Raw genomic sequence first — 101,217 nt, 5'->3', positions numbered from 1 at the left:
CGCCAACCTGCGCGACCTGCCGCAGGCGCGGGTCGAGCGCGGCCGGGTGGAGGAGGCGCTCGACCGCTTCCAGATCGAGCGGGCCGACATCGTGGTGGTGGACCCGCCGCGCGCCGGGCTCGGCCGCGAGGTGGTCGACCGGGTCGGCGCGCTCGAGCCCCTGCGCATCGTCTACGTCTCCTGCGACCCCGCCACTCTCGCCCGCGACCTCGCCTGGTTCCGCGACCACGGCTACCCCCTCGCAGACCTGCGCGCTTTCGACGCCTTCCCGATGACCCACCACGTGGAGTGCGTGGCGCTGCTGGTGCGGGGTTGATGTGTGGCTCTGACCTGCGGCTGGACAACAGAATGGGTTCCTAGAAGGTTCTGTGAGTCCCTGGTAAATCGGAGCTTTCCGCGCACCACCCGCGCACGATCATGAAAACGCCCCGCTCTCCGACCCGGAGGGCGGGGCGTCACGTTGAGGGGGCGGTCACTCGTCGTCGGGAGGCTCGGGGCCGACGAAGCTTCCGAGATTCGGCCGCGTGTAGATCAGGCCGCGCTCGCGCAACCCAGCGATGGCCTTCCGCGCCGTGATCTTCGCCACTCCGAACTCCTCGATCACCGCCCGCTCCGTGATGATGCGGCCGGGCCCGTACTCGCCGGAGTCGATACGCCGCTTGACGATGCGCACGATCTGCTCCCACCTCGGCAGATCATCACGCCAGTTGATCATGAACGTGAGCGTAGGGGCTCACACCAGCACCCCCGCACGCAGAAGCACGCATAGGTACCTATAGACCGGCGTGACCCACTCCGACTACGGTAGGTGGCTGTCCGACCGTCGTCTGCGACTAGCCCTCGCCGCGGCGGTCGGACACCCTACGGCCGCACGTGCCCCCGCTCCTCGCCCACCGGCCCGCTATACACCGCCCTGGTGGACTCCGCCGGCACGATGATGTCGCACACCTCCACCACCCGCTCGCCCGCGAAGTAGGCGCGCTCGATCACCGTCACGATCGACCCCGCGCCGATGCCCAGCTGCTGCGCCTCCTCCCGCGAAGCCGGCCGAGCCCACACCTCCTCGCGCCACGCATCCACGTCGACGCCGATGGCGGCCATCCGATGCGTGACGCCGAGCCCACCGTGCGGGCCCGCCTCCGGGAACGCGATCGGCGTGCCCTTCGTCAGGTCCAGCGGCTCCCACGACGTCGACACCGTCCACGGGCTGGCGTCGCCCTCGTCGCGGAACACGTAGCGGGTGCACATCACATCGTGCTCGCCGCCGTCAGGAGCGGCCAGGCCGAGCCGGTCGCGCACCTCTGGCGGTGCCTGCATCGTGTCGCTCCGGTGCTCCCACACCCCGTGGCGGCCCTGCTCCTCCATCAGCCGCGCGAATGGGCTGCCGTTGCGGCGCTCGTAGTACCAGGAGCGGCGGAACTGGCGCGGCTGGGGGCGTTCGCGTACGAACGTGCCCGCTCCCGGCCGGGACACGAGGAGTCCTTCGCGCACCAGGGTTTCGGTGGCTTGGCGGACGACGCCTTCGGCTGCGCCGTACTCCTCGGCCATCTGGTGGCGTGCGGGCAGGCGGGTGCCGGGCGGCAGGGATCCGTTGGCGATGCGGGTGCGCAGATCCGTGGCAATGCGGACGTAGCTGGGCTGGTTCACCTCCACAGCTTGACAGGCTGGATATCCAGCTCTCAAGCTGGACATCCAAGACGCGAGCCGGATATCCGGTTGCCGACACAGTTGGGTGGTGGATGCGTGACTACGTGGACCCAGGACTATCCCGCAGCGCCGGGTTCGGCTGAGGCCGCCGCCCGGCACGCCCGCACGGTCGCCGAGCTGCACATGCCGGCCCGCGCCCAAGACGCTTCCGAGATCGTGTCGGCGATGTTCGCGGTCGGAGTGGCCAGGTCGTCGGCCCAGACCGCACTGAACCTGGTGACGGAGGTCGACGACGACAGCCGGACTGTCCGCTTCGCGTTGCACTACGCCGGCGACGTGCATGCGCCGGACCCGGCGGACTCGCACCAGGTGCTGAGCCGGTTAGCTGACGCGTACGGGGAGCGGTCTGGACGCGGCGGCCGGATGGTGTACGCCGAACTCCGGCGGGAACTCCCGCCGGAGGAGTTGGGCCTGCTCGTGGTCGAGCAGCGCCGCCCGTCGGAGGACCGCGCGGCGACGCGGCGCGTCTCGTCCCCACGGTCGCGGTCATGACTCCAGAAGAGACGGTCGCCTACTACGACCAGCCCGCCAACGCGCAGGCGATGTGCGACCTGCTGGAGCGAGTGTTCCCCGGCTGGACGGTGTGGCGCACCGAGCGAATGTGGCACGCCCGCTACGAGGGGTGGCTGCCGCACACCGCGGTGCACGAGGCCAACGCGGGCCTTCTGACGCTGACGATGAGGCTCGGAGGAGGGGTGTGCTCATGACCGCATACGCGGTGGGCGAAGTCCAGGAGCTTGGCGAATCGGCGGTCCTGCATGCTGTGGCGGACGCCCGGCCGGGCACGTGGAGGCACTCGATCTGCTCGGCAGGGGCGCGCGTGTGGGTGCATGAGGTGGCGGGCGCGGTCCTCCCGTTCCCTGGCCTGATCGCTGGCAGGTCGTGCCCGGAGTGTGTGCACCTCGTGGAGAAGGCCCTGGCGGAGGCGGTGCCAGTGAAGTCGCTCCGGTCTAAGTCGCAGGGCTGGCTGCGGCGCCCCCGCCCCTCCCTGTCTCCGCAGGAGAAGGACGGGACCTGATCTCCTCTGCCTGCTGGAGGGGAAGCAGCCGAACGGCCGTCAGCAGGCAGAGGCTCAGGGGTGGCCCGCTGGAAGCAGCGTCTTGAGGGAGGCGCGAGAGGGTCACCCCGCACAAGCCGGTCCCCGCCCCGCCCGCATGAAGCGACGCGGGGCGGGGGCCATCCAGCAGCCGCCCCCGGAGAACCTCCGCAGCCCGCACGCAGCGCGGAGGAACGCCTGGCCGCACCCCGGGGGCGGCCCGCGGCGGCGCGCAGGCCGCCGCAACAAGAAGCCCCGCCCGACGAACCTCCGGGCGGGGCTTCTCGTATCACCAGGCAGGGCGCGATCAGTCGGGGATGTCGAAACCGTAACGCCACGAGAACCGCGACGCCCTGTGCACGCCGCGCGCGTACTCCACCGGCCGGCCGTCCGCGGTCGTAGTCACGCGGTGCACGACCACGACCGGCTCGCCGCCCGGCATGCCGAGCCGACGGGCCTCCTCGACCGTCGGCATCCGCGCATAAAGGTCTTCCTCGATGTGGCTCGGCGCCAGGCCCCGGTCGGTGAGCACGGCGAACCCGCCGCGGCGGCCCGCGATGCCCGGCCGCTCGTCGACGAGCGGCGTCCCGTTGACATCGTCCATCTTGTACCAGGACGTCATGGTGTGTGTCGGCTCCCCGTCGCGTGTGACGAGCCGGGCCCGCTGCCACACCTCCTCCCCGGCCTCGATGCCGAGTGCGGCCGCGATGCGCACGTCGGCCTCGACGCGCTGCACTTCCTGGGTTTGGCCGCCCTGCTGCGTCGTGGGGGCGCCGGCGGCGAGCTCGCTGGGGAAGGCGTCGACGGTGGTCACGTCCCAGCGTGATCTGGCGTACCGGTCGGGGCCCAGTCGTCGTACGAGGTGCAGTTGGGCGTCGCGGACGTACGCTCCCGAGCCGTAGCGGGTCGACACCAGCCCTTCGTTGCGAAGCAGGGTGATCGCTTTGGCGGCGGTGTTGCGGCTGACGCTGTGACGCTCGCACAGCTCGCGGAGGCTTGGGAGCTTCTCGCCGGGCCGGTAGGTGCCGTTCCTGATGTCGGACCTGAGCGCGTCGGCAATCGCCCTCGCGGGTCCCGTGTCCTGCGTAGGTGACATGGCGTCAGCGTATAGCCACTGTCGTACGAAGGTCATGCATGGCGGGGTACATCTTCGTAGGCTGATTTGTCTACCTTCCTACGAAGGTCATTGACTACCGATAACCTTCGTAGGAAGGTTGAGAGGTATGTCGAAGGGCGACGGATGCCGAAGTGTCCGACTCGCCCCCGATACGCGAAGGAGATCGCAGTGTCCGTTGACCGGCTCCTCACCCCCGACGAGGTGGCCGCCTTGGCGCGCGTTGAGCTCCGCACGGTCGGAGTGTGGCGCCGCAACGGCCGGCTGCGCGCCGTGGCGCTGCCCGGCGGCCGTGTGTGGCGCTACCGGCTGATGGATGTTGCCGCTGCGCTCCACCTGGAGCCGACGGATCTCCTCGCCATGGAGGTGGCGCAGTGACGACAGCAGCGACCCCCAGCCCCGAGCCGACGCCGGAGGAGATCCAGCGCGCCATCGCCGGGGCCGAGCAAATGCTGGCCATCGAGGCTCAACCGCGACGCGACGTGCGGTGGGGCGACCTCGTCGAGCCCGTCGAGGCGACTGAGGCCCCAGCCGGCAACGGGCTCGACGAGGACGAGGCCATCGACGCCGAGCTGGTGGAAGCCGACGATAAGCCGCTCGTCATCGACCTGGCCGAGGGCGAGACCCGCTGGGTCAAGCAACTCCGCCAGGAAGTCGCCGAAGCGCACCTCGTCGCGCAACTCCAGAGTGACGACACCCCGATCGTCGTCGACACCCGCAAGGTTCGCAAGCGGCGGCGCGCCGCCTACGAGGCGGCGCGGCTGCACGAGCTCGCCCAGGACCCGGTGATGCGGGCGTGGCAGGCCGCCAGGATGCGGCGCTTGCTGGTGACGGCCGGGATGGTGTCGCTGACGCTCGCGCTCGCGTGGAGCACGGCGGGCGTTCAGGTGTTCGCCGCCGAGGGAGCGCCCTCATGGTCGCCGGCGTGGATCGTGGCCTGGCTAGTGGAGCCGTTCATGAGTCTGGCTCTGCTGGTCGTGGTGGGTGCGAAGGCGTACTTGGGTACTCGTGGTCAGCCGATTCGGTCGAAGAAGCTCAATTGGCTGGAGATGTTGTTCCTGGGTTTGACGCTCGGGATGAACGCCTGGCCGCATATGCCGTGGTCAGTGGAGGGCGAGTTCTCGCTGTCGCGGCTGGTGTTGCACACGCTCGGCCCGATCGTGGCCGTGGCGATCACGATGGCGTTGCCGATCATTCTGGACGCGTTCGCCCGACTGGATCACGGCGGGTCTACTCGTAGCCCCCTACTGGCCCGCCAGGCTCCTACCGGTAGCCCCCTACTGGTGCGGAGTACAGGGCAAACGTCCGGCGGGCGGGCTGCTGACATCGTCCGGGCGACGAGCGAGGCGAGGGCGCTCATCGCCGCTGGGCGGCTAGAGGCGGATCCGTCTGCGACCGCTATTCGGAAGGCCCTGAGATGCGGCACCGACACCGCGCGGGCTGTGCGTGACGCGCTCAAGACGCAGGAGGGAACCCGATGAGCGACAGGTCCAGCGGCTGGTCCGGCGACATGCTGGACCAGCCGGAGATGGTGGAAGCGTGGTCCCGCCAGCTCCGCGCCTCCCTGGCCGAGTATGTCGACCATGTGGCGCGGATGAGGCGTGACGCCGAGGCCATGTGGGCCGCGAACCCGCCGCAGGAGTACGGCTCGTTCGAGGCGTGGTGGCGGCACCACAAGGTCACCGCGCCGTTCGCCAAGCTGCAGGAACACCTCGAAGAGGCCGTCAAGCTCACCTTCGTGGTGGCCGCCCAGCACCGCCGCCAGCGTCACGAGTTGCCGGCTGAGCGGCAGGCGCGGCGGGAGGCCGCCGAGCTTGAGCGTGCCGCCGCGCAGCCGCGCATGCTGCGTGGTGGTGGCCAGCCGTATCCGGCGCGGAAGCGCAGCGGGGCGGATGAGGAGAGCGGGGGCAGCTTCATGGATCACCTGGCCCGGGATCGGCCGGCATGACGCGGCCGATGACGAAGGAGGAGCGGCGCGCGTACAACCAGCGTCGGCACGCCGCTGAACGCCAGGAGTGGCTGGGGAGGCGCGGCCCGCAGGGCAATGCGGAGTTGTGGTGGGACCAGGCGCGGAGGGTTGCCCGGGAGCGGACGGAGCTGGGCGATGAGACGGCTTGGGCTGATCTTGCGTTGACGCTCAAGCACTACTGCGATCGCTACGGTGAGTGACGCGTGATCTTCATGTTCATGTGCATGTGGCCCGCCTTCACGCCTTCTCGGCGCCTCCTATGCGGGCGCGCGGGCGCGCGGACGCGCGGGCGCGCGAGAGTACGGCACATGGTCACTGTCCGTCAACACGAGAGAGGGGCGATCGGTGGCTGATGACGGCAACATCGTGAGCTTCCGGCCCCGGTCGTCAGGGTCGATTCCGCCTCCTCCGCTGCCCCCGATGCCGTCGGCTGAGTCCCGGCCAGCGCCCTCGCGGGCGGCGGAGACGCCGACGCCAGCTCTGCCGCGACTGGAGGCGATGCGCCCTCCGGTGGCTCTGCTGATGCCCCCTCCTCCGCCGCTGGGCGGTGGTTCCGGCGGCGGTGGTGGAGGCACCGGCGATGACACCGGTGATGATTCCAGCGACGATGGTGCGCTGGCCCCGCCCGCCCCGCAGGACCCGGCCAACCCGACCGGCCGCGAGCTGCTCCAGGTGTGCATGGCGATCGTGACCGCGATGGGTGTGGCCGCGGCGCAGGCGCTGTGGCAACGCGCACGCCAGCGGAAGGCGCTGGCGGACAAGAACGACGGCAGCGGTCGTCGGCCGCGCATGTCGAGCGCCAGCCACCACGAGAGCGGCGGCGGTTCGCGGCGCAGGTCGCGTTCGAGCGGCGGCACGTCGTCGGGGCTGCTTGAGGGCGGCGGCGGTGGTGGGGGTCCGCGTCGTCGGCGTGGCCGTAAGGACAAGCGTGGGCACGATGAGCCATTCGCGTTCGACGGCACCAGGGCGCCCAAGGCGTCGAAGCGCGGCCGCTCGGACTGGGATGACTACGGCTACGGCGGCTCGACTGGCAAAAAGCGCAAGAAGAAGCGGAAGGTCAAGGGTGGTCTCGGCGACGGGGCGTGCGTTGAGGTTCGCGACCCGAAGCCGCGTCCGGACGGCGGAACCAAGAAGGCCAAGGACAAGGCCAAGTCTGCCGACACCATGGGCAAGAACGAGGCGAGCGCGCCAAAGAAGACGGGCCCCAAGCTGGCATGGAAAGCGCCTCCGAAGAGCGAGCCCGGCCCGGGCGGCGATCGCGCACTGCCGCCGGGCAGGAAGCGGTGGACGAGCCGGACCGGTGCCAGCACCTCCGGTCTCGGTGACCGGGCGTGCGTTGAGACGGACGAGCCCAAGCAGGACGGGAAGAGCACGGCGGAGGGAGAGAAGGCCGACCCACGGCTTCGCTGGGGGGCCACCTCCGAGTGGCTGCGCGGCCGGCGTGCGCGCCGGAGCAAGCGGGATGGATTGCCCAGGGATGAAGGGCAGCGCGAGGAGGGGCCGTTTGGCCCGCCTCCGCCTCCTCCGCCGCGTGCGGAGTGGATGCGGCCGCCGCCTGGTGTCGATCGGAGTGTGCGCGTGGAGTCGTGTGAGCGGGTGGACCAGCCTGCCAGGTCGCGGCCTGAGCCTCGCTCGCCTGCTGCTGTGCGCGGCGCGCCCGCTTCTGGCTGGTTGCAGCTGCCCGCCGCGTCCGGTCCGAAGCCGAACCGGACGCCTCGCCCGAACCCTGCCCCGCCTGCTCCTGGAGGCCCTGTGAACCTGCCGATGAGCCCTAGCGTGCCTGCGCCCCGCGCCGGGGACACGCAGTACGCCGACGCGGACCTCACCGTGCACGACGTGATCGAGGCGGACGCCGACATGGCCGACCAGATCACGGAGGGCGTCGATGAGGCACGCAGGACCGCGGAGGGGTGCGAGCGGCTGCTGACCCGGTTGGAGATGTTGCGGGCCGAGGTCATCGACTTGAAGGTGCCCGGGGTGCTGACAGGGATGTTCTTGCGGCTCATCGACAAGACGCTCAGCGTCAAGGCCAAAGCGGAGGCGATCGCGGAGACCCTGCCGGTCGCAGCTGAGGCCATCTCGATCGCGGGCAGCAATGCCGAGGTCCGGCACAAGCCGCTGGCCGACGCCGTGAAGGATGCAGGCCACGTCAGGCCAGCCGAGCGCGAATACCACGAGGAGTAGGCCATGAGCGAACTCGTCCCCCGCGAGACCGGGCAGGCGGTCGCCTCCACCGGCAGCGTCCTGCCGAGGGTGGTCCGGTACGGCATCCTGATCGCCCAGCTCGGTCTGGCCGGGCTCCGGCTGCGTGGCTTGTCGGAGCAGGTGCGCGGCACGTACAAGTACGTGGAGGACTGCTCCTCCAGCGTCGACCGGCTGGCCGACCAGATGGCGGGCCTCGAGGTCGACGTCGACACCGTGGCCGAGCACCACGGCGCAGCTGCTGTGATGCGCGCGGTGCTCGAGGACGCCGAGGCGATGGCGTCGGACACGGAGGAGCTGGCATCGCTGTTCGACGAGACCGCGGCAGCGCACGAGGCCGACTACGGCGCGGTGGCCGCCGCGGCGCAGAGCATGCCGGTGCCGATGGCGCAGGCCGAGTTCTACAGCAACCGGTGAGGAGGTGGCGGTGAGCGCGAAGAAGCCGAAGGCGGGGGACCTGCCCGCCGTTCGTGTCGACATCCCCGCGTGGGCCGCCGTGGTGCGTGCGCGCCGGCGTCTCGAAGCGGTGCAGAGCGCGACCGGCCGCGTGGCCACCCTCGCCGGGGCCGCTGCGGTCGCGGTAGGCATGTTCACGCCAGCACTCTCTGGCTGGTCGCTGCTGGCTGATGCGGCGCTCACTCTGGCCGGGCTGGCTACGTTGCGGCTGTGGCGGCCGGAGGGGCTGCAGCGGGCGACCGCAAGCGTGCTGTACCTGATGCCCGGCGCGAGCCTCGGCGTGCTGCTGGCCGGGCAGCATTTCACGCCGGACCTGCACCCCGTATGGGCCACCGTCGAGGCCGCCGCGCTGCTGACGTGGACGGTCGGCACCTGGGTTGTCCGCCCGGCACAGGCGGGCCGGCACATGCTCGCTCCGCCGCCGCCCCGCTCCGTCGAGCTGGCCCCGGCCGCCCAGGTGGTGTCCGATCACCCGCTGGCGCACTGGTGGGCGCGGCTCGTCGCCGTCAAGGACGGACCGGCCCCGGACACGGCCCTGGACCAGATCGAGCGGACCGGGGAGCGGAGCATGCGCGCCATCATCCGGTCGACCGTCCCGGGCAAGCCCGTCCCGGACATCTCGATCAAAAGCCTGTCGGCGCTGATGGACGTCCCGGAGGAGGACATCGCCATCGGCGGTGTGCCCGGCCGTGGCGCGGGCGTGCGGCTGCTGACGATCGGCCGGGAGGGCGGCGACGACGACCTGGCGACGGCGTGGTCCACGCGTATCGCCCCGGCGGCGATGCCCGGCGCGATCCTGACCGGCGTGCGCGTCGGCCGGCCCATGGCGGGGGATGACTGATGGCCGTCGTGGTGGAGGCGCCCGGCGAGGTGTATGAGCTGACGTTGGAGGTGCCGCAGGGCCAGGTCATCCGGTATGACCTGGCTGCTCTGTGTTCGGCGTTGGGCATCGACGACCCGACCAGGGTGGCTGTGGAGACGGATGGTTTGCGTCGCGCGCTGGTGACGATCTACCCGTCGAATCCGCTTACGCAGGTGCGGGCGGTGACGCGCGATGACCTGGTGATGGACCGGTATGGCCGGTACACGGTCGGGTCGTACCACAACGGCCGGCCGGCCAAGCGGCGACTGCACGACCCCAAGACGGGCTCGGCGCAGCGGTTCATGATGTTCGGGACGACGGGCGCTGGCAAGTCGAAGTCGCTTCAGCTCGACCTGGCCGCCGAAAAGATCAACGGCATCTGCTCGTGGGTGGCCGACTTGAAGCTTGGGCAGTCGGTGCCGGAGGCCCGCGGCAAGGTCGATTGGTTCGCGGATTCGCAGGAGGAGGCGATCCTGATGCTGATGGCGGCCGTGAGCGTCGCTGAGGAGCGGATGCGCCGGTACAGCGGTATGGGCCGCAACAGCTTCGTGCGTGGTGAGGATCCGCTGCTGCACGTGACGGTCGACGAGGCGAACCGGTTGCTGGAGAAGGGCGCACCGTACCGGCAGTTGGCGACGCGCCTCATCAAGGAGCTCGGCAGGACCGGCCGGAGCGTCGGCGTCGGCGTGCGTATCGCCGCGCAGGCCAGCCACTTGGAGGAGTTGGGCGGCTCGGACACGTTGCGCGGCATGTTGAAGGAGGGCGAGGTCACGCTGCTGCGCTGGTCGTCGTCCATGATGCGGCAGCTCGTCTCCGACGGCCTGCTGCCCACCGGCGAGCAGTTGCAGCCGATCCCGAAGACGCTCGCCCCACGCGAGCTTCGCAGCCAGTTCGACCCGCACGGCGGCGACGAGGACGACGCTCCGGGCACGCAGGGCATGGGCTACCTGCTGTCGGGGCCGCGGCCGAACGCGCTGATGCGGCATTTCCGGATCGGGTCGATCGAGCCGCTGCCTGGCCTCGACCCGGAGATTCTCGCCTTGTACGGCGATGAGGAGCCGGCCCGGGTGGAGGAGTCGTCGTGGGAGACGGCGGGTGTGGTCTACCTGCTGCGTCATGATCGGCGTGCGATGGCTGCGGCGTGCGAGCAGTTCCGGCTCGAGCAGCAGGGCGGCCTCAGCGTGACGGTGTCCGGTGGTACGACGGACGTTGATGGCGAGGGCGAGCCTCAGGCGGGGAAGGCGGCGACGACGCTCAAGGACCGCGTCGTGGCCGTCCTGGGGGAGGCGGAGGCGCCTATGTCCGCGGATGAGGTGCTCGCCGCGGTGCTGGAGGACGGCGGCAAGCAGGTCGCGCTGGGCACCGTCCGCAACACGCTGGGCGTACTGGCCGAGCGAGGCGAGGCCGTGCGGGTGGGCCGCAATTCGTACGCGTTAAATCACTGATCTCATCTCGAACGAAGGAGTTCCCATGTCGATTGCCCAGCTCATCTCCGTTGACGTGCTCAACGGAAAGTCGACTGTCCGCCTCATGTGCTGCAGCAAAGAGGAGCAGGTGACCGGCGCGCGGACACTCAACGAGGCCATGTCCGTCCTCAAGAGGCTCGGCCGGCACACGAACTGCACGACCTGGCAACCCATGCGATCCACGCAGAGCAAGGACGAGGAAGAGCGAATGTCCGACATCGCCCCCATCACGATGCCCGCCTCCGCGCTGGAGATGCGGCACACGGACGGCAGCCGCTACCGGCTCGTCGCTATAAACAACTGGAGCCCGCCAAGAGCGGACGGCAGGTGGCCGCTCATTTTGGACGTCGACTACACCGACGACGACGGCCCTCTCCTGGTCGCCGTGAAGATCGAGACGGACACGGAATGGCATGGCGTTTCCCCGGATGACCAGGTCCTGGTGGTCCCTGCCGGCCAGCCGAGGTGAGGGTCATCCCCGCTGATCCGCGCGTACGAGCCCCGGTCCCGATTTTTTGCGGGCCGGGGCTCTCTGCTATTCGGCCGGCGTGCGCGCGGCTTCGCGGAGCGCTGTCTCAATCGCTATGGAGTTGCCGGGGCCGAGCTTGGCCCGTTCTTCGCGGAGCTTGTGGAGGGCGTCGAGGCGGGCTGTGCGGGCCTTGTCGAGGGCTTCCCGCTGTTCGTCGCTGATGACCGCGGCTCCGGAGGCGAGCACCGTCCCTGGCGGGAGTTGGTCGGTGAGGGCTCGCACGTGCGCGTCTGCCTGGTCGTAGGCGCGCTGTGCTGCGATGGCCTCAGGTGTGATCTCGATGTCCGCCATATCGTCTCCCCCGGGTGGTGGCTCGCTGGGATCTTACGGACACCACCTGCGGGGATCTTGGCCAGGGGCGACGATGGGCGGATGGACGCACGCGAGGTTGACCAGGCCATGGCCGAACTGCGGCTCCGGGACGCGCTGGAGCGGCATATCGAGGCGGTGGAGGAGCCGCCCGAGGAGGTGCGCGCGACGGTGCGGGAGATGTTCAGGGAGGGCTGAGGCAGCCCAGCCGGGCACGACGAAACGGCCCCCGCCCCTCCCGAAGGAGGAGACGGGGGCCGTCCCGGGTTCCGCGCTACCGCGAGTGTACGCCCGGCGGGTAGCTGTCCGTCGAGGCCGCGGGAGACACGTTCGACCGCAGCACCAGACCCAGCACCGCCGACACCACCATCACGAACGCGCCGGTCTGCTGCTCGGTCATCGGCAGCCCGAACGACGCCAGGCCGGTGAGGATGGTGGACAGGGCGCCGGTGAGCGCCGAGACGACGAACGGCCGGGTGAGCATAGCGACGAGCAGCGCCACCACGCCGGACGCGATCGTCATCACCCAGCCGGCCGACTCGGCGGTGAGGCCGACCGCGGGGATGGTGGCCAGGAACGCGACGATGGCGTTGACGACGTACAGGATGACCGCGGGCTCGCGGCCGAAGATCTTGACCTGCATGTGCCCCTCCTTCTGGGAGCGACCGCCCTCGATCGAGGGCGGAGACAAGAAACCCGCCGCGGTGTGCGGCGGGTGAGGGGTGGCCCGTGCCGTCCTCGCGAGGTACAGCCGGGCCAAGTCGTCGATCACTTAGCGACGTAGCCGAACGAGAAGTTGTAGCCCTTCGACTTGCTGCCGGTTCCGAGCGTGATCCACGCCGTGTCCCAGGCGGCCCATCGGTTCGATCCGGACGGGCCGTTGTTGAACACGTTGCTGTGGTAGCCGCACACGTCAGGCATGCTGCGGTAGACGTGCCGCACGCCCGACCGGTCGATGCCGGCGGTGCCCTTGCCCATGTGGAGGCGCAGCACGGCGCCCGCGGGCAGCTGGTCGGCGGTCGCGCCGGTCTCGACGGGGAGGGCGCCGGGGGCGAGGCGGAAGGTGTTGCAGCCGGTGGTCTTGTCGCGGCCGCGCGCCCAGGCGTCCTGGACGAGCAGGTTGGCGACGTTGACGGGGTCGGCGGTGGTGTTCTTGACCTCGACGTACTCGGTGTTGTTGGTCACGCTGTCGGCGCCGTACGAGTTGTAGTTGATCGCGGTGATGTCGAGGGCCGCGATGTCCGCCGTGGCGGCGTTGCTGGGGCCGGTCAGCCCGGCCCAGATGAGCACGACCCCGGTGAGGGCCATGAGTGTGCGCTTGAGCATGAGGGCGCTCCTACTCGGATGGAACTCTCCAGCCGGCTGGCCGGGAGCAGAGGGGGTCAGACGCGGAGTAGCGCCGCCCAGGTCTTTGGGCCGACCAGCGCGTCGTCATCGAGCTTCTGGCCGCGCTGGAACGCCTTCACGTCCTTCACAAGCTCCGGGTCGTACTTGGTGTGTTCGAGCCACGCCTTGAGGCCGGCCGCGTCGCCGTACCGGTCCGGCTTGAGGCCGCCGCGGGCGAACAGGCAGCCACGCAGTGTCTTGACGTCGAAGTTGTCGGCGTTCGGCCGAAGCAGGGGCAGGTCGTTCACGAGCTCCTCCGTCCACGACGCCGCGGCGGCGGCTGGCTGGCCCTTCAGCAGTGCGGCCACCGCAGTTCTGAAGGCGTTCATATTGATCGAGTGGGGGTCGGGCTTGCCGGTGTTGACCTCTCGGTGCGCCTTGACGCGGGAGGCGGGCAGTCCGAACTCGCGGCACAGCTCCGCGCACAGCTTCCGGTACGCGTCGAGCTGGGCAGCGGGCCATGGCTGGCGGCCGTTGTTCTCGGCCTCGATGCCGATCGAGCTGGAGTTGTCGTGGAAGGCCGACGTGGAGGGCGCGTTGTGCCAGCACCGGCCTGCGGCGATGACGTAGATGCGTCCTGACCGGCCGATCCCGAAGTGGGACAGGGGCCCGGCGAGGTCGGCGCGTCCGGAGCGGACGACGGTGAGGGAGGGGTAGTCGCCGCCGCCGGCCGGGCCTGCGGTGTGGTGGCAGACGATGCCTTGGACTTCGGGCTGGGGGCCGTGTCCGCGCGTCCGCCAGCCGGTGACTTCGGTGACGGGGTGGCCGGTGCGGCGGGCGATGGTGGCGAGTTCGAAGAGCCAGGGCATCAGGTGCCTCCCCGTCGGGTGCGGCGGGTGCGCCGCCAGGTTTGGATGATGACGATGAGCCGCCAGGCGAGCACGACTGGGACGAGCGCGAAGGCGGCGAGGCGCGCGGCGAGGAACCACTGGCCTTCGGGGATCGCCACGCGTAGGGCCCAGAGGGTGAGCGATAGGGCGAGGACGGCTTCGAAGAGGAAGGCGTGCCGGCCAGCGGCTGTGCGTTCCCAGCGGGCCAGCATCTGGTGGGTGGCGACGACGGCGAGGGAGAGGAGCGCGGATACGCCGATGAGGATGCTGCCTGCGGTCTGGGCGAGGTCAGCCACGTCCACCTCCGAACGCCTCCTCGAAGAGTTGCTGGAAGCCGTTCTCTTCGCGTAGCCGCTTCAGGCGTTCGGCCAGGCTGAGCCATCCCCGGGCGCGTTCCCGCGCGCGGTTCATGTCCTGTTCGGCGCGGCGGCGGGATTCTTCGACGGCCTGGCGGGCGTCGTCGAGTTCGGGCCGGTGCTCGTCCTCGTGCGGCGTCATGTGGTGCCTGCCTCGATCTGCTTTTCGCGGATCTCTTTCAGCAGGGCGGCGGCTATTTGTGCGCCTTCCGTGCTGGCCAGGAGGGCGGCGCGGATTTCTTCGGCGTGTGCTCGCCTGGTGAGTTCGTGGGCTTCGCATTCGCGGACGTAGAGGGTGCGCCAGTCGGTGGCGTCTTGGTCGGCTTCGGCTATGCGGGCGTCTCGGTCGGCGCGGGCATCATCCAATGTGCTGCGGGGGACGACGCGGCCGGTGATGATGAGCCAGACGACGCCGAGGAGGACGCCGAGCGCTCCGAGTTGGACGATGGGGAGTTGCGCCCATTCCACTCAGCGGCCTCCGTGGGGTGTTGGGTGCCGCCCGCTGGAGCACGTGGCGGGCGGCACGTCTGGTGGGGTGTGTGAACCTGGGGGATGCTTGGGGCGTCCTACAGCGTTCGTCCTCGTGTCTGGAGCCGCGCCATGGGTTACCCGCCTCAGCCTCCGCCTCAGGGCCCGTGGGGGCCGCAGCAGCCGCCTCAGGGGCCGCCGTATCCTCCTCCGCCGGGGTATCCGCCGCCGTACGGGTATCAGCAGCAGCCGTTGCCGGTGCGGCAGGTGGGCCGGTCGGTGACCAAGCCGGCGTGGACGGTGGGGGAGATCTGTCTGGTGGTGTTCACGTGCGGGTTGGCGTGGCCATTCGTGTGGTTGTCGCGCCGTTCTCGGACGACGGTGACCCGGCATCGCCGGTAGCGGCGTCGGCGCGGAGCTTGTCCACTTCGGCCTTGAGCTGGTCGTTCTCGGCGAGGAGTTGCCGGGCGAGCGCCTTCATCTGGGCTGCCTCGGTGAGGGCGGCGTTGCGCTGCTCTTCGACGGCGGCGAGGAGTCCTTCGAGCGACACCTGCATGCCGGGCTGGTGGTTCATGCGCGGGGTTCCTTCAGGGTGTAGTAGCGGTATGGGCCGTCGCCGTGGACCGTGATCTGGTCGCGCCGAGGTTCTATGAGCATGTCGCCCGCGTCGGCGCGGGTAGCCTTGACCAGCCACGTCACACGCACGCCGGGCGCGCCGTGAATGGTGAACCGGCCGTTCTGGGGGTAGGTGGCGGAGGCGTTGCGGATCTCGTCCGAGCAGGTGTTGACCGACACGTAGCGGCCGTCCGGCCGGGTGAGCGCCTCGAAGTACTCCGGCAGCTCGACGACGGCCTGCCCGTTCCCGTCGAGCACGACGTCGCCCCAGTACTCGACACCTGCCTGCGGCGACTCGGTGCAGGCGTGGATGAGGTACCGGTCGGGGTCGGTGGGGTGGTCGATGATGAAGCTCTTGAGAGGCGATCCATCAACCCACCAGCCGCCGCCGATGTTGTATTCGAGGTAGTGGGATGAGCCGCCGAGGTTGGTTTGGAAGGCGAACTCGGTCTCGCTCATGATGATGCGCGACACGAACCCGCCGATGGACGAGAAGTTCGTCACTGAGATGTCGGCGCGGTTGGGCTGCAAAGCCAGGTAGGAGAACCGTTCGGGGGACGTGGCCGTACCCGAGATCAGCTGGAGTGATCCCACTCCGGGGTAGGTCGCGTACTCCAAGATCCTGGCGGGTGATGACCCGGTCGAGGAGTAGAACTTGATGTCGTTGGTGGACGGGTCCACCACGACGCGGCGGCCGGAGAAGCCCGTGGCGAGCTGGCCGACGAAGGTGGCGTTGCCTGTGGATGAGGCGATGTCTACGGTCTGCTGGCCGCTGCTGTTGTACGCCTTGATGCCGGTGCCGTCGATCTGGATGCGCGCGCCAGACGCGGCGCTGCGCAGTTCGAAGCTTCCGTCCGAGTCCAAGTGGACGGTGCGGGTGCCGCTGCTGTTGTACAGCTCCAGCCCGCTGCCGTTGGTGAGGTTGATCCGCGCACCCGACGTCGCGCTGCGTAGCGTGAACGAGCCCGTGTTCGACAGGGTGACCAGCTCGGTGCCGCCCGAGTTGTAGCCGTGCAGGCCGCTGGCGTTCAGTTCGACCCTCTGACCCGACGACGCCGTGCGGATCGATGCGCCGATGATCCAGTTCGAGCTGATCGTGCCCGCCGTCACCTTGGTCACGGTCAGATCGCTGATGTGGGCGTCGTCAATCAGCTCAGCCGTCGCCGTCGCCGCCGTGCTCGGGCTGCTCTTGTTGCCCGCCTGGTCCACGGCGATGACCTTGACGTAGCGAGTGGTCGTCTCCTCGACGTCCACCGTGCCGACGGCGGGGATCTCGGCGGCGATCATGCCCGCGTTGGCCATGACCTGGCCCTTGAGCGTGGCGTCACTCGGGGTGAAGCCCGACGACGATCCGACGTGCACTTCGAGATGGTCGAGATCCAACTCCAAGTTGTACGTCCCGCCGCTGGCCTTGCCCAGCTCGTGCACGATCTGAATCGCGATCAACGACCCGGCCACCGACGGCGGCGCCGGCGTGCTCGGGGGGATCGTGTCGGGGTTGGTCTGCTCAGCGGCCACCTCGGACCATTCGCCCTGGTTGCCGCTGGTGTCCACCGCGCGGATCCGGAAGTCGTAGTCGATCCCCGGCGACAGATCGTAGATCATCTGCTGGAGGTCGCCCCACGCGGCGTACGCTATCTGCCACTCCTCGCCCGAGACGGGGGAGACGCCGTAACCGATCTCGTAATGGTCGCCGTCCAAGATCGTGCTGCCGTCCACGTTCAACGGAAGCAACCACTTGACCAGCATCTTCGCCCGGGTGCTGCCGTCAGCGGCGAGGTAGACGCCGGACTCGAACGGCGAATGCCATGAGACCTGGCCCGGCACCGTGCTGTCGGGGATCGGGCGCGGCCCCACCGGCTCCACCGAGCTGTCAGAAAGCGCCCGCAGCAGATCCCCGACCGTGACCGTCGTCTCCCCACCCTCACGCGCCACGTACGGCGTCAGATCCAGCCACGACCCATCCTGAGCCCGGAACGCCACCGTCGTACCCGGACGGACCGGCCAACTCGCGCCGACCATCCGTAGCTTGATCGGATTGATGCGCTCGCCACGGAACATGACCTCGACATCAGGGTCCACCAGTCCGGCGTCCGGATCCCATACCCACGCCCAATCGCCGATGCTGAAAGCACCGCTGACGTCGTAATCGTCCGTCGTCAAAGTGAGCGCCGAACGCGGCTCCACGAACCGGGCAAGCTGCGCATTCGCCCGCGCCTGAGCAGACCCCGCAGCCGTCGTCGACTCCGACACCACCCGCACACGCTTCACCGGCTCGCCACGCATATCCAGATACGGGTTCGCTGCGATGTCCGCCGACGCCGTCGCCACCGCGTCGCCCTGGCCCTCGGCCAGCAGCACCACCCGCGTCGTCCAGTCCTTGACGTCCTGCGCCAACCCCATGTCGCCGCGCAGCCCGTGCAGCGCGAGGTCGTCGCCGTCGGTGTGCCTGTTCGGCCGCCGCTTCACGATCACCGTGTCCGGCGTGCCGTTGTAGAGCGCCTCGGCCGGGCCGGCGTCCAACTCCGCGCGCCCGTTGACCCGCCACTCTGCGCCCATCGTCGAGCAGATGAAGTTGATCGCCTTCGCCCGCGACTGGTAGACGTGCGTACCCGTGTACGTCCCCGCTACGCCGCTGTGCAGCGTGCCCTCGACCACGGCGGTGCCGCTGCCCAGGATGGCCCTGATGGCGTTCGGGAACGTCTGGCCGGTGATGGTGATCGGCGACTCAATCAGGTCACCCTTGCCGTCCGAGTCGGCCAGCCACAGAGCCATGCCCTGCCCGCTGATGACCTTGCGGATGTGATCGACGCTCTTGCCGGTCACCACGCCCACGTAGCGGGCCATGTCGAGCAGCTCGTCGCCGTACTCGGCAGGGTTGACCTTGCCGGGGATGAACGCGACATGCCCGAAGTAGCTGATGGCGTCGACGACGGTCTTGGGCGTCTCGTCGATCAGCTCGAACGACCACGAGCCGAGCTCCATCAGCTTCTCGTTGACCGGCACCCCGTCACCTCCGTACCGCTGCTACGACCTCAGGAAGCGCGCCGATGTAGGCATCCCGCAGGTTGGTGGCCTGGTCTCCGCTGACCGCGCTGGACCCGCCGGCGACGACGCCCAGCCAGAAGTCCAGCGCTGTGCTCGACGTCTTCGTCAGCCCGCCATCCGCGTGCGCGTCGAAGTTGCGCGCGCTGCCCGCGATCACCCTGTTGCCGTCGCCGTCGTTCGTCGAGCGCACCACGTAGCTGGTCGAGTCGGTGAGCGTCTCCGCGCTGGCCAGATACACCGACAGCGTGCCCGAGTCGCCGCGCTGCAGATACCCCTCCACGATGCGGCTACCGCGCCGCAGCGTGAGGTCGAGATACACCCGGCCCACCGGCGATCGCGACGCAGCGAGGCGCAGCACGCACCGTTCGAGGTTGTTCTCCAGCACGCTGGCCGACTCCCACGCGCCCACTGGCGAGCCGCCCACGTCCACGACCCAGCCCTTCGGCCGCCACGCACCGCCGGTGAAGCTGGCCACCTCGATGCCGCCGGCCAGCGGCCGCACCCTGACGAGCCCGTTGTGCATCTCCCAGTGCGTCGTGTCCAGCGGGTGCGCTGTGCCTACCCGCTCCACGCCGCGCGTCAGGATCCGCACCCGGCCCCTGAGATAGTCCTCGACCTTGCAGCCCCACCTGGGGTTCGTGTTCGCCGGGATGCCCCGGTACACGATGATGTCGCCGTCGGCGCTCTCCCTGGTCAGGATGCTTGGCAGCGTGGCGCCGGTGTAGTAGGCGTAGTGCCCGATCGGCGGCGCCGACCACCGCTCGCCCGTCAGCGAGAAGTCGTTCGCTCGCACCGCGCCCGGCAGCCTGGATTCGAGGTCGGTGTCCGTGTCCGGGCCATGCCGCTGCAGCGAGATCTTCCACGCGATCTCGGTGATGCCCTGACGCTTCCGGTCCACCACCTCACCCGACGCACTGGAGATGGTGTAGTAGCCGTTGCGCTCAGCCTTCTCCTCCCACAGGGCGTTGACCAGCCCGCCCTGGCCGCCCAGCACACCATCGAACCGCGCCCACACTTCGCTGCGGGTGATCATCGGGCACACCTCGACGCCCTCGATGTGCATGCTCCAGCCCTGGTAGGCGGACTCGGTGAAGCGCATCGTCTCCCTGAGCACCAGGCGTCCAAGCTGGAGGTCAGACATTCGCGTAACCCTCCTGCTCAAGGTCGATGATCGCCTGCCGCAGACTCTCCACCGTCCGCCGGTAGCTCACGGGGTTGCTGGGGTCGAACACGCCCTGCAAGATGATGTTCTCCACGCTCACCACCCGAGGCGCAGCAGCAACACCCGCGCCGACAGCCGGAGCGCCGAACGCTCCCGCGAACGCCGGCGCAGCAGTGGCCGGCACATCAGCAGGGAACGCCGCTGTGGTCGCTTCAGCCATGCGCTGCGACGCCCGCTCAAGCATCGGCATGTTGTGCTCGATACCGAGCACCATGCCCGGCGGCAACTCGCGGCCGATCGCGGCGAACACCTTGCTGGGGGAGGCGATGCCGAGCACCGACTTGGCCCAGTTGGCGACGCTGCCGAACAAATCCTGGACCGCGCCGACGAACCAATTCCACATGCTGACAATGCCGTTCCAGAAACCCGTCACAAGGTCTCTGCCCGCGTTGAAAAGCAGGCTGCCCATGTTGCCGAGCGACCCGAGAATCGCGCTCCCGAGCCCGCCGACGTAGGACAACAATTGCTGGAATTCATTGATCCCGGCATCGACCGCGTTGCCGATGGCCTGGGTGAACATCGCCGGGAGGCGGCCCACCCACGACCCGATGCCGTTGATCAGGTCGGGGATGATGGAGTGGCCGACAAGCGTGTCATAAAGCTCTTGGAATTTGCGGATGACGCCGCCGACCGTCTCGCTGACTGTCCTCAGGAAATCCGTCAGAGGCGGGATAAGCTCTTTCGCGATCACCGCTGCGAGTCGCAAGAAGGTCGGAATGTACGGTGCGAGTTGCGCGAGCAAATCCACCACGATCGGGATCAGCGGCAGCATCACTTGGTTCAGCTCGATGATCGCCCTGATCAGGTCGGGCATCAGCGGCAGGATGTCCTCCAGCGCGGCCAGGAACTGCGGCAGCAACGCCACCGCGAGCTGCGCCAGATGCGGCAGAAGCCCGACCAGGGCGGGGATGGCCGACAGGAAAGCGTCCACGATCTGCGGCAGGTACGGCGCCAGCCGGGTCACGGCATCGAGCAGCGCAACGCCGAGGATCTGCGCTGTCTGCGACAGCGAGGGCAGCAGCTCGACGATGCGGTCCACCAGCACGGCGAGGATCTGCACCAGCGTCGTGCCGATCACGCCGGCGAGCTGGCCGACGATCGGGATGAGCGGGGACAGGGCGGGCGCCAGTCCGGTGACGAGCCGGGTGATCAGTTCGGCGATCTGCGGCAGCAACGGAGCCAGGGCCGGGACCAGGCTGTTGATGATCTGGGCGGCGAGCTGCGCCACGAGGGGCAGGATCGGCGCGAGCGCGATCACGACCTGGCCGAGCGACTTCACCAGCAGCCCAAGGGACGGCATCACCGAGGTCAGAGCGTCGCTGAGCGCCGTCAAGATCGGCCCGGCGAGCGAGGCGAACACCGGGATGAGCTGCGACAAGACCGGCATCAAGGTGTTGAGGATCGTCGCGCCGAGCTGGGCCAGCGTGCCCGCGAACGGGCCGATGGTGCCGATGCCCTGCGCGAACGCAGCCACGAGCTGGCCCAGGGCGGGTGTCACCGCCTGTAGCCCGGCGGCGAGGTGCTGGACGATCAGATTGACGAGATTGCCGAGCACCGGCAGTAGGGGCGCGACCGCGGCGAGGATGCCGCCCAGGGCGGCGCCGAGCGGCGCCAGGTCGATCCGTGCCAGCCCGTCAGCCAGCAGACGAACGAACAGCTGCACGCCCGGCAGAAGGCCAGCGATGGCACGGCCGATCGACTCGAAGAGCGGCGCCAGCGCGCCCAGCGAGTCGCCCAGGATCCGGCCGAGCGGCATAAGAGCGGGCGCGATCGCCTCGATGCCGCGCCCGATCCCGGAGATCAGCGCGGTCAGGCCGGGGCCCACGGCGGCGATGGCCGGGCCGAGCGCGTCGATCGCCTTGGCCAGGATGGGCAGCGCGACCTGCGCTATTCGGGCGATCTGCGGGGCGATCAGCGCGAACGCCTCACCGAGACTTTTCACGACCGGCAGGGCGGCGCGGCCGATGTCGGCCAGCGCCCGGAACACCGTGACCAGCTGCTCCTGGCCGCGCGCCGAGTTGACCCATTGGTTCATGGCGCTCGCCAGCTGGCCCAGCACACCCAGCGCGTTGCCACCCGCCTTAGAGGCCGCATCCAGCAGGCCCGTGAACGCCTGCCAGACGTCGCGCACCAGACGGCCGAGCTGCTGCAACACGCGGGTGGCGTCGTTCAGCCACGCCAGCGCCTGCCCAGACCGGGAGATCTCCGACATCCACTGGCCGAACGTGACCAGCATCCGCTCCAGCGCTGGCGCGAACGACGCCAGCCACTGATTGCCCACCACGCCCAAGTCGAAGAAGCCGCGCAGCAGCGGCTCGAAGCTCGAGCGAATCGCGCCGATCAAGTCGCGGGTCCCGCCCAAGATGGCGTTCAGCCGCTGGACGCCGTCACCTGAGAGCGCGAAGTCCAACGCCACCCGCACCATCTGGCCCATCTCGCCAGCCAGCGCAGCGATCGCAGGCTGCAACTGCTGGGCCGACGCCAGCCACCGCTCCAGCTCATACGTGATCGGCGCCAAGAACGCGCCCTGAGCGGCGTCGCCGAACTCGTTAAGCGCGTTCCGGATCTTGAGGAACTCGCCGACGAACGCCTTACCGGCGTCCGACATCTTCGACACCGCCGCCGACAACGCCTCATCGTTGTAAGCCAGCGCAGCCCCGATGGCGTCCATCAACCCGCGCGTGGCCAGCTTCCACACGCTGAAGGCCGCAGCGCCGCTCAACGCCACCCCCGGCAGACCCGCCAGCAGCCCGCCCAGAGGCGCGAGCGCCGCCGCGAGCTCCACCGTGTACCCAGCCGCGGACGCCGCCGCCGCGGCGAGCGCGGATACACCGCCCGCCAAGGCGGTCCACTTGCCGACGGTGGCCAGCAGCCCGCCGGCCGCGCCCGCAGCCGACCCGAACCCCGACGTGAGGCGGCCCAGCGCAGGCAGCAACGACGCGAGCGCCCGCTGCCCGACATCGCCCACCCGGGCCAGGCCCGAGCCCAGCCCATCAGCGAACCCGTCCCCGTACTCCTTGCCGTGGCGGCGGCCCAGATCCCGGGACCCCCCGCTCGCGCGCCGCTCGAACCCGCGAGTGAACGCCTCCCCGGAGTCCTCGCCCAGGTCCTCGGCGTCGTCGATGATCCGGGACCGGTCCTTCGACCATGCGTCCGCGCCGCTCTCCGACCAGGCCTCGCCGAAGCGTTCGCCGCCGCGCTCGCCCGCCTCGTCACCGATGTCCTCGGCCTCGGAAACGAAATCGCCGCGGCGGGCGGCGAACGACTCGACGGCTTGCTCGGCCATCCGGTCGCCGAACGCCTCGCCGGCGGCGGTGCCTGCGACGTCGCCCAGGTCGGCTCCTGCTGACCTGAACTGCGTCTGCTCCTGTCGGAGCCGGGCTGATGCCTCCCGGGCGAATTGCTTGCCGAACTGGTCGCCCAGCCCGCTGAAGCCCTTCTCGACGTCGTCTTTGAACTTGTCGGTCAGCGCGCGTACGCGGACGAATGCTTCGGCGAGCGGGGTACCAGCCACGGTCACCCCCTCGCCGGGTTCTCACGTGGCGGGCTTATCCGGCGTTGGCGAGCGCGGCGATGATCCGCATGCGCTCCTCGGGGTCGTGACGCGGCATCCGCCGGACCGGTCTTGGGATGCCGAACTGGTCGTCGAACGCGACGTGCGCGTCAGGCGGGGGCAAACTTCTCTGGTCCTTCACCTGGACCATGCCGAGCAGCGCCGCTGTCTGGACGGTGGTCTGCTGCCACTCGATCCACAGCGCGTGGGTGATATCGAGCTGGTCGCGCAGGGGGAGGTCGGTCAGCCGTACGAGACCAGCGCCGGAGTCGGCTCCACCGGCTTCTCCTCGACGGTGCCCCGTGAGAAGGACACGACCTTCGCAGTACCCGGCACGGTCGGCGGCCCATCGGGCGAGCCCGAGGACCTGCTGGTAGGGCGGCCCGTGTCCGCGGCCGACATGTCGCCGATGATGGCCAGCAGCACCTCCGGGGCGGTGTTGTGGCGGCGGACGTGGGCGAGGAACCGCTTGTACTCGGCCTCGCCCAGCAGGGTGTGGAACATCTCGGCGATGATCGCGACCGCTGCCGGGTCGGTGGTGTCCACGCCCGCGTTCGCCAGACGGGCGAACTCGCTGATGTCGAGCATGTTGACGCTGCCCTCGCCCCTGAACTCGACCCCGTCGAGCTCGAACTCGACCTCGAACTTCGGGGCGTCAGTGGCGGGCTGGGAGGTGTAGGAGCGCTTCGCCATCACGCGGCCCTCGCGGTCGTGAGGATCGCCTTGAAGCTCGTGGCGTCCGCGGGCCGCTCCAGCCGGAATTCACACGAGATGGTGGCCTTGGCGGCGCCCTTGGCGCGGCTCATCTCCATGGAGCCGACCTGAAGACACTTCCGGTACACCCACCGCTCGGTGTGGTCCTCCGACTCCCAGCCGAGCATCATCCGCACCTCCTCGCCGAGGTCGGGCGGCTCGAACGTGACGATGCCCGCGCCGGACGTGATGGTGCCTCCGTTGAGGGCGAGCTTGAGGTTGGCGGCGGTGATCTCCGCCAGCGCGAACGACAGGGAGAGCTCGCGGCTGGTGAGGGCGACCGCGACCGGGTCCAACTCCTCCGCAACCTCCACGTTCTCCGAGTCCACGCTGTAGTTGAACGTCGAGCCTTCCTCGGTGTATCCGAGCGGGATCCACGCCGCGCTGACCGTCTCCCACGGCGTGGTCAGGTCGGTCGGCTCGGTGGTGCCGAGCACAGCGGCGTACAACGACCCGGGGCCGAGTGCGAGGTTGGCCGGGTTTCCACGAGCCATCAGGCTTCACCTTCCTTGCTGGTGGCCTGGCCGGACCCGGTCTCAGGCGCGATGGTGGGGGCCGAGGCGGGCGCCTCGTACCCGTCTGGGAGTCGCACGCCGTCGTGCCAGCCGTACAGCTCGACGTGCTCGGCGGGGACGCGGTCGCCCACGTTGTGGGCGCGCCCGAACTGGCCGCCGATGTGCAGCGGCCGGGTGGCGATGTAGTACGGCGGCGCGGGCGCGGCGAGCGCGGCGGTGGGCGACGGCTTCACGTCGCGGCGGCCGGCCATCAGGCGACCTTGAACGCGCCGACCGTCACCGACGTGGCGGAGCTGTAGGTGATGTCGCAGCGGCCGTCCGCCTTAGCGAAAATCCTGGGGACGGGGATCTTCCACGTCTCGCCGGCCGGGACCGCCACCTCGCGGTCCGAGATGGCCAGCCCGTCCACCGTGCCCGGGGTCGCGAGAGTGACCGTCACTGAGCTGCCGCTGCCGTTGGCCACCTCCAGAAAGATCCCGGCACCAGCCGGGCACGTGTCACCGCCGGACGCCGCCGGACCTAGATCGGATTCGATACCTCCAGGCGCGAGCACCTGCAGGGTGAGAGCCGCCATCAGAAACCTCCAGGTCAAGACACGGCGGGAGACAGAGAGAGAGGACAGGTCAGCGGAGGTAGAAGGTCGCGTCGACCTGGTAGGCGACCAGTTCGCCGCGCGCGCCAGCCTGGTCGTCGATGAGCTGCGGCCCGACGATGTCGTCCACCACGAGACAGGTCGCGTCGCCCATCGGCGTGTGCGTGCCGGAGACGGCTGCGAGCGCGTTGCAGTAGGCCACGGCGGCGGCCTCGGCCGCGGTGCGGGTGGCCGCGAACACCACGCCCGCCATCCGCGCCTGGTCGATGCCGTCCTCGGCGACGAGGGCGTCTGCGCCGTCGATGCGGGTCAGCCACAGGTAGGCGCCCCGGGAGGGGGAGCGGATTTGCGTGTCGAACGCGCCCAGGTCCAGCGCGCCGGGCTGTTTGAGGGTGGGGTGGGCGTTGACCCAGGCCAGGACGGCCGTGGTCGCTGCGACGCGCGCCATCACGCTCCTCGCAGGGAGGCGAGGGCGCGGCGGAGGTAGGCGTAGGGGCGGGTGCCGGGGTGGTGGACCACCTTGGCGAAGACGACCCGGCCGTCGACCATGAAGCGGAGCCACCCGTCGGGCCGCTTCGGGCGGATGATGTGCGCCCGCGTGCCGACCTCCATGAACAGGCCGTAGGGGGCGTTGTCGCGGGCGGTACGGGCCGGGGAGGAGATGTCGGCGTACACGCCGATCAGGTCCCTGCCCCGATCCCACCGGATCTTGGAGCGCATGTAACCCGGCGGACGGCCCGCCTCGATGTCCCCGGCCGGGGACACGTTCGCGAACCGCTTGGCAGTGCGAGTGCACCGGCGGGCCAGCTTGGCGATGTGCAACCCGACCGGCCCCTCGTAGCTCTTGAGGACGTAGAAGACCTCGGGCTCGTTCCACACCCACACCACGTCAGCCACAAGGACCTCCTCAGAGCGGGTAGTCGCCGTACCAGGGCGGATCCGGGAACGCCCACTGCGGCGACAGGCCGCCCTCAGGCCCGGACCCGGCATCGTTGACGGCGTCGATCAGGCGCTGCAGCGCGTTCTTCGCCCGCTGGTCCAGCTGGGCGAACCGGTCGGCGTCGGCGTTGCGGTTCGGGTACGCCAGCTCGATGTCCGCGGCGGCACGCAGCGCAGCCGCCTCGCCTGCCAGCCCGGCCAGGAACGCGGGCGTGTCCGGCACCGTCCCACCGACCGCGCCGAGCACCTCGACGCATGCCGCCGCGATGTGGCGGCGCGTCTGCTCGTCGGTCGGTTCGGTCTGCGCGGTGAACGTGCCGAGCAGGGACGTGTCGCCGGGCGTGCTCGCGTTGCGGGTGCGGGTGGGGATGTGGTCGGCCACCTGCTCCAACGACGGTGTCCACGGCTCCGCCACAGCCCCTCCTCGCTATTCGGTTGGGGTGGCCCGGCCGGCGGCTACGGGGGGACCGGCGGCCGGGCCACGACTACTCCGGCTTGCGGACGTACCGGTCGAGCAGCTGGTCGCGCGTCATCGCGTCCAGCTCGGCGCGGTCGCCGCCCTGGGCCACGCCGTACTCGACCAGCTCGCCCTTGCTGGAGCGAGAGTTGACGCCCGCCGGACCGGACTCCTCCTCGACGGGCTCCGGCTCGCTGCCGTCCTCGATCGGCTCGATGAGGTTCGAGTCCAGCAAATGCCGGATGCGATCCTCCGGCACGTCGGCCGGCAGAGCAGCGCCCCTGTACAGGGTGACCAGCATCGGGCCCTGCGAGGTCGACACCGGGATGTGCGTGATGCACGCCCCGGTCACCTCATATCGCTTCGCCATGACTGGTCCTCCTACGCAGGGTTCGTGCCGGTGATCTTGATCCCGGCGGCCGGCTCCTGGATGACCGGGACCGTGATACGCCGGCCCCACACCTCCCAGCCGTCCTGGCGGGCCAGCCGCTCCGACTGCACCTGCACCGCCATCTCCGCCACCGTGTAGCCCGGGTCGACCTCAGCCTCATCCGCCATGCCGCCCAGCTGCATGCTGTCGAGAATCCACACGTCGTCCGACGGCAGCACCGACAGCGGCGCCTTGACGACGACGAGCCCGCCGATGACCTCGACCTCACCGCCGTAGACCGGGTTGTCCCTGGTCTCGCGCTGCCGCAGGTTCGCGATCTTCTCGTCCGACGCGAGATAGGCGTACTTCGTGTTCGACATGACGATCGTGTCCGGCCGGTAACCCATCTGCAGGTCCTCGATGTCGGCCACGGCCAGCTCGATGTCCCGCAGGATCGTCGCCGTCGAGGCGACCCAGTCGTCACCGGCGGCCTGCGTCGCGGTGACGGCCGAGGCGACCGCCGACATGGTGATCGTGTCGATGTGCTTGATCACCGTGTTGACGACCTTGCGCAGCACCCGGTCGAGCTCGTTGCCCGGCCTGGCGTTCCGCTTGATCCGCTCGTCGGTGAGCCTGGTGGCCTGGCCCCACTTGGAGACCGCGGCCAGCGCGGCGGCGCCCTCGGCCGTGACGTCCTTCGGGTACTCCGACCCGGGCGACACGGCTTCGATCGGCCGCGTGTTGAAGATCGGTTCGGACACCTCGTACAGGACGGCGCCGCCCGCGCTGCGGTAGCGCTGGGTCAGCACCTGGTCGGCGATGAACCGCATGTCCTGGATGGTGCGCAGGCGGCGCTGGATCTGCGCGGGGGACTGCAGCAGCCGGTGGATGGTGAGGAGATCCCCGGACAGGGTGGGCGCCGGAGGCGGGTTCACGGGCATGATGCACTAGCTCCTTTCAGCGGCCGATCCAGCGGGTCTTAGCGCCCGCTGCGGCCGTGGTCAGCGCCGTGCCCATGAGGGTTCCGGCTGCGGCGATGGTGCCGAGGGTGCCGGAGTCGACACCGCCGGAGGTGGACGAGGTGAGCGCGGCACCGGCGGTGACGCCGGCGGGGCTGGTCGTCTCGTGGATGACGCCGGAGACGGGCCACACCGTGACGCGGGCGCCGGAGGCGGCGTCGTGGGCGGCGACGCCGACGTAGGCGCCGTTGGCTCCGGCCGTGGGGGCGACGGTGCCGTTGCCGCTGGCGTAGAGGACCTGGCCGCCGGTGACAGCGGCGCTGGTGGTGGCGGAGAACGGCTCGGCGCCGTTGGTGTAGACCGGCAGGTAGTCGGCCATGATCAGGCGTCCTTTCCGGGGGTGGAAAACAGCCGGTCGAAGTCGGCGTTGCCGCTGAGGGTGTCCTCGCGGCCCGGCGTGCCGAGGTCGGCCAGCGGCACGAGGCCCTCGGCGAGCGAGTCGAGAAGCTGGCGGGTGCCGTCGGGGTCGGCGTCCCACGCCGCGGCGTAGTGGTCCCTACGGCTGGGCGGGAACTTGCCCGCGGCAATCGCGTTGTCGAGGGCGCGGTCGCGGGCCTCGGCGCGCTGCTGGTCGCGGGCGGCCACACCCTGCGCGGCCTGGGTGCGCAGCTCGTCGAGGGCGGCCTGGTCGATGACGACCATGCCCTCCGGCAGGCGCGCAGCGACCGGCTCCGGCGCGGGCGCCGGGGCAGGCTCGGCAGGGGTGTCGTCGGCACGCTCGGCAAGAGCCTCGTCAAGCGCGTCGAGCAGAGCCGTGTCGTCGAGCTCAGCGTCGGCGGAAAGGCCGAGCCGCTCACGCAGGCCCTCGCTCAGAGTGGACATGCTGTCCTCCTCCTGATCGGATTCAGTGGGCCCCGCGGCCGGCTCGGCCGGGGGAGTCAGCGTGGCCAGCACCGGCGCGGGGGCGGCGGCGCGGCCGGGGTAGCGGAACCTGGCAGCCAGGTCCCACGTGCTGCTGTTGGTGACGGGCTCGTCGCCGGTGTCGCCGTCGTCGCGGCGCTGCCCGACCTCGTCGGCCAGGCCGGCGGCTACGGCCTCCTCGGCGGAGAACCACTGCTCGCCGCGCATGCGCTCGCGCCAGTCGGCGACGGTGCCGCCTGTCTTCTCGGCGTAGACGCCGGCGATGTTGTCGCTGTGCCGGTCGAGCATGTCGGCCATCTCGCGCATGTCGGCGGCCTGGCCGTAACAGAAGCCGGACGCGTCGTGGATCATGAGCTGCGAGTGCGGTTCCATCACCACCCGGTCACCGGCCAGCGCGATCACGGAGGCGATGGAGGCGGCCAGGCCGTCCACGTGCACGGTCACGTGCGCCGTGTGGGAGCGGAGCAGGTTGTGGATGGCGATGCCGTCGAACACGTCGCCGCCCGGCGAGTTGATCCTGAGGGTGATCTGAGACGCGGTGATCTCCCGCAGCTCGTTCATGAACGCCTCGGCGGTGGTTCCCCACCAGCCGATCTCGTCGTAGATGACGACCTCGGCCACGTCGGCGAGGTTCGTGATGCGGTACCAGTCGCCCGCGCGGGGCGGCCAGGGCGGGCGATGCTTCACCAGGGTCTCCTAGGTCCAGAGGGCGAACACGGTGCCTCGGCAGCGGATGCCGCCCTGGCAGTCGATGTATGAGCCGGTCCCGTACGCGGCCTCGGCCGCGGCGAGGTCGTCGAACTGCTCGCCGTCGACGGCCCGGCACGGCCCGCACGTGGACGCGTCGAGCACCTCCGTGCTGATGTACTGGGCGGCGGGCGCCTCATGTAGGACCGCGAACCGGCCGGACGCCTGCGCCTGGGAGAGAGCGGCGCCGAGCTGGTCGCGCAGGAACCGGTCCGACAGGCCGGCCAGGAACGCCACCACGGCGACAGCCACCGCCGCGGCCGTAGCGCCCGGGACGGCCAGGCGCAGAGCCTCGCGAGCCGCGGCCCCGGCCAGCCACACAGCCAGCAGGGTCGCGATGACCGCAGCGACCGCGCCGAGCCCTTCCTCATCTACCGGCGGCGGCTCCACGGCCACGCCTTGGCTCGCGGCCTCGGCCGTCATCTGCTCGCCTGCGGTGCCGGCCAGCGCCACCATTGCCGCGGTCAGCACCGCCGCGGCGGCCGCACTGTCGAGGCTCAACGTTGACAGTGCTTCGATGTCGTCGTCTGCGATGGCCTGCTCGATCTGCTCGCCGAGTTGGGTCCGCCAGGTTTCGGAGATGTCCTGCCAGTCGGCGAGCAGCTGGTCGAGCGCCTTCTGCCACGCTGCCTGGATCGCGGCCGGGTCCATGCCGGAGCTGTCCTCGTCGAGGGTGAGCTGCCGCCTGGTGGCGCCCTCCTCGGCGGCGGCGCGCGGGCGGCGGGCGTGGGGCCTGCGCCGGGCGCGGGCCGCAGGGGGTTCCGGCGCCGGGTCTGGTGCGGGCGGCGGTGTGGTGGGTCGCGAGGTGGGGGCGTCGGGGGCGCGGTCGGGGAGCTTCCACGTCGTGCGGACGTACGCTTCGAGTTCGGGGTCGGGGTCGATGGCGCCGGAGCGGATGAGCAGGTCGAGCGCTTCGGCGGTGACCTCGGGTCGTGCACCGACGTCCTGCACCACGATGCGGGGGGCGGGCTCGTTCTCGCCCCAGTTGTAGTCGACGAGCTGGGTGACGATGCCGGGGATGCCGGGCTGGCCTGAGGTGGCGGCGTCGGCGATCTCGTCGGCCACGGCTTGCAGGCTGAGGAGGAACAGGTCGAGGAACGACTGGCCGAGCGCACGGCTGCCGTTCGAGGTGTCGCCCAAGTCCATCAGCCCGGCGAGGGCGCTGCGGCTCATCTGCTGGTCGAGGTAGTGGATGAACGCCATGGCGTCCGGCACGCTGCCGGTCAGGCCCGTCAGCTTGAACAGGAACCCATGCGGCAGGCCCGCACCCGCCTGATCGCCCACGCGCGCTGCACTGGCCAGCCGCTGGGCCTCGGCCACCTGCGCCGGGGTGGCGCCCGCTGGGGCTTCGACGGAGGGGACGCCCATGCCGAACCTGCGGATCGACGTGCCGTGGACGCGCCACATCTCGTGCTTGAGCAGCCAGGGCCCGTAGCTGGCGCGCATGATGGAGCGGCCGGCCCAGTTGGCGCCTTCACGTTCGTGCACGTACCAGGCGAGCCGGTCGGCGGGGATGGGGTTGTTGGCGGGGGCGATGTCTTGCTGGATGGATCGGATGGTGCCGTCGCGGTGGAGGTTGATGGCGCCGATGGTGTGCGGCAGCCTTTCCCCGAGGTTCGTCAGGCGGGCGCGGCCGTTGCGGATCTCGTACCGCCGCTCGAACACGCTGAACCCGTACGTCAGCGACAGGAGCGCGAGGCGAAGGTGGTCGGCCCAGGAGACGCCGCGCCGCCTCGCTGGGCCGGGCTCCGCGTCCGCGCCGAGGATCGGCAGGCCAAGGTCGTCGGCAACAAGCTGGACGACCTCGTCACGGCACCCGGCCGGATCGAGCATCCACGTGGCCCGGCGGATGGGCAGGGTGTAGGCGGCGAGGACGGCGGTGAGCTGGGGGTCGTGCCGCATCCGCGCGTACGTCTGGACGCTGTTGGGCCAGATGAGGTCGGGGATCTGTTCGAGCCAGTCGCCGAGCCAGAGTCCTGCGTAGTAGGTGTCGAGGTGGCCGATCTCGCGGGTCGGGGCGCTGGCCATGGTGTTCACCCCGTTCAGTAGTTCATCGTCATGAGGTCGAGGCCGCCGCCTGTACCAGTCGCCGCGGCGTACGCCTGCCCGATCACGTCATCCACCGGCGCCGCACGTCGGGCGTCGACCTGCTCGGCGGTCTCCATCGGCAACCAGTGCGCCGACACCACCCGGGCCGCGTACGAGAGCGTGTCGACCTGGTCGTCATGCGCGGCACTCGGGAACGAGGCGAGCTCGTCACACCACTCGTCCAGCCAATCCACATGCGCCGGGAACCACACCCGGCCGGCCTTCACCCGGTTCGTCGCCGGAATCGCCCGTGTGATCTTGTCCGTGTCCGCCGTCAACGGCTGCACCGGGATCCCCGCCGCTGTCGCGTCCACCGCCAACGTGGTGGAGATGAAGGACTGCTCGATGAAGACGGTGTCGCAGGCCCACCGTTCGCGCAGCGGCCGGACGTGGTCCCAGTGCTCCTTCTCCTCCATGCGTCCCCGGTTGCGGTCGAGAAGGATCAGGTCGCCGTCCGGCGAGATGGCCCAGGCGCTCGCGACGGTGTAGTCCGCGCTCGTGCGCTTGGAGGCAGCGAGGTCGACGGTGATGAACCGCCAGCAGTCGTCCAGCATCACCGCGCGCCCGCCAAGGTCGACGCGCTGCCCGCCCAGCACGCCGTGCCAGGCGGAGTCCGCGGGCATCTGCCGCCAGTACCGGAAGTCGCTGCGCTTGAAGAGGTTGCCGTCGGCCGCAACCGGGTCCTGCTGGAAGATGCTGTTGAAAACGTACGCTGACCGCTTGACCTGGAGGTCGTGGAAGTAGCCGGGCTTGCGCCGCTGCACCGACTCCAGCTCTTGGCCCGGGCGGCGGCCGAGTGGATCGTTCGGGCCCGCGATGGCCGGGATGCGGACGATGCGCCAGTCCCCGGGCTCCCGCACTTCGAGCCGCCCGGCGAGGTCGTCCTGGTGCCAGCGGGTCATCATCACGATCACTCGCGCCCGGGACGAGAGGCGGGTGGAGCCGTTGGACTCCCACCAGTCCCAGTCTCTGTCCCGGTACGTCGCCGACTCCGCCTCGGCCCGGCCCTCGACCGGGTCGTCCACGATGAGCACGTCCACCGGTTCGCCCGTGATCCCGCCGGCGATGCCGACGCAGACGAGCTGGCCGCCCTGCTCGGTTTCCCATCGGCCGGCCGCGCGGGAGTCCTGGCGGAGGGTGATGCCGAGTTCGGGGTGGGTGAGGATGTCGCGGCGGATCTGCCGGCCCCAGCGTTCGGCCTTGTTCGCGGCGTAGGAGACGATGGCGATGCGCAGGGTCGGGTCGTGGCTGAGGAGCCAGGCCGGGGTGCGGCGGGAGACCTTCTGCGACTTCCCTTCCTGGGGCGGGCAGAAGATCATCAGCTTGTCGAAGTCGTCGCCGTCGAACAGTTCGACGAGCTCGCGGTCAATGAGGTCGAGCATCGCGGTCTGCCGGTGGTTACGGTCGAGCGCGGTGGCCATCGCGCCGGGGCTGGCCCACTTGCGGGTCTTCGGCTGGAAGTGGCGGGCGGCGACCTGCCATGGGGACGGCGCGATGGTCACGGCGCGCCGACCGTCAGCGTCCCGGACCGGCGGACGGGCTGGAAATCACCGACCGTCCAGCGAGCCCACACCACGTACTCGCCCGGCGCCAGCGGCACCTCGCTGTCTCTGCCGACCGGCAGGACCGCCTCGGAGCTGCCGCTGTCCCAGTCGGCGTTGTGGTACTGGGCGTCGTCCGGTTCGCCCTCAGAGGCCAGCACGACGGCGAGCTGCACACCGGCGGACGACAGGTCCTCGCTGAACGGCACGTAGAGCGGCTCGCGGCTGCTGGCCGGCATGTACGGCATCAGGCGCCTCCGATCCTGGGCGGGCCGACGAGCACGGCGCCGAGCCTGGGCGGGCCGGCGGGCTGCCGGAGCCGGGGCGGGCCGACGGTGACGTCCGGGATGGCGGGCGGGGTCGCGTCGGATGTGCCGGTGAGCGTCGCGGTGAGCGCGGGCAGGGCCGCGGCGAGGACGCCTTCGGGCGGGTCGGTCACGGTCCCCGTCATGGCGGCGGCCAGGGCGGGGAGCGAGCCCGCCAGCGTGGCCTGCACGTCGGCGACGCCGGTGAGCGCTGCGGCCAGGGGCGGCAGGCTGGCGTCGAGGTGGCCGACGGCTTCGACGTCGCCGGTGGCGGATGCGGTGAGCGGGGGCAGCGCGGCGACGAGGGCGGCGTGCGCGGCGACGTGCGCGGCGAACGCGGCATCGAGAGGCGGCAGGCCGGCGGCGAGTTCGGCCGGTGTGACGTCCGGGAGAGTGGAGGAGCTGCTGCCGGGGGTGCCGTCCCACACGGCGTCGTCGCTGTCGCCATCGAAATAGGGCAGCAGGATCGTGCCGGCCTCGGTGAGGACCATGGTGAGGTCGCCGGCGCCGGACGCGAAGCCGAACTCGACGATGAGGGCGGCGTAGGCGGCGTCGGCTGGGGCGGTGGCCGTGTTGGAGAGCCGCACGGTGGATCGGCCGGGCACGTTGAAGTTGGACGGGCTGTAGGTGATGACGCTGTTGTCGCCGCGCCGCCATTCGATGTAGGTGACGCCGCCCGCGATGCCGTCGACGTCGAAGTAGCCGTAGACGCTCAGGGTGGCTGGGGCGCTGGGGGTGACGGCGCCGCGCGCGGTGGTGGCGAAGGTGCCGCTGGTGTAGCGGGCGGCGAAGGGCCGGTCGAAGCCGCTGACGGCTGTGCGGGTTGGTGTGGAGCCGCCGCCCCAGCCGTCGACGTTGTTGGCGAGCGCCGGGTTGACGCAGGTGTTGTGGCGGGTGGCCATGGCGTCATGTGGTGAGGCGCGGCATGTGCCCCTGGATGGGCGGTAGGGCGGCGGGGTAGTAGGTGTCGGTGTGCGTGACGGGGACGCCGTCCTCGCCGGTGATCCACTCGCCTTGTTCGTCGAGGTCGATGACGTCGAGTTCGGCGCGTAGCGGGGTTTCGTTGTAGGCGCGGACCTGCCAGCCGGTCTGGACGGGGATGCTGTTGTTGGCGCACCAGGTGAGGAATGCCTGGTAGGGCGGGCTGCCGGTGGTGGTCATGTCGTAGCGGACGTCGGCGGTCATGTAGAGGCTCATGCCGCTCCTTAGGCGTTGGCGGGCATGGTGATGCTGCCGGCGGTCACGGTGACGTTGACGCCGGTCGAGATGGTGACGGTGTTCATGGTGAGGTCGCCGCCGCCTCCGGTGGCGGTGACGGACCCGTCGAGCACGCCGAGGCCCGTGCCCGCCGCCTCGGTCGCGTCGCACATCCTGAACCATCCGGCGGTGCCGTCGTCGGCGCCGGTCGCGGTGATGGCGGGGGTGGTGTCGAGGTTGGCGGCGCCGGATACGGCGGCTGCGAAGGCGGGGTCGGACAGGTCGAATTCGGCGAGGAGGTCGCCCGTCGGCGCGGTGCCGGGGGTGGCGGGTTGGGTGCCGCTGTAGATGCGGAGGACGCCGCCGTCGGTGAGGGCGGCGATGGCGTCGGCGGCGGCGTTGCGGGCGGCGGTGGAGATGCGGACGGTCACTGCCGCCTCCTTAGGTGATGTGGAGCGGGTAGGGGCCGAGGACGGGGGCTTCGGGGTCGTCGACGATCTGGACCCAGATGCCGTACGTGAGCCCTTTGGTGAGGGTGCCGATGTCGCTGCCGGGCCCGATGAGGATGGCGGCGCTGCGGCCGACCCACACGCCTGCGTTCCAGTCGCCGGTGTCGGGGGCTTCACCCTGCGGTTTGATGGCGAGGTTGACGTCGAGGTCGGTGAGGTCGCTCGGCCCGGTGATGGGGACCTTGACGTACTCCTTGCTGATGGAGGGGATCTCCAGGGGCACGATTCCCCTCCTCAGGTGGTGGGTGGCCGGGCGTTCCAGCCGCGTATGGCTGCGGGTGCTGTCCAGGTTCGGGCTGGTGTGCCTGCTGCCCAGCCGCGTTGGGGGCCGGGGGTGGTGATGGTGATGTCGCCGTGTGGCGGGATCGTCTCGCCGGTGAGTTCGACCGTGAGCGGCGGCAGGGTGGCGGCGAGCTGAGCGGTGATGTCGAGCTGGCCGGCGAGTGTCGCGGTGAGCGCGGGCAGGACGGCCTCGACGACGTTCGCCTCGGCCTCGACCGCGATGTCCGTCGTCAAAGCGGGCAGGGTGGCGTCGAGCGTTGCGGTGACGTCGAGCTGCCCGGTCAGGCTGGCCGCGAGCGCGGGCAGGGCGGCGTCGAGCTGGGCGTTGTTGCCGAGGTGCGCGGTGATGTCGGCGTCGAGCGGCGGCAGCGCGGCGGCGAGCTGGCCGGTGACGGTGACCTCGCCCGCCGCGGACGCTGCGAGCGGGGGGAGGTTCGCTGCGAACTCGGCGTCGACCGGCGGAGTGGAGGCGGGGAAGACGACCAGGCGGCGGCCCGACCGCCACGGAATCGGCGGCCCGTCGTCCGTGGCCGCGCCGCTGCCGCCCGACAACGTCCAGCCGCCGCCGCTGTAATCAACCGTGCCCGGCGCGAGGAACGGATACCAGCCACGCAGCCCCGTGGTACGAACCGGCAGATAGGCCCAGGACTCTTGCCGGAGCTCGTCAACCGTGAGCGCCTGATCCCACACCTTCACCGCCGCCAGGCTGCCGTTCAGCCACTCCGACGCGGCTTGCCCGTCACCGATGCGCAGCGTGTTGGCGCTGAATGTCACGTTCGTCTGCGACGATTGACCGCCTGCCCATGTGGTGGAGCCTGCCGCCCTGGCGGCGGTACGCACCTGGCCAGGGTTGGATGTTCCGGACACGCCGACGAACGACCATGACCCGACAGAGAGGGTGTGCCCGACGTTGCCGAACCAGCCGCCGCTGTCAGTCTGGAAGGTCACGGCGGTGCCGTTCCAGGCGTTGATGCGGAACCGGCTGCTGCCGCTGCCGTTGTCGATCTGGGCCAGCACGGTGGCGGCCGCACGATCAACGGCCAGTTTGACCCAGCAGCAGAACGACCAGTTGGTGACGGTGCCGAGGCTGATGGTGCGCGTGTAGGACTCGCCGTCGGCGTCGAAGCGGACCGCCATGCCCGTCCGCCTCTCAGGTGTCGCTGTAGGACAGCCGGACGCTGGTCAGGATCGCGTCAGCGGCCAATGTGTCCAGGTCCGGCGGGCGCAGCACCTGCAGCCAGCACTCGTCCCCGGCCGCCATGCTGTCGATGTGGCTGGACGACAGACTCAGGGTTGTTTTGTGCAGGCGGCGAGCGGTCGTGCCGAGATGGTTCGTGATCTGCAGCGCGGCGGAGCCGAACGTCTTGGTCTGCACGTCCTGCGTGTCGGTGTTCGGGGTGATCGCGGCGACGCACCCGGTCCACGCCACGCTGCCGCTGGTGCCGGAGGCGGCGTACCAGATGACGTCCATGGTGACGTTGCCGGAGCCGTAGCCGAGCGGCGTGAACTTCCAGACCGCTTCCTGCGGAGTGGTGCCGCTGCCGGTGAAGGCGAGGCCGGTCACGGGGAAGCTGGATCCGTCGGCCCGCTGGTAGCGGGCGAAGTTGCTGCTGAGGGTGACGGCTTCTTCGGGCTGCAGGTACTGCTGGATGGTGCCCATCAGGCCGCGTCCTCCCACCGTGTACGCAGGCCCTCACGCACCCTGTCACGCTCTTCAGGGGTGGCCGGCACGGGTTCGCCCCGGCGGATGCAGCCGTCGATGGTGGCGAGGTCGGCGTAGTCCCAGTGCACACGGCCGAGGACCTTGACGCGGCGGGCCTTGTAGCGGGTGCCCCACACGCGCAGCGTGGACTCGCTGCGGCGTAGCAGCTCGGCGGCCTCGGGTAGGGGGATGCGGTCGAAGGCGGTCACTGTCACCCCCCGGGGCGCATGCGAAAGGCCCTCGCCAGTGGTTGACGGAGGGCCTAATGCTCGCACGATCTTCGCCGGATATTACGCCTGTTCAGCGGCTTACGCTAGTCCCGTCTCTTCGGCGACAGGCGGCGGAAACGTCTCAGAGGGCGGCCCGTAGTGGCTGCGGAGCATCTCGACGTGGTCGAGCAGTTCGGGATCGGGGCGGAAGCGCTCGCGTCCTGGCGGCACGCGGAGGTGGGCGAACTGCTGGTGGCGGAGCCGTTCGAGCTGTTCTTCGCCGGGCTCGGTGGCGAGGATCTCGTCGGGCATGAGCGTGGTCATTCGTTGCTTGAGGTTGGTCGTCCACCCGATCTTGATGTTGTTGCCGATACGGACGTAGTAGACGATCATGCTGCCGCGCTGGCGGGCGAGGTCTCTGCGCAGTGACCGCTTGGCCTCGGGAGTGTTCTCCAGGTAGCGGGGGTCGAGCTTCGGGGCATCGAGCACGGCCTGGTCAATGCGCTTGATCCGGTCGATCGTGTCGAGGTAGGACCGGTATGCCTTGAGGTGGTCATGGCACAGAGGGATCCCGAGACCGTCGGACGCGACGGTGGGGCGGGTTCGGCAGCCGTCTCCCTCGGTTCCTTGCGCCACGCAGCGGAAGACCGGACGAAGTTTGACCTTGACGGTTGCCCCGCATCCGCAGCGGTACGCGCCGCGACCGCGTAACGGATCGGTGCTCATGGTGCGGCTACAGCCGCAGGTGACGGTAACTTCGTGCACCTCGACTCCAACTAGTCGGCCACTCCCGGGACGGTGCCAGCCGTCGCCGGGGTTTCTTGTGCCTCAATTGTCCCAGGTTTTGATCACGCTGGGGTGGAGTTTGTGCAGGTGGTTGCCGGTTTTCGGGGCTCAGGCGGCCGGGTGTCCGAGCCATTCGGCGACGGTGAGGGTGAGCGCGGTGTCGGGGATGTGGATGGGGAGGACGTGGGGGATGACGAGCACGCCGTCGGCGACCGGGTGCACGATGCATGGGAGCGTCACGGTCGGGGGCATGCGGTCATTATCCCAGCCCTTCCCGCCGCTCGGCGTCCGCTTTCGGCTCCGGCTCACCATCGAGCCCATCACCGCCGACCTCCGCCGCGACACCGAACTGCCCACCGAGGCCACGCTCGTGGTCGTCGAGCGGCACGCCGGCCGCCTCGCCAAGGTGTGCAGCACCACCGACACGCACGCGGCCGACCTCGCGTCGTGGGGCCACGCCGTCACCATCGAGGACCTCGCCCTCGGCATCGCCCACACGTACGGCGCGGTCTACGTGCCCTCCACCGCCATCCGCACCGTGCCCGCTCGGGGCGGCTTGCTCGGCTACCAGGTGCACGCCCTGCGCAAGGGCGCCCCGCTCCCCGGCGGGCACCGGATCGTGGACGTGGACGACTACGGCTCCGACACCCACGTGGGCATCGTCGGCAGCGACGGGCGCATCCACCGCGTGCACCGCCACACCGAGATCCGGGAGCTGGAGTCGGGCGTGGTGCGGCTGGTCGAGCCCGGCCACTCCGGGTGGGCCGGCGACTGAGCTGGCGGTGCGCACGGGCGGCCGTACGGGGACGGCCGCCTCTCGGACTGCCAGACCAGCTGAAGGGAGCCCCGCTATGCAGATCCAGCCCCGGTACGCCGACATCCTTGCCAACGACCCCCGCCTCACCCCGGCCGACCACGACGACTTCGCCAGATTCGTCACCACCGACCCCGACGAGCAGCAGGCGATCGTCCAGCAGATCCGCGACACCCGCACCACGAACCGCACCTGGATCGTCCGCGCCGGCGACACCGGCAACGGCCCTGACCAGTTCTGCGTCTACGCCCCCACCATGACCGCAGCCCGCACCGCCGCCGGCCGGACGCTCGGCGACACCACCTACACCGTCCACGCCGCACGCGACGGCGAGAAACTACCCGAGACGATGACGCTCGCCGCCAACCCGACCGCCCGCACGACGCCCGCGCCCGACTACAGCCCCGTGCCCGCTTACTACCGCGCGGACCTGCAGCGGTTCGACAACCTGTTCCGAAAGGCGGACGCGATCGTGACCCTCCCGGACGGCTTCGCCTACATCGACGAGGAAAAGGCCCCGGCTGATGCGGTGCGGGCGTACCGACTGCTGATGCAGTTCGCCATGGCCAACGGGTGGCCGCTCTCCCTTGAAGACCGACCCTGAGCCGGGCACACGAAAGGCCCCGAGCGTTGATGCTCGGGGCCTTCGTCGCGTCCGCTACGGCCTGGTCTCAATCCGCTTGATGCCGCCGCGCATGGTGACGCGTACGCGCAGGTGGGTGGCGCTGGGGATGTCGTGGCGGAGCGCGTTCTGCACGAACGCGGCCAGCTCGTCCAGCGTCATGCCCTGCTTGGGGTCGGCGGCGTCCGCGACGACCGTGGTCTTGACCGTCACAGCAGTCTCCCTTCCAGCGTCAACGTCATCCCGCCGAGCGGGCTCCGGTCCACCTGCATCAGCCTGTGCCGGTCCATGGACATGATCAGCTCGTCGGGGATGTCCACCGTGCCGCCCGCCAAGTGGAGGAGGCAGCGGATGATGTGGTGCGCCTCTTCCAGATCCTTGGCCAGGTCGTCGCTCATGCGTGTGCCTCCTGCTGCTCGTGGTCGTGCTCCTCAGCCTGCTGCCACCGGTGCCGGTCATACTCCTCCTGATTCAACAACCGGCCGCACGACCCGCACTTGTAGTAGCCGTCATCCTCCCTGCGCACCTGCCGCTCCCGGCACCTGGGGCACTCGATCGGGCTACGCCGGCTGACCGGGTCTGCCTTCGCCAACTCGGCCAGCCGCTTCTCCCACCGCAGCACAGACAGGCCAAACTCGACCGACCCGGGGTGCAACAGGATGTTGTCGAGCTGCTCCAACAGGTACGCGACCACCACGTTGCGGGCATCCGCGCCGCGCGACAGCGACGGCCGGACGGGATGCCGCCGGTACTCCTTCCACTGCGACGCGACGGTGGCGAGGTCGCCGTACATCTCGTCCAGCCGCTCGATGACCTGGGCGGGGCTGAGGGGCTTCGTGCCGTTCGGCCCGGTAGGGGCCGCGCCGCGGTGGCCGGTGACGTCGGCGTAGATGACGGGGGCCAGCTCGTTCAGCCGGTAGAGGGCGTTGCGGATGGTGGAGCGGCAGCGCGGGCACCAGATGGGGGCGCCGGTGGGGATGGGGATGGTGGGTGGTTCGGGCCGGGCCGGCGGCGCGGGCTCGATGGGCAGGGCCAGGGGCGGGTGCCAGGCGGTGAGGAGGGCGCGGTGGTGTTCGAGGGCGTCGTGGTGGAGGAGCGTTTCGTAGTCGTGGCGGGTGATGGCCTGGTCGTACGCCTCCCATGCCTTGCGGGCTTGGTTGGCGCACGGTCCGGGGCACACGTCGGAGCGGATGGGCAATGGTCAGTCCCCCTGGTTGGTGCTGGTGCGGACGAGCAGGGCGCGGGTGCGGGCCGCGCCGATGGTGGAGATCCAGGCGATCGTGCTGCTACCGACTGCGACGTAGGCGACGCTCTCCAGCCACATGCCGTCGAGGAAGAACAGCACGGCGGCGCAGACGAGGAGGTAGGCCAGGTCGGCGATGAGGCCGAGGATGGTCAGGTGTACGGCGATCCGGGTGGTGCGGCTCATCGGCGCCGCCTGCGGTATTCGCGCTTGACCCGCGACGCGGCCGGGGACGTGCGGCGGAACAGCCAGCGGTAGCCGCCCCAGGCGAGGCGAACCCTTCCCGTGATGGTGGTCAGCGTGTCGAACGGCCAATCCGCTGGGAGCGGCTCCTCGTGCTCGACGCCCAGGCCGTCGCCGACGAGAGTGCCGATCTCGGCCCAGCTGGGCCCGTCGAGCGGGGTGCCGAGCGCGGCGGCCCAGACGCGCGACTCACCCATGGCGGCCTCCTTCGAGGGCGTCGCGGATGCGTTGGCAGGCGTCCGCCCAGTTGGTCATGCGGGTGGCGTCTCCGGCGCCGTTCATGACGAGGTCGAGATCCGCCCGGCGCACGACGACCATCCCGTCGTCACGTCGCGCCCGCGCGGCCTCCAGCATGCGGGCGAGCACGCCGTTCTCCGCAGGCGGCGGCACCAGCCGGTAGTGCGCGGCCACCTGCGTCGGCTTCGCGATCTCGGTCCGGCAGCCCTTGCACGTCTCGCGGCTCGACCACTGGCCGTGGTTGATGGTGCCGCACACGCATTCCCACGCGGGCGGGCACGCCAGCAGGTCGCCTTCGAGGGCGGTGGCGAGCCGGTCGGCGATCTCCCAGACGTAGCCGCCGATGCTGGCTTCGCTGGTGGGGGTGGGGCGGTGGGCGCTCCAGAGGATGGTGATGAGGCGGGCGCGGAGTCCGTAGTCGGTGGCGGCTCTGTGGATGGCGTCGGTGTCGCAGTGGGTGGGTTCGGCGATGGTGACGGTCCAGGTGTCGCCGTCCCAGGTGGTGACTTCGATCTCAGCCACGGTAGGTGCCTCCGTTCTGGCTGAGCGCCGCGTTGATCTCGTCGCGGAGCATGCGCCGCTCGGCCGCGCGCGCGGTGAGCCCGCGCCGGGCGTTCAGGCCGAGGCTGCCCTCGCACTGCCAGATCCCCCACCAGGAGCGGCGACGGGCGGACTTGGCCATGAGCTTGAGGGTGTAGCGGACGCCTCGCCAGTTGCGGTGCGGGGCGGCTCGCCACCGGCCGAAGAGGGCCAGGTGCGTGCAGAGCCGTTCGAGGTCCCAGCCGAGCCCGATTCGGTAGGGCTTGGTGACGGTGAGGCCGAGGGCTTCGCCAGTTTCTCGGAGGGTGGTCATCGGCCCGCCTCCCGGATCCGAACGGCGTAGCCGGGCAGCCCGAGCCCGAAGTCCGGGTCAGCGCTGGCGGGGCGGAGCGGGGCGACGAGGATGGTCTCGTCCACGCTGCACATCGGCCGTGCTTGGGAGAGACCAGCTTCGAGGCCGGTCCAGCGGAACGGCTCATGGCAGTCGTGGCAGGTGACGCGGATGTCGGCGCTGTAGCCGGTGACCGGGCCGTCCTCGACGGTGGTGAGGCGGTTGATTTCGACGAAGGCGTCGAAGTTCTCGTGTGGGCAGGGCTTGTCGGGGTCGGTCATCGGTCCTCGTTTCGGTGTTGGGGGTCGCGGGCGGGATGGGTCGCGGGCGGGGCTGTGGCGGCCGTAGGCGGGTTTTCGAGGCTGTCGTGATGTCCTGGCGTCTGGACGGCCCGAGAAACGCTCACAGCCGCGCGTGGCCCCTCCCAGATCGTGAACCGATGCTCGCCCTCGTGATCCACATCCAGACCGCAGCGCACCCCACCGCCAGAAGCCAGCTCCCAGCAGGCAGGCCCGTCGTCCTCGGTCGGGCAGGTGCAGAACCCCGACCCGTCCGGGGCGCCGCAGTCGCCGCGCGGGCAGTAGCAGGAGCCGATGCCGTCGCCTCCGCCGTTGTACGGGTCGGGCAGGCCGCACACGTCGCAGATCACGCGTCCGCTCCGATCTGCGCCAGCACCGCCGCCTCAACCTCAGGCGCCACCGGCCACAGCCCGAGGCGTCCCTTGCACTCGACGGGCTCGGCCAACTGGCGGGCGTTCGCCAACTCCCAGTGCCACATCCCATCGAACTCGCCCAGCCCGACCGCCCAGGGCGAGCAGGTGAACGGCCCCTCCGGGTGCGTATGCCGGGAACGGCCAGGCCGGACACAGGTGAGCGACTGGTGCACCCCGACCACCTCGACGACGCCGACGATCGCGGACATGGGCGCCTTCATGACGTACTGGCCGGACAACTTGAAGACGGTCGCGGCGGCGTCGTTGCCGTCCCAGCGGGCGCTCGCGTGGATGGCGAGCAGCCCCCGGTGCCGGGTGGGCCAGGTGCGGTTCTCGATCGGCTTGAGGCCGGCGGTGATGGCGTACGCCCAGGGCTGGCGGACGGACAGGGCGATCACGGCTGCTCCCCGGGCTCGTCGTCGGGGAGGGTGTCGAGCTCGCGGGCGTACAGGTGCCAGGTGGTGGTGCCCTCGTTGTCGATGTCGCGCCAGTCCCACTCCAGGACCTCGTACGCGGTGTCGTTGATCCAGACCTGGTTGGGTGCCACAGGCTCGGCGAGTGCCTTGAGGGCGGCGGCGATGAGGTCTCGCCCCCTGTCCTCGGCGGCGTCGGAGAGGCGGCCGTACTTGTCGGGCGTGCCGTCGATCATGCCCGCGTCGGCCAGCGCGGCGAACACGTGCCGGTGCCAGCCGCTGTTGCCGAACGGCCGCTTGCCGCTGAACTCCTCGCCCTGGCCCCAGACGGCGGCGGCGAGGGCTGCGAGGTAGCCCCGGATGGTGGTGGCGCCGGAGTCGTCGTCGTGCATGGGGACGTCGAGGACCTGGCGGCCGATCGGGTGTAGCGGAGCGTGAGCGTTAGACATACAGATCACCTCTACTTGTGCGGGAACAGCTATTCTCGAAAGTTACGGAGCGTGAGATTCGCCCTCGCCGGTGATGGTGAGGAGCGGGGTCTGCGAAAGGCGGCGGGCGGCCCGCTTGGCGTACCTCTCATCGGCTTCGATGCCAATGGCGCGGCGGCCGGACAGGCGGGCGGCTTCGAGGGTGGAGCCGGACCCGGCGAACGGGTCGACGACGAGGCCGCCTGGCGGGCAGGCGTAGCGGATCAGCGGGTCGAGCAGTCCTTCGACAGGCTTCTCGGTTGGGTGGATGCCGCCGTTGCGGTGCATAGACCGAGCCCGCAAGATCGTGGTTCGGAAGCGGGTGCCGTCGTCGCTCCATGATCCGGTCTGATACTCGCCGCGATGGTAGATGTCCTTACGGCCCTGCTTTACGATCCTGCCGCGCTCGACGACTCCTGTTGTGATGCGCTGGGGTTCCCTGTGCACATCGGCCCATCTGCCGACATACCAGTGCAAGGCGTGCTCGTGGATGCGGCGGAAACGGTCGGCGTCCGGGCCGGTAGCGTTGTGCTTCTCCCACACGACGTCCTGGGAGAGCTTCCAGCCCGCGTCCTCGAACTCCCGCCCGTGCTGCAGGAACATGCGCATCGACCCGAAGCACCACAGGCTCTTGGCCACGTCGGCGGCGACCTTGACCCAGCCGTCCGGCCACCGGTCCCACTTCAAGCTGGTCTCGCCGTAGGGCGGATCCGCGAGCACCAGGTCAGCGGTCACGCCGAGGGCGGGCAGCACGTCACGCATGTCCCCGACGTAGAGGGACACGGTGTCGTCGGCGAAGTACGGCTCAAGCACGGTCGCCTGCCTTTCCGGCGAGGTCGAACAGCGGCACCATCTCGAACCGGCTCAGGTCCACCGGGTCCGGCGCGGGCGGCGGTTCGTACTCGATCGGGTGGCAGCAGTCGCACCGGCACACCTCGCGGCAGATCCGATCGGCCAGCCACACGGCGGTGACACGCTCGTCCTTGGGCCACAGCCACCACTGCTTGAGCAGGCGCGGGTGGTAGAGGTACGTCTCCGGCCGCAGTTCCCAGTCGGCGGGCGGCTCGGTGCAGGTGCGGCACTGGCCGCCCTGGTGGGTGCTGTGCTGGCAGCGGTAGCAGGGGTGTTGGCAGCGGCACCGCAGATCTTTGTCGTACGACGGGCAGCACCAGGGGCGGGTGTGGTTGCTGTCGACCCAGCCGAGGATGATGTGCTCGTACACCCAGGCGCCCTCTTCGACGGTCATGCCGGTCACTGCTGGCCTCCCTCTCCCGCGATGTCGAGGAGGACGCCCGGCACGACCGTCGGCACGAGCGCGCGCTGCGACGGGGACAGCTCCAGGGCGTCGAGGATGCGGCTGATGGCGCCAGCAATGAGCTGACCTTGGGCTTCAGCAAGGCGAATCTCGCGGTCGGCGATCCCCATGTCGTGCGCGGTCTTGGCGAACTTGACGACCCGCTCCCGCTCCTTCTCTTCGAGGAGGGTGAGCCCGCGCGCGGCCTCACCAGTCGCGAAGATCCCGATGTCCTTCACACCCGACCGGGTGTGCCCGATGAGGCCGGCGCCGGGGCCGAGGTCGGGGTCGTCGCCCAGGCCATGCCCGCCGTCGCTATGGGCGTCGGCCACCTGCTGCTCCAGCAGCGAGGCGTACAGGTGGAACCTGGCCCAGCTCACCTGGAGCATCTGCATTACGGCCTCCGACGGCGTCACCTCCTGGGCCCCGGTCGCGCGCCACGCCGACAGGGCGGCGCCCTTCGCCTTCAACACCTCCCGCTTCTGGCCGCCGTGCGTCTTGCACGCGTTCGTCCCCCTGATCGCCAGAGCGTGGCAGCGAGAGGCGGACCGCTTGGACTTCTTCGAGCACTCCCACCGGCCGCCGTGCTGCTCGCAGCGGACGGCGCCGGCCTGTCTCATCAGGTCGTCGTTGCTCATGAGGTCGGCTCCGGTTCGTGGATGGTGAGCAGGTAGGGCTTGCCGCAGGGTGCGGTGCGCCAGGGGTGGTCGGTGGGGGCGTGGGCGTGGTGGTGGTGGCAGTGGGGGCAGTCGGGGACGTGGAGGTGCATGTAGCCGGTGTTGGGGCTGATGACGATCCAGGCGTCGGCCTTGGTCAGGGTGATGCAGATGTCGGCTTTGTAGGGCTGGTTCATGTGGGTGCAGGTGGTGGCGCAGTGGGGTGTGCAGTGGCCGTTGCCGTCTTGGTGGTGGCAGGTGAGGCAGTGGGGTTCGCAGTCGCCGGTGATCGTGGTTTTGGGGGGTTGGCGGTGGCGTGCTGGGTGGGGGACTGGGGCTGTCCGGGACCCCGTCCCCTCTAAAGAGGGGAGGGGACGGGGACAGGTCCCGGCCTTGCTGCCCGCCTCAAGATCGTCCCCGTGTCCCCGGGCTGTCCCATTTTTGGTGGGGGGTTTGAGCTGGGGTTTTGCATGATCGTCCCCGGGGGTCCCGGGCTGTCCCGGATTGGGCATACCAGGGAGGGGTATCAGCTCTATCTGATCTACGTTGTATAGGGGGCGAGGCTTTGACGTGCGGTTTCGACTCGTTTTCATGATCGTCCCCATGCTGTCCCCTGATCTTGGTCCGAATCGGGACATGCTGTGACCTGCGGTGCGAGAGTGTAAGGTGGGGGTATAGGGCACTTTTCAAGATCGCTGATTTTCATGATCGTCCCCAAAATCGGGGACGGACTGTCCACAGGTTTATCCACAGGCTTGATGCGAGTCAGGGCCATAGTCAGAAACCCGCCTTCCGCGCCGCGATCGCCTGCGACAACACGTCATTGCGCGCCTTGATCCCCTGATCCGCCAACGCCTCCCGGCACACCTCACGCGACGCGTCCAACGGCACCAGCAGCTGCTCCAACACCTCCACGATCTGCGCCACCTTCGGCGGCAACCCACCCGCACCCGCCTGCACCTCATGCCTCAGCGGATCCGCCCGCCGCCGCAACTCGATCAACGGCACCCCGTGCTGCTGCCGCGCCATCTCCCGCTTCAGATACAGCTGCGACTCCGTCGTCTTCACCACCAGCCACACGGCGTCCACGTCCGCGTTCTTCGCCGACGAGCCGCGCTGCCCCTTCTCCAGGTCCTTACCGGAGTGGTCCAGCCGCACCACGCTGATGCCCATCCCCTTGAGCGGGGCCAAGGCGTGCCGGTACAGGTTGGCGAACGTGTCCGCGTCGTTCTCGCTGCCTTCGATCACCCGCGACACGGTGTCGACCACGACCAGGACGGGCTGGTGGTGCTTGGCGAGCGCCACCATGTGCTGCCCGCCGGCCTGGCTGTCGAGAGCGGGCAGGTTGGGGAAGCTGTAGTAGATGAGGTGCTGTTGCAGCAGCGGGAAGTCGGGCGGGCCGTAGCCGAGGTTTTCGAGCCGTTCGACGATGTCTTCCTCGCTGTTTTCGATGTCGATGTACATGACGGTCATGGGCTCCTGGGCGGGCTGGCCGAGGACGGGCCGGCCGGTGGCGAGGGCGGCGGCCACCTCGAGCGTGAGGAGGCTCTTGCCGGCTTTGGGCGGGCTGTAGATGGCGATGGAGCGGCCGCGGGCGATGAGGGGTTCGACGAGCCAGGGGGTGTCGTCGGGTTGGCGGGCGAACGCGGTTTCCCAGTGGATGGGGGTGTAGAGGCCGGCGAGGGCGTTGGCGGTGCCGGCGTTGGTGCCGGCGACGTCGCCGAGGGCCTTGGCCAGTTCCTCCTGGGCGGCGGCGAGGGCGTCGTGGACGATGTCGGCGTCGGTGGCGTTGGTGACCCATTGGAGGCCGCGTTGGAGGGCTTGGAGTGCGCGGCGGGTGGCGGCGTGGCGGGCGACGATGCCTGCGTGCCAGGTGGGGTCTCCGGCGAGGGGTGCGTTGCGGTAGAGCTCGTAGAGGTAGAGCTGGCCGCCTTCGGGTTGGAGGGTGGTGAGGGTGCCGTCGCGGGTGAGTTTGTCGGCGACGATGACGGGGTCGGTGGGGCCGTCGTGGTCGGCGAGGTCGAGGATGGCGGCGTAGATGGTTTGGTGGGCGGGGTTGAAGAAGGCTTGGGGGTCGGGTAGGGCGGCGCGGATGTGGTTGACCACGTAGGGGGTGGTCATGCAGATACCGAGGACTGCGGCTTCTGCCTCGCGGTCCCAGAGCGTGGAGTCGTGCTGGTGCTCCGTGATCAACCGGGGTCCCCTTGGTGCTGGTGCGGAGGTGGATGGGTCAGGTGCGGGGCGGGGCCGGTCTTCGGTGGCCGGGGGTGGGGCGGGCGTAGAGGGTGAATACGGCGGTGGCGCCGTGGTCTGCCTGCCTGTGCCAGTGGACGACGTCGTACGCCTGCCCGTTGATCTCCACGCGCTGGGTGGGCGCGGTCACGTGCCGGCGTGGCAGGCGGAACCCGACGCCGCGGACGCTGACGATGTACTGGTACGGCGGGGTGTCGCCGAGTTTGCGGCGGAGCGCTGCGGCGAGTTCTTGGACTTTGCGCTGGGTGCGGTCGTTGAGTGGTTCGCCGTAGATGGCGCGGGTGAGCTGGCTGAAGGGGACGGCCCGGCCGTGGTGTTGGGCGAGGTGGGTGAGGAGGTCGTATTCGCGTTGGCCGAGGGAGAGCATCTGGTTGCCGTGCCAGGCGCGGCGGGCGGCGGGGTCGATGCGGATGGTCATGTGGTTCTCCGGAGTCCTCGGAAGGGGCGGACGACGATCCGGCCGTCGGGCAGGCGTACGGCGGCGTTGCGGGGCGCTCCGGGCGGCGGCGTGACCCAGTGCAGCCATGGCGGGGCGGGCGGGAGCGGGCGGGCCCGTGACGGCAGCACGAAGGTGTGCAGGACCGTCACGGGCTCTCCGCGGAGCAGGTAGGTGCGGCCGGTCATCGCGTGCTCCACCCCTGCGGCGTGGTGTCGAGCGTGCGCGACTTGCACGTCATCTCGTCCAGGCGCTGCTCGAGCGCGGCCGCGTGCCGTTGGGCGGCGCGCAGCTGGTCGTGGAGCGGGTCGCGCCGGATGGTGTCGAGCTGGTCGCGGAGCTGCTGGTTGTCGGCGCGCAGGGCGTTGGTGATGGTGCGGGCGTCGGCGAGCTGCTGGGTGAGGGTGTTGTTGCGTTTGGCGAGGTCGGCGAGCTGGTCGCGGAGTTTCGCGTTCTCGGCCCGGGTGTCGGTGAGCGCGGTGTGGAGCTGGCGGCGGGTCCAGGCGGTCATCGGGTGTCGGCTTTCTGCTTGCGCTTGGTGTGGGTGCGGTGGTCGACGCAGGGGCGGCAGGTGTTGCGCCTGCTGGGTTTGCCTTCGGCGTTCTGCGCGTACGCCGAGAGCGGCTTGACCTCGCGGCAGGTGTCGCACTTGCGGGGCGGCTCGCGGTCGAGCAGGATGCGTTCCCGTTCGGCGAAGGTGAGGGCGGCGACGACGCCGTCGGGTCCTTCGTGGATGGGGATGGACAGCACCCAGTCGCGGCAGGCGGGGAGGACGGGGCAGCGGCGGCAGGTGGCCTTCGCGGTGTTGGGGTCGGCCATGAGGTGGGGCCGGTCGGCGCACAGCCCGACGCCGTCCCAGGGCGGGGTGTAGCCGAGGAGGCTGGTCATTCGCTGCTCTTTTCGGCCGCGATGACGATGCGCTCGTCCGCGCGGATCACTGACTCCCAGCACTGGCCGCACGCGGTCTGCCCGATCCGACGGCGGGTGGTGTGCTCGCGCGCCTCGCACAACCGGGTGGCCTTGCGCGCGAGCGGGTGCGTCGTCGTGAGGTAGTCGGGCTCCCACGACCACGACGCGGGCTGCTCGCCGCTGCTGGCCGCGCGGGCTTCTCGCGCCTTCTTGCGCAGGCGGCGGATGGCGTTGAGGGCGTCGGTCACCGTCAACTCTCCGGAGCGGACCCGCTCGCGGGACGCCTCGTCGAGCTCCAGCAGGGCCAGCGACGCCGACACCGTGCCCTGGGGGATGCCGGTGCGGGTGGAGATGAGCGCCCCGCTGTAGCCCTGGTCGCGGAGCCGGCCGAGGGCTTCGGCTTTCTCCATGGGGTTGAGGTCGCGCCGTTGCACGTTCTCGACGAGCATCACTTCGATTGCGGCGGCGTCGTCGACGTCGTGGCGTACGACGGCGGGCACGCTGGTGAGTCCGGCTTCGAGGGCGGCGGCGCGGCGGCGGTGTCCGGCGAGTAGTTCGTAGTCGCCGGGCTTTCCGGGTTGGGGCCGGACGGTGACGGGCTGGAGCAGCCCTTGGGCGGTGATGCTGGCGGCGAGTTCGGTGAGGTCGCCGAGGTCGTCGCGCACGTTGTGCGGGTGGTCGTGGATGCGGTTGAGGGGGAGGTCGGTGACGAGGGTGCCGTCGATGGCGGCCCGGCCGGGTAGCGGTGCCGGGTTGGCGGTGGGTGCGGGTTGCGCGGGCCGCGGCTTGGGTGCGGGGCGGGCGGCGGGTTCCTGGAATTGGATGGTGCGGGGCGCTTCGGCCTCCTGAAGGAGGTTGCGGGCCCATTCCAGGAGGTCGACGGGGACTTCGTCGGGCAGCTGCGCCTTGTACTGGGGGCGGCCGGGGTTGTAGACGCGGCCGTTTTTGTCGACGAGCCAGCCGGGCTGTTGGCCGATCAGCTTGCGGACGGCGGTGATGGGCCAGCCGGAGCGTTGGGCGACGGCCTGCATGGTGTGGCCGGCGACGAGGAGGGCGAGGACGCGGTTGGTGTCGGTGTGCATCGTGGTGGTGGTCATGCCGCCTCCGTTCGGGTTGGCGCCTGGTCGGCTTGCTGGGCGCGCAGGGCGGCGGCGTAGCGTTCGACGGACCGCTCGGAAACGCCCAGTTCCCAGGCGATGGCGCGCTTGCTCATGGGCGGCCGGAGCTGGGCGAGGGCGCGGTAGCGGTCCATCATGCGTTGGCCGTCGGACCGGGCTGGCTGCCATGGTTCGGCGGTGCCGGCGGTGCGCGGGAATTGGTCGAGGGTTCCGCGGCGCTGGTGGCGGCTGTAGCAGACGCCGTCGAGGTTTCGGGCGTGGTTGAGGCCGGGTTTGCCGCAGTCTGCGCAGGTGATGGTGCGTCGTCTGGTCATGCTGCGCGCCCCTGGGTGAGCGGGGTGATCTGGAGGTCGTGGTCGAAGCCGCGCAGGTATGTCTGGATGTCGGCGAGGGTGGGGTTGCTTCCGGCTGCGAGGCGCCGCTCGAACGCGGTGATGGTGTGGGCGCGGACGTTGCGGCGTTGGGCGAGGTCGCGCGTGCGGATCCGGGGGCGCCGGACCTGGGCGAGGTCGGGGAGCACGTCGGTGAGCGGTGTGGGAAGGGCGCCTTGGCGGGTGATGATGAGCTGGCGGCCGAGGAGGGTGGCGTAGCGGATGTAGGGGTGGATGCGGGGGCTGTAGCGTCCGGAGTCCCAGGTGCTGATGGTCCAGAGGGTGACGCCGAGCTGGTCGGCGGCGTGGGGTTGGGTGATGGCGAGTTGGCGGCGGATGTTGCGGAGTTGCTGGTGGATGGGCTGGTTCACCGTGCCACCGCCTTGGGCCAGGCGACCTTGGCAATGGCGTCGCGGTGTGTCTTGGGCAGGGTGACGATCGGGTGGCCGAGGGCGTCGAGGCCCATGGCCCGCAGCCACCAGGCGTCGACTTGGTTGTCGTCGCGGAGGTCGAGGCCGGCGCGCTGGTAGAGGGCCATACGCATGTCGGGTTTGGTGGCGTTGCCTTTGCCGGTGGCGTACTTCTTGAGCGTGGCGGGCGGCACGAGTGCAAAGGCGCGCGCGTGGTCGTAACAGGCGAGGCGGATGACGCCGTGGACCATGCCGAGGGCGGCGATGGCGTTGGCGCGGACCGGTGGCAGGTCTTCGATCACGATGAGGTCTGCGGCGGCGATGTCGCCGGCGAGCCAATTGCGGATCTCGGTGAGGCGTTCGTCTCCCTTGGCGGTGGGCCGAATGGTGCTGGTGCCGGGGCCGCTGAGGTGGCTCGGGAACGCGATGCCGGTGGCGGTGATAGACAGGTCGAGGCCGATGACGTGGGGGGTGGTGCCCGAGGTCGCGCTCGGAGGGCAACCGTGCGCGGCCTCGGGGGTTCTTGGGGTGGCCGGGGCCCCACCCCCGATGGTGGGGGCCCCGGTGGTCTGCGTGCTGTTGGTCTTGGTCATCACGCCTCCCAGAGACGCGTAGAAGAAGAAGGGGAAGGGGCGGGGGCGGGCTGGTCCTGGCCCCTCAGCAGGAGCAGCCCGACCACGATCAGCAGCGCGCCGAGCACGGCCACCGTGGCGACGAGCGCCACCAGCCACGCCTCACGACGGCGCGCGGCGGCCACGATCGTGGGGAGCACGTAGCGGGGCTCCACGTCCGCGACTTCGTCGCGGAAGGCGCGGGTCAGCGCGTTCTCGTAGTAGTCGCCCATCAGGCACCCTCGAAGAGGCGGAGGATGTGCGGCGGCCACTCGCGCGGGTGACGGCGCATCCACGACGACCCGGGTACGGGGTTCTGCGTCTCGACGCGGTGCGTGTGGCGGCGGCCCCGCGCCACGCCCTTGAGCGCGGCCCGTCGGGTCTTGCGCCACACGCGGGTGCCTTCGGGCCTCATGAGGGATCACCCGACCCGCGCAGGACGTCGGCTTCGTCGTCCAGCCCCTGCGCGAGCCGCTCGTCCCACCAGCGCTCCCACATGGCCGGGTCGCGGGCGAGCTGCCCGGCGACCCTCTGGCGGTGAGCGCGCAGGGCGGCCCACCGGCGCCGCTGCGCACGCCGCTTCCGATAGGTCGGGTTGAGGAGGTAGCCGGCCAGCGCGGCCACGACGGCGGCAGCGCACGCCGCCATGCACAGCAGGACGATCACAGCTCGCTCACCTCCACCGGCAGCGCCGTGTCGCGCAGGTCGAACCGCTCCAGCACCTGCCGTGCCTCCGTCAGCACCTCGGACAGCTCACCCATGTGCCGCGCCCGCACCGCGCGCACCAGCAGCCCGCGGAAAGCGTCACGGTCGTCCTCAGCGCGTCCCCTGGCGGCCTGGTGGGCGCACTCCAGCGGGTCCTCGTCGCAGCTGCACTGCGGGCCGGCCGGGGCGGGCAGCCCGTACGCGGCCTCCAACACGCCGGTGACGACGGAGGCGGCGGCGGCCAGGTCGCGTGACCAGGCCGGGTCGTCGATGTCGAGCACCAGGTCTGGGCCGAGGGTGAGGGGGACGACGGGGTTGTCGAGGTCGTCGCGGACGAGTTCGCCGGCGACGGGGTGGCCGAGCGGGGTGGTGGTGGTGCGTCGCATGCGGGTCATGCCGCACCGTCCTGCTCCGCCTGAGCGGCCTCAGCGAGGGCGAGCAGCTCGGGCAGGGCGTTGACCGCCTCGACGATGAGCTCGGCCATACGGCGCCGCTCGTCGTCGTCCTCGTCCTCGCCCTCGTCCCACGTGTCCAGCTCCCACTCGGCGACCAGGTCGTTGCGCATGTACGAGCCGGGGGTGCTGTAGCCGACGATCTCGCCAGAGCATTCCCGGCTGACGTGCGTCAGGGCGGACTCGCGCCAGATCTGCATGTCGCCCTTGCAGTCCGACAGGAACCAGGGGAGGTCCCCGACGGAGTCGAGTAGGTGCTTGAGGTTGGCGACCTTCTCGGGGGTGATCTCGGTCATCGGGTGGCCTCCACGGCCTCGGTAGCGGCCGAGGCACCCTGCTTCGCCTGCCGTGCCTGCTCCTGCGCCGCGATGGCGGCGTCCCACGCCTCCGTCTTGCTCTGGCAGTCGCCCAGGATCACGGCGACGTCGGCCAGTTCGGCGTCCGTGACGTCCGCCGGGCGGGTGATCGTCCGGCCCAGCAGCAGCGACAGATCCCGCAGCCGGTCCGCGCCGGACATCGGCTTGTCCATGCCGTCGAACAGTGCGCCGATCTTGTTCTCCAGTTCGGCGCGCTGCTGCGCCCGCTCGACTTGCTGCTGCTTCAGGTGCCCGATCGCCCGGTCCGCCTCGTCGGCGGTCAGCGTCTTCGTGGAGCCCTCGACCGGCCGGCCGAGGAACTCGGTCAGCCACGCGAAGCGGGCCTGGTCGTTGAGGGTGGTGGAGCCCTTGCCGGTGTGCGCGGTGACGCCGCACTCCGTCATGAGGATGTTCAGCGCGCGCAGCTGCGCCGTGTTCGCCGGCGGGGGCGCGGCCGACGTCTGCGCTTCGTCGGCCTGGGGCGCGGTTTCGCGGCGGATGATGTCGCTTGCGGTGGCTCGGCCGTTCACCGTCACCTCGGCGCTGTACTGCGTCTCGGTGTCGAGTTCCTCGGAGGCGTACGGCATGGCGTACAGGACGTCGGAGGCGATGAGGCGGCAGATTTCGCCGGTGGCGCGGGCCACGAGCATGGTGCGGGGCTGCCGCTTCCATTCGCTCTTGCTGGTCAGCCCGAGCCCCTCGGCGCGGGCGAGGTCCCATTCGACTTGCTGCCACTCGGTTTCGCCCTTGCGGCGGCCGCGCATGACGCAGCGGGTGTCGGTGGATTCGACGACCTGCACCGTGTGGCCGTGCGACTGGACCAGGCCGCGCATGGCGTGGGCGCGCAGGCCGGGCGTGCCCTGGATGATGTCGATGCTGCGCAGGGTCGCCATGGGCGGCAGGCCGAGTTCCTGCCCGGCGAGGATGGCGGCGGTGATCTCCTGCGGCTTGCCGCGCAGGGTGGCCGGGATGAAGCTGGAGCGGGCGAGCACGACGGCGATCTGCTCGGCCTGCTGGGCTTCCATGGCGAACTGCACGAGCGGGCTCGGCTGGGCGACTGCCAGCTCGTGGCCGCGCTGCTGCTGGTTGGGGATGGCGAGTTCGGTCACTGGATTTCCTCGGTGATGGCGTCGGTGGCGGACCACGCGTCGGTGGTCCAGCGGGGCAGGATGATGGGGGCGATGTCGTCGCCGTAGCCGGGCCAGATGCCGGTGGCGGCGCAGTCGGCGTACAGGTTGAGCGCGCGCTCGTTCCGCTCCCGGCCGGCCTCGACGTCGTCGGGGTCGAGCGCGACGACGTTGACCAGGTACGGCGCCGTCTTCTCCTGGAAGACGAAGACGAACAGCGGGTCGTCGTCGAGGCCGGCCGCTGTGACGGCGTCGCGGTACCAGGGGTCTTGCATGAAGTAGCCGTAGGTGGCGATGGTCTTGGCGACGGCATGCCGGGATGCGGCGGCCGTGGTCTTGTAGTCGGCGATGACGAACCGGCCGTCGCCGCAGTTGGGGACCCAGTCGAGCCGGGCCCGTCGCCACACGCCCGTCGCCGGGTCCTGCCAGATGAACGTCTTCTCCGCCTCGCCTTCAACGGGATCGAACAGAGGACCGGCGAGGGGGTGGCGGCGGATGGCGTCGGCCATGTCGTGCACCATTTGCCAGTCGGCGCGTTTGAGCGGGATGGCGCCGCGCTTGCGGATCTCGGCGACCTTGGCCTTGGTGTCCTTGTCGTCCCAGCGTTCTTTGTCCACCAGTGCGAGTTCGGGTCCGGCGCCGAGCACGAGCTTGTGCGCGGCGGAGCCGACCTCGAAGTGCTTCTTCGTGGCGGCCGGGTGGTCTTGCTGCCACCGGTACTTGGCCGGGCCGCCAGGCTGCAGCAGCAGCCGGGCGCCGGAGGAGGACAGCGACCCGCCGGGGACGGGGTCGCTGAAGTAGATTTCCTCGGGCATGTCGTAGATCCCTGGCGAGGTGATCATGTGACATCACCACGCGGGAAGTTCAGGCGGGCGAAAGCACCCCATGCCGCGAGCGCCGCCGCGTCATACGCGCGCGCCGCCTCCTCCTCGGATGCGTATCTTCCGAGATTCCTGCAGACACCGCGATGGTTGATCTTCGATTGCCACTGGTTGCGGGACTTGTCCCAGCTGACCCCCTTGAACCGGGAAGTGTGCGCCCCTCCGTCCGGGCGGCGGGGCTTCCACATGTTGGCGCGGTTCTGCGAGGGCGTCGCGCTCCGCAGGTTGGATCGCCGGTTGTCCAGCCCGTCACCGTTGATGTGGTCGGTCTCGAACCCCTTCGGCGTGCCGGCCACGATCCGGTGCATGTACACCGGTCGGCTTCCGTCGAAGGCGTAGGCGTCGACCTTGCCGTTGTGCCCTCGGAGCACCCGCCATTGGTAGGCGGCCAGGAGGGGCGAGTCGGCTGCGTCGATGATGGCGGTGTAGCCGTCGTTGAGCTGGATCGTCTGGGTGCCGGCGGCGAGCCGGTCGAGGGTCGCGGTCACTGGGCCGCGCCCTCGCTGGCGATCTCCGTGACGTGCACCAGGTGGCCGAACCCGGCGTCGTCCTTGCCGTAGACGACGTCGTTGTCCACCGGCAGCCCGTCCGAGCTGACCCGCAGCGCGTACAGGAAGGCGGCGGGGGTCTGTGACACCTGCCAGGATTCGCCGGCGGCGCGGTCCCACCAGTCCTCGACGCGGAGGGTGCGGCCGTCTTTGAGGGTGGCGGCCTGGCCGGCGAGGGCGTGTGGTGTGGTGTGGATGCTCATTGGTCGTCCTGTTCGTCGAGGTAGGTGCGCTCGGCGTCGGGGCCGATGTCGGGGCCGCCGCGCCACGACGGCCGCTTGGGCTTGGTCGTGGCGGGGAACGGGTCGTATGGGTGGCCGAGGTCGCATCCGGCGGTGGCGAGGTATTCGGAGATCTCGTCTTCGCTGGGGAGGCCGGGCCATTCGGGTTCGAAGGTGCTCATCAGCAGCTCCGGCAGGTGGTGGTCGAGCGCGGGTTGATGTGGCCGTTGCGGCACATCCAGGTGGACGGGGTGCCGGGCGGCAGCCACGGCAGGCCGGGCTTCTTGCCGCCGTTCTTGGGCGGCGGCGGCATCTTCTTGGCCATCAGGCACGCCCCTCGTTGCAACCCCCACGGCAGTGGCGGCCGGGGCATTCACAGGTGAGGCCCTGCTGGTCGGATCGCGGGCGGTGCGTCCTCGGCATGCCGTCGCCTCGCTTCTGCACGTCGCGCGAGCAGACCGGGCAGGCCATGCGAGGGCGTACGGGTCTGCGCGCCTTCGACGTCCAGCCGTTGCTCTTGGCCTCCTCGCGGGGGAGCCCGAGTTCGGCCAGGCATTCCTCGACTTGGGGCCACCAGAAGACGAAGCTGCGTGGGCTGTCGGTTGAGAGCGGGATGGCGAGTGCGGCCAGCTTGGGGTGTCGGTGGAGCCAGTTGGCGACTGCTGCGCGGCCGACGCCGGTGCGGCGTGCGATCTCGGCGGAGGTGACGAGATGCTGGCTGATCAGTTCGTTGGTGCCGGGCGGCACGAGGAAGTCGGCCATCACGCACCTCCGGCCAGGGCCACGACGGCGGGCCGGAGCTCCGCGACCGGCACCAGCTCCATGTGCTCCGGCTCCCGCGCGTAGGGGGCCAGGTCCACGAGCCCGCCGCCGGGCCGGCCGACGGTGGGGAGCATGCGGATGCCGGGCCGGTGGATCCACGCGGTGTGGTCGTCCTCGTACTCGTGGAGGATCCACGCGCCGGTCTGTCCGGCCCAGACGACGGGCGTGCCCTTGGCGAGCTGGGGCGGCCGGGGCTCGGCGAGCCGCTCGGCCACGGGCTGCTCGATGAGGGGTCGGCAGGTGGGGCAGAGGTAGGTGCCGTGGCAGCGGGTGGTGTCGGTGCGTCCGCAGGCGGCGAGTTCGCAGAGACGGCCCATCACGCACCGCCTTCCGGGGCGAGGAGGCGGCGCAGGTGGTCGGCCGCGCTGGGGTGGATGACGTCGCCCAGCTCCCACTCGTCGATCAGCGCGAGCGCCCGAGCGGTCCGGTCCTCGGCGGCGCGCAAGCTCGCGGTTACCTCGCGGAGCCGCACCAGGACCGGGGCCATGCACTCGCCCATGTACGAGGTGAGATTGAGGCAGTGGTAGTCAGCGCCACGGCCGGGCTCGGGGTGAATGTGGGTGGTGCGGTTGAGCACCGAGTCGGCGAGCTGGTCGATCAGCTCGTCGTTGGCGGCGGGGCCGGTCAGACGAGGGAGACGGCTCACAATCCCTCCCCGTGGTGGATCACGCCAGGGATGTCCTTGACCGCGCTGCCGGTGGCCCGCAGCGTCTCCAGCGTCTGCATGGACTCCTGGTGCGGCTGGCCGAGGATGGTGCGGAGCCGCCCGATGGAGCATCCGCAGACGGTCCAGGTCTGGAAGAGGGCGCCCCCGTCGGGCTGCATCTCGGCGAGGGTGAGGTGGACGTCAGGGTGGCCGGGGCCGGTGTGGTCGATGGGCGCCATCAGCCCTCACCCCCAGCCGTGGGCGTCATGGTCGGCGCGTTGGCGTCGATGAGCGGCAGCACCCACTCCGGCAGGTCGGCCTCACGGCTGGTCATAAGGCCCTGCTCGTGCGGCGACCAGTCGTTCGTGGTCTTCCGGAAGCGGTGGCCGAAGAACATCCAGATCAACTCCCACTCGCCGCCGCGCCAGGTCCAGATAAGCCGGAGCCGGGTGGCGCGCATGGCGAACGGGCGCGGGCTGGCGGCCTTGGTGGTGAGCAGGAGTTCGCTGGTGATGGCGAAGTTCGCTTCGTACCTGGCGGGGCTGCTGTAGGGGCGTTCGCCGCGCAGTTCGAGGTCGGGGGTGTTCATCGGCTCTCACCTCTCGGCACCTGCACCGGCACGATCGTCGGGCGGACTGTCCAGTCGAACGGGCGCACGTCGGCGCGGTCGGCGGCAGCGCGCATCTCGGCGGCCACCTCGTCGCGCGGGTGCGGCTTGGACCAGGTGTTGAGCCAGGCGGCGTCCGGAACGTGCGCGGCGAGCTGGTCGAGCGCGGCCTGCGCCAGCGCGTACGACGGGGCGGCGGCGGCGAGTGCGTGGTGGACGTCCGTCCTGACGACCTTCGCGTGCGGCAGAGCGGCGACGCGGTCGGCTGCGGTTCGCAAGACCTTGCCGACGGTGGCGGCGGTGATCGTGGCGGCCATCACACACCCACCCCGAGCAGCGCGACCGCCAGCTCGTCCGTCGGCTCACGGAACGGCACACCCAGCCGGGCGGCCACCGCCAGCGCCTGCTCACGCAGCTCGGCCAGCGGCAGCCAGTCCTCCACGTCGTGCACGAGGACCGGCGAGCCCGTCTCGTGCTCGGTGATGCACAGGCGGGGCCGCCTCTTGCCGGTGGCAGGCTCGACCGGCTCGATCGTCACGTAGTGCTCGCGCGCGGCGAGCTTCGACACGTGGGCCAGGACGCGGCCCTCAACCGTGACGCCGGACAGGGTGCTGCCGAGCCCCATCAGGCGGTAGTCGCCGTGAACGTTGACGACGATGAACGCCAGGCCCTGATAGGTGCACTGAGTGCCGCGCCCGAATGGCGTGCCGGCGGCGGGGCGGAGGTTGCTCATGCCGCACCGCCTGCGGGCTCGTCGGTGGCGAGGATGGGGTGGCAGACCCACTCCACGTCCTCGATGACCTCGGTCCGCTTCACCGTCGGCAGAGCCGCCACCGCGTCCGGGTCGGGCTCCTCGATCTCGACCTCGCGGGTGCCGACGACGACCCGCTCGCACACGTCCTTGCGGTACGCGGTGAAGGCGATGTGGACGCCGTGGAGGGTTCCCCTCATGTCGAAGTAGCCGTCCTCGCGCGGCGCCTTGTCCATCGGGATGCCGAGCGCGCGGCGGGCGGCGGCCATCTCGGCGCGCGGGTCCTGGGCGTCCAGGAAGTGGAGCGTCATCGCCATGTACGGGCCGCCCTGCCAAGGCAGCGGCAGGTCGGGGTTGGCGTCGAGGGCGTCGGCCAGGGCGCGCAGGCCGGCCGTGTAGGCGGCGCGCCTGGCGCTGGCGGGGTCGGTGTGCTCAGCGGTGCTGGGCTGGTCTGGGATGATGGAGGTCATCTCCATCTGCTCCTCTCGTGTAGAGACTCGGTGAGCGGGTGGGGATTTCGGGCCCTCGTCCGGCGGCATCCGGGTGGGGGCCCGCTTCGTTCAGCGGGCGGCAGCGGCCTCGCGGCTCTTGATGAACTCGTCGATCGCCGTTGTCTTCACTCGGGCCATCGGCTTCTTCGAGCCGCGGCGGCCCACGTAGACGACCGGCAGGTCGCCGTCGGCGACGAGCCGGTAGGCGTGCGTCTTGGACACGCCAAGCGCTTTGGCTGCTTTGGGGATGGTGAGCAGCACTTCTTCCTCCTCTCCGTTGGAAGAATCTTCTTCCGTCCGTGGCGAAAAAAGGGTCCCGGCGACGCATCCCAGGGCGTTCTCGATGCCTTCCGCTGTCGGCCTGCTGCAGGAGATGCGGCGGCCAGAGCACAGGTAGGCGATGAGCTGCTTGGTGACTCCGACCTCGGCGGCGAGGGTGACGGTGGTGTACCGGCCTCGCATGAGCGCGTTGAGCGCGTCACGGTTGCGGAGGATCATCTGGGGGCGTCCTGACACGGTGTGCAACCTCCTGGAACGCCTGGGGACGTTGGAAGAATTTTCCAACAGCTTAGGGCGGGTGCATCCTGTTGTCCAGTGGCTGTCGCGATCCGGTCACATGTAGCCGGATGGATCTGGTTTGATTACCCCGATCTTGTTGTCCGAGGTGTCTCGTGGATACTTGCTGTCGGCGACTTGTTGACAGAAACACCCAACAGGCTGTCGGACGGCAAGGGGGGATTGCAGTCAAGGCGAGGGCTACAGAGAGGCGTCACACGATGTCGCCGCACACCCATGAGGACAGCGCCACCGAGCGCCCCCTCAGTGACCACGTCCAGGCATACCTGGACCGGACAGGCCTCAGCAGGCGCACGCTTGCCGAGCAATGCCGCGACCCCGAGACGGGTCAGACGCTCAACCACACCTACATAGGAGACCTGGTCTCCAACCGCGTGCCGCGCGCCCCCGAAATGTGGCGGCTACGCGCCCTAGCAGCGGGAACACCGGGCGAGTCCATCGCCGACGGGTCCGACGACTACCGCCGCCGGCTTGATGCGCTGAAGCGCATGGCCGCGATTCAGTGGCTGGATCTGGGTGACGTGCTGCGCGTGGAGACGGGCAGCGGGGCGTGGATCACGGTGCATGTCCCGGAGTCGCTGTCTGACCGGCGCAGGCAGACGATTGTCAGGATGGCGGAGGATATGGCGGCTGCGTTTGACGAGGAGGAGCGCCAGTCGGGTTCCTAACCTCAGGGGTACGAACCGGTAACTCGGCGGAAGAATTTTCAACCATTCCGTTGTCTGCGGGGTCACACTATTCCGGCACGCCCCAAAATACGCCCCGGATGTCAAAGGTGATGATCCATGGCAGTACCCTCGCTCGCCTCGCTGTCCCCTCACGGTGGAACGATCCGATTCCGCGCCGTCTCCCCCCTTCTCCTCCCGTTAGGCCCGGTCTCCGTCCGCTCCTGCTGCGGGATCATCTCCTGGAACATCGACGAGCGGCAGATCGACCCGCTCATCGGGGCGGCGTTCGCCAGCTTCAGCCAGTCCGTCCTCGACGGGTTGCAGCTGCCGCTTCTGCCGGGGTGCCGCCGGCCTAACCGGGTGCGTGTGCACAGGGAGCATTCGCTGGGCGGGGACCAGCTCATCAAGGCCGACGTCAGCCGCACGATCGACGTGTTCGTTCCTGCGGATCTGATGACGGAGGAGGTGGCGAAGTTCATTGGGCTGCACGGGACGGAGGTGCTGCGGTATCTACTGGCGACGATGCCGGTGCTCGGCGGCGGCTGGTCTGTCGAGCCCTGAGCGAGCGGAGGAGCACAGCGTATGGCGTCGTACAGGCGGTTACCGTCCGGACTCTGGCAGGCCACGGTGTGGCTGCCGTCCGGTAAGCGGATCACCCACACGGACAAGTTCAAGAGTCGCGTCAAGGTGTGGGCGACGGAGCAGGAAGACAAGATCGCCAAGGGTCGGCGGATCAACCCGAACGCGGGGAGAATCACCGTCGGGCAGTGGCACATGAAGTGGTGGCCGGCCCGGGTCGTGGAGGAGGAGACCCGGCGCGGCGACGACGCCCAGCTCCGGCTGCGGATCCTGCCCTATTGGGGGGAGTGGCCGCTAGGGGAGATCGGCCGTATCGACGTGCAGACATGGGTGCGCACGATGGAGCAGCAGAAGGTGGGGCGGCAGGCGATCCGCCGCTCGTACAACCTGTTCGCGACGATGCTCGGCGATGCCGTGCTGGAGGAGCTGATTCAGGTCAGCCCCTGCCAGAAGATCGACCTTCCGGCGACGCCGCCGAAGGCGCCGAGCTGGTTCACGCGCGCGCAGGTGGATGAGATCGTGTGGCGGCTGCCTGCCACGCACGCGGCGATGGTGGAGCTGATGTGCTACACGGGCCTGCGGTGGGGTGAGGCCGCCGCGGTGGCTGGTGCCGATCGGGAGGACGAGACGGGCAACCCTATCGACTGGCTACGCGGCCGCATCAAGGTGCGCGGGTCGCTGACGCAGTACGGGAAGTGGAAGCAGTACCCGAAGACGTCGAGCTCGCGGCGTGAGGTGCCGGTGCCGCGGCATGTGCTGGACATGCTGGCGCCGCTGCTGGAGGGCCGGGCCGTTGACGCGTGGGTGTTCGTGGCGGGGCGGCGGTCGCCGAAGACGGGGGAGCGGCCGACGTTGTCGGGGGCGAATTTCCGGGTGGTCTGGTACAAGGCGATCGATGCGGCGGCCGGGGATGGGGTGGAGGTGCCTCGGTATGACGTTCATGATTGCCGTCATACGGCGGCGTCGTGGTTGGTGCAGCAGGGGGTGCCGTTGTATGACGTGAAGGCGTTGCTGGGGCACTCCAGCATCCAGACCACGCAACGGTATTCGCATTTGGCGCCGGATGCGCATGACGCGGTTGAGGATGCGTGGTCGAAGATTATCGCGCATCAGGCGCGCATGGCGGCGTCTGGCTCGTGATCGCGAGGCTGTGACCTGGGGGTTTGCGTTTTCGATGTGCTCCCGATGACCCACCACGTGGAGTGCGTGGCGCTGCTGGTTCGCGAGGGCAAATCTCCGTCATGAGACATCTGAACCCGCGCTGAGGGGGCAGGTGCCCCCGGCATGAGGTTCGGAAACTGGGACGTGCGACCGCTGGGCGGCTGGATGGGCTGCCTGGCCATGATCGTCGTGTCCGTGCTGCTGTCGATCCTGCTGACGATCGTCATCAACCTGCTGCTGTGATGTGGCGGGAATCTCATTCGCCCGGATGACCGGCCTCCGCGCGCTCTGACGCGGAGGCCGGTTCTCGCGTGCTCATAGGGGTTTCGGTACGACCGCACCGGCCTGCACAGACGCCTCAGGGATCACTTTGGTTTACAGCTGAGGGTCCCAAATGTCTCCGATCGGATGACAAATCGGTATCGGTCCCGACAGAATGCGTTGCCATCCAGCGTCTACCGCAACTGGAGGAAACCCCCTATGCGTAGACCCCTTGGGGTACTCGCCGCCGCCGTCAGCCTGGCAGCGATCGCCACGCCACTCAGCGCGGCACAGGCTTCCGCGGCTACGGAGGCGGCCACGGAGGCGGCCACGGAGGCGGCTCGGTGCCGCGTGAGCGTGGCCAAGCCGCGCGTCAGCGACGCGCTGAAGATCCAGTCCTCGGCCGTCCGCCGGGGCTGCTTCACGGACGCGCTCATGCGCATCCGCATCAAGCGGGCCGTCCCCGGTGCCGACCCGGTCGTCAAGAGCGGGGCCACCAGGAAGGGCCGCCTCACGCTCGCCCTGGCCTGCAAGCCGGGCACGTACTACGCCGTCGCCACCGACTACCGCGGGCACACCGCGAAGTCCAGGCCGGTCAAGCTCACCTGCACCCCCGGTAGCGGTACGCCGACGCCCGTCCCCTCGCCGCCGGCGACCGGCACGCCGACCCCCAAGCCCGGCAACCCGACCGCCGCGCCCAGCACGCCGCCGCCCGCCAACGGCGGCGGAGTCGGCAGCACCGAGGAGAACGAGGTCGTCAGGCTGGTCAACACCGAGCGGGCCAAGGGCGGCTGCCGGCCGCTCCAGCACAACGCACAGCTGCACACCGCCGCGTACGGCCACTCCGCCGACATGGCCGCGAAGAACTACTTCGACCACACCTCGAAGGACGGCCGCTCGTTCATGGACCGCATCAAGGCGGCCGGCTTCACCGGCGGCAACGCCTGGGCCGAGAACATCGCCATGGGCCAGCGCACGCCCGCCGAGGTGATGAGGTCCTGGATGAACAGCGCCGGGCACCGCGCCAACATCATGAACTGCAAGTACACGCTCATCGGAGTCGGCGCGGCCAAGAACTCCAAGGGCCAGATCTACTGGACCCAGGACTTCGCCGCCCGCTGATCCCGCCTGACCTGTCGGGCTCCCGCCAGGAGGGCGCTCGTGGCGGGGAAGGGGAGGCCGCGCCTCTACCCGTCCCCGCCACGACGCACAGTGCCGTCCACGGGGCCGTCAGCCCATCTCTTCCAGCTTGCGGCCCTTGGTCTCCTTCACCCACTTGCCGACGAACAGGAACGACAGCACGGCGAACAGCGCGTACGCGGCGTACGTCAGCGGCAGGTTCCACTCGGCCAGCGCGGGGAACGACACGGTGATCGCCCAGTTGGCGATCCACTGGGCCGCGGCGGCGACGCCCAGGGCGGCGGCCCTGATGCGGTTGGGGAACATCTCGCCGAGCAGCACCCACACCACGACACCCCACGACAGCGCGAAGAACAGCACGAACACGTTCGCCGCGATGAGCGCGATCGTGCCCTGCGGGCCGGGCAGGGAGACCGACTCGCCCTGGCCCTGCGCGAAGCTGAACGCCCAGGCCGCGGTGGCCAGCGAGATCGCCATGCCGGCCGAGCCGATCAGCAGCAGGGGCTTGCGCCCGATGCGGTCCACGAGCGAGATCGCGATGAAGGTGCCGATGATGTTGATGATCGAGCTGGAGAAGCTGATCAGCAGGGAGTCGCTCTGGTTGATGCCGACCGACTGCCACAGCACCGACGAGTAGTAGAAGATCACGTTGATGCCGACCAGCTGCTGGAAGGCGGAGAGCGCGATGCCGATCCACACGATCGGCAGCAGGCCCAGCGCCTTGCCGCGCAGGTCCCTGAGCCCCGGCACCCGCTCGGTGCGCAGCACGTGCTGGATCTCCGCGATGCGCTCGTCGAGGTCGGTGTCGTCGCTCTCGATCTCCGCCAGCACCTGACGGGCCCGGCTCGTCCGTCCCGACATGACGAGATAGCGCGGCGACTCGGGGATGTTCGAGGCGAACAACAGGAACAACAGGGCCGGCACCAGGCAGGCGCCCAGCATCCACTGCCACGCCTGCAGCAGCCAGATGTGGTTGTTCACGTCGCCGCCCGCCACGCGCGCGAACACGTAGTTGACGAGCTGCGAGACCGCGATGCCGAGCACGATGGCCAGCTGCTGGAACGAGCCCAGCCGCCCCCGGTAGGCGGGCGGGGCCACCTCGGCGATGTACGCGGGCCCGAGCACCGACGCCATGCCGATCGCGAACCCCGCCACCACCCGCCAGAACGCCAGATCCCAGACCGAGAACGGCAGCATCTGCCCGACCGAGCTGACCGCGAACAGCAGTGCCGCGACCTGCATCGACCGCGTACGCCCCCACCGGTCGGCGAGCCCGCCGCCCGCCCACGCGCCCAACGCCGAGCCCAGCAGCGCGATGGCCACCACGAAACCGATCTCGACCGGGCCCACCTGGAAATGACGCTGGATGCCGACCACGGCGCCGTTGATGACGGAGCTGTCGTACCCGAAGAGGAACCCACCGATGGCCGCGGCCGCGGTGATGAAGACCACGTGACCCAAATGCTCATGATGGGTGTACTGAGTAGCCATGCAGGTCCTTCCCCCAGAATGGTGGGGAGCTACCCGCTGATCACTCACGTATTCGGAACATCCGGCCCAGACGGGCGTGCGTGCGTAAGGGGCGCGAAAAAGGGCAGCGTTCTGGGAGCGGCGCCGGGCGCGGGACAAGCAGATCGCTCACATCCAGCCCGCGCCCGGCGCCCGCACAACAACCCGGGCATGCCCCGCCGCCTCCCGCACCCGCTCGGGGACGCGCGCGGGAGGTGAATCCGCCGGTGACCGGCTACGGCAGGTGCGGCAGCACCTCGGCGGCGATGAGCTCCAGGTGCTCCAGGTCCTGCAGGTCGAGGATCTGCAGGTAGAGCCGCTCGGCCCCCAGATCGGCGAACGTGCCGATCTTCTCCAGCACCTCGGCCGGCGTGCCCGCGAGGCCGCTCTCGCGCAGCGCGTCGGGATCCTCGCCGATGGCCGCGCAGCGCCGCTCGACCTCGGCCCGGTCGGCGCCGACGACGGTGGTCTGCGCCGCCGACAGGATCACACCGCGCCCGGCGGCCTCGCACGCCTGACGCACCCGGTCGAACGCCGCCCCGGTGTCGGCCGGGCGGTGGAACGGCACGTTGTACTCGTCGGCGTACGCGGCCACCAGTCGCGGCGTGCGCTTGGGTCCGGTGCCGCCGATGATCACCGGCGGGCGCGGCCGCTGGGCCGGCTTGGGCAGCGCGGGCGAGTCTGCCAGCCGGTAGTAGCTGCCCTCAAAGGAATACGTCTTCTCCGCCGTCCAGAGACCGGTGACGATCTCCAGCTGCTCCTCGAAGCGGGCGAAGCGCTCCTTGACAGGCGGGAAGGGAATGCCGTACGCCGAGTGCTCGGTGTCGTACCAGCCGGTGCCGAAGCCGAGCTCGACCCGGCCGCCGCTCATCTGGTCGACCTGCGCCACGCTGATGGCCAGCGGCCCCGGCAACCGGAACGTGGCCGGCGACACCAGCGTGCCCAGCCGGATCGTGGACGTCTCTCTGGCAAGGCCGGCAAGGGTGATCCAGGCGTCGGTGGAGCCGGGACCTGGGTCGCCGGCGCCGATGCGCTGGTAATGGTCGGACCGGAAGAACGCATCGAAGCCCAGCCGCTCGGAGGCCTGGGCAACGGAGAGCAGGTCGTCATAGGTGGCGCCCTGCTGGGGCTCGGTGAAGATCCGCAGCTTCATGACCACATTATCCGCACACAACGGACGTGAACCGGAAAAGGGCCGCGCCACGCCGGGGGTGCTTGCTAGCGTTCAGCCGCAGCGACGAAACGTAGCCGACCGACCACACGGGGTTGCCCATGTCTCGGCACAGGAGGGAGCCCGGCACGCTCCCGCGCCCGCTCGCCGTTCTCGGGGCGCTCGCCCTGGCCGCCGGCACCGCCGCGGCGATCCGCATGCTCCCCGCGGGCGCCGCCCCGCGGCCCCCACTCCCACCGGCCGCGCGGCCGGTCGCCACGCAGGTCGAGCAGCCGCCCCAGGAGCCGCCCAGCGGGTTCGTGGCGTTCACCGACGCCACCCGCGAGCCCCCGCTCGACCTCGCGGTCCACGCCCGCCGCACCGGCCTGCGCCACTACGCACTCGGCCACCTGGTGGCCGCCGGCGACGGCTGCACCCCTGCCTGGGCCGGCAAGGCCGGCCGGACCGGCGCGCCGCCGACGGGCGGCGGCGCCGCCAGGGCGGGCGATCACTTCGGCACGGATGACGGCGGGGTGGTGGAGCGGGTCGGGAGGTTGCGGGTGCTCGGGGGGAGCGCGGTGCCGGTCTTCGGCGGGCCGCGCGGGCGGGAGCTGGCCGCCGCCTGCACGAGGCCGGGCGCGCTGACCGCCGCGTACCGCCGCGTCGTGGGGACGCTCGACGCCGCGTCCGCAGACTTCGAGATCCGCGACAGCGCCGACCGCGCCGCCGTGCTGCGCAGGGCCCGCGCCATCGAAGCCGTGCAGCGCGAGCGCCCGCTGCGGGTCAGCTTCACGCTGCCGCTCGGCCCCGGCGGCCTGTCGGCCGACGACGTGGCCATGCTGCGGACCACCCGCAGGGCGGGCGCGGAGGTGAGCACCGTCAACCTGCTGGCCCCCGTCGAGCCCGGCACCTCAGCGGGCACCTCAGCGGGCACCTCAGCGGGCACCTCAGCGGGCGGCCGGCTCGGCCTGATGGCGGCGGGCGTGCGCAAGGCGGCCGAGCAGCTCGCCGAGGCCCATGACCTGAGGATCGAGGACGAGGTGTGGCCGCACCTGGCGCTCACCCCGGTCCCGTCGAGCACGGGCGACCTCAGCGCCGGCGACGCCCGCAGGCTGGTCGCCTACGCCACCCGCCACCGCCTGGCCTGGCTGTCGCTGCGCGGTGCCGGCCCAGAGCCGGACGTGTCACGCATTCTTTGGCATACCCCGGCCAATAGATAAGATTTCGCTGACCTGGGAGGTTCCCGGGAGCATGTCGGTCAGCAGGGGAGGGACGTGATGAGCGCGCGTCCCGAGACGGCCAAGAAGATCCTGCTGCACTGGATGGACGGCACCATCGTGCTGGTGGGCCTCATCTTCGCGGCCTACACGATGGCCGCCATGGCGAAGGGCGAGATCCCGACCGGCAACGCGGTGGCGGCCCTGGTGCTGATGGTCCCGTACTTCGGGCTGCTCCCCTTCGTCATGCGCGACGGCTACGAGGACCGGCGTCCCCCTACACGCAAGCTCTGGGTGGCCGGGGTGCTGGCCGTCGTGGTGTTCCTGCTGATGCCCCATGGCGGCGCGATCGGCAACGTGTGGCTCGACACCTCGACGCTCTGGCTGTCGCTGGCCTCGCTCTACTTCCGCCCGCGCACCCTGCTGTGGCTGTCGCTGGTGGTGATCGTGCTGGGCGCCGCGTACGTGGTGGAGTTCACCGACAGGTCCTGGCCCGTCGTGCTGCTCGCCATGTCGAGCAGCGGCGCGGCGGAGATCGCGGCCATGCTGGTGTGGCGCTGGCTGTGGTGGGTGATCAGGGACGCCAACCGGGGCAGGGAGGCCAGGGCCAGGCTGGCGGTGGCGGAGGAGCGCCTGCGCTTCGCCCGCGACCTGCACGATCTGCTCGGCCACAGCCTGTCCGTCATCACGCTGAAGAGCGAGCTGGCCGCCAAGCTCGCCACCAAGGACGCAGCGAGGGCCGCGAGAGAGATGGCCGCGGTACGCACGCTGGCCGGCGAGTCGCTGTTCGAGGTGCAGCAGGCGGTGCACGGCTACCAGGCGCTCGACCTGGACGAGGAGCTGGCCGGGGTGCGCGCGGCGCTGGAGGCGGCCGGCACCACCTGCGTCATCGAGGCCAGGACCGACGACCTGTCGCCGTCCGCGCGCACGCTGCTGGCGTGGGCCGTCCGCGAGGGCGGCACGAACATCCTCAAGCACAGCACCGCCACCCGCTGCGCGATCAGGATCGACGCGGGCGTGCTGGAGATGGTCAACGACGGGGTCGCGCAGGTGCCCGCCGAAGCGGGCAGCGGCCTGCGCGGCCTGTCGGAGCGGCTGGTGGCCGCGGGCGGCTCGTTCTCCGCCCAGCCCACGGCGAGCGGCGAGTTCCTGCTGCGGGCGGCGGTGCCGGCGTGAACCTCATCGACCGCGTGCGGAGCGCCGACCGGCAGACCAAGGTCCGCTGGCTGATCGTCTACTGCACCGACCTCATCCTGCTCTTCCCCTTCTTCGGCTACTACGCCTTCTACCTGATGTGGCAGGCGGGGACGGAGTGGCCGCCGATCGTGCTCGGCTCGGCGGCGCTGCTGGTGTTCAACGTGCTCAGCACGCGCCCGTTCCGGATCGCCGTCACGGGCAGGCCCCGGCCCACCGTCATTCTGGTCGTGACCGGGGTGATCGCGGTGGGCATGCTGCTGGGTTTCGGGCAGATCTGGGCGATCCCCACATGGCTGGCGCTGATGACGCCGTTCATCAGCAGGCGCATGGTGCTCGTCCTGGCCGGGGTGTCGCTGGTGCTGACCGCCGTGTGGGTCTCGCTGGTCGGCGACATGATCGTGCCGCTGCTGTCGATGGTCCAGCTCGTCTTCACGGTGATCTCGGTGGGCGCGGTCTGGGCGAACCTGTGGCTGTGGCGGCTGACCCAGGAGGCGTACGCGGGGCAGGAGGCGATGGCCAGGCTGGCGGTCTCTGAGGAGCGGCTGCGCTTCGCCCGTGACCTCAACGACCTGCTCGGCCAGAGCCTCACCGACGTGGCGACCATGACCGAGCATGCCGAGCGGACGCTGCGCGAGGACGAGCAGGCCGCGGCGGCCGAGATGTTCGCGGTGCGCGACCTGGCCAGGCGGTCGCTGCGCGAGGTGCGTACGGTCGTGCAGAACTACCGGGCCGTCGACCTGGACGAGGTGCTGGCCAGCGTGCGCGCGGTGCTGGAGGCGGCCGACGTGCGCTGCACCGTGCGAGCGGAGACCGAGGCGCTGACGCCCGAGGCCAGGACGCTGCTGGCCACCGTCGTGCGCGAGGGCGCGACGAACGTGCTCAAGCACAGCAGGGCCGAACGTTGCACGATCACGATAGAAGATGGGGTGCTGGAGATGTCCAACGACGGCGTGACGGGACCGGTGGGCGAGCACGCGCCCAACGGCCTGGCCGGGCTCGCGCAGCGGCTGCGCGCGGTGGGCGGCACCCTGGAGGCCGCGCCCGGCGAGGGCGGCCGCTACCTGCTGCGGGCGGCGGTGCCGGCATGACCACGCGCGTGCTGCTCGCCGACGACGAGCACCTGATCCGCGGCGCCATCGCGGCCCTGCTCGACCTGGAGGAGGGCATCGAGGTGGTGGCGCAGGTCGGCAGGGGCGACGAGGTGGTGGCGGCGGTCGCCGAGCACCGCCCCGACGTGGCGGTGCTCGACATCGAGATGCCCGGCATGGACGGGTTGAGCGCCGCCGAGCGGATCAGCTCCCAATGCAAGATCGTCATTCTGACCAGTCTGGGCCGCCCCGGCTACCTGCGCAGGGCGATGGCCGCCGGGGTGAGCGGCTTCCTCGGCAAGGACGCCTCGGCCGAGGAGCTGGCGATGGCCATCCGCAAGGTGCAGTCGGGCGGCCGCTACCTCGACGCCGAGCTGGCCGCCGCCGCGATGGCCGCGGGCGACAGCCCGCTGACCGAGCGGGAGCGCGACGCGCTGCGGCTGGCGGGCGACGGCGCCCCGATCGCGCGCATCGCCGCCGAGCTGCACCTGACCGAGGGCACCGTGCGCAACTACCTGTCCAGCGCGATGACGAAGCTCAACGCCCAGAACCGGCTGGAGGCCATCCGCACGGCCCAGCGCATGGGCTGGCTCTAGAGTTTCAACAGGTGACGGAGGCGGAGTCGCTGCCCGCCTCGTACGAGCAGGAGTCGGCCTGCCGGCCCTTCGGGCGGACTCCTCTGCGTCCGTATGTGGGAGAAGGGCCGGAGAGAGGACGGCGGAGCGGCGCCGGTGGCCGGCACGGTTGGACCGGTCAACCTGAGGGGCCGCATCGAGCACTGGTGAGACGGCATCCCCGGCCGCGAAAGCGTTTCCACACCCACATCTCGAAACCGTCACGACTATTGACGGCACGGACACGCGGAATTTACGTTCGCGGTACTTATCCGGTTCAGCAGCCCCTTTGCGGGGCCGCTTTCACTGAAGAGTGCATCGCTCCCGGGCTCCTGGACGGGGGCGCTATTCGCACCCGCTTTGGGAGCGCTCCCAGGCAGCGTTTCCCGACGGGCGACTCGGGGTCTCTGACAGGACGTGCGTACCTCCGCGCCGCCGCGCGGAGTAAGGAGAGAGACGATGCGTAACCGGGCTCGGATGATGATCCCGCTTCTAGCCGCGGGTCTGCTCGCCGCGGCCTGCACCGGAGGCGGAGGCACGCCCGCCCCCTCTGCCTCCGCGCCGCAGAGCCAGGGCGCGGCGGCCAGCGCCAACCCCGACCAGCTCCCGCGCAACGAGACCCTGTACACCACGGGCACGCAGTGGGGGCCTCCGGGCAACTACAACCCGATCAGGGAGTGGGACTCCGCGGTCGGCACGAAGGGCCTGGTCTACGAGACCCTCTTCCACTACGACACCAACGCCGCCAAGCTCACCCCCTGGCTGGCCGAGAGCGGCTCGTGGACCGGCGACACCACCTACGAGCTCAAGCTCAGGCAAGGGATCAAGTGGTCCGACGGGCAGCCGTTCACCGCCAAGGACGTCGTCTTCTCCTTCGAGCTCGGCAAGATGGAGACCATCCCCTACCACCAGCTCTGGGACTGGCTGAAGTCGGCCGAGGCGGTGGACGACCAGACCGTGAAGTTCACCTTCTCCAAGGCCAACTACCAGCAGTGGGACTACATGCTCTACAGCCGGTCGATGGTCCCCGAGCACCTGTGGAAGGACCGCTCTGAGGAGGAGGTGCTCGACGGGGTCAACGAGAACCCGGTCGGCACGGGCGCGTACACGTTCATGAGCAGGGACCAGGACCGCGTGGTGCTGCAGCGGCGCGACGACTGGTGGGGCAAGTCGGTGCTCAACATGGAGCCCAAGCCGCGCTACATCGTGGACATCGCCACCCCCAGCAACGAGGTCGCGATGGGCATGCTGCTGCAGCAGGGGCTCGACCTCAGCAACAACTTCCTGCCCGGCGTGGCGAACCTGGTCAAGGGCAACTTCGGGCTGACCACGTACTACAACGAGCCGCCCTACATGCTGTCGGCCAACACCGCGTGGCTGGTGCCCAACACCACCAAGAAGCCGATGGACGACCCCGCCTTCCGCAAGGCGCTGGCCACCTCCGTCGACGTCAAGAAGATCGTCGAGGGCGTCTACGGCAACCTCGTCAAGGCCGCCAGCCCCACCGGCCTGCTGCCGCAGTGGGACAAGTTCGTCGACCAGGGCGTGGTGGCGAAGTCGGGCTTCACCTTCGACGCGGGCAAGGCCAAGCAGATGCTCGCCGACGCCGGCTACAAGGACGGCGACGGCGACGGGTACGTCGAGAACAAGGACGGCTCCAAGATCAGCCTGACCATCATCGTGCCGTCCGGCTGGACCGACTGGATGGAGGCGGCCAGGTCGATCGCCGCCAGCGCCAAGAGCGCGGGCATCCAGATCACGCCGGAGTTCCCCGACTTCAACGCGCTGGTCGAGCAGCGCGCCAAGGGCGACTTCGACCTGCTGATCAACAACGAGCGGCAGCTGTCCAACAGCCCCTACACCTACTACGAGTACCTGTTCCAGCTGCCGGTCCAGAAGCAGCAGAACACCGTCAACTTCGCCCGCTACGAGAACAAGAAGGCATGGGACCTCGTCCAGCAGCTCGACCAGGTCAAGACCGACGACGTCGCCGGCATGCAGAAGATCACCTCCCAGCTCCAGGAGATCCATCTGACCGACATGCCGGTCATCCCGCTCTGGTACAACGGCCTGTGGGCGCAGTCCAGCACCAGCGTGTGGAAGAACTGGCCGTCGTCGCAGGGCAGCGCGCCCAAGACCGGCGCCGTGATGTGGCGCAACTGGCTCGAGCTCGGCGGCTTCGAGACGCTCACCCAGCTCCAGCCCGCGGGCTCGTGACCACCTGACCGGACGAACGCCCCCGCTCCTCCGCCTCCGCACCTCCCAGGGAGGCGGAGGGGCCGCTCTGGAGACACAAACCTGTGCGTCGTTACTTCAGCAGGAAACTGCTCATCTACGGACTGACCTTCTTCGTCGCCGTCACGGTCAACTGGATGATCCCGCGCTTCATGCCGGGCGACCCGGTCGCCAGCATGGTCGCGCGGGCCAACGTCACCAAGCCCGAGGCCGTCGAGGCCATGCGGGCGTACTACACCGGCCTGTTCGGGCTCGACCAGCCGCTCTGGCAGCAGTACCTCAACTTCTGGGGCGCGTTGCTGCGCGGGGACTTCGGGGTCAGCATCTGGCTCTTCCCGACCCCGGTCGCCGACGTGATCACCCAGGCGGTGCCGTACACGCTGGCGCTGATCGTCCCCTCCGTGCTGCTCAGCTGGGTGGTGGGCAACCAGTTCGGCGCGTACGCCGCCCGCCGCAAGCTCCTCGACAACACCGTGCTCCCCGTCGGGTACGTGCTGACCGCGATGCCGTACATGTGGCTGGCCGTGCTGCTGGCCTGGGCGTTCGGCGTGCTGCTCGGCTGGTTCCCGGTGGCCGGCGGCTACAGCTTCTCGCTGCGGCCCACCTGGTCGTGGACGTTCGTGCTCGACCTGCTGCACCACTGGGCGCTGCCGTTCCTGTCGCTGTTCCTGGTGGCGCTCGGCGGCTGGGCCATCGGTATGCGGAACATGATCATCTACGAGCTGGAGTCGGACTACTCCAACTACCTGTCGGCGCTCGGCGCCCCCAGCAGGCTCATCCGCCGCTACGCCTTCCGCAACGCGGTGCTGCCCCAGATCACCGGCCTGGCCCTGCAGCTGGGCGTGCTGGTGGCGGGCGCGCTGGTCACCGAGATCGTCTTCGCCTATCCAGGTCTCGGCAGCCTCATTCTCAAGGCCATCCAGAACAAGGACTTCTTCCTGCTGCAGGGCACGTTCCTGTTCATCGTGCTCGGCGTGCTGATCGCCAACTTCATCATCGACATCGTCTACGTCGTGGTCGACCCGCGGACCAGGGCGGGAATGGCGGGTGCCCAGGCATGAGCGTGATCCAGGACGTCGCGCCGCACGAGCCGGCCGGCGTGCGGCGCGAGGCGCTGCACTTCGCGGTGCGCAACGCCAAGCTCATGGTCGGCTTCGGCATCGTGGTCGTGCTGCTCCTGCTCGGCCTGTTCGGGCCGCTGCTGGTGAGCGGCAACCCCCACGACTACGGCCCGCAGCCGATGAGCCCGCCCGGCGGCGAGCACTGGCTCGGCACCACCACCTTCGGCCAGGACGTGTTCCTGCAGTTCGTGCACGGGCTGCGGGCCACCTTCGTGGTGGGGGTGATCGGCGGCGGCATCGCCGCGGTCATCGGCATGGCCATCGGGTTCGTGGCCGGCTACCGCGGCGGCATCGTGGACGAGGTGCTCAACATGCTGACCAACGTCGTGCTGGTCATCCCGACCCTCGCCGTGCTGCTCATCATCAACGCCTATCTGGGCATTCGCAGCGTGGCCGTCCAGGGCCTGTTCATCGGGCTGACGCAGTGGCCGTGGGCGGCGCGGGCGATCAGGGCGCAGACGTTCTCGCTGCGTACCAGGGAGTTCGTGGACCTGGCCAGGATGAGCGGCGCGGGCACCTGGCGGATCATCGCCAGGGAGATCGCGCCGAACATGAGCTCCTATCTGTTCATGACGTTCATCCTGCTGTTCGGCGGCTCGGTGCTGATCGGCTCCTCGCTCGACTTCATCGGGCTCGGCCCCACCGAGGGCGTCTCGCTCGGCCTGATGCTGCAGAACGCCCACCAGTGGAGCGCGCTGCAACTCGGCATGTGGTGGTGGTTCGTGCCGCCGGGAGCGGCCATCACCGCCATCGTCGGCGCCCTGTACGTGGCCAACGTCGGCCTCGACGAGGTCTTCAACCCGAAACTGAGGGAGACATGAGCCTGCAGGTCAGCGAGCTGAAGGTGTACTACAGGACGCTCAGGGGCGACGTGCGGGCCCTCGACGGCATGTCCTTCGAGCTGCGCGACGGCGAGATACTCGGCCTGGTCGGCGAGTCGGGCTGCGGCAAGAGCACGCTGGGCAAGTCGCTCATCCGCATGGACGGCCGCATGCGCCGCGTCGGCGGCACGGTCGTGCTCGACGGCCAGGAGCTGCCCATCGGCGACGACCGCGCCATGAACGCGTTCCGCTTCCACGAGGTCTCCCTCATCCCGCAGTACGCGATGAGCGCGCTCAACCCCACCCGCAAGATCCGCAAGATGGTCAGCGAGCTGCTCGCCTCGCGCGGCGCCACCCTCGACCTGCCCGAGCTGGAACGCCGCATGGACCAGGTCGGGCTGCCCCGCGACGTGCTCGACCGCTACCCGATCGAGCTGTCGGGCGGCATGAAGCAGCGCATGGTGATGGTCATCTCGACGCTGCTCGACCCGTCCCTGCTGATCGCCGACGAGGTCACCTCCGCGCTCGACGTCTCCACGCAGAAGGCCGTGGCCCGCGCGCTGCTCGGCTTCAGGGAGAGCGGCTACGTCAAGAGCATGATCTTCGTCACGCACGACCTCGCGCTCACCCACCACCTCGCCGACACGATCATGGTCATGTACGCCGGCCGCCTCGCCGAGAAGGCCCCCGCCGACGTGATCGTCAAGGCGCCGCGGCACCCGTACACACGGCTGCTGCTCGACTCCCTGCCCGAGGTCGGCGTGCGCTACGCCGACCGCAGGCTGGAGGGCATCGCCGGAGCTCCGCCGTCGCTGCTGAACCCGCCCACCGGCTGCCGCTTCCGCGACCGCTGCCCGATCGCGGGCGAGGAGTGCGCCGAGGACCCGCCGGTGGCGGAGCTCGCCCCCGACCACCACGTAGCCTGCTGGAAGGCCTGATGCTGACACTGCGCGAGGTCACCAAGGAATTCAGGATCGGCGCCTTCGGCGGCAGGAGCGTCGCGGCCGTCAAGGGCGTGAGCTTCGACGTCGTGCCGGGCGAGGTCGTCTCCCTGATCGGGGAGAGCGGCAGCGGCAAGAGCACGATCGGCCGGATGATCCTCGGCCTCAACTCCGCCACCAGCGGCTCCATCACCTTCGACGGGCTGCCGGTGCGGGCGGGCAAGGAGTACTACCGGCACGTCCAGGGCATCTTCCAGGACCCGTTCAGCTCGTTCAACCCGGTGTTCAAGGCGGACCGGGTGTTCGCGATGATCAAGGAGGCGTACTATCCGGGCGTGCCGGCCGCCGAGTGGGGCGAGCGGGTCGAGACGTCGCTGCGCGACGTGCGGCTCAACCCCGGCCAGGTGTTCGGGAGATACCCCCATCAGCTGAGCGGCGGGCAGCTGCAGCGGCTGCTCATCGCCCGCGCGCTGCTGCTCGACATCAAGCTGCTGGTCGCCGACGAGATCACCAGCATGCTCGACGCCTCGACCCGCATCGACGTGCTCAACCTGCTGGCCGAGCTCAAGACCAGGGGGCTCGGCGTGCTCTACATCACGCACGACCTGTCGCTCGGCACCTACCTGGCCGAGCGGACCGTGGTGCTGCGCCAGGGCAGGGTGGCCGAGTTGGGGCCGACCGACGACGTGTTCGGCGGGCCGCTGCACCCGTACACGCGGGAGCTGCTGTCGGCCGTGCCGCGGCTGCACGAGGCGTGGGACGACGCGGTGCCGGTCGAGACGTGCGCCTACCACGAGGGCGGCGGCACGGGCGGCCTGCTGGAGGTCACGCCCGGCCACCTCGTGTCCTGCGCGGGCCTCGCGTCCTGCCCGGCGGACGGTCAGACGCGGAACTCCTCCGTCCGGTGGGCGTAGGCGGGCAGCGCGGCCCGCATCTCGTCGGTGACGGCGGGCGGGGGCAGCGGCACGATCTCCCGCTCATGGAAGTCGCGCACGTCCTCGCCCGCCGCGAACAGCTCCCGCACGGCCCGCAGGCAGGGCCCGACCACGCCGGGGTCGGTGATCCGCCGGCCGCCCCTGCCCCCGCCGTACTCGTCGTACAGCACCTCGTACATCAGGGACGGAGAGAAGATCACCAGCTCCGGCAGCGGGTCGAGGGCCGCCACGCGACCGGCCCGCACCACCCGGCAGGGCGAGCCCGCCGCGGCGCGCACCGCCAGCACGTGCAGCTCCCACTGCAGGTACGGCGTCACGGGCAGCTCGACCACCCGCACCCGCCTGACCGGCTGGCGGCGGCTGAAGTAGTCGGCCAGCGGCTCGGCGATGCGGGCGAGCAGGGCCAGGGAACGTTCCCAATCGCCGTCCATCATGGCCCGCCAGCTCGCCACGTCGGGCTCGTAGAACGTCTGCGCCCGCTCCAGCTTCCACATGGGCTCCGTGCACCCCTCGTGGTCGCGGTCGAACCCGGTGCGGTACGCCGGCACGTCCATGACGAGGCCGTCCGCGCCGGGAACGGCGGTGAACGGGTTCGTGCGGCGGTCGGGCGTGCCCTGCTCGGTCATGCGGCTTTCCCCTTCGCTGTGCGGCCCGCCCAGATCATCAGGTGCGCCTCAGGGCCGGTCAAGGCCCAAAACGCGCCGGGCGGCCCCGCTCAGCGGCGCTGGTGGAAGCGCCGGTGCACGAGGCTGAAGACCAGCGCGCCCGCCCAGATCACGAACAGCACCTTGAAGATGCCGAAGCCGCCGAAGATCAGGCTGAGCACCAGGAACACGGTGAGGATCGGCACCAGCGGGTGGGGCCCGCGGTGGTGGCGCCGCATGTGGCCGTGCCAGCCGGAGCCGCGCATGTGGTGGCGCATCTCCCGCTGGGCGTGCCGCACGGCCTGCATCTGCTGCCTGTGGGCGTGCATGGCCGCGCGCCAGTCGCCCATGTCGTACGGGCCGGCCGGCGGCTCCTGGTAGGCGGGGCGCGGACCGGGCAGGTCGGCCGTCACCTGGGCCAGGTCACGAGCGGTCTTGGCGGCCAGGGTGCGGTCGAGGCGCTCATCGAGCTCCTCGTGGGTGAGGCGGCCCTGCGCGAAGTGCTCACGCAGGGCGGCCATGGTCTGCTCGCGTTCGGCGTCGCCGATGCGGAGATCGGGGTGGTCCATGGCGGTGTCCTCGCTCTCTCCGTACCGGCTGCCCGGTGCGGCAACGGCCATCGTCTCACTCCTCGCCCGGGTCGCCGTCGGCCAGGATCTGGTAGAGCTTGCGCCGGGTCTCCACCAAAGTCTTACGCGCTTCGCGGATTTGTGCGTCGTTTCCGGTCTGGAGAACCTGCATCATGGCGAATGCCGACTGTCGGGCGATATGCCAGAGATCGGCGGTGTTGTCATCGATGTCGGGACGCATGTCGTCCCACGGCGCGCGGACCTCGTCGGCGTGCGCCTCGATGTAGTCGCGGCCCTCCTGGGTGAGCTTGAAGGTCTTACGGCCCTCGTTCTCCTCCGAGATCACCAGGCCCTCGTCGGTGAGCTGCTGCAGCGCCGGGTAGACGGCGCCGGGGCTGGGCTTCCAGCCGCCTTCGCTGCGCTCGGCGATCTCCTGGATGATCTGGTAGCCGTTGCGCGGCTCCTCGGCGAGCAGGGCGAGGATCGCGGCGCGCACGTCGCCGCGCTTGGCCTTGCGGCTGCGGCCGCCCCAGCCGCCGCGCCCGCCCCACGGGCCGGGGCCCCAGGGGCCGCGCCCGAAGTCGAACGGGAACGGCCCGCCGGGTCCGCGGCCCCTTCCTCGGTGCTCGTGTGGGCCGCCGTGTGGGCCGCCGTGGTGGCCGCCGGGGTGATGACCCCCGTGGTGCGGGCCGCCCCTGCGGCCGCCGAACTGCTCGAAGGCGTCGGCCAGGGCCTGGAACGCCTCGCGGGCCGCCCGCTTGTACTCGTGCGCGCCGGGCCAGGGCCCGCCTGCGGTGATGTGGTGCGTCATGTTGTCCCCCTATATCGTGACTCACTCTCGATACACCAACGATATATCGGAAACAGGTCGAGCGACAAGTCACAGACAGGAGTGAGCCAGATCACGAAAAAGTTGCGGAATGCCGGGAACAGGATCCGGGGAGGCGTCGTTGAACACAGCAGACGAGGTCGTTCCGCGTCGGCAGGGCTGGGGGGTGCTGTCGCCGCGGAGACGACCTCGTCTGCGTTTGCGGGCCTTTCCGAGTGGGTCCTGAGCCTCCTGGAGAAGATGCCGATGCCTCCGGGAAGGGATACGGACGCGGCTCAGTGCCGGTTCGGAGCACTGGTTCGGAGCACTGGTTCGGAGCACTGGTTCGGAGCACTGGTCCGGAGCACTGGTCCGGAGCACTGGTCCGGGGTGCTGGTCCGGATGCTGGTCCGGAACGCTTTGCCGACCCTTTGCCCGCCGCGATCTGGGCACACTCTTCTTCCCGCACGGCATGGACAAGCGCGTAAAGGGGCTCTTTGCCGTACAGTCCCGATCATGATGGGGCACACGCATGCGATGACGGGGGCCATCGCCTGGCTGGGGCTTGCGCCGCCGCTCGCCGCACTCCCGCTGCTGAACGAGTCCTCCCGGTTCGTCGAGACCGGCATCATGGCCACCGCGCTCAGCCCGGCCGAGCTCATCGCCGGCGCGATCATCTGCGCGGGCGCGGCCATGCTGCCCGACCTCGACCATCCCAGCGCGACCATCGCGCAAACATTCGGGCCTATCACGTGGGCGCTCGCCAAGGTCGTCTCCTGGATCAGCGGCGGCCACCGGGGGGCCACCCACTCGCTGCTGTTCGCGGTGGCGCTCGGGTTCGGGGCGCACTGGCTGGCCAGCACGTATCCGATCGGGCGCGACATCATGGTCGTGCTGCTCATCGGGCTCTCGCTACGTGCCATCGGCGTCGGCATCCCGGGCAACAAGCTCGGCTCCGCGATGATCAACATCGGCATGACCGCCGGCCTGTACGCGGTCTTCCTCTCCCTCGACGTGGGCTACGCCTGGCTCGGTCTCGCGGTGGGCGTCGGCTGCTTCGTCCACGTGGTGGGCGACTGCATGACCGAGCGGGGCTGCCCGGTGCTCTGGCCGCTGGGGGCGAAGTTCGTGCTGCCGTGGAAGATCGGCATCAAGACCGGCAGGAAGTTCGAGCAGAAGATCCTGGCGCCGATCCTGTCGGTGGCCATCGTCGGCCTGCTGTTCTGGCGGCTGGCGCCCGTTTAACTTGATGTCGAGATACGCTGTGGATATCTTGATATCGAGACATCCGCCGCGGCCTGCGAGTTAGGCACACCTAAGGTGCCGTCCGGTTCCGCAGTGCGGCAGGATTCTGTTTGAACACCTGTCTATGGAGGAGGCGAATCATCGTGTCCGCGAACAGCTTCGGCAGCCGTGACACGCTCCGCGTCGGTGACGCGTCGTATGAGATCTTCCGGCTGGATGCCGTCGAGGGCGCCGCACGTCTCCCGTACAGCCTGAAGATCCTGCTGGAGAACCTCCTCCGCACCGAGGACGGCGCCAACATCACCGCCGACCACATCAGGGCGCTGGGCGGCTGGGACCCGGAGGCGGCGCCGAGCGTGGAGATCCAGTTCACGCCCGCGCGCGTCATCATGCAGGACTTCACCGGCGTGCCCTGCGTGGTCGACCTGGCCACCATGCGCGAGGCCGTACGCGACCTCGGCGGCGACCCCGCGCGCATCAACCCGCTCGCGCCCGCCGAGATGGTCATCGACCACTCGGTGATCGTCGACTACTTCGGTCACCCCGACGCCTTCCAGCGCAACGTCGAGCGCGAGTACGAGCGCAACCGCGAGCGCTACCAGTTCCTGCGCTGGGGCCAGACCGCCTTCGACGAGTTCAAGGTCGTGCCGCCCGGCACCGGCATCGTCCACCAGGTCAACATCGAGCACCTCGCCCGCGTCGTCATGACCCGCGACGGCAAGGCCTACCCCGACACCTGCGTCGGCACCGACTCCCACACCACGATGGAGAACGGCATCGGCGTGCTCGGCTGGGGCGTCGGCGGCATCGAGGCCGAGGCCGCCATGCTCGGCCAGCCGATCTCCATGCTCATCCCGCGCGTCGTGGGCTTCAAGCTCAGCGGCAAGCTGCCGGCCGGCGCCACCGCCACCGACCTCGTGCTGACGATCACCGAGATCCTGCGCAAGCACGGCGTCGTCGGCAAGTTCGTCGAGTTCTACGGCGAGGGCGTCTCCTCGGTGCCGCTGGCCGACCGCGCGACCATCGGCAACATGAGCCCCGAGTTCGGCTCCACCTGCGCCATCTTCCCGATCGACGGCCAGACCGTCGACTACCTGCGCCTGACCGGTCGCTCCGAGGAGCAGATCGCGCTCGTCGAGGCGTACGCCAAGGCCCAGGGCCTCTGGCTCGACCCGTCGGCGCCCGAGCCGGTCTTCTCCGAGTACATCGAACTCGACCTGGCCACCGTCGTTCCGTCCATCGCCGGCCCCAAGCGCCCGCAGGACCGCATCGTGCTGTCGGCGGCCAAGGAGACCTGGCGCCACGACGTCCAGAGCTACGTCAGCGACGGGGTGGACGAGGCCGTCGAGGAGAGCTTCCCGGCCTCCGACTCGCCCGCCTCCAACGCCACCGCCAACGGCGGCCCCCGGCCGCACCACCCGGTGCCCGTCACGCTGGCCGACGGCACGACGTTCGAGATCGACCACGGCATCGTCTCCATCGCCGCGATCACCTCGTGCACCAACACCTCCAACCCGTACGTCATGCTCGGCGCGGCCCTGCTCGCCCGCAACGCCGTCGACAAGGGCCTCAGCCGCAAGCCCTGGGTCAAGACGTCGCTCGCGCCCGGCTCGCAGGTCGTCACCGGCTACTTCGAGCGCTCGGGCCTGCAGCCCTACCTCGACAAGATCGGCTTCAACCTCGTCGGCTACGGCTGCACCACCTGCATCGGCAACTCCGGGCCGCTGCTTCCCGAGATCAGCGAGGCCATCCAGGCCAACGACCTGGCCGTCACGGCCGTGCTGTCGGGCAACCGCAACTTCGAGGGCCGCATCAACCCCGACGTCAAGATGAACTACCTGGCCTCGCCGCCGCTCGTCGTGGCGTACGCGCTGGCCGGCACGATGGACATCGACCTCGACACCGAGCCGCTCGGCATCGGCAGCGACGGCGAGCCCGTCTACCTGCGCGACATCTGGCCGGCGCCGGAGGAGATCGCCGCCGTGGTCAACTCCTCCATCGGCCGCGACATGTTCGAGCGCGACTACGCCGACGTCTTCAAGGGCGACGACCACTGGCGCTCGCTGCCCATCCCGACCGGTGACACGTTCGAGTGGGACGCCGACTCCACCTACGTCCGTAAGGCCCCCTACTTCGACGGCATGCCGGAGAAGCCGGAGCCCGTCACCGACATCCACGGCGCCCGGGTCCTGGTCAAGGTCGGCGACTCCGTCACCACCGACCACATCTCGCCGGCCGGCTCCATCAAGGTCGGCACGCCCGCCGCGCAATATCTGCAGGCCAACGGCGTCGAGGTCAAGGACTTCAACTCCTACGGCTCGCGGCGCGGCAACCACGAGGTGATGATCCGCGGCACGTTCGCCAACATCCGCCTGCGCAACCAGATCGCGCCGGGCACCGAGGGCGGCTACACCCGCGACTTCACCCAGCCCGACGGGCCCGTGTCGTTCATCTACGACGCCTCCGTCAACTACGCCGCCGCCGGCACCCCGCTGGTCGTCCTGGCCGGCAAGGAATACGGCTCCGGCTCCTCGCGCGACTGGGCGGCCAAGGGCACCGCGCTGCTCGGCGTGCGCGCCGTCATCGCCGAGTCCTACGAGCGCATCCACCGCTCCAACCTCATCGGCATGGGCGTGCTGCCGCTGCAGTTCCCGGAGGGCGCCTCGGCCGCCTCGCTGGGGCTGACCGGTGAGGAGACCTTCGACATCACCGGCGTCGAGGAGCTCAACAAGGGCGGCATCCCGCAGACGGTGCACGTCAAGGCCGGCGAGGTCGAGTTCGACGCGGTCGTCCGCATCGACACGCCGGGCGAGGCCGACTACTACCGGCACGGCGGCATCATGCAGTACGTCCTGCGCTCCCTGCTCGCCAAGTAGCGCCGGGAGAGGCACCGCCTCGCTCTGGCGTGACGCTGGGGGAGGCGGGGCTTCGTCCGGTGGTGACGCCGTGCGGGGCGCGGCTTCGCTTGGTGGAGACGCCGTGCGGGGCGCTGCCTCGTCCGAATGTGACAGCTTCCCGTGTTCCCGTCCCGGTCATGAGCCGGGACGGGGGGCGGGAGCCCTTGGCCGTCGTGCCGGGGGTTGGGCGCGATCCTCACGCGCCCGTATCGGGGGAACCACCCGAACACCTCAAGAGCCGCCCCGCGGGACAACCCCCGCCGGGCGGCTCTTGCCTTTCCTGGGGGACGACCCTCGCGGGGCGGTCGTCGCCTTTCCTACGGGGCAGTCGGCCTGCAACTCGAACCTCCGCCGCAACTCGGCCCTGCGGCGAGGCTCGGCGCCGCCACGACTTATCCAGACATTTCACAACCGTAGTGAGGTACTCGCGCCCCCGTGGAATCCCACCCTCGGAGAGCGCCGTCTCAGGACACGACGCCGCCGCCAGCTTCCCACCCTTGGCAGGAAGGCCGCAGCAGGCTGGGGCCCGGTGCCGGCGATGAGGGCGGCGACAGCGGGCGCGAGAAACGAGAACGGCACGGCGGCAGCCTAAGCAGCGGCAGGTGTGGCAGAGTGAGTGACGCCACCCGGCGAACCTCTAATTCGCCGGGCGGCATCACCCATCTCCTGAGCCGCTAGAGCGCGTCACCGATCCAGTCGGCGACCTCGTGAACGACCTCGTCAGGGGCGATCCCGATCCTCCGCGTGAACCTCAGGGGCGACATGCTGCGCACATGCTCGATCATGGCGAAGCTGGGCTTGTCCAGGCCGGTGCCCTCGGTCGGGATGGGAACATGGTTGTCCCAGCCCCGATCGGTCGTGGTCAGCGGAACAACGATCTTGACCGGTGTGCTGGCGTTGAACGTGTCGTTGCTGACCACCAGCACCGGGCGCCCGTGAGCCGGCTCGCGGCCCACGGTGTCGCCCAGGTTAGCGAGCCAGATCTCGCCCTGAATCACCCTCATCTCTCTCCTCGGGAAACGTGATGAGCCCTTCCCACTCGGGTGCGATGCGGGAAGTGCGCGGTCGCGGACCTTGCACCAGCTCGGATTCGGCGACATAGTCCGCCCAGGCCTGTGGATCTTCTCTCTTGGTCTGCTCCATCTGCTCCGCGACGCGCTGCCAGCGTTCTTTCTTCTCCATCTCGCGGATGGCGTGGTCGATGATCGCGGTCATGGGTTCACCTCTCTTCTTCGCCAAAGCAGCGATGCGATCTCTGGTCTTCACGCTGACACGTATGCTCGTGGCTTTCGGCTTCGCGGCCATACTTCCGAGCTTACGTAGGCGTGCGCGGAAAACACTACCCTCATGTGATCACTCTCGGGGCCATTATGGCAACGGAGAGTAAAGATGGTTGACTCGCGTGCATGGCGAACGTGGCGCTGGTGCTGATTGTTGGTGGTCTGGCGGTATTTGTGGGGGCGATCGTCCAGGGAGCCGTGGGGTTCGGGCTGGGCCTGGTGGCGGCGCCGTTGCTCACGTTGCTCGCGCCCGACCTCATGCCGGGCGCCGTTCAGGTGGTCAACATGACGTTGCCGCTGTTCACGCTGGCCGTGGAGTGGCGGCGGGTGGACTGGCGCGGGCTCGGGTTCGCGGTGCTCGGGAGGCTGCCCGGTAGCGCTCTCGGCGCAGTCATCGTTGTCTACGTTTCCGTATACATGCGCAGCGTCTTCGTGGCGGTCATGGTGCTCGTAGCGGTGGCACTGACGGCGCGGGCGCTGAGCGTGCCGCGCAACGCGGCCACCATCACCTCGGCCGGGTTCGTGTCAGGCATCACCGGCACCGCGACCGGCATCGGCGGCCCGCCCATCGCGCTGGTCTACCAGCACGCCAAGGGGCCGCAGATCCGGGCCACGCTGGCGATGTTCTTCTTCCTCAGCGCCGTCCAGTCGCTGGCCATCCTCGCCCTCGTGGACGAGCTGCCGTCCGCGGCGCTGATGGTGGGCGGGGCGCTGATCGTGCCGATGCTGCTCGGGTTCCTGGTGTCCGGGCCGCTGCGGCGCTACCTCGACGGCGGCAAGGTGCGGACGGCCGTCCTGGTCGTGGCGGCGGCCTCGGCGGTGGGGCTGATCGTGCAGAACGTCCTGAGCCAGGTCCTGGCCTGAGGACGCGTCCGCAGGCCGGGCGTCACGCGCCGCGGCCGGCCACGATGCCGCTGTACGTGCCGAGCACCTTGACCTGGGCGGGCGAGGCGGTCTTCGGCGGGATGTGCGCGGCCACCTGCACCAGGTCGCCCACCTTCAAGAACTTGTAGTACTTGTCCGGCAGCAGGCCGTTGTCCTCCTGGAAGACGTAGTAGCGCTTCGGGCTCTGGATCACGTCGTACACCTTGGTCCGCGCGAGCGTGGTGAAGACGAGCGCGCCGCCGTCGGCCGTGCGCAGCGCGTACGACGGATACTCCTTCGCCGGCGCCGCGTGCTCGGTGAGCTTGGCGAACTGCCGCATCTTGATGCGGTTCTTGGCCGCGCCGGTGGTGAACTGGTCGGAGGCGAACCGGCTCTTGGCGGCGTTCGAGCCCTTGCCGGTCATGTGGGCGGCGTAGTTCTTGGCGAAGTCGGCCGGTGACATCAGCAGGCCGTCGCCGTCGGCGCTGTCCACCTCGGTGGCCGCGCCGGAGGCGTCCGTCTGGACCTTCGGCAGCTCGTCGGCGTCGATCGTGTCGAAGACGTCGGGGGAGTAGACCTGCTTCCAGGCGCCCTGGTCGTGGGCGAACAGCAGGAAGGTGGGCGTCTTGGCGGACTTCTTCTTGTTCTTCCAGTACGTCGTCGCGAGGAACCACCGCTTGGAAGCCGGCGCCACGAACGTCGGCCTGACGTACTCGAACGGCGTGTAGGAGTCGCGCCCTCCCAGTTTGCGCTGGGAGGCGTAGCCGGCCTTGTCGATGGCCAGGCTCGACCCGCCCTCATAGGTGGCGAGCAGCTTCTCGTCGAGCGCCTTGTTGGCCTTGTTGTTGCGCTCGATGTACTCCTTGATCACCGACTCCGCCGTCAGCGCCGGGGCGGACGCCGAGGGCTCCGGCGTCTTCTGCGTCCCAGATGCCGTGGAGGAGGGAGTGGCCGAGGGCGTCTCCGCGCCCTGCCACGCCGCCGGGTCCATCCCGGGCAGCCCCGAGCAGCCCGCCACCAGGCACCCGGCCAGCACACCACCGGCCACGCGTCCGTACCGCCGCACTGTCACCCACCTTTCCGAGAGTCTCCTCAAAGCGGCCCAAACCTACCAATAACCACACAGTGGGTGACCCGAAATGGCGTGATCAGGGCATGTCGGCTCCCTCACGTGACAGGGCGCCGCAGGCATCACACTCCGGTACGGGCAGCGTCGGGAAGGTTGATGTGACGTTTCTGGATTGTTACCCGAAACAACAAATCCACTCCTCCAACCCCCTTCACAACCGGTTCGTCCCGGAATACGTTGCCGCAAACAACATTCATCCGGGCCCCTCCGGAAGAAAGGACCCTGCACCATGCGCAAGGGGATCCTCAGCCTGACCGCCACGGCAGCAGCGCTCGCCCTCGGTCTCACCGCCTGCGGGGGCGACAGCGGTCAGACCACGACGTCGACCTCTGAATCGGCCACCGCGTCAGAAGCGGCCAAGGCCGGCAAGATCGGCGTCATCCTGCCGGACAGCAAGTCCTCCGCCCGGTGGGAGACGGCGGACCGCAAGTATCTGGAAGAGGCGTTCAAGGCCGCGGGTGTCGAGTACGACATCCAGAACGCCCAGAACGACAAGACCCAGTTCCAGACCATCGCCGACCAGATGATCACCAACGGCGCCACCGTCCTGATGATCGTCAACCTGGACAGCGGCACCGGTAAGACCGTCATCGAGAAGGCCAAGTCCCAGGGCGTGGCCACCATCGACTACGACCGGCTGACGCTGGGCGGCGGCGCCGCCTACTACGTCAGCTTCGACAACACCAAGGTCGGCCAGCTCCAGGGCGAGGGCCTGGTGAAGTGCCTGACCGACAAGAAGGCCGAGAAGCCGATCGTCGCCTACCTGAACGGCTCGCCGACCGACAACAACGCGACCCTGTTCAAGGACGGCTACGACGGCGTGCTCAAGCCCAAGTTCGACGCGGGCGAGTACGTCAAGGGCCCCGACCAGGCCGTGCCCGACTGGGACAACACCCAGGCCGGGACGATCTTCGAGCAGATGCTGACCCAGGAGCCGAAGATCGCCGGGGTGCTGGCCGCCAACGACGGTCTCGGCAACGCCGCCATCACCGTGCTGAAGAAGAACAACCTCAACGGCAAGGTGCCGGTGACCGGCCAGGACGCCACCGTCCAGGGCCTGCAGAACATCCTGTCCGGCGACCAGTGCATGACCGTGTACAAAGCCGTCAAGAAGGAGGCCGACGCCGCGGCCAAGCTCGCTGTCGCGCTGGCCAAGGGCGAGAAGCCCGCGGCGACCAGCAGCGTCAAGGACCCGGAGACCGGTCAGGACGTGCCTTCCGAGCTGATGGAGCCGCAGGCCATCTACTTCGACAACGTCAAGGACGTCGTGGCCGACGGTTACGTCACCAAGGAGGAACTGTGCAAGGGTGACTTCGCCGAGAAGTGCACCGAGGCAGGCATTCAGTAACGCGGCGGGGTACGGCCCGCGCCACGAGCGCGGCCGTACCCCCGTTTAGGGAGATCCATGACCCCCCTCCTTGAAGTGCGCGGGATCGACAAGAGCTTCGGCCCGGTGAAGGTCCTGCACGAGGTCGAGTTCGCCGCGTACGCCGGCGAGGTCACAGCGCTCGTCGGCGACAACGGCGCCGGCAAGTCCACCCTGGTCAAGTGCATCGGCGGCATCTACCCCATCGACGCGGGCACCCTGCTCTTCGACGGCAAAGAGGTGCACGTGCACAGCCCGCGCGACGCGGGCGAGCTGGGCATCGAGATCGTCTACCAGGACCTCGCCCTGTGCGACAACCTCGACATCGTCCAGAACATGTTCCTCGGCCGTGAGCGCAAGAACGGCGTCCTGCTGGACGAGGACAGCATGGAGGAGCTGGCCGAGCGCACGCTCAGCGGCCTGTCCGTCCGTACCGTCAAGTCCATCAGGCAGCAGGTCTCCAGCCTGTCCGGCGGGCAGCGGCAGACCGTCGCCATCGCCAAGGCCGTGCTGTGGAACAGCAAGGTCGTCATCCTCGACGAGCCGACCGCGGCGCTGGGCGTGGCCCAGACCGCGCAGGTGCTGGAGCTGGTGCGCAGGCTCGCCGACACCGGCCTGGCCGTCGTGCTCATCTCCCACAACATGAACGACGTGTTCGCCGTCTCCGACCGGATCGCGGCGCTCTACCTCGGCAGGATGGCCGCCCAGGTCAAGACCTCCGATGTGACGCACGCACAGGTCGTCGAACTGATCACTTCTGGCCGCAGCGGCGATCTGGGCCTCAAGAACGGGGTCACATCATGAACAAGGTCAAAGAACTACCCGGAGAGGCCATCGTCGCGGCCGCGCAGACTCCGTCGATCAAGAACAGCTTCCTCGCCTACATCCAGCGGGTGCGCGGCGGCGACATGGGTGCGCTGCCCGCCGTGCTGGGCCTGGTCGTGCTCTGCACGGTCTTCGCCGTGGCCCGGCCGTCCTTCGTCACCGCGATCAACTTCGCCAACCTGTTCACGCAGGGCGCGGCCGTCACGCTCATCGCGATGGGCCTGGTGTTCGTGCTGCTGCTCGGCGAGATCGACCTGTCGGCCGGGTTCGCCAGCGGCGTCTGCGCGGCCGTGCTCGCCGTCACGCTGACCAACGCCGGCCTGCCCTGGTACGTCTGCATGCTGGCCGCCATCCTCACCGGCGTCGTCATCGGCACCGTGCTCGGCAGCCTGGTCGCCAAGGTCGGCATCCCGTCGTTCGTGGTGACGCTGGCCGCCTTCCTCGCCTTCCAGGGCCTGGTCCTGGTGCTGGTGGACGAGGGCACCAACATCTCCATCCGCGACAGCGTGGTCGTCGCCATCGCGAACAAGAACCTGCCGCCGTGGCTCGGCTGGGCGCTCTACCTGGTGTGCGTGGCGGTCTTCGCGGCCGTGCAGCTGCGCCGGGCCAGGAACCGCACCAAGCGCGGCCTCGCCGCCGACCCGATCTCGCTGATCGCCTTCCGCGTCGGCATGCTGGCGCTGTTCGCCGGGCTCGCGGTCGCCGCGCTCAACCTCGAGCGCAGCCGCAACCCCGCGCTGGTCTCGCTCACCGGCGTGCCGATCGTGGTGCCGGTCATCCTCGCGCTGCTGGTCGTCTGGACGGTGGTGCTGCGCCGCACCTCGTTCGGCCGGCACCTGTACGCGGTCGGCGGCAACACCGAGGCCGCCCGCCGGGCCGGCATCCCGGTCGACCGGATCAAGATCAGCGCGTTCGTCATCTGCTCCTCGATGGCCGCCATCGGCGGCATCGTGGCCGCCTCCAGAGCCAGCTCCGTCGACCCCAACACGGGCGGCAGCTCCGTCCTGCTGTACGCGGTCGGCGCCGCCGTCATCGGCGGCACCAGCCTGTTCGGCGGCAAGGGCCGGGTGCTCGACGCCGTGCTCGGCGGGGCGGTGGTCGCGGTGATCGAGAACGGCATGGGCCTCATGGGGTACGGTTCCAGCGTCAAATACCTGGTCACGGGGTCGGTCCTGCTGCTCGCGGCGGGTGTCGACGCTCTGGCGCGCAAGCGGGCGGCTGCCGCTGGTTTAAGGTGATCAGCGATTCGCAGCCCCTGAAGGAACCCCAGACCATGCGTGCCGGCCCTTCCCAAGAGGACATCAGGCGCCACAACCTCGGCGCGCTGCTCCGCCATGTCCATCTGGGCGGGCCGATCTCGCGGGCCGAGCTGACCTCGAAGATGGGGCTCAATCGCAGCACGATCATGGCGTTGACCTCCGACCTCACCGCCGCGGGGCTGGTCCGCGAGGAGCTGCCGCGCGAGACCGGCAGGGCCGGGCGGCCCTCGCTCGTGGTGCGGCCGGAGTCGGCGCGGGTCTACGTCTTCGCCTTCGACGTCGGCCCCGACCGGCTCGCCGTGGCGCGCGTCGGGCTGGGCGGGGTCATCCTCGACCGGCGCGAGGCCGTACGCGACCGCGACCGGTTCGAGCTCGACGAGCTGACCGGGGTGCTGTCCGGGTTCGCCCGCCAGATGCGGCGCAAGACCAGGGACGACACCGTCTGCGTCGGCGCCGCGGCCGCCGTGTCGGGCGGGGTGCGCAAGGCCGACGGCGTCGTCAGCTTCGGGCCCAACCTCAAGGCCGAGGAGGTGCCGTTCGGCGAGGAGCTGGCGCGCCGGCTCGGCCTCGGGCTGCCCGTCAGCGTGGGCAACGACGCGAACCTGGCCGCGCTCGCCGAGCACAGCCGCGGTGTCGGCGTCGCCGTACGCGACCTCATCTACCTGCACGGCGACGTCGGCATCGGGGGCGGCATCATCTCCGGAGGCCACCTGATCGGCGGGCACGACGGCTACGGCGGCGAGGTCGGCCACATGGTCGTCAACCCCGGCGGGCGGGCGTGCGGCTGCGGGTCGCACGGGTGCCTGGAGGCCGAGGTGGGGGAGCGCACCCTGCTGGAGTCGGCCGGGCGGGTCTCGGACGGGCGGCAGGGGCGCGACGCCGTACGCGGGGTCGTCGAGGCGGCCGACCGTGGCGACATCGTGGCCCAGGAGGCGCTCAGCCGGGTCGGCGACTGGCTCGGGCTCGGCGTCGCCAACCTCGTCAACATCTTCAACCCCGAGATGGTGATCTTCGGCGGTGTCCTGCGCGAGATCTACCTCGGCTCCGCCGCCCAGGTCCGCTCCCAGCTCGCCCTGCACGCCATGGCTCACCAACGCGAACGCCTGCGCCTGCGCACCTCGGCCTTGGGCGACGCGGCCCCTCTGGTCGGCGCCGCCGAACTGGCCTTCGCCCACGTCCTCTCCGACCCCTTGGAAGTCTTGGCCCGCGCCAACGCCTGACCCAGGGCGCAGGCTCAATGCGGATGACGATGTGGTGCTCTGCTCAGGGCAGTACTGCGCCCCGCTGCCGGCGATCGTCCCGCACACGGAGCCCCGCCCGGTGGTGACGCTGACCGAGGGCGGCGTGTACGCCAGCCCGGCGGGCTCGCGGGTGGCGGCGTGAGGGGTCCCGCGACCGCGCACGCCGCCGGCGCTAAAGGAAAAGGCGCATGATCGCGGATCATAAGCCTTCGAAGAGTGATTTACCGCACCCTGGCGTTGGAGCTCGTCCAGGTGTTGCAGGCCCCGGTGGACTGGGACGTGAAGCCGCGCTGCAGCCAGAAGGCATTGCTCTTGTCGCTGCCGTGCGTGTTGTCGGCCCCGCTGCGCACGCCGATGGCGTCGAGCGCGACAGGGTTGTGGGTGCCCTTGGCCAGGATGTTCCAGTCGGAGTCGGGCCGCCCGAGCGAGTCCCAGACGCGGCCGACGAAGACGCCGGACAGGCACTGGGCCTGCAGCTCAAGACGGCGCAGCGCGGCGTACGCGCGATCCTCGTCACGCCCGCCGATGATCCGGTCACCGGCCTTCATGATGCCGGTGAGCTGCTGGACGTGGTGGCCGTACTCGTGGGCGAGCACCTGCATCAGCGCCAGGTCGGTGGGCTCCTCGACGATGTTCGGGCTGAGCAGGAAGGTGATGGAGCGGTCCTTCTGGCAGTAGAGGGCCTGCGCGCCCCCGGGGAAGCGCCCGCACCTGGTCTTCGCGCCGACCTTGGTGACGATCGCGAACTTCGGCTTGGTGAAGCGGTGTCCTGCCTTCTTGACGACGGGGGCCCAGGCGCGGTCGAGGCAGTCCTTCACGGCCTCGAAGTACAGCTCGGCCTCCTCCACGCTGCCGGTGCGGACCTCGGGCTCCTCACAGGCCCGTACGCCGGGCTTGCCCGCCTTGTAGAGCTTGTTCTTCGTCAGGACGGACGAGAAGGGAGCGGCCGATGAGGAGGCCGCGTGCGCGGTTCCGGCGAACAGCACACCGGCCAAGGCGCCCGCCATGAGCGCTAAGAAGGGGATACGCATGAGACGGCACCCTAGTGAAAAAAGGAGCTCCAGGCGAAGAAATAACGCACTATCAGGTGACATTCCGCGGATTGGCGGCCCAGGTATTGCAGGCGCCCGGCGATCCGCGATGGAACCCCCGCGTCATCCACGCGGCCTGCGTCGGCCCCTTGCCGTGGTCGTTCTGCGGCCACCCCTTGGCGCCGTTCTTCCTGAACCAGCCCACCGTGTACGCCCAGTCGGCGTCGGTGACCAGCGACGTGCCCTTCATCGTGCTCATGAACACGGCCGAGAAACACTCGGCCTGCAACTCGGAATTACGCGACAGCTGCAGCCTCTTGGCCTTGCCCGCGACCGTGCGCGCCGCCCAGTAGTAATTCCAGATGCCGGAGACCTGCTGCACGTGGTGGCCGTACTCGTGGGCGATCAGCCGGGTGATGCCGAGCGGGAAAGGGTTGCGCAGCTGGTCCTTGCTGATCATCAGGTACATCGTGCGGTCGGTGGAGCAGTAGACGCCGTCGGCGCCGGTGTTCCACGAGCCGCAGGGCGTCTTGACCTTGCGGGTGATGATGCGCAGCCGCGGCTTGGCGAACGGCATCCCGGCCTTGCGGAACTGCGCTGCCCACGCCTTGTTCAGGCAGGCCGTCACGCGGGTCAGGAAACGGCGGTAGGCGGGCATGCTCCCCGCGGGCAGGCTGCCGGGCCGGCAGTTCACGTCCGTGAGCCGGCCGGTCTTGTAGAGGGGGTTCGCGGTGGCCGTCGCCCGTCCGGCGACCGCGGCGCCGCCGTGCCTGCTCTGGCCCGCGCTGCCGGACGGCGCCGCGGGCTGCCGTCCCCCGTACGCGGGGTCGGTCGAGGTCGTGGCCACCTCCGCGAGCACCAGCGTCAAGGCGGCGGCGGCCAGTGCGAGGGCCACGCCTGCCGCGACGAGCGCCACGAGCCGGCCGGCGGGGACGGAGTTCATATGGTCCGCAAGACTAGGTCAAGATCGGACATTTGTGGGTGCATTTGACTTGATGGAGTCAGTGACGCCTTTGCGAACTAGACTCTGGGGATCGACGCAAAAGAGCAGAGGGGAGTCGCATCCGTGAGCGGGTTGCTGGGCTCGATCGAGGGACCGCACGACGTCAAACGGCTTGCCGTCGAGGAGCTGCCGCAGCTCGCCGGAGAGATCCGCGACCTGCTCGTCGACTCCTGCGCCAGGTTCGGCGGTCACCTGGGGCCCAACCTGGGCGTGGTCGAGCTGACCATCGCCGTCCACCGCGTCTTCGACTCCCCGAACGACCCGGTCATCTGGGACACCGGCCACCAGGCGTACGTGCACAAGCTCCTCACCGGCCGGGCGGCCGGCTTCGAGGCGCTCAAGCAGGAGGGCGGCCTGTCCGGCTATCCGAGCCAGACCGAGTCCGAGCACGACTTCGTCGAGAACTCCCACGCCTCCACCGCGCTGTCCTACGCCGACGGCCTGGCCAAGGCGTTCAAGCTGCGCGGCGCGCGCGACCGCACGGTGGTCGCGATCATCGGCGACGGCGCGCTGACCGGCGGCATGGCCTGGGAGGCGCTCAACAACATCGCGGCGTTCAAGGACCTGCCGCTCGTGATCGTGGTCAACGACAACGGGCGCTCCTACTCGCCGACGATCGGCGGCCTGGCCTCCCACCTGTCCTCGCTGCGGGTCAACCGCCGCTACGAGGACATGCTCGAATACGTCAAGGACAAGCTGGGCAACGTCCCGGTCCTCTACGACGCTCTGCACGGCTTCAAGAAGGGCGTGAAAGACGTCCTGGCGCCGCAGGTGATGTTCGAGGACCTCGGGCTCAAATACCTCGGCCCCATCGACGGCCACGACGAGCAGGCCATGGAGGCGGCCCTGCGCAAGGCCCGCGACTTCCGCGGCCCCGTCATCGTGCACGCCGTCACCCAGAAGGGCCGCGGCTACAGCCCGGCGGAGAACCACGACGAGGACCAGTTCCACTCGCCGGGCGCCTTCGACCGGGCCACCGGCGCGGAGAAGCCCAAGGGCCGCATCTGGACCAACGTCTTCAGCGAAGAGCTGGTCAGGCTCGGCAAGGAGCGCGACGACCTGGTCGCGATCACCGCCGCCATGCTCCACCCGACCGGCCTCAACGCCTTCGCCGAGGCCTTCCCCGAGCGCATCTACGACGTCGGCATCGCCGAGCAGCACGCGCTCACCAGCGCGGCCGGGCTCGCGCTCGGCGGCATGCACCCGGTGGTGGCCGTCTACGCCACGTTCCTCAACCGCGCCTTCGACCAGCTCCTCATGGACGTCGCCCTGCACCGCCTGCCGGTCACCGTGGTGCTCGACCGGGCGGGCGTCACAGGTGACGACGGGGCCAGCCACAACGGCATGTGGGACCTGTCGATCCTCCAGGTCGTCCCCGGGCTCAAGGTCGCGGTGCCGCGCGACGGCGACCGCCTGACCGAGCTGCTGCGCGAGGCCGTCGAGGTCTCCGACGGCCCCACCGTCCTGCGCTTCCCCAAGGGCCCGGTCGCCGAGCCGCTGGAGGCGGTCGGCAAGCTGGGCGAGATGGACCTCCTGCGCGCTCCCGAGAGCGAGCCCGACGTGCTGCTGGTGGGTGTCGGCCCGATGGCGCAGGTCTGCATGGACGCCGCCAAGCTGCTCGACGCGCAGGGCATCGCCGCCACCGTGGTCGATCCGCGCTGGGTCAAGCCGCTCGACGAAGCGCTCGTGACGGCCGCCGCCGCGCACAAGCTGGTGGCCGTCGTCGAGGACAACGGCCGGGTCGGGGCGGTGGGCGACGCGGTGGCGCGGCTGCTGCGCGACGCCGACGTCGACGTGCCCGTACGCACCTACGGCATCCCGCAGCGCTTCCTCGACCACGCCAAGCGGGCCGCCATCCTCGGCAAGATCGGCCTGACCGGGCAGGACCTCGCCCGCCAGATCACCGAGGCGGTCGCGCGCCGCACCTCGGCCGCCGAGCCGGCCCGCCGCTGAAAGGCCGCTGCAAGGCCGCTGAGCCGGGCTCCGGGCTCCGGCGCTGCGCCCCCCGCTGAGTTCGCCGCTGAGCCCGCCTCTGAGCCGGTCGCGGCGGTGATCGGGAGCGATCACCGCCGCGCATCAGGAGCTCCAGCGGAGCGGGCGTTCGCGAGCATGATCACTATGGGTGGGGGAAGGATCACCCAGTGGACATCTTTCGCACGAAGAGCGTCGAACAGTCGATCCGCGACACCGAAGCCCCCGAGCACCAGCTGCGCAAGCGCCTGACCGCCACCGACCTCACCGTCTTCGGCATCGGCGTGATCGTCGGCACCGGGATCTTCGTGCTGACCGGACAGGTCGCCAGAGACGTGGCGGGCCCCGCCGTGGCGGTCTCGTTCGTCGTCGCGGGCATCGTGTGCGGGCTCGCCGCGCTGTGCTACGCGGAGTTCGCCTCCACCATCCCGGTCGCCGGGTCGGCCTACACCTTCTCCTTCGCGACCCTGGGCGAGTTCCCCGCCTGGGTGATCGGGTGGGACCTGATCCTGGAGCTGGCGCTGGCAGCCGCCGTGGTGTCGGTCGGCTGGTCGGGCTATTTCGCCTCGCTGCTGGCCTCGCTCGGCCTGGAGCTGCCGGCCTCGATCGCGGGCTCCGATCCGGTGGTCAACGTGCCGGCCGTGCTGATCGTGCTCATCCTCACGGCGGTGCTGGTGGCCGGGATCAAGCTGTCCTCACGGGTCAACCTCATCCTGGTGATCACCAAGATCGCGGTGGTGCTGCTGGTGATCGTGGCGGGCCTGTTCTTCGTCAACGGCGCCAACTACACGCCGTTCATCCCCGACCCGATCCCCACGCCGCGCGTGGAGGGGTGGCAGGCGCCGCTCGTGCAGGTGCTGTTCGGCATCGAGCCGGTGGCGTTCGGGGTGATCGGCATCTTCTCGGCCGCGGCGATCGTGTTCTTCGCCTTCATCGGCTTCGACATCGTCGCCACCGCCGCGGAGGAGACCATCGAGCCGCAGCACGACGTGCCGCGCGGCATCATCGGCTCGCTGGCCATCTGCACGGTCCTGTACGTCGCGGTCTCGCTCGTCGTCGTCGGCATGCAGAAGTACAGCCAGTTGAGCGAGGCCGCGCCGCTGTCGGACGCGTTCATCTCGGTGGGCCAGCCGTGGCTGGCCACGATCATCAGCGTGGGCGCGATCGCCGGCCTGACGACCGTGGTGCTGGTGCTGCTGCTGGGCCAGACCCGGGTGCTGTTCGCGATGTGCCGCGACGGGCTGCTGCCGCGCTCCCTGGCGGTGGTGCACCCCACGTTCGGCACCCCGGCGCGGCTGACGATCATCATCGGGCTCGTCACGATGGCGCTGGCCGGGTTCGTCTCGTTCGGGGAGCTGGCCGAGCTGGTCAACATCGGGACGCTGTTCGCGTTCGTGGTCGTCTCGCTGGGGGTGATCATCCTGCGGCGGACCCGGCCCGACCTGCCGCGGGCCTTCCGCGCGCCGCTGGTGCCCGTGCTGCCGATCCTGTCGGTGCTGGCCTGCCTCTATCTGATGCTCAACCTGCCGGTGCAGACGTGGCTGCGGTTCCTGGTCTGGATGGCCATCGGGATCGTGCTCTACTTCGCCTACGGCTACCGGCACAGCAGGACCGTGGCCCCCTGGCGCTCCCCGGGTGAGTGAGGAGCGGCCAGAGGACCGGGGGGTGGTCAGAGCGCGAGGACTGCTCCGGTGGCCGCGCGCATGTGGCAGCCGTTGGCGTAGACCTTGCCCCAGCGCACGTTCTTGCCGTACCAGGTGCCGACGATCACGGCGGCGTGCGGCTGGAACTCGCGGGTGCAGGCGGCATCGGGCTTGACGTTCAGCTTGGCGGGGTCGCCGCCGGCCTGCTTGAGCAGGCGGCAGGCGGCCCGCGCGTTGGGGTGGGTGCCGCCGGTGGGGGCGCAGTTGAGGTAGGCCGACTTGGCGCCGCCGCCCTTGACCCCGTAGACGACCTTGAGACGAGCCTTGGGGGCTGCCGCGGCCAGCACGGGGGCGGACGACGTGGCCAGGAGGGCGGCGCAGAGCATGAGGGTGCCTGCTGCTCTCATCATGGTTACTCTCCGTTCGTAGGACGGCACCAAACGCTACGACGGATCCGGTGAAGAGGAGAGGAGGTCCGCGTACGGACCTCCTCAAGCGAGCTTAAAATCAGGCCGGTACGGATGCCACGCCCGGCGCGAGGAAACGGGGCTTGGCGACGCCGGTGCGGTCGAGATACGGCGTGATGCCGCCGAGGTGGAACGGCCAGCCCGCGCCGAGGATCATGCACAGGTCGATGTCCTGCGGCGCCGCCACCACGCCTTCGTCCAGCATGATGCGGATCTCGCGGGCCAGCGCGGCCAGCACCCGCTCGCGCACCTGCTCGGCGGTGGACGGCGAGGCGCCGCCGGCGAACAGCGCGACCGCCTCGGGGTCGAGCGTGAAGTCGGGCAGGTAGACGCCCGGCTTGCCCGACTCGACGAGCTTGGCCATGTTCTCCGAGACGCCGAACCGGCCGGGGAACGCCTCGTGCAGCGTCTCGGCCACGTGCAGGCCGACGGCAGGGCCGACGAGCTGCAGCAGCGCGAACGGCGTCATCGGCAGCCCGAGGCCGTCGAGCGCGTGCTCGGCGGTCTCCAGCGGCGTGCCCTCGTCCACGGCCGCGACGACCTCGCCCATGAAGCAGGTGAGCAGCCGGTTGACCACGAACGCCGGGGCGTCCTTGACCAGCACCGACGACTTCCTCAGCGTCTTGCCGACGGCGAAGGCGGTGGCCAGCGTGGCGTCGTCGGTGGCCGCGCCCCTGATGATCTCCAGCAGCGGCATGACGGCGACCGGGTTGAAGAAGTGGAAGCCGACCAGCCGCTCGGGGTGCTTGAGGTCGGCGCCCATGGCGGTCAGCGACAGCGACGAGGTGTTGGTGGCCAGCACGCACTCCGCCGGGACGACGGCCTCGACCTCGGCGAACACCTGCTTCTTGACCGCCAGGTCCTCGAAGACGGCCTCGATGACGAAGTCGGCGTCGGCGAAGGCGTCCTTGGTGAGCGAGCCGCTGACCAGCGCCTTGAGGCGGTTGGCCTGGTCGGCCGAGACGCGGCCCTTGGCGAGCAGCTTGTCCACCTCGCCGTGCACGTAGCCCACGCCCTTGTCCAGGCGGGCCTGGTCGAGGTCGGTCAGCACGACCGGCACCTCCAGGCGGCGGGCGAACAGCAGCGCCATCTGCGAGGCCATCAGCCCCGCGCCGACCACGCCGACCTTGGTGACCTTGCGGGCCAGCGACGGGTCGGGCGCGCCCGCGGGCCGCTTGGCGCGGCGCTGCACGAGGTCGAAGGAGTAGAGCCCGGCCCGCAGTTCATCGCTCATGAGCAGGTCGGCCAGCGCCTCGTCCTCGGCGGCGAAGCCCGCGTCCCTGGAGGCGGTCTCGGCCAGCGCGATCAGGTCGAGCGCCCGGTACGGCGCGGGCGCCGCGCCCCGCAGCTTCATGTCCACCAGGAACCGCGCGTCGGCCACGGCCTTCTCCCAGCCGTCGTGGGCCGGCCGCTCCACCGTCACCTCGCCCTTGACGACGCGTGCGGCCCAGCGCAGCGACTCCTCCAGGAAGTCGGCGGGCTCGAACATCGCGTCGGCGACGCCCAGCTCGTACGCCTCCCTGCCCTTGATCATGCGGTTGTTGGACAGCGGGTTCTCGATGATGAGCTTGACCGCCTTCTGCGGCCCGATGAGGCGGGGCAGCAGCTGCGTGCCGCCCCAGCCCGGCACCAGCCCGAGGAAGCACTCGGGCAGCGCCACCGCGGGCACCCCCGCGGAGATCGTCCGGTAGGAGCAGTGCAGCGCGATCTCCAGGCCGCCGCCCATGGCCGCGCCGTTGACGAACGCGAACGACGGGATGCCCAGCTCGCCGAGCCGCCGGAACACGTGGTGGCCGAGCGCGCCGATGGCCTTGGCCTCCTCACGGGAGGTCACCGAGGCGGCGCCCTTGAGGTCGGCGCCGACGGCGAAGATGAACGGCTTGCCCGTCACGCCCACGGCCACCAGGTCGGTGCGCGCGGCGATCTCCGACAGGGCGCCGTTGAGCGCGAACAGGCCGTGCGGGCCGAAGGTGTTGGGCTTGGTGTGGTCGAAGCCGTTGTCCAGGGTGATCAGCGCCATCATGCCCGCGTCGTATGGCAGCTGCACGTCGCGGACCAGCGCCTTGGTGACGACTTCGTCGGTGTTGCGCTCGCTCAGCAGCGACCGCCAGGTCTCGAACTCGCTCATGCCAGGTTCTCCCAGATCACGGTGCCGCCCATGCCCATGCCGACGCACATGGTGGTGATGCCGTAACGCACGTCGGGACGCTCGCCGAACTGCCGGGCGAGCTGCGTCATCAGCCGCACGCCCGAGGAGGCGAGCGGGTGGCCGTAGGCGATCGCGCCGCCGTACGGGTTGACGCGCGGGTCGTCGTCGGCGATGCCGAAGTGCTCAAGGAAGGCCAGCACCTGCACGGCGAACGCCTCGTTGATCTCGAACAGCCCGATGTCGGAGATGTCCAGCCCCGCCAGGCGCAGCGCCCGCTCGGTGGACGGGATCGGCCCGACGCCCATGACCTCGGGGTCCACGCCCGCGAACGCGTACGACACCAGCCGCATCTTCGGCGTCAGGCCCAGCTCTTCCGCGACCTCACGGGCGGCCACCACGCAGCCGGTGGCGCCGTCGTTGATGCCGGAGGAGTTGCCCGCCGTGACGTGCCCGTGCGGCCTGAACGGCGTCTTGAGCCCGCTCAGCCCCTCCATGGAGGTGCCGGGGCGAGGCGCCTCGTCCTCGACGGCCAGGCCCCAGCCCTTCTCGGCGGTCCTGATCGCGGTCGGCACGAGGTCGGGCTGGATCTTGCCGTCGGCGTACGCCTTGGCCGCCTTCTCCTGCGAGAGCACCGCGTACGCGTCGGCGCGCTCCTTGCTGATGGAGGGGTAGCGGTCGTGCAGGTTCTCCGCGGTCATGCCCATGACCAGGGCGCTCGGGTCCACAAGCCGCTCCGACAGGAACCGCGGGTTGGGGTCGACGCCCTCGCCCATCGGGTGGCGGCCCATGTGCTCGACGCCGCCGGCGATCGCGACGTCGTACGCGCCGAACGCGATGCCGCCGGCGACCGTGGTCACCGCGGTCATCGCGCCCGCGCACATGCGGTCGATCGCGTAGCCTGGCACGCTCTTGGGCAGGCCGGCCAGCACGGCGGCCGAGCGGCCGATGGTCAGGCCCTGGTCGCCGGTCTGGGTGGTCGCGGCGATGGCGACCTCGTCCACGCGCTCGGGCGGCAGGCCGGGGTTACGCCGGATCAGCTCGCGGATGACGCGGACGACCAGGTCGTCGGCGCGGGTCTCCGCGTACAGACCTTTCGGCCCTGACCTGCCGAAAGGCGTGCGCACGCCGTCGACGAACACGACGTCACGAGAGGAAGGCACGGATTCGCTCCTCGTAGTTAGCAGGGGTTCCGTGCCTTATGCTACTCGTCAGTAACCACGCCGCAGACGAGGGCGGTGGTGAGCAGGCCGTAGACGATGCCCGTGGCCGGCTCCCAGAGGTGGGCGCGGGCTCCGAGCAGGGCGGCGATCGCCACGGCCGCGCCCGTCCAGAGCAACGTGCCCTCGCGCGGGCGGGTGCTCCGCCCGGGGTCCCAGGGGTCGCCGGGCGATCCGCCCGCCCGCAGGACGCGCGCCACCGTCAGGGCGGTGTCGCGGGCCCACCACAGCAGGAACAGCGCGCCGGCGCCGATCGAGGCCCAGGCCATCGCGTCGGTGACGGCGCTCAGCGCGTCGGCCAGGCCGTACTGGGCGGCCTGGCCGAACAGCCGGGGAACGGTCCAGCCGAGTAACAGCGTCACCGCCCAGCAGCCGGCCACCGCCAGCCGGGCCAGCGGGCGGGCCCGGCCGGAGAAGACGGCGGCGTACAGCTCGTGCTCGCGCTCGCGGACCCGGCGGGCGCGGGTGCCCCAGACGTACTGGGTGATCGCCATGGCGGGCAGGGCGGCGGCGAAGACGGCGAGCGACAGCACCGCGAGCGGGAGTGTCTGCTCCCGCGTCGCGGCCCGGTCGGCGAGCAGCTGGGCCGTGGTGAGCAGCGCGATCGAGGCGGTGAGCGCCACGAGGGCGCCGCGCCGCGCGGACCTGGCGCGGGCACGCAGCCCGGCCAGCTCCTGGGCGCCGGGAGGAGGAGCCATCTCGGTCAGAAGCATGACGTCATGATGACGTCACCGTGCGTGGTGCCGCCCGGTGTTCAGGCGCTTTGGATGGAGCCCTCGCTGAGGTAACGCAGGACTGGCCTTCGGGTCACGCTCTTCCCCATGGCGGCGTACGAACCTTGACATGATGCGAGGAGTCATACTCGTCGATCATCATTTGTGACTATGCTTCGCGATCATGGCGCGAGGGGTGAACCGCATGAGGGACCGGCACGACGAAGCGGTTCTGGGGCGGCGGGTCGCTCCGCCGCCCCCCCCCCCCCCCCCCCCCCCCCCCCCCCCCCCCCCCCCCCCCCCGCGGGCCCCCCCCCCCCCCCCCCCAACTCCAAAAAGCTTGGGATTACATCCCCCAAACGCCCCCACAACCCCCAGACCACCCCCACCAAGAAC

132 protein-coding genes and 1 pseudogene are annotated in these 101,217 nt (G+C 70.0%); 38 read left to right on the top strand and 95 right to left on the bottom strand.

Translation table 11 applies throughout. From position 1 onward, the window contains the following. Positions 1 to 316 (top strand): annotated as a pseudogene (locus ABZW11_RS26805) (class I SAM-dependent RNA methyltransferase); the annotation flags it as partial. A 156-nt stretch (positions 317 to 472) separates the two neighbouring features. Here the strand turns inward: ABZW11_RS26805 and ABZW11_RS26800 are convergent. Together ABZW11_RS26800 and ABZW11_RS26795 are read right to left on the bottom strand one after the other, a co-directional pair. Further along, the gene (locus ABZW11_RS26800; RefSeq protein ID WP_355422358.1) at positions 473 to 715 is read right to left on the bottom strand and encodes a winged helix-turn-helix domain-containing protein; all 243 of its coding nucleotides are present in this window, start codon (positions 713 to 715) and stop codon (positions 473 to 475) included. Between the two features lie 146 nt (positions 716 to 861). Further along, positions 862 to 1,647: a GntR family transcriptional regulator gene (locus ABZW11_RS26795; protein WP_355422355.1), complete on the bottom strand. Its 786-nt coding sequence runs from the start codon at positions 1,645 to 1,647 to the stop codon at positions 862 to 864. Between the two features lie 96 nt (positions 1,648 to 1,743). Between ABZW11_RS26795 and ABZW11_RS26790 the strand changes: the two genes are divergently transcribed. Then, the gene (locus tag ABZW11_RS26790; RefSeq protein ID WP_355422352.1) at positions 1,744 to 2,199 is read left to right on the top strand and encodes a hypothetical protein; all 456 of its coding nucleotides are present in this window, start codon (positions 1,744 to 1,746) and stop codon (positions 2,197 to 2,199) included. After that, positions 2,196 to 2,414 (top strand): hypothetical protein, encoded by a 219-nt coding sequence (locus ABZW11_RS26785; RefSeq protein ID WP_355422349.1) that lies wholly within the window; start codon positions 2,196 to 2,198, stop codon positions 2,412 to 2,414. Before ABZW11_RS26790 ends, ABZW11_RS26785 begins: the two co-directional genes overlap by 4 nt. A gap of 636 nt (positions 2,415 to 3,050) precedes the next feature. On the opposite strand, the gene ABZW11_RS26780 is transcribed toward ABZW11_RS26785, so the two are convergent. After that, positions 3,051 to 3,839, bottom strand: a complete 789-nt coding sequence (locus tag ABZW11_RS26780) for a GntR family transcriptional regulator (RefSeq protein ID WP_355422346.1) — start codon at positions 3,837 to 3,839, stop codon at positions 3,051 to 3,053. 189 nt (positions 3,840 to 4,028) lie between these two features. On the opposite strand from ABZW11_RS26780, the gene ABZW11_RS26775 reads away from it, so the two are divergent. The 9 genes from ABZW11_RS26775 (at position 4,029) to ABZW11_RS26735 (ending at position 11,281) form a co-directional block, all read left to right on the top strand. Continuing rightward, positions 4,029 to 4,235 carry a helix-turn-helix domain-containing protein gene (locus tag ABZW11_RS26775; RefSeq protein WP_355422343.1) on the top strand — a complete coding sequence of 69 codons (207 nt, stop codon included), beginning with the start codon at positions 4,029 to 4,031 and terminating at the stop codon, positions 4,233 to 4,235. Next, positions 4,232 to 5,338: a hypothetical protein gene (locus tag ABZW11_RS26770; protein WP_355422340.1), complete on the top strand. Its 1,107-nt coding sequence runs from the start codon at positions 4,232 to 4,234 to the stop codon at positions 5,336 to 5,338. Before ABZW11_RS26775 ends, ABZW11_RS26770 begins: the two co-directional genes overlap by 4 nt. Continuing rightward, a complete protein-coding gene (locus ABZW11_RS26765; RefSeq protein WP_355422337.1) occupies positions 5,335 to 5,805 on the top strand; it encodes a hypothetical protein in 471 nt (156 codons plus the stop codon). The genes ABZW11_RS26770 and ABZW11_RS26765 overlap by 4 nt, the downstream gene beginning before the upstream one ends. 8 nt (positions 5,806 to 5,813) lie before the next feature. Further along, positions 5,814 to 6,026 carry a hypothetical protein gene (locus ABZW11_RS26760; RefSeq protein ID WP_355422334.1) on the top strand — a complete coding sequence of 71 codons (213 nt, stop codon included), beginning with the start codon at positions 5,814 to 5,816 and terminating at the stop codon, positions 6,024 to 6,026. 310 nt (positions 6,027 to 6,336) lie between these two features. Beyond that, positions 6,337 to 8,010 carry a hypothetical protein gene (locus tag ABZW11_RS26755; RefSeq protein WP_355422332.1) on the top strand — a complete coding sequence of 558 codons (1,674 nt, stop codon included), beginning with the start codon at positions 6,337 to 6,339 and terminating at the stop codon, positions 8,008 to 8,010. 3 nt (positions 8,011 to 8,013) lie between these two features. Then, the gene (locus ABZW11_RS26750; protein WP_355422329.1) at positions 8,014 to 8,445 is read left to right on the top strand and encodes a hypothetical protein; all 432 of its coding nucleotides are present in this window, start codon (positions 8,014 to 8,016) and stop codon (positions 8,443 to 8,445) included. A gap of 10 nt (positions 8,446 to 8,455) precedes the next feature. Further along, a complete protein-coding gene (locus tag ABZW11_RS26745) occupies positions 8,456 to 9,325 on the top strand; it encodes a hypothetical protein (protein ID WP_355422326.1) in 870 nt (289 codons plus the stop codon). Further along, positions 9,325 to 10,791, top strand: coding sequence for a hypothetical protein (locus ABZW11_RS26740; RefSeq protein WP_355422323.1), 1,467 nt, complete (start codon positions 9,325 to 9,327; stop codon positions 10,789 to 10,791). The genes ABZW11_RS26745 and ABZW11_RS26740 overlap by 1 nt, the downstream gene beginning before the upstream one ends. A 25-nt stretch (positions 10,792 to 10,816) precedes the next feature. Next, entirely contained in the window at positions 10,817 to 11,281 is a 465-nt protein-coding gene (locus tag ABZW11_RS26735) for a hypothetical protein (protein ID WP_355422320.1), read from the top strand. Positions 11,282 to 11,347: 66 nt separating this feature from the next. Here ABZW11_RS26735 and ABZW11_RS26730 read toward each other — a convergent pair whose 3' ends face one another. Continuing rightward, a complete protein-coding gene (locus ABZW11_RS26730; RefSeq protein ID WP_355422317.1) occupies positions 11,348 to 11,632 on the bottom strand; it encodes a hypothetical protein in 285 nt (94 codons plus the stop codon). Between the two features lie 81 nt (positions 11,633 to 11,713). Here ABZW11_RS26730 and ABZW11_RS26725 point away from each other — a divergent pair, with 81 nt between their 5' ends. After that, entirely contained in the window at positions 11,714 to 11,848 is a 135-nt protein-coding gene (locus tag ABZW11_RS26725; protein WP_355422314.1) for a hypothetical protein, read from the top strand. Between the two features lie 76 nt (positions 11,849 to 11,924). On the opposite strand, the gene ABZW11_RS26720 is transcribed toward ABZW11_RS26725, so the two are convergent. The 34 genes from ABZW11_RS26720 to ABZW11_RS26555 form a co-directional block, all read right to left on the bottom strand. After that, positions 11,925 to 12,293, bottom strand: coding sequence for a hypothetical protein (locus ABZW11_RS26720; protein WP_355422311.1), 369 nt, complete (start codon positions 12,291 to 12,293; stop codon positions 11,925 to 11,927). Between the two features lie 125 nt (positions 12,294 to 12,418). Beyond that, positions 12,419 to 12,976: a hypothetical protein gene (locus tag ABZW11_RS26715; RefSeq protein ID WP_355422309.1), complete on the bottom strand. Its 558-nt coding sequence runs from the start codon at positions 12,974 to 12,976 to the stop codon at positions 12,419 to 12,421. A gap of 56 nt (positions 12,977 to 13,032) precedes the next feature. Beyond that, positions 13,033 to 13,845 (bottom strand): N-acetylmuramoyl-L-alanine amidase, encoded by an 813-nt coding sequence (locus ABZW11_RS26710; RefSeq protein WP_355422306.1) that lies wholly within the window; start codon positions 13,843 to 13,845, stop codon positions 13,033 to 13,035. Next, on the bottom strand, positions 13,845 to 14,168 hold the full coding sequence (locus ABZW11_RS26705; protein ID WP_355422303.1) for a hypothetical protein: 324 nt from the start codon (positions 14,166 to 14,168) through the stop codon (positions 13,845 to 13,847). The genes ABZW11_RS26710 and ABZW11_RS26705 overlap by 1 nt, the downstream gene beginning before the upstream one ends. Further along, positions 14,155 to 14,364: a hypothetical protein gene (locus tag ABZW11_RS26700; RefSeq protein WP_355422300.1), complete on the bottom strand. Its 210-nt coding sequence runs from the start codon at positions 14,362 to 14,364 to the stop codon at positions 14,155 to 14,157. Before ABZW11_RS26700 ends, ABZW11_RS26705 begins: the two co-directional genes overlap by 14 nt. Beyond that, on the bottom strand, positions 14,361 to 14,690 hold the full coding sequence (locus tag ABZW11_RS26695; RefSeq protein WP_355422297.1) for a hypothetical protein: 330 nt from the start codon (positions 14,688 to 14,690) through the stop codon (positions 14,361 to 14,363). Before ABZW11_RS26695 ends, ABZW11_RS26700 begins: the two co-directional genes overlap by 4 nt. Positions 14,691 to 15,015: 325 nt before the next feature. Then, a complete protein-coding gene (locus tag ABZW11_RS26690) occupies positions 15,016 to 15,264 on the bottom strand; it encodes a hypothetical protein (RefSeq protein WP_355422294.1) in 249 nt (82 codons plus the stop codon). Further along, the gene (locus tag ABZW11_RS26685; RefSeq protein ID WP_355422291.1) at positions 15,261 to 18,311 is read right to left on the bottom strand and encodes a fibronectin type III domain-containing protein; all 3,051 of its coding nucleotides are present in this window, start codon (positions 18,309 to 18,311) and stop codon (positions 15,261 to 15,263) included. The genes ABZW11_RS26690 and ABZW11_RS26685 overlap by 4 nt, the downstream gene beginning before the upstream one ends. 4 nt (positions 18,312 to 18,315) lie before the next feature. Next, a complete protein-coding gene (locus tag ABZW11_RS26680; protein ID WP_355422288.1) occupies positions 18,316 to 19,494 on the bottom strand; it encodes a hypothetical protein in 1,179 nt (392 codons plus the stop codon). Continuing rightward, positions 19,487 to 23,089, bottom strand: coding sequence for a hypothetical protein (locus ABZW11_RS26675; protein ID WP_355422285.1), 3,603 nt, complete (start codon positions 23,087 to 23,089; stop codon positions 19,487 to 19,489). The genes ABZW11_RS26680 and ABZW11_RS26675 overlap by 8 nt, the downstream gene beginning before the upstream one ends. Before the next feature lie 34 nt (positions 23,090 to 23,123). Further along, positions 23,124 to 23,252 carry a hypothetical protein gene (locus tag ABZW11_RS26670; protein WP_355422282.1) on the bottom strand — a complete coding sequence of 43 codons (129 nt, stop codon included), beginning with the start codon at positions 23,250 to 23,252 and terminating at the stop codon, positions 23,124 to 23,126. 119 nt (positions 23,253 to 23,371) lie between these two features. After that, a complete protein-coding gene (locus ABZW11_RS26665; protein WP_355422279.1) occupies positions 23,372 to 23,821 on the bottom strand; it encodes a hypothetical protein in 450 nt (149 codons plus the stop codon). Beyond that, positions 23,821 to 24,375 (bottom strand): hypothetical protein, encoded by a 555-nt coding sequence (locus ABZW11_RS26660; protein WP_355422277.1) that lies wholly within the window; start codon positions 24,373 to 24,375, stop codon positions 23,821 to 23,823. The genes ABZW11_RS26665 and ABZW11_RS26660 overlap by 1 nt, the downstream gene beginning before the upstream one ends. Beyond that, positions 24,375 to 24,647 carry a hypothetical protein gene (locus ABZW11_RS26655; protein WP_355422274.1) on the bottom strand — a complete coding sequence of 91 codons (273 nt, stop codon included), beginning with the start codon at positions 24,645 to 24,647 and terminating at the stop codon, positions 24,375 to 24,377. The genes ABZW11_RS26660 and ABZW11_RS26655 overlap by 1 nt, the downstream gene beginning before the upstream one ends. Next, complete coding sequence (locus tag ABZW11_RS26650; RefSeq protein ID WP_355422271.1) at positions 24,647 to 24,859, bottom strand: hypothetical protein; 213 nt, start codon at positions 24,857 to 24,859, stop codon at positions 24,647 to 24,649. The genes ABZW11_RS26655 and ABZW11_RS26650 overlap by 1 nt, the downstream gene beginning before the upstream one ends. Before the next feature lie 160 nt (positions 24,860 to 25,019). Then, a complete protein-coding gene (locus ABZW11_RS26645; RefSeq protein WP_355422268.1) occupies positions 25,020 to 25,436 on the bottom strand; it encodes a hypothetical protein in 417 nt (138 codons plus the stop codon). Further along, positions 25,436 to 25,885 (bottom strand): hypothetical protein, encoded by a 450-nt coding sequence (locus ABZW11_RS26640; protein WP_355422265.1) that lies wholly within the window; start codon positions 25,883 to 25,885, stop codon positions 25,436 to 25,438. The genes ABZW11_RS26645 and ABZW11_RS26640 overlap by 1 nt, the downstream gene beginning before the upstream one ends. A 10-nt stretch (positions 25,886 to 25,895) precedes the next feature. After that, on the bottom strand, positions 25,896 to 26,342 hold the full coding sequence (locus ABZW11_RS26635; protein ID WP_355422262.1) for a hypothetical protein: 447 nt from the start codon (positions 26,340 to 26,342) through the stop codon (positions 25,896 to 25,898). A 70-nt stretch (positions 26,343 to 26,412) separates the two neighbouring features. Then, positions 26,413 to 26,754 carry a hypothetical protein gene (locus ABZW11_RS26630; protein ID WP_355422260.1) on the bottom strand — a complete coding sequence of 114 codons (342 nt, stop codon included), beginning with the start codon at positions 26,752 to 26,754 and terminating at the stop codon, positions 26,413 to 26,415. Positions 26,755 to 26,765: 11 nt separating this feature from the next. After that, entirely contained in the window at positions 26,766 to 27,695 is a 930-nt protein-coding gene (locus tag ABZW11_RS26625; RefSeq protein WP_355422257.1) for a hypothetical protein, read from the bottom strand. A 16-nt stretch (positions 27,696 to 27,711) separates the two neighbouring features. After that, a complete protein-coding gene (locus ABZW11_RS26620; RefSeq protein ID WP_355422254.1) occupies positions 27,712 to 28,092 on the bottom strand; it encodes a capsid cement protein in 381 nt (126 codons plus the stop codon). Positions 28,093 to 28,094: 2 nt separating this feature from the next. Beyond that, positions 28,095 to 29,321, bottom strand: coding sequence for a head maturation protease, ClpP-related (locus tag ABZW11_RS26615; RefSeq protein WP_355422252.1), 1,227 nt, complete (start codon positions 29,319 to 29,321; stop codon positions 28,095 to 28,097). Between the two features lie 9 nt (positions 29,322 to 29,330). After that, positions 29,331 to 31,409: a hypothetical protein gene (locus ABZW11_RS26610; protein ID WP_355422249.1), complete on the bottom strand. Its 2,079-nt coding sequence runs from the start codon at positions 31,407 to 31,409 to the stop codon at positions 29,331 to 29,333. 14 nt (positions 31,410 to 31,423) lie between these two features. Continuing rightward, positions 31,424 to 32,971: a phage terminase large subunit gene (gene terL, locus ABZW11_RS26605; protein ID WP_355422246.1), complete on the bottom strand. Its 1,548-nt coding sequence runs from the start codon at positions 32,969 to 32,971 to the stop codon at positions 31,424 to 31,426. Beyond that, positions 32,968 to 33,258 carry a hypothetical protein gene (locus tag ABZW11_RS26600; RefSeq protein ID WP_355422243.1) on the bottom strand — a complete coding sequence of 97 codons (291 nt, stop codon included), beginning with the start codon at positions 33,256 to 33,258 and terminating at the stop codon, positions 32,968 to 32,970. Before ABZW11_RS26600 ends, terL begins: the two co-directional genes overlap by 4 nt. Next, positions 33,258 to 34,217: a hypothetical protein gene (locus ABZW11_RS26595; protein WP_355422241.1), complete on the bottom strand. Its 960-nt coding sequence runs from the start codon at positions 34,215 to 34,217 to the stop codon at positions 33,258 to 33,260. The genes ABZW11_RS26600 and ABZW11_RS26595 overlap by 1 nt, the downstream gene beginning before the upstream one ends. A gap of 4 nt (positions 34,218 to 34,221) precedes the next feature. Then, the gene (locus ABZW11_RS26590; RefSeq protein ID WP_355422238.1) at positions 34,222 to 34,512 is read right to left on the bottom strand and encodes a hypothetical protein; all 291 of its coding nucleotides are present in this window, start codon (positions 34,510 to 34,512) and stop codon (positions 34,222 to 34,224) included. An 8-nt stretch (positions 34,513 to 34,520) separates the two neighbouring features. Next, positions 34,521 to 34,943 carry a hypothetical protein gene (locus ABZW11_RS26585; RefSeq protein WP_355422235.1) on the bottom strand — a complete coding sequence of 141 codons (423 nt, stop codon included), beginning with the start codon at positions 34,941 to 34,943 and terminating at the stop codon, positions 34,521 to 34,523. Positions 34,944 to 34,953: 10 nt separating this feature from the next. Then, positions 34,954 to 35,244 (bottom strand): hypothetical protein, encoded by a 291-nt coding sequence (locus ABZW11_RS26580; RefSeq protein ID WP_355422232.1) that lies wholly within the window; start codon positions 35,242 to 35,244, stop codon positions 34,954 to 34,956. Between the two features lie 11 nt (positions 35,245 to 35,255). Next, positions 35,256 to 36,440, bottom strand: a complete 1,185-nt coding sequence (locus ABZW11_RS26575) for a LamG-like jellyroll fold domain-containing protein (protein ID WP_355422230.1) — start codon at positions 36,438 to 36,440, stop codon at positions 35,256 to 35,258. A 13-nt stretch (positions 36,441 to 36,453) separates the two neighbouring features. Next, positions 36,454 to 36,963 (bottom strand): hypothetical protein, encoded by a 510-nt coding sequence (locus ABZW11_RS26570; protein ID WP_355422227.1) that lies wholly within the window; start codon positions 36,961 to 36,963, stop codon positions 36,454 to 36,456. Beyond that, positions 36,963 to 37,214, bottom strand: coding sequence for a hypothetical protein (locus tag ABZW11_RS26565; protein WP_355422224.1), 252 nt, complete (start codon positions 37,212 to 37,214; stop codon positions 36,963 to 36,965). Before ABZW11_RS26565 ends, ABZW11_RS26570 begins: the two co-directional genes overlap by 1 nt. Before the next feature lie 99 nt (positions 37,215 to 37,313). Continuing rightward, positions 37,314 to 37,850 (bottom strand): GIY-YIG nuclease family protein, encoded by a 537-nt coding sequence (locus tag ABZW11_RS26560; protein WP_355422222.1) that lies wholly within the window; start codon positions 37,848 to 37,850, stop codon positions 37,314 to 37,316. 258 nt (positions 37,851 to 38,108) lie between these two features. Continuing rightward, positions 38,109 to 38,252 carry a hypothetical protein gene (locus ABZW11_RS26555; RefSeq protein ID WP_355422220.1) on the bottom strand — a complete coding sequence of 48 codons (144 nt, stop codon included), beginning with the start codon at positions 38,250 to 38,252 and terminating at the stop codon, positions 38,109 to 38,111. Between ABZW11_RS26555 and ABZW11_RS26550 the strand changes: the two genes are divergently transcribed. Together ABZW11_RS26550 and ABZW11_RS26545 are read left to right on the top strand one after the other, a co-directional pair. Beyond that, complete coding sequence (locus tag ABZW11_RS26550) at positions 38,251 to 38,775, top strand: hypothetical protein (RefSeq protein ID WP_355422217.1); 525 nt, start codon at positions 38,251 to 38,253, stop codon at positions 38,773 to 38,775. The genes ABZW11_RS26555 and ABZW11_RS26550 overlap by 2 nt on opposite strands. 76 nt (positions 38,776 to 38,851) lie before the next feature. Continuing rightward, positions 38,852 to 39,418, top strand: coding sequence for a hypothetical protein (locus ABZW11_RS26545; RefSeq protein WP_355422214.1), 567 nt, complete (start codon positions 38,852 to 38,854; stop codon positions 39,416 to 39,418). Positions 39,419 to 39,472: 54 nt separating this feature from the next. Here the strand turns inward: ABZW11_RS26545 and ABZW11_RS26540 are convergent, their stop codons facing one another. The 43 genes from ABZW11_RS26540 to ABZW11_RS26330 all read right to left on the bottom strand — a co-directional run bounded on the left by ABZW11_RS26540 (position 39,473) and on the right by ABZW11_RS26330 (position 59,785). Further along, a complete protein-coding gene (locus tag ABZW11_RS26540; protein ID WP_355422211.1) occupies positions 39,473 to 39,649 on the bottom strand; it encodes a hypothetical protein in 177 nt (58 codons plus the stop codon). After that, a complete protein-coding gene (locus tag ABZW11_RS26535; RefSeq protein WP_355422208.1) occupies positions 39,646 to 39,834 on the bottom strand; it encodes a hypothetical protein in 189 nt (62 codons plus the stop codon). Before ABZW11_RS26535 ends, ABZW11_RS26540 begins: the two co-directional genes overlap by 4 nt. Further along, positions 39,831 to 40,616 carry a hypothetical protein gene (locus tag ABZW11_RS26530; protein WP_355422206.1) on the bottom strand — a complete coding sequence of 262 codons (786 nt, stop codon included), beginning with the start codon at positions 40,614 to 40,616 and terminating at the stop codon, positions 39,831 to 39,833. The genes ABZW11_RS26535 and ABZW11_RS26530 overlap by 4 nt, the downstream gene beginning before the upstream one ends. Before the next feature lie 21 nt (positions 40,617 to 40,637). Continuing rightward, positions 40,638 to 40,865, bottom strand: coding sequence for a hypothetical protein (locus tag ABZW11_RS26525; protein ID WP_355422203.1), 228 nt, complete (start codon positions 40,863 to 40,865; stop codon positions 40,638 to 40,640). Further along, positions 40,862 to 41,119, bottom strand: a complete 258-nt coding sequence (locus ABZW11_RS26520; RefSeq protein ID WP_355422200.1) for a hypothetical protein — start codon at positions 41,117 to 41,119, stop codon at positions 40,862 to 40,864. Before ABZW11_RS26520 ends, ABZW11_RS26525 begins: the two co-directional genes overlap by 4 nt. Next, positions 41,112 to 41,681: a hypothetical protein gene (locus ABZW11_RS26515; RefSeq protein ID WP_355422197.1), complete on the bottom strand. Its 570-nt coding sequence runs from the start codon at positions 41,679 to 41,681 to the stop codon at positions 41,112 to 41,114. Before ABZW11_RS26515 ends, ABZW11_RS26520 begins: the two co-directional genes overlap by 8 nt. Then, positions 41,674 to 42,012, bottom strand: a complete 339-nt coding sequence (locus tag ABZW11_RS26510) for a hypothetical protein (RefSeq protein WP_355422194.1) — start codon at positions 42,010 to 42,012, stop codon at positions 41,674 to 41,676. The genes ABZW11_RS26515 and ABZW11_RS26510 overlap by 8 nt, the downstream gene beginning before the upstream one ends. Further along, entirely contained in the window at positions 42,009 to 42,311 is a 303-nt protein-coding gene (locus ABZW11_RS26505) for a hypothetical protein (RefSeq protein WP_355422191.1), read from the bottom strand. The genes ABZW11_RS26510 and ABZW11_RS26505 overlap by 4 nt, the downstream gene beginning before the upstream one ends. Positions 42,312 to 42,675: 364 nt before the next feature. Beyond that, entirely contained in the window at positions 42,676 to 43,140 is a 465-nt protein-coding gene (locus ABZW11_RS26500; protein ID WP_355422188.1) for an ASCH domain-containing protein, read from the bottom strand. Continuing rightward, complete coding sequence (locus tag ABZW11_RS26495) at positions 43,137 to 43,604, bottom strand: hypothetical protein (protein WP_355422186.1); 468 nt, start codon at positions 43,602 to 43,604, stop codon at positions 43,137 to 43,139. Before ABZW11_RS26495 ends, ABZW11_RS26500 begins: the two co-directional genes overlap by 4 nt. 42 nt (positions 43,605 to 43,646) lie before the next feature. Next, positions 43,647 to 44,435 (bottom strand): site-specific DNA-methyltransferase, encoded by a 789-nt coding sequence (locus ABZW11_RS26490; RefSeq protein WP_355422183.1) that lies wholly within the window; start codon positions 44,433 to 44,435, stop codon positions 43,647 to 43,649. Next, on the bottom strand, positions 44,428 to 44,877 hold the full coding sequence (locus ABZW11_RS26485; protein ID WP_355422180.1) for a hypothetical protein: 450 nt from the start codon (positions 44,875 to 44,877) through the stop codon (positions 44,428 to 44,430). Before ABZW11_RS26485 ends, ABZW11_RS26490 begins: the two co-directional genes overlap by 8 nt. Then, positions 44,874 to 45,554 carry a hypothetical protein gene (locus tag ABZW11_RS26480; protein ID WP_355422177.1) on the bottom strand — a complete coding sequence of 227 codons (681 nt, stop codon included), beginning with the start codon at positions 45,552 to 45,554 and terminating at the stop codon, positions 44,874 to 44,876. Before ABZW11_RS26480 ends, ABZW11_RS26485 begins: the two co-directional genes overlap by 4 nt. Next, a complete protein-coding gene (locus tag ABZW11_RS26475) occupies positions 45,551 to 45,769 on the bottom strand; it encodes a hypothetical protein (RefSeq protein ID WP_355422174.1) in 219 nt (72 codons plus the stop codon). Before ABZW11_RS26475 ends, ABZW11_RS26480 begins: the two co-directional genes overlap by 4 nt. A gap of 580 nt (positions 45,770 to 46,349) precedes the next feature. Further along, complete coding sequence (locus ABZW11_RS26470; protein ID WP_355422171.1) at positions 46,350 to 47,765, bottom strand: AAA family ATPase; 1,416 nt, start codon at positions 47,763 to 47,765, stop codon at positions 46,350 to 46,352. Positions 47,766 to 47,802: 37 nt separating this feature from the next. Next, positions 47,803 to 48,243: a winged helix-turn-helix domain-containing protein gene (locus ABZW11_RS26465; RefSeq protein WP_355422169.1), complete on the bottom strand. Its 441-nt coding sequence runs from the start codon at positions 48,241 to 48,243 to the stop codon at positions 47,803 to 47,805. Continuing rightward, the gene (locus tag ABZW11_RS26460; protein WP_355422167.1) at positions 48,240 to 48,449 is read right to left on the bottom strand and encodes a hypothetical protein; all 210 of its coding nucleotides are present in this window, start codon (positions 48,447 to 48,449) and stop codon (positions 48,240 to 48,242) included. Before ABZW11_RS26460 ends, ABZW11_RS26465 begins: the two co-directional genes overlap by 4 nt. Beyond that, the gene (locus ABZW11_RS26455; protein WP_355422164.1) at positions 48,446 to 48,772 is read right to left on the bottom strand and encodes a hypothetical protein; all 327 of its coding nucleotides are present in this window, start codon (positions 48,770 to 48,772) and stop codon (positions 48,446 to 48,448) included. Before ABZW11_RS26455 ends, ABZW11_RS26460 begins: the two co-directional genes overlap by 4 nt. Then, complete coding sequence (locus ABZW11_RS26450; RefSeq protein WP_355422161.1) at positions 48,769 to 49,149, bottom strand: WhiB family transcriptional regulator; 381 nt, start codon at positions 49,147 to 49,149, stop codon at positions 48,769 to 48,771. The genes ABZW11_RS26455 and ABZW11_RS26450 overlap by 4 nt, the downstream gene beginning before the upstream one ends. Further along, entirely contained in the window at positions 49,146 to 50,267 is a 1,122-nt protein-coding gene (locus tag ABZW11_RS26445; RefSeq protein ID WP_355422158.1) for a ParB/RepB/Spo0J family partition protein, read from the bottom strand. Before ABZW11_RS26445 ends, ABZW11_RS26450 begins: the two co-directional genes overlap by 4 nt. After that, positions 50,264 to 50,602, bottom strand: a complete 339-nt coding sequence (locus ABZW11_RS26440; protein ID WP_355422155.1) for a hypothetical protein — start codon at positions 50,600 to 50,602, stop codon at positions 50,264 to 50,266. The genes ABZW11_RS26445 and ABZW11_RS26440 overlap by 4 nt, the downstream gene beginning before the upstream one ends. Next, entirely contained in the window at positions 50,599 to 51,030 is a 432-nt protein-coding gene (locus ABZW11_RS26435; protein ID WP_355422152.1) for a helix-turn-helix transcriptional regulator, read from the bottom strand. Before ABZW11_RS26435 ends, ABZW11_RS26440 begins: the two co-directional genes overlap by 4 nt. After that, positions 51,027 to 51,662, bottom strand: a complete 636-nt coding sequence (locus ABZW11_RS26430) for a hypothetical protein (protein WP_355422150.1) — start codon at positions 51,660 to 51,662, stop codon at positions 51,027 to 51,029. The genes ABZW11_RS26435 and ABZW11_RS26430 overlap by 4 nt, the downstream gene beginning before the upstream one ends. Beyond that, positions 51,662 to 51,913, bottom strand: coding sequence for a hypothetical protein (locus ABZW11_RS26425; protein ID WP_355422148.1), 252 nt, complete (start codon positions 51,911 to 51,913; stop codon positions 51,662 to 51,664). The genes ABZW11_RS26430 and ABZW11_RS26425 overlap by 1 nt, the downstream gene beginning before the upstream one ends. After that, positions 51,913 to 52,095, bottom strand: a complete 183-nt coding sequence (locus ABZW11_RS26420) for a hypothetical protein (protein ID WP_355422145.1) — start codon at positions 52,093 to 52,095, stop codon at positions 51,913 to 51,915. Before ABZW11_RS26420 ends, ABZW11_RS26425 begins: the two co-directional genes overlap by 1 nt. After that, entirely contained in the window at positions 52,092 to 52,346 is a 255-nt protein-coding gene (locus ABZW11_RS26415) for a hypothetical protein (RefSeq protein ID WP_355422142.1), read from the bottom strand. Before ABZW11_RS26415 ends, ABZW11_RS26420 begins: the two co-directional genes overlap by 4 nt. Further along, a complete protein-coding gene (locus ABZW11_RS26410) occupies positions 52,343 to 52,780 on the bottom strand; it encodes a hypothetical protein (RefSeq protein WP_355422139.1) in 438 nt (145 codons plus the stop codon). The genes ABZW11_RS26415 and ABZW11_RS26410 overlap by 4 nt, the downstream gene beginning before the upstream one ends. Continuing rightward, positions 52,777 to 53,133, bottom strand: coding sequence for a hypothetical protein (locus ABZW11_RS26405; RefSeq protein WP_355422136.1), 357 nt, complete (start codon positions 53,131 to 53,133; stop codon positions 52,777 to 52,779). The genes ABZW11_RS26410 and ABZW11_RS26405 overlap by 4 nt, the downstream gene beginning before the upstream one ends. After that, positions 53,130 to 54,302: a hypothetical protein gene (locus tag ABZW11_RS26400; RefSeq protein ID WP_355422133.1), complete on the bottom strand. Its 1,173-nt coding sequence runs from the start codon at positions 54,300 to 54,302 to the stop codon at positions 53,130 to 53,132. The genes ABZW11_RS26405 and ABZW11_RS26400 overlap by 4 nt, the downstream gene beginning before the upstream one ends. Then, a complete protein-coding gene (locus ABZW11_RS26395; protein WP_355422130.1) occupies positions 54,299 to 55,162 on the bottom strand; it encodes a PD-(D/E)XK nuclease-like domain-containing protein in 864 nt (287 codons plus the stop codon). The genes ABZW11_RS26400 and ABZW11_RS26395 overlap by 4 nt, the downstream gene beginning before the upstream one ends. Next, positions 55,159 to 55,689, bottom strand: coding sequence for an HNH endonuclease (locus ABZW11_RS26390; protein ID WP_355422127.1), 531 nt, complete (start codon positions 55,687 to 55,689; stop codon positions 55,159 to 55,161). Before ABZW11_RS26390 ends, ABZW11_RS26395 begins: the two co-directional genes overlap by 4 nt. Beyond that, positions 55,686 to 55,952 (bottom strand): hypothetical protein, encoded by a 267-nt coding sequence (locus ABZW11_RS26385; protein ID WP_355422124.1) that lies wholly within the window; start codon positions 55,950 to 55,952, stop codon positions 55,686 to 55,688. The genes ABZW11_RS26390 and ABZW11_RS26385 overlap by 4 nt, the downstream gene beginning before the upstream one ends. Further along, positions 55,949 to 56,152, bottom strand: a complete 204-nt coding sequence (locus ABZW11_RS26380) for a hypothetical protein (RefSeq protein ID WP_355422121.1) — start codon at positions 56,150 to 56,152, stop codon at positions 55,949 to 55,951. The genes ABZW11_RS26385 and ABZW11_RS26380 overlap by 4 nt, the downstream gene beginning before the upstream one ends. Then, a complete protein-coding gene (locus tag ABZW11_RS26375) occupies positions 56,152 to 56,295 on the bottom strand; it encodes a hypothetical protein (protein ID WP_355422118.1) in 144 nt (47 codons plus the stop codon). The genes ABZW11_RS26380 and ABZW11_RS26375 overlap by 1 nt, the downstream gene beginning before the upstream one ends. Continuing rightward, complete coding sequence (locus tag ABZW11_RS26370) at positions 56,295 to 56,732, bottom strand: hypothetical protein (protein ID WP_355422115.1); 438 nt, start codon at positions 56,730 to 56,732, stop codon at positions 56,295 to 56,297. The genes ABZW11_RS26375 and ABZW11_RS26370 overlap by 1 nt, the downstream gene beginning before the upstream one ends. Next, the gene (locus tag ABZW11_RS26365) at positions 56,732 to 57,109 is read right to left on the bottom strand and encodes a hypothetical protein (RefSeq protein WP_355422112.1); all 378 of its coding nucleotides are present in this window, start codon (positions 57,107 to 57,109) and stop codon (positions 56,732 to 56,734) included. Before ABZW11_RS26365 ends, ABZW11_RS26370 begins: the two co-directional genes overlap by 1 nt. Beyond that, positions 57,109 to 57,438 carry a hypothetical protein gene (locus ABZW11_RS26360; RefSeq protein ID WP_355422110.1) on the bottom strand — a complete coding sequence of 110 codons (330 nt, stop codon included), beginning with the start codon at positions 57,436 to 57,438 and terminating at the stop codon, positions 57,109 to 57,111. The genes ABZW11_RS26365 and ABZW11_RS26360 overlap by 1 nt, the downstream gene beginning before the upstream one ends. Continuing rightward, positions 57,435 to 57,677, bottom strand: coding sequence for a hypothetical protein (locus tag ABZW11_RS26355; RefSeq protein WP_355422107.1), 243 nt, complete (start codon positions 57,675 to 57,677; stop codon positions 57,435 to 57,437). The genes ABZW11_RS26360 and ABZW11_RS26355 overlap by 4 nt, the downstream gene beginning before the upstream one ends. Further along, complete coding sequence (locus tag ABZW11_RS26350; RefSeq protein WP_355422104.1) at positions 57,677 to 58,027, bottom strand: hypothetical protein; 351 nt, start codon at positions 58,025 to 58,027, stop codon at positions 57,677 to 57,679. The genes ABZW11_RS26355 and ABZW11_RS26350 overlap by 1 nt, the downstream gene beginning before the upstream one ends. Next, positions 58,024 to 58,362, bottom strand: coding sequence for a hypothetical protein (locus ABZW11_RS26345; RefSeq protein WP_355422101.1), 339 nt, complete (start codon positions 58,360 to 58,362; stop codon positions 58,024 to 58,026). The genes ABZW11_RS26350 and ABZW11_RS26345 overlap by 4 nt, the downstream gene beginning before the upstream one ends. Next, entirely contained in the window at positions 58,362 to 58,778 is a 417-nt protein-coding gene (locus tag ABZW11_RS26340) for a hypothetical protein (RefSeq protein ID WP_355422099.1), read from the bottom strand. The genes ABZW11_RS26345 and ABZW11_RS26340 overlap by 1 nt, the downstream gene beginning before the upstream one ends. Further along, entirely contained in the window at positions 58,775 to 59,266 is a 492-nt protein-coding gene (locus ABZW11_RS26335) for a hypothetical protein (protein ID WP_355422096.1), read from the bottom strand. The genes ABZW11_RS26340 and ABZW11_RS26335 overlap by 4 nt, the downstream gene beginning before the upstream one ends. A gap of 90 nt (positions 59,267 to 59,356) precedes the next feature. After that, a complete protein-coding gene (locus ABZW11_RS26330) occupies positions 59,357 to 59,785 on the bottom strand; it encodes a helix-turn-helix domain-containing protein (protein WP_355422094.1) in 429 nt (142 codons plus the stop codon). Between the two features lie 278 nt (positions 59,786 to 60,063). Between ABZW11_RS26330 and ABZW11_RS26325 the strand changes: the two genes are divergently transcribed. The 4 genes from ABZW11_RS26325 (at position 60,064) to ABZW11_RS26310 (ending at position 63,654) form a co-directional block, all read left to right on the top strand. Next, a complete protein-coding gene (locus ABZW11_RS26325; protein ID WP_355422091.1) occupies positions 60,064 to 60,531 on the top strand; it encodes a hypothetical protein in 468 nt (155 codons plus the stop codon). Between the two features lie 117 nt (positions 60,532 to 60,648). After that, on the top strand, positions 60,649 to 61,092 hold the full coding sequence (locus tag ABZW11_RS26320; RefSeq protein ID WP_355422088.1) for a hypothetical protein: 444 nt from the start codon (positions 60,649 to 60,651) through the stop codon (positions 61,090 to 61,092). Positions 61,093 to 61,113: 21 nt separating this feature from the next. Then, positions 61,114 to 62,250, top strand: a complete 1,137-nt coding sequence (locus tag ABZW11_RS26315; protein WP_355422085.1) for a tyrosine-type recombinase/integrase — start codon at positions 61,114 to 61,116, stop codon at positions 62,248 to 62,250. Positions 62,251 to 62,751: 501 nt separating this feature from the next. Beyond that, entirely contained in the window at positions 62,752 to 63,654 is a 903-nt protein-coding gene (locus ABZW11_RS26310; protein WP_355422083.1) for a CAP domain-containing protein, read from the top strand. Between the two features lie 108 nt (positions 63,655 to 63,762). Here the strand turns inward: ABZW11_RS26310 and ABZW11_RS26305 are convergent, their stop codons facing one another. Beyond that, complete coding sequence (locus tag ABZW11_RS26305; RefSeq protein ID WP_355422080.1) at positions 63,763 to 65,163, bottom strand: sugar porter family MFS transporter; 1,401 nt, start codon at positions 65,161 to 65,163, stop codon at positions 63,763 to 63,765. Between the two features lie 253 nt (positions 65,164 to 65,416). Further along, positions 65,417 to 66,334, bottom strand: a complete 918-nt coding sequence (locus ABZW11_RS26300) for an LLM class F420-dependent oxidoreductase (protein ID WP_355422077.1) — start codon at positions 66,332 to 66,334, stop codon at positions 65,417 to 65,419. Positions 66,335 to 66,453: 119 nt separating this feature from the next. Between ABZW11_RS26300 and ABZW11_RS26295 the strand changes: the two genes are divergently transcribed. The 9 genes from ABZW11_RS26295 to ABZW11_RS26255 all read left to right on the top strand — a co-directional run bounded on the left by ABZW11_RS26295 (position 66,454) and on the right by ABZW11_RS26255 (position 76,479). Then, complete coding sequence (locus tag ABZW11_RS26295; protein WP_355422074.1) at positions 66,454 to 67,551, top strand: hypothetical protein; 1,098 nt, start codon at positions 66,454 to 66,456, stop codon at positions 67,549 to 67,551. A 57-nt stretch (positions 67,552 to 67,608) separates the two neighbouring features. Further along, complete coding sequence (locus ABZW11_RS26290; protein WP_355422071.1) at positions 67,609 to 68,724, top strand: histidine kinase; 1,116 nt, start codon at positions 67,609 to 67,611, stop codon at positions 68,722 to 68,724. Further along, positions 68,721 to 69,833, top strand: a complete 1,113-nt coding sequence (locus tag ABZW11_RS26285; protein ID WP_355422068.1) for a histidine kinase — start codon at positions 68,721 to 68,723, stop codon at positions 69,831 to 69,833. The genes ABZW11_RS26290 and ABZW11_RS26285 overlap by 4 nt, the downstream gene beginning before the upstream one ends. After that, positions 69,830 to 70,429 (top strand): response regulator transcription factor, encoded by a 600-nt coding sequence (locus ABZW11_RS26280; RefSeq protein WP_355422065.1) that lies wholly within the window; start codon positions 69,830 to 69,832, stop codon positions 70,427 to 70,429. The genes ABZW11_RS26285 and ABZW11_RS26280 overlap by 4 nt, the downstream gene beginning before the upstream one ends. A gap of 477 nt (positions 70,430 to 70,906) precedes the next feature. Next, positions 70,907 to 72,664, top strand: coding sequence for an ABC transporter substrate-binding protein (locus ABZW11_RS26275; RefSeq protein WP_355422062.1), 1,758 nt, complete (start codon positions 70,907 to 70,909; stop codon positions 72,662 to 72,664). Positions 72,665 to 72,747: 83 nt separating this feature from the next. Next, positions 72,748 to 73,743: an ABC transporter permease gene (locus ABZW11_RS26270; RefSeq protein WP_355422059.1), complete on the top strand. Its 996-nt coding sequence runs from the start codon at positions 72,748 to 72,750 to the stop codon at positions 73,741 to 73,743. After that, positions 73,740 to 74,624, top strand: coding sequence for an ABC transporter permease (locus ABZW11_RS26265; RefSeq protein ID WP_355422056.1), 885 nt, complete (start codon positions 73,740 to 73,742; stop codon positions 74,622 to 74,624). The genes ABZW11_RS26270 and ABZW11_RS26265 overlap by 4 nt, the downstream gene beginning before the upstream one ends. Next, entirely contained in the window at positions 74,621 to 75,562 is a 942-nt protein-coding gene (locus ABZW11_RS26260; protein ID WP_355422053.1) for an ABC transporter ATP-binding protein, read from the top strand. The genes ABZW11_RS26265 and ABZW11_RS26260 overlap by 4 nt, the downstream gene beginning before the upstream one ends. Continuing rightward, positions 75,562 to 76,479 (top strand): ATP-binding cassette domain-containing protein, encoded by a 918-nt coding sequence (locus ABZW11_RS26255; RefSeq protein WP_355422050.1) that lies wholly within the window; start codon positions 75,562 to 75,564, stop codon positions 76,477 to 76,479. Before ABZW11_RS26260 ends, ABZW11_RS26255 begins: the two co-directional genes overlap by 1 nt. Here ABZW11_RS26255 and ABZW11_RS26250 read toward each other — a convergent pair. The 3 genes from ABZW11_RS26250 to ABZW11_RS26240 form a co-directional block, all read right to left on the bottom strand. After that, positions 76,446 to 77,126, bottom strand: a complete 681-nt coding sequence (locus ABZW11_RS26250; RefSeq protein WP_355422048.1) for a DUF6879 family protein — start codon at positions 77,124 to 77,126, stop codon at positions 76,446 to 76,448. The two genes, ABZW11_RS26255 and ABZW11_RS26250, sit on opposite strands and share 34 nt — an antisense overlap. An 89-nt stretch (positions 77,127 to 77,215) precedes the next feature. Beyond that, the gene (locus ABZW11_RS26245; RefSeq protein ID WP_355422045.1) at positions 77,216 to 77,764 is read right to left on the bottom strand and encodes a DUF1707 domain-containing protein; all 549 of its coding nucleotides are present in this window, start codon (positions 77,762 to 77,764) and stop codon (positions 77,216 to 77,218) included. A 4-nt stretch (positions 77,765 to 77,768) separates the two neighbouring features. Next, positions 77,769 to 78,524 (bottom strand): PadR family transcriptional regulator, encoded by a 756-nt coding sequence (locus ABZW11_RS26240; protein ID WP_355422042.1) that lies wholly within the window; start codon positions 78,522 to 78,524, stop codon positions 77,769 to 77,771. A 513-nt stretch (positions 78,525 to 79,037) separates the two neighbouring features. Between ABZW11_RS26240 and ABZW11_RS26235 the strand changes: the two genes are divergently transcribed. Further along, positions 79,038 to 79,766 carry a metal-dependent hydrolase gene (locus ABZW11_RS26235; protein WP_355422039.1) on the top strand — a complete coding sequence of 243 codons (729 nt, stop codon included), beginning with the start codon at positions 79,038 to 79,040 and terminating at the stop codon, positions 79,764 to 79,766. A gap of 143 nt (positions 79,767 to 79,909) precedes the next feature. Beyond that, the gene (gene acnA, locus ABZW11_RS26230) at positions 79,910 to 82,642 is read left to right on the top strand and encodes an aconitate hydratase AcnA (RefSeq protein ID WP_355422036.1); all 2,733 of its coding nucleotides are present in this window, start codon (positions 79,910 to 79,912) and stop codon (positions 82,640 to 82,642) included. Between the two features lie 695 nt (positions 82,643 to 83,337). Here the strand turns inward: acnA and ABZW11_RS26225 are convergent. Both ABZW11_RS26225 and ABZW11_RS26220 read right to left on the bottom strand, forming a co-directional pair. Beyond that, on the bottom strand, positions 83,338 to 83,661 hold the full coding sequence (locus ABZW11_RS26225; protein WP_345387327.1) for a type II toxin-antitoxin system PemK/MazF family toxin: 324 nt from the start codon (positions 83,659 to 83,661) through the stop codon (positions 83,338 to 83,340). Further along, positions 83,633 to 83,878 carry a hypothetical protein gene (locus ABZW11_RS26220; protein ID WP_355422033.1) on the bottom strand — a complete coding sequence of 82 codons (246 nt, stop codon included), beginning with the start codon at positions 83,876 to 83,878 and terminating at the stop codon, positions 83,633 to 83,635. Before ABZW11_RS26220 ends, ABZW11_RS26225 begins: the two co-directional genes overlap by 29 nt. 191 nt (positions 83,879 to 84,069) lie before the next feature. Here ABZW11_RS26220 and ABZW11_RS26215 point away from each other — a divergent pair, with 191 nt between their 5' ends. Then, positions 84,070 to 84,807 carry a sulfite exporter TauE/SafE family protein gene (locus ABZW11_RS26215; RefSeq protein ID WP_355422030.1) on the top strand — a complete coding sequence of 246 codons (738 nt, stop codon included), beginning with the start codon at positions 84,070 to 84,072 and terminating at the stop codon, positions 84,805 to 84,807. A gap of 22 nt (positions 84,808 to 84,829) precedes the next feature. Here the strand turns inward: ABZW11_RS26215 and ABZW11_RS26210 are convergent, their stop codons facing one another. Next, the gene (locus ABZW11_RS26210) at positions 84,830 to 85,873 is read right to left on the bottom strand and encodes a hypothetical protein (RefSeq protein WP_355422028.1); all 1,044 of its coding nucleotides are present in this window, start codon (positions 85,871 to 85,873) and stop codon (positions 84,830 to 84,832) included. A gap of 292 nt (positions 85,874 to 86,165) precedes the next feature. Between ABZW11_RS26210 and ABZW11_RS26205 the strand changes: the two genes are divergently transcribed. The 5 genes from ABZW11_RS26205 to ABZW11_RS26185 are packed head-to-tail and all read left to right on the top strand — an operon-like array spanning position 86,166 to position 90,769. Then, positions 86,166 to 87,284 (top strand): substrate-binding domain-containing protein, encoded by a 1,119-nt coding sequence (locus ABZW11_RS26205; protein WP_355422026.1) that lies wholly within the window; start codon positions 86,166 to 86,168, stop codon positions 87,282 to 87,284. Positions 87,285 to 87,341: 57 nt separating this feature from the next. Further along, entirely contained in the window at positions 87,342 to 88,106 is a 765-nt protein-coding gene (locus ABZW11_RS26200; protein WP_355422023.1) for an ATP-binding cassette domain-containing protein, read from the top strand. Next, on the top strand, positions 88,103 to 89,365 hold the full coding sequence (locus tag ABZW11_RS26195) for an ABC transporter permease (RefSeq protein ID WP_355422020.1): 1,263 nt from the start codon (positions 88,103 to 88,105) through the stop codon (positions 89,363 to 89,365). Before ABZW11_RS26200 ends, ABZW11_RS26195 begins: the two co-directional genes overlap by 4 nt. 35 nt (positions 89,366 to 89,400) lie before the next feature. Then, entirely contained in the window at positions 89,401 to 90,606 is a 1,206-nt protein-coding gene (locus tag ABZW11_RS26190) for an ROK family transcriptional regulator (RefSeq protein WP_355422017.1), read from the top strand. A gap of 31 nt (positions 90,607 to 90,637) precedes the next feature. After that, positions 90,638 to 90,769 (top strand): hypothetical protein, encoded by a 132-nt coding sequence (locus ABZW11_RS26185; protein WP_355422014.1) that lies wholly within the window; start codon positions 90,638 to 90,640, stop codon positions 90,767 to 90,769. A gap of 79 nt (positions 90,770 to 90,848) precedes the next feature. Here the strand turns inward: ABZW11_RS26185 and ABZW11_RS26180 are convergent, their stop codons facing one another. Both ABZW11_RS26180 and ABZW11_RS26175 read right to left on the bottom strand, forming a co-directional pair. Continuing rightward, positions 90,849 to 91,658 (bottom strand): neutral zinc metallopeptidase, encoded by an 810-nt coding sequence (locus tag ABZW11_RS26180; protein WP_355422011.1) that lies wholly within the window; start codon positions 91,656 to 91,658, stop codon positions 90,849 to 90,851. Between the two features lie 52 nt (positions 91,659 to 91,710). After that, complete coding sequence (locus ABZW11_RS26175; protein WP_355422009.1) at positions 91,711 to 92,601, bottom strand: neutral zinc metallopeptidase; 891 nt, start codon at positions 92,599 to 92,601, stop codon at positions 91,711 to 91,713. Positions 92,602 to 92,733: 132 nt separating this feature from the next. On the opposite strand from ABZW11_RS26175, the gene dxs reads away from it, so the two are divergent. After that, positions 92,734 to 94,614, top strand: a complete 1,881-nt coding sequence (dxs, locus tag ABZW11_RS26170; RefSeq protein ID WP_355422364.1) for a 1-deoxy-D-xylulose-5-phosphate synthase — start codon at positions 92,734 to 92,736, stop codon at positions 94,612 to 94,614. Between the two features lie 188 nt (positions 94,615 to 94,802). Further along, complete coding sequence (locus ABZW11_RS26165) at positions 94,803 to 96,275, top strand: amino acid permease (RefSeq protein WP_355422006.1); 1,473 nt, start codon at positions 94,803 to 94,805, stop codon at positions 96,273 to 96,275. Positions 96,276 to 96,301: 26 nt separating this feature from the next. Here the strand turns inward: ABZW11_RS26165 and ABZW11_RS26160 are convergent, their stop codons facing one another. From ABZW11_RS26160 to ABZW11_RS26145, 4 genes are all read right to left on the bottom strand, one after another. After that, entirely contained in the window at positions 96,302 to 96,685 is a 384-nt protein-coding gene (locus ABZW11_RS26160) for an SSI family serine proteinase inhibitor (RefSeq protein ID WP_355422004.1), read from the bottom strand. Positions 96,686 to 96,782: 97 nt separating this feature from the next. Further along, positions 96,783 to 98,870: a 3-hydroxyacyl-CoA dehydrogenase NAD-binding domain-containing protein gene (locus ABZW11_RS26155; RefSeq protein WP_355422001.1), complete on the bottom strand. Its 2,088-nt coding sequence runs from the start codon at positions 98,868 to 98,870 to the stop codon at positions 96,783 to 96,785. Beyond that, positions 98,867 to 100,030 carry a thiolase family protein gene (locus tag ABZW11_RS26150; protein WP_355422361.1) on the bottom strand — a complete coding sequence of 388 codons (1,164 nt, stop codon included), beginning with the start codon at positions 100,028 to 100,030 and terminating at the stop codon, positions 98,867 to 98,869. Before ABZW11_RS26150 ends, ABZW11_RS26155 begins: the two co-directional genes overlap by 4 nt. Positions 100,031 to 100,092: 62 nt before the next feature. Continuing rightward, entirely contained in the window at positions 100,093 to 100,821 is a 729-nt protein-coding gene (locus ABZW11_RS26145) for a hypothetical protein (RefSeq protein WP_355421998.1), read from the bottom strand. Positions 100,822 to 101,217: the final 396 nt, after the last annotated feature.

This window comes from Nonomuraea sp. NPDC004580 (assembly GCF_040609855.1).
GTDB lineage: Bacteria > Actinomycetota > Actinomycetes > Streptosporangiales > Streptosporangiaceae > Nonomuraea > Nonomuraea salmonea.
This window is presented reverse-complemented; position numbering and strand designations above follow the sequence as displayed.

Excerpts from the sequence above, each read along its gene's own strand:
- ABZW11_RS26205 (WP_355422026.1), top strand. The coding sequence starts at position 86,166 with ATGCGCAAGGGGATCCTCAGCCTGACCGCCACGGCAGCAGCGCTCGCC.
- ABZW11_RS26375 (WP_355422118.1), bottom strand. The coding sequence starts at position 56,295 with ATGGCCAAGAAGATGCCGCCGCCGCCCAAGAACGGCGGCAAGAAGCCC.
- ABZW11_RS26720 (WP_355422311.1), bottom strand. The coding sequence starts at position 12,293 with ATGCAGGTCAAGATCTTCGGCCGCGAGCCCGCGGTCATCCTGTACGTC.
- ABZW11_RS26590 (WP_355422238.1), bottom strand. The coding sequence starts at position 34,512 with ATGAGCCTCTACATGACCGCCGACGTCCGCTACGACATGACCACCACC.
- ABZW11_RS26425 (WP_355422148.1), bottom strand. The coding sequence starts at position 51,913 with ATGGGCGACTACTACGAGAACGCGCTGACCCGCGCCTTCCGCGACGAA.
- ABZW11_RS26200 (WP_355422023.1), top strand. The coding sequence starts at position 87,342 with ATGACCCCCCTCCTTGAAGTGCGCGGGATCGACAAGAGCTTCGGCCCG.
- ABZW11_RS26730 (WP_355422317.1), bottom strand. The coding sequence starts at position 11,632 with ATGGCGGACATCGAGATCACACCTGAGGCCATCGCAGCACAGCGCGCC.
- ABZW11_RS26785 (WP_355422349.1), top strand. The coding sequence starts at position 2,196 with ATGACTCCAGAAGAGACGGTCGCCTACTACGACCAGCCCGCCAACGCG.
- ABZW11_RS26455 (WP_355422164.1), bottom strand. The coding sequence starts at position 48,772 with ATGACCGCCTGGACCCGCCGCCAGCTCCACACCGCGCTCACCGACACC.
- ABZW11_RS26380 (WP_355422121.1), bottom strand. The coding sequence starts at position 56,152 with ATGAGCACCTTCGAACCCGAATGGCCCGGCCTCCCCAGCGAAGACGAG.
- ABZW11_RS26495 (WP_355422186.1), bottom strand. The coding sequence starts at position 43,604 with ATGTCTAACGCTCACGCTCCGCTACACCCGATCGGCCGCCAGGTCCTC.
- ABZW11_RS26545 (WP_355422214.1), top strand. The coding sequence starts at position 38,852 with ATGCAGATCCAGCCCCGGTACGCCGACATCCTTGCCAACGACCCCCGC.
- ABZW11_RS26365 (WP_355422112.1), bottom strand. The coding sequence starts at position 57,109 with ATGGGCCGTCTCTGCGAACTCGCCGCCTGCGGACGCACCGACACCACC.
- ABZW11_RS26335 (WP_355422096.1), bottom strand. The coding sequence starts at position 59,266 with ATGACCTCCATCATCCCAGACCAGCCCAGCACCGCTGAGCACACCGAC.
- ABZW11_RS26725 (WP_355422314.1), top strand. The coding sequence starts at position 11,714 with ATGGACGCACGCGAGGTTGACCAGGCCATGGCCGAACTGCGGCTCCGG.
- ABZW11_RS26570 (WP_355422227.1), bottom strand. The coding sequence starts at position 36,963 with ATGGGCACCATCCAGCAGTACCTGCAGCCCGAAGAAGCCGTCACCCTC.
- ABZW11_RS26710 (WP_355422306.1), bottom strand. The coding sequence starts at position 13,845 with ATGCCCTGGCTCTTCGAACTCGCCACCATCGCCCGCCGCACCGGCCAC.
- ABZW11_RS26370 (WP_355422115.1), bottom strand. The coding sequence starts at position 56,732 with ATGGCCGACTTCCTCGTGCCGCCCGGCACCAACGAACTGATCAGCCAG.
- ABZW11_RS26445 (WP_355422158.1), bottom strand. The coding sequence starts at position 50,267 with ATGACCACCACCACGATGCACACCGACACCAACCGCGTCCTCGCCCTC.
- ABZW11_RS26740 (WP_355422323.1), top strand. The coding sequence starts at position 9,325 with ATGGCCGTCGTGGTGGAGGCGCCCGGCGAGGTGTATGAGCTGACGTTG.
- ABZW11_RS26535 (WP_355422208.1), bottom strand. The coding sequence starts at position 39,834 with ATGAGCGACGACCTGGCCAAGGATCTGGAAGAGGCGCACCACATCATC.
- ABZW11_RS26480 (WP_355422177.1), bottom strand. The coding sequence starts at position 45,554 with ATGAGCAACGACGACCTGATGAGACAGGCCGGCGCCGTCCGCTGCGAG.
- ABZW11_RS26280 (WP_355422065.1), top strand. The coding sequence starts at position 69,830 with ATGACCACGCGCGTGCTGCTCGCCGACGACGAGCACCTGATCCGCGGC.
- ABZW11_RS26420 (WP_355422145.1), bottom strand. The coding sequence starts at position 52,095 with ATGAGGCCCGAAGGCACCCGCGTGTGGCGCAAGACCCGACGGGCCGCG.
- ABZW11_RS26300 (WP_355422077.1), bottom strand. The coding sequence starts at position 66,334 with ATGAAGCTGCGGATCTTCACCGAGCCCCAGCAGGGCGCCACCTATGAC.
- ABZW11_RS26340 (WP_355422099.1), bottom strand. The coding sequence starts at position 58,778 with ATGAGCAACCTCCGCCCCGCCGCCGGCACGCCATTCGGGCGCGGCACT.
- ABZW11_RS26665 (WP_355422279.1), bottom strand. The coding sequence starts at position 23,821 with ATGGCGAAGCGCTCCTACACCTCCCAGCCCGCCACTGACGCCCCGAAG.
- ABZW11_RS26450 (WP_355422161.1), bottom strand. The coding sequence starts at position 49,149 with ATGACCAGCCTCCTCGGCTACACCCCGCCCTGGGACGGCGTCGGGCTG.
- ABZW11_RS26680 (WP_355422288.1), bottom strand. The coding sequence starts at position 19,494 with ATGTCTGACCTCCAGCTTGGACGCCTGGTGCTCAGGGAGACGATGCGC.
- ABZW11_RS26630 (WP_355422260.1), bottom strand. The coding sequence starts at position 26,754 with ATGGCGAAGCGATATGAGGTGACCGGGGCGTGCATCACGCACATCCCG.
- ABZW11_RS26465 (WP_355422169.1), bottom strand. The coding sequence starts at position 48,243 with ATGACCATCCGCATCGACCCCGCCGCCCGCCGCGCCTGGCACGGCAAC.
- ABZW11_RS26575 (WP_355422230.1), bottom strand. The coding sequence starts at position 36,440 with ATGGCGGTCCGCTTCGACGCCGACGGCGAGTCCTACACGCGCACCATC.
- ABZW11_RS26620 (WP_355422254.1), bottom strand. The coding sequence starts at position 28,092 with ATGGCCGACTACCTGCCGGTCTACACCAACGGCGCCGAGCCGTTCTCC.
- ABZW11_RS26625 (WP_355422257.1), bottom strand. The coding sequence starts at position 27,695 with ATGCCCGTGAACCCGCCTCCGGCGCCCACCCTGTCCGGGGATCTCCTC.
- ABZW11_RS26245 (WP_355422045.1), bottom strand. The coding sequence starts at position 77,764 with ATGGCCGTTGCCGCACCGGGCAGCCGGTACGGAGAGAGCGAGGACACC.
- ABZW11_RS26510 (WP_355422194.1), bottom strand. The coding sequence starts at position 42,012 with ATGACCACCCTCCGAGAAACTGGCGAAGCCCTCGGCCTCACCGTCACC.
- ABZW11_RS26220 (WP_355422033.1), bottom strand. The coding sequence starts at position 83,878 with ATGACCGCGATCATCGACCACGCCATCCGCGAGATGGAGAAGAAAGAA.
- ABZW11_RS26160 (WP_355422004.1), bottom strand. The coding sequence starts at position 96,685 with ATGATGAGAGCAGCAGGCACCCTCATGCTCTGCGCCGCCCTCCTGGCC.
- ABZW11_RS26595 (WP_355422241.1), bottom strand. The coding sequence starts at position 34,217 with ATGGCCACCCGCCACAACACCTGCGTCAACCCGGCGCTCGCCAACAAC.
- ABZW11_RS26385 (WP_355422124.1), bottom strand. The coding sequence starts at position 55,952 with ATGAGCATCCACACCACACCACACGCCCTCGCCGGCCAGGCCGCCACC.
- ABZW11_RS26430 (WP_355422150.1), bottom strand. The coding sequence starts at position 51,662 with ATGACCAAGACCAACAGCACGCAGACCACCGGGGCCCCCACCATCGGG.
- ABZW11_RS26600 (WP_355422243.1), bottom strand. The coding sequence starts at position 33,258 with ATGCCGTACATGCCGGCCAGCAGCCGCGAGCCGCTCTACGTGCCGTTC.
- ABZW11_RS26475 (WP_355422174.1), bottom strand. The coding sequence starts at position 45,769 with ATGAACCAGCCCTACAAAGCCGACATCTGCATCACCCTGACCAAGGCC.
- ABZW11_RS26690 (WP_355422294.1), bottom strand. The coding sequence starts at position 15,264 with ATGAACCACCAGCCCGGCATGCAGGTGTCGCTCGAAGGACTCCTCGCC.
- ABZW11_RS26235 (WP_355422039.1), top strand. The coding sequence starts at position 79,038 with ATGATGGGGCACACGCATGCGATGACGGGGGCCATCGCCTGGCTGGGG.
- ABZW11_RS26760 (WP_355422334.1), top strand. The coding sequence starts at position 5,814 with ATGACGAAGGAGGAGCGGCGCGCGTACAACCAGCGTCGGCACGCCGCT.
- ABZW11_RS26660 (WP_355422277.1), bottom strand. The coding sequence starts at position 24,375 with ATGGCTCGTGGAAACCCGGCCAACCTCGCACTCGGCCCCGGGTCGTTG.
- ABZW11_RS26290 (WP_355422071.1), top strand. The coding sequence starts at position 67,609 with ATGAGCGCGCGTCCCGAGACGGCCAAGAAGATCCTGCTGCACTGGATG.
- ABZW11_RS26550 (WP_355422217.1), top strand. The coding sequence starts at position 38,251 with ATGCGGTCATTATCCCAGCCCTTCCCGCCGCTCGGCGTCCGCTTTCGG.
- ABZW11_RS26240 (WP_355422042.1), bottom strand. The coding sequence starts at position 78,524 with ATGACGCACCACATCACCGCAGGCGGGCCCTGGCCCGGCGCGCACGAG.
- ABZW11_RS26765 (WP_355422337.1), top strand. The coding sequence starts at position 5,335 with ATGAGCGACAGGTCCAGCGGCTGGTCCGGCGACATGCTGGACCAGCCG.
- ABZW11_RS26750 (WP_355422329.1), top strand. The coding sequence starts at position 8,014 with ATGAGCGAACTCGTCCCCCGCGAGACCGGGCAGGCGGTCGCCTCCACC.
- ABZW11_RS26715 (WP_355422309.1), bottom strand. The coding sequence starts at position 12,976 with ATGCTCAAGCGCACACTCATGGCCCTCACCGGGGTCGTGCTCATCTGG.
- ABZW11_RS26700 (WP_355422300.1), bottom strand. The coding sequence starts at position 14,364 with ATGACGCCGCACGAGGACGAGCACCGGCCCGAACTCGACGACGCCCGC.
- ABZW11_RS26250 (WP_355422048.1), bottom strand. The coding sequence starts at position 77,126 with ATGACCGAGCAGGGCACGCCCGACCGCCGCACGAACCCGTTCACCGCC.
- ABZW11_RS26355 (WP_355422107.1), bottom strand. The coding sequence starts at position 57,677 with ATGGCGCCCATCGACCACACCGGCCCCGGCCACCCTGACGTCCACCTC.
- ABZW11_RS26645 (WP_355422268.1), bottom strand. The coding sequence starts at position 25,436 with ATGGCGCGCGTCGCAGCGACCACGGCCGTCCTGGCCTGGGTCAACGCC.
- ABZW11_RS26305 (WP_355422080.1), bottom strand. The coding sequence starts at position 65,163 with ATGGCTACTCAGTACACCCATCATGAGCATTTGGGTCACGTGGTCTTC.
- ABZW11_RS26345 (WP_355422101.1), bottom strand. The coding sequence starts at position 58,362 with ATGGCCGCCACGATCACCGCCGCCACCGTCGGCAAGGTCTTGCGAACC.
- ABZW11_RS26215 (WP_355422030.1), top strand. The coding sequence starts at position 84,070 with ATGGCGAACGTGGCGCTGGTGCTGATTGTTGGTGGTCTGGCGGTATTT.
- ABZW11_RS26800 (WP_355422358.1), bottom strand. The coding sequence starts at position 715 with ATGATCAACTGGCGTGATGATCTGCCGAGGTGGGAGCAGATCGTGCGC.
- ABZW11_RS26610 (WP_355422249.1), bottom strand. The coding sequence starts at position 31,409 with ATGGCCAGCGCCCCGACCCGCGAGATCGGCCACCTCGACACCTACTAC.
- ABZW11_RS26525 (WP_355422203.1), bottom strand. The coding sequence starts at position 40,865 with ATGAGCCGCACCACCCGGATCGCCGTACACCTGACCATCCTCGGCCTC.
- ABZW11_RS26310 (WP_355422083.1), top strand. The coding sequence starts at position 62,752 with ATGCGTAGACCCCTTGGGGTACTCGCCGCCGCCGTCAGCCTGGCAGCG.
- ABZW11_RS26780 (WP_355422346.1), bottom strand. The coding sequence starts at position 3,839 with ATGTCACCTACGCAGGACACGGGACCCGCGAGGGCGATTGCCGACGCG.
- ABZW11_RS26265 (WP_355422056.1), top strand. The coding sequence starts at position 73,740 with ATGAGCGTGATCCAGGACGTCGCGCCGCACGAGCCGGCCGGCGTGCGG.
- ABZW11_RS26255 (WP_355422050.1), top strand. The coding sequence starts at position 75,562 with ATGCTGACACTGCGCGAGGTCACCAAGGAATTCAGGATCGGCGCCTTC.
- ABZW11_RS26330 (WP_355422094.1), bottom strand. The coding sequence starts at position 59,785 with ATGATCCTCCGCAACCGTGACGCGCTCAACGCGCTCATGCGAGGCCGG.
- ABZW11_RS26320 (WP_355422088.1), top strand. The coding sequence starts at position 60,649 with ATGGCAGTACCCTCGCTCGCCTCGCTGTCCCCTCACGGTGGAACGATC.
- ABZW11_RS26260 (WP_355422053.1), top strand. The coding sequence starts at position 74,621 with ATGAGCCTGCAGGTCAGCGAGCTGAAGGTGTACTACAGGACGCTCAGG.
- ABZW11_RS26555 (WP_355422220.1), bottom strand. The coding sequence starts at position 38,252 with ATGCCCCCGACCGTGACGCTCCCATGCATCGTGCACCCGGTCGCCGAC.
- ABZW11_RS26195 (WP_355422020.1), top strand. The coding sequence starts at position 88,103 with ATGAACAAGGTCAAAGAACTACCCGGAGAGGCCATCGTCGCGGCCGCG.
- ABZW11_RS26145 (WP_355421998.1), bottom strand. The coding sequence starts at position 100,821 with ATGCTTCTGACCGAGATGGCTCCTCCTCCCGGCGCCCAGGAGCTGGCC.
- ABZW11_RS26410 (WP_355422139.1), bottom strand. The coding sequence starts at position 52,780 with ATGACCCGCATGCGACGCACCACCACCACCCCGCTCGGCCACCCCGTC.
- ABZW11_RS26655 (WP_355422274.1), bottom strand. The coding sequence starts at position 24,647 with ATGGCCGGCCGCCGCGACGTGAAGCCGTCGCCCACCGCCGCGCTCGCC.
- ABZW11_RS26295 (WP_355422074.1), top strand. The coding sequence starts at position 66,454 with ATGTCTCGGCACAGGAGGGAGCCCGGCACGCTCCCGCGCCCGCTCGCC.
- ABZW11_RS26315 (WP_355422085.1), top strand. The coding sequence starts at position 61,114 with ATGGCGTCGTACAGGCGGTTACCGTCCGGACTCTGGCAGGCCACGGTG.
- ABZW11_RS26440 (WP_355422155.1), bottom strand. The coding sequence starts at position 50,602 with ATGACCAGACGACGCACCATCACCTGCGCAGACTGCGGCAAACCCGGC.
- ABZW11_RS26180 (WP_355422011.1), bottom strand. The coding sequence starts at position 91,658 with ATGCGTATCCCCTTCTTAGCGCTCATGGCGGGCGCCTTGGCCGGTGTG.
- ABZW11_RS26460 (WP_355422167.1), bottom strand. The coding sequence starts at position 48,449 with ATGACCGGCCGCACCTACCTGCTCCGCGGAGAGCCCGTGACGGTCCTG.
- ABZW11_RS26505 (WP_355422191.1), bottom strand. The coding sequence starts at position 42,311 with ATGACCGACCCCGACAAGCCCTGCCCACACGAGAACTTCGACGCCTTC.
- ABZW11_RS26735 (WP_355422320.1), top strand. The coding sequence starts at position 10,817 with ATGTCGATTGCCCAGCTCATCTCCGTTGACGTGCTCAACGGAAAGTCG.
- ABZW11_RS26155 (WP_355422001.1), bottom strand. The coding sequence starts at position 98,870 with ATGAGCGAGTTCGAGACCTGGCGGTCGCTGCTGAGCGAGCGCAACACC.
- ABZW11_RS26395 (WP_355422130.1), bottom strand. The coding sequence starts at position 55,162 with ATGATCACCTCGCCAGGGATCTACGACATGCCCGAGGAAATCTACTTC.
- ABZW11_RS26190 (WP_355422017.1), top strand. The coding sequence starts at position 89,401 with ATGCGTGCCGGCCCTTCCCAAGAGGACATCAGGCGCCACAACCTCGGC.
- ABZW11_RS26350 (WP_355422104.1), bottom strand. The coding sequence starts at position 58,027 with ATGAACACCCCCGACCTCGAACTGCGCGGCGAACGCCCCTACAGCAGC.
- ABZW11_RS26520 (WP_355422200.1), bottom strand. The coding sequence starts at position 41,119 with ATGGGTGAGTCGCGCGTCTGGGCCGCCGCGCTCGGCACCCCGCTCGAC.
- ABZW11_RS26405 (WP_355422136.1), bottom strand. The coding sequence starts at position 53,133 with ATGACCGAGATCACCCCCGAGAAGGTCGCCAACCTCAAGCACCTACTC.
- ABZW11_RS26325 (WP_355422091.1), top strand. The coding sequence starts at position 60,064 with ATGTCGCCGCACACCCATGAGGACAGCGCCACCGAGCGCCCCCTCAGT.
- ABZW11_RS26175 (WP_355422009.1), bottom strand. The coding sequence starts at position 92,601 with ATGAACTCCGTCCCCGCCGGCCGGCTCGTGGCGCTCGTCGCGGCAGGC.
- ABZW11_RS26275 (WP_355422062.1), top strand. The coding sequence starts at position 70,907 with ATGCGTAACCGGGCTCGGATGATGATCCCGCTTCTAGCCGCGGGTCTG.